Here is a 113,862-nt window from a genome sequence, read left to right as displayed (position 1 = left end):
GCTTTCGACGGCAAACCATTATGCGGCGGGCCACCAATGGGGCCTTTGCCGGAATTGAGCAGGGAAGACGATTAAAATGGCGAATGCGATTTCGGCGAACCGCGCAGAGCTTCTGGCGATTGCCAATGCGGTGGCCAGTGAAAAGATGATCGACAAATCCATCGTGATCGAAGCGATGGAAGAAGCGATCCAGAAGAGCGCGCGCAACCGTTACGGCGCCGAGAATGACATTCGCGCCAAGCTGGACCCGCAGACCGGCGATCTTCGCCTGTGGCGCGTCGTGGAAGTCGTCGAAGAGGTCGAGGACTATTTCAAGCAGGTCAGCGTCGAGCAGGCGCAGAAGCTGCAGGATGGCGCGCAGGTCGGTGACTTCATCGTCGACCCGCTGCCCCCGGTAGACCTGGGCCGCATCGACGCGCAGTCGGCAAAGCAGGTGATCTTCCAGAAGGTCCGCGATGCCGAGCGCGAGCGCCAGTACGAGGAATTCAAGGACCGCGCGGGCGAAGTCATCACCGGCGTGATCAAGTCGGTCGAATTCGGCCATGTGATCGTTAACCTCGGCCGCGCCGAAGGCATCATCCGCCGCGACCAGCAAATCCCCCGCGAAGTCGCCCGCGTGGGCGAACGCATCCGTGCGCTGATCATGAAGGTCGAGCGGTCGAACCGTGGCCCGCAGATTTTCCTGAGCCGCGCGCACCCCGAATTCATGAAGAAGCTTTTCGCGCAGGAAGTGCCCGAAATTTACGACGGCATCATCCAGATCAAGGCCGCCGCCCGTGATCCTGGTTCGCGCGCGAAGATCGGCGTGATCAGCCATGACAGCAGCATCGACCCCGTCGGCGCCTGCGTCGGCATGAAGGGCAGCCGCGTTCAGGCCGTCGTGCAGGAACTGCAGGGCGAGAAGATCGACATCATCCCGTGGAGCGAGGACACCGCGACTTTCGTCGTCAACGCGCTTCAGCCCGCGACCGTCAGCCGCGTCGTCATCGACGAGGAAGAGGGCCGTATCGAAGTCGTCGTTCCCGATGATCAGCTGTCGCTGGCCATCGGTCGCCGCGGCCAGAACGTGCGTCTGGCCAGCCAGCTGACCGAAAGCCAGATCGACATCATGACCGAGGCGGAATCGAGCGAGAAGCGTTCGAAGGAATTCGCCGAGCGTTCCAAGATGTTCGAGGAAGAGCTGGACGTCGACGAGACGCTTTCGCAGCTGCTGGTGGCCGAAGGCTTCACCGAGCTGGAAGAAGTCGCCTATGTCGAGCGTGACGAGCTGGCCGCCATCGAAGGTTTCGACGAAGACCTTGCCGAAGAGCTGCAGTCGCGCGCTGTCGAGGCGCTGGAGCGCCGCGAGGAAACCTTCCGCACCGCCCGCCGCGAGATGGGCGTAGAGGACGCGCTGGCCGAAATCCCGCATCTGAGCGAGGAAATGCTGGTCGTGCTGGGCAATGCCGGTATCCTGACGCTGGATGATCTGGCCGACCTTGCCACCGACGAGCTGATCGCCAAGCGCCGCGAAGGTCCGCGTCGTCGTGGTGGTCCCGATAAGGGCCCGCCGATGAAGCGCGACCGTCGCCCCGAAGACAAGGGCGGCGTGCTGGGCGCGTATGGTTTGACCGAAGAGCAGGGTAACGAGATCATCATGGCGGCCCGCGCGCACTGGTTTGAAGATGAAGTCGAAACGGTAAGCGCGCCTGCCACCGACGAGAACACGCAGGAGGCCGCCGATGCGGACTCCGAACAATGAGACCCTAGCGTCCGACATCGACGGTAAGGCGGCCGAATTCGACGAGGTCGCCGTCACCCGCCGCAGCAGCGCGCGGGGCGATGGACCTATGCGCAAATGCGTTATCACGGGCCGCATTGCTCCGCGTGAGGAATTACTGCGGCTGGCAATGGGGCCCGATGCCAATGACAGGGCCAGCGTGCTGCCCGACGCCCATGCCAAGGCGCCGGGGCGCGGCGCATGGATTGGCGTGACACGCGCCGAACTTGAAGAAGCGATTGCCAGGGGCCATCTGAAGGGTGCGCTGGCGCGCGGCTTCAAGGGCGCGCCGCCGGCCATTCCGGACGATCTGCCCGATCTGGCGCAGCAGGCGCTCACCCGTTCGCTGACCGACCGGCTGGGTATAGAATACCGCGCCGGCAACGTGCTGGCAGGGTCCGACCGCATTGCCGAAGCGGCGCGCATGGGCAAGGTCTGGTGGCTGGCCCATGCCAGCGATGCAGGCGGCGACGGATCGCGCCGTCTGGACCAGGCATGGCGCGTGGGAGAGGAAAAAGAGGGCTCAGGCCTTGCAGGCATACGCTTGCCTCTGGACCGGATGGCGCTGTCTGTGGCATTGGGCCGCGACAATACCGTCCATCTGGCGTTGACCGATCGTGCCGCCGCCGGACGTGTTTCGACCTTGCTTGCAAGGCTCAACCGATACCTTGGGCATGATGGTGCACCGCCGTCTGCCGCCGGAAATGCCGGGTCGGACCACCGGGGGCCTGCCGCGCCGCAGGCCAGCGAACCGTAAAGGCGGGCGCGTTCGGCGCACCTGCACAGGCGGGCCGCAGCAGATGACGACGCCGGATGCGGCGTGACGACGAAGACGATTTTGATAGGGCTTTTTGACCAGTATGAGCGATAACGACAACAACACCCGGACCCGCAAGCCGCTTGGATTGAAGCGTGCGGTGGACGCGGGCGAGGTCAAGCAGACCTTTAGCCATGGCCGTACCAACAAGGTCGCGGTCGAGGTGAAGCGCAAGCGCAAGATCCTGAAGCCGGGCGAGGCCGCGCCGGCTCCCGCGCCTGCGCCCGAACCGGCAGCCAAGGCTCCTGCGCCCGCCGCAGCCCCTCAACCCGCGCCCGCTCCGGTCGCTAAAAAGCCCGCGCCCAAGCGCCCCGCGCCCAGCGACGAGACGCCGCAGGAGCGCGTCGCCCGCCTGCAGCGCGAGGCCGAGGAAGAGCGCCTGAAGCTGGCCGAGGAAGCCCGCCGCCGCGAGGAAGAGGCCAAGGCGAAGGCTATCGAGGAAGAGAAGCAGCGCGCCGAAGCCAATCGCGAGGCGGAGGCCGAAGCGGAAGCGAAGAAGGCCGCCGAGGCAGAGGCCGCCAAGGCAGCCGAACAGGAAGCCCCTGCGGCAGACGAAACCGGCAAGGCCGCCGTTGAGGCCGAAGCCGAAACCGCGCCCGGCGACGATGGCGATGGCGAAGCCGTGCCCGCGCCGCGCAAGTTCACGCCGGTCAAGCGTCCCGAGCCCAAGAAGCCCGAGAAAAAGCCTGCCGCCGACAAGAAGGGCGGCGCCCGCGACGCACGCGGCGATACGCGCAATGCCGAAGCCAAGGGCGCGGACCGTCGCCGTGGCGGCAAGCTGACCGTGAACCGCGCGCTGAACGATGACGAGGGTGCGCGTGCGCGCAGCCTTGCCGCGCTGAAGCGTGCGCGGGAAAAGGAACGCCGTTCGCAATATCGCGGCCAGCAGCAGCAGCGTGAAAAGCAGGTGCGCGACGTGATCGTGCCCGAAGCCATCACGGTGCAGGAACTGGCCAACCGCATGGCCGAAAAGGGCGCGGATCTGGTGAAGGCCCTGTTCAACATGGGCATGATGGTCACCGTCAACCAGACGATCGATCAGGACACCGCCGAATTGCTGGTCGAGGAATTCGGCCACAATATCGAACGCGTTTCGGAAAGCGATGTCGATATCGACAATACCGTCGATGTCGATCCCGAAGAGACGCTGAAGCCGCGTCCTCCGGTCGTGACCATCATGGGCCATGTCGACCACGGCAAGACCAGCCTGCTCGACGCGCTGCGCGGTACCGATGTGACCGCGGGCGAAGCGGGCGGCATCACGCAGCATATCGGCGCCTATCAGATCAAGACCAAGGGCGGTGACCTGATCACCTTCCTCGATACGCCGGGCCACGAAGCCTTTACCGAAATGCGCGCGCGTGGTGCCAATGTGACGGATATCGTCATTCTGGTGGTCGCTGCCGACGACGGGCTGATGCCGCAGACGATCGAGGCGATCAATCACACCAAGGCGGCGGGCGTGCCGATGATCGTGGCGATCAACAAGATCGACAAGGACGAGGCGAACCCGCAAAAGATCCGCGAACGTCTGCTGGAGCACGAAATCATCGTCGAAGCCATGAGCGGCGACGTGATGGATGTAGAGGTGTCGGCCAAGAAGAAGATCGGCCTCGACAAGCTGCTCGACGCGATTGCGCTGCAGGCCGAACTGCTGGAGCTGAAAGCCAATCCCGACCGCGACGCCGAGGCGACCGTGATCGAGGCGCAGCTCGACAAGGGCAAGGGCCCGCTGGCGACCGTTCTGGTCACGCGCGGCACGCTGAAGCGCGGCGATGTGTTCGTTGTCGGCACCGAAAGCGGCCGCGTCCGCGCGCTGCATGACGACAAGGGTCGTCAGGTGAAGGAAGCCGGTCCCTCGACCCCGGTCGAAGTGCTGGGCCTGGGCGGTGTGCCGCGTGCCGGCGACACATTGTCGGTGGTCGAAAACGAGCAGCGCGCCCGCGAGGTTGCCGCCTATCGTACCGAAAAGGCGAACGAGAAGCGCACCGCCATGCCGGTCAGCAATTTCGAGAACATGTTCTCGGCGTTGAAGAGCGAGATGGTCGAGTTCCCCGTTGTCATCAAGGCGGACGTGCAGGGCTCGGTCGAGGCGATCTCGACCGCACTTGCCAAGATCTCGAACGATCTCATCAAGGTCCGCGTCCTGCATTCGGGCGTGGGTGCCATTACCGAAAGCGACGTGACGCTGGCGGCGGCATCGGGTGCTCCGATCATCGGCTTTAACGTGCGTCCCAATGCCAAGGCGCGCCAGCAGATGGAAAAGGACAAGGTGGAGATGATGTACTACGACGTCATCTATCACCTGACCGAGGAAATCGCGAAGCGCATGGCTGGCGAGCTTGGTCCCGAGCGGATCGAGAACGTGGTCGGCCGCGCCAGCATCAAGCAGGTGTTCCCTGCGGGCAAGAAGGACAAGGCGGCCGGTCTGCTGGTCGAGGAAGGCGTCATCCGCAAGGGTCTGTTCGCCCGTCTCACCCGCAACGATGTCATCGTTTCGGCGACCTCCATCGCCTCGCTGCGGCGTTTCAAGGACGATGTGGACGAAGTCCGCGCGGGTCTGGAATGCGGCGTGGTGCTGGAAGACACGAACGACATCAAGCCGGGCGACCAGCTGGAAGTCTTCGAGGTCGAGGAGCGCGAGCGCGTTCTGTAACCCCAAGTGTAACAGCGTGGCGGCAGGTCGGTGCTGATCCTGCCTGCCGCCACGCAGCACACGTCCGGCGAAGGAGCCGACCATGCCCCGCTATGCCGCCTTCTTCGCCAGCATGAATGTCGGCGGCAACCGGCTCAAAATGACCGACCTGCGCGATGCGCTGGAGCGGGAGGATCTGGAGGACGTCGAGACCGTCGTTGCCAGCGGAAACGTGCTGTTCTCGTTCGACGAGCGGCCCAGCGAGGGGCTGTCCGAAATGTTGGCCTTTATCGTGAAGGACCGCTTCGGTTTCGACACATTCGCCGCCGTGCGTAGCAAGGAAGAGGTGCGCGCCGCGATCGAGCGCAACCCTTTCCACCGAGAGGGGCAGGACAAGCTTGTCCATACGCTTTTCCTCGACGGAGAGGTCGATCCGGATCAGTTCAACGTGCTGACCGCCGCCTATGAAGGGCGCGGGCCGGAACGGATCGCCATGGGCGAGCGCTGCATCTATGTCGATTATGTCGATGGCGCGGGAAACAGCCGGCTGACCGGCCCCTTTATCCAGCGCAAGCTGGACCGGCGTTTTACCGCGCGGAACATGGCCTCGCTCAAGCGTATATTGGACAAGATGGAAGCATAGGGCAGAGTGCCCGCCACGCATTGGCGGCGGGCACAGCGCGCTATCGGCAATCAGCGCAGGAAATTGCTAACCACGGCCGAAACGATGCCGCTTGTCGCGCCGATCAGCAGCGCATCGTCGCCCGACTGCACCCATTTGTACCCCTTGGGCGGCACCGAAAGGCGCTTGTGGTCGTGATAGTCGAGCTGGCGGTAATTGGGCGCCTTCGACCGGTCGAATTTTTCGCCCTTGGTGAACTTGTGGTGCGCGGCCTGGCTGACCTGCTGGCCATGATTGTCGCGGCCGTTATCACGGTTGCTTTGCGGCGCGGCCATGGCGGCACCTGATGAAAGCAGGGCGGTGGCCATGATGGCGGACATGATCTTTTTCATCGGTTCGTCTCCAGTTCGAAAGTGTCTTACGGATCGCTATGTCCGTTGGGGATTTGTCAGGAAAACGCGGCGGCCATGCGATTGGCTCCGTCGCAAAATGTTGCAAATTGTCGCAAGATCGGCAGGGAAGAATCATGGCTCGTAATTCCACCCCCGAACAGCAATCCGTCCGCGTCCTGAAAGTGGGCGAGCGGGTGCGCCACATCCTGTCCGAGCTGCTGTCGCGCGGCGAGGTGCATGACGATACGATATCGTCCCATGCGGTCAGCGTGACCGAAGTGCGCATGTCGCCCGATCTGCGACAGGCGAAGGTCTATGTGAAACCGCTGCTGGGCGCGGACGAGGCAAAGATCGTCAAGGCGCTGCAGGTCAATACCGCCTTTTTCCAGAAGGAGGTCGCCCAGCGTCTTGGCCTGAAATTCGCGCCCAGGCTGCAATTCCGCGCGGACGAAACCTTTGACGAGGCCAGCCGCATCGACCGCCTGCTCGACGATCCGCGCGTCAGGCGCGATCTGGGCGAAGACGAGTAGGGCCCTGCGCGCGCGATGGCGAAGCTCTACTTCTACTACGCCAGCATGAATGCGGGGAAATCGACCACGCTGCTGCAGGCCGATTTCAACTATCGCGAACGGGGCATGACGACCATGCTGTGGACGGCCGCGCTGGACGACCGCAGCGCGAAATCGGGCGGAGGCAAGCCGATCCATTCGCGCATCGGGTTGCAGGCCGACGCGCATCTCTATCGCCCCGAAACCGATTTGTGGGACGCAGTCGCGCCGCTGCATGCGGTGAACCCCATCGCCTGCGTGCTGATCGACGAAGCGCAGTTCCTATCCGAAGAGCAGGTCTGGCAATGTGCGCGGCTGGCGGACGAGGCGGGCATTCCGGTGCTTTGCTATGGCCTGCGTACCGATTTTCGCGGGCGGCTGTTCGAAGGGGCGGCGGCGCTGCTGGGCATTGCCGACGCTTTGGTCGAACTGAAGGCGGTGTGCCATTGCGGGCGCAAGGCGACGATGAACCTGCGCGTCGACGCACAGGGCAATGCCATAGTCGAAGGCGCGCAGACCGAGATTGGCGGGAACGACCGTTATGTGGCGCTGTGTCGGCGGCATTTTACCGAAGCGGGCCGCCATTCGGGGTAGAACGGGCACCAAACCGCACCGGCTGACACAATTTGGTGCACACCGACACTTGTAAAGAAGTCCCGTTCGGGCAAGCATGGGCCCGTTAAGAGTTGGGCAGTAAGAGAGAGGGCTGCGCAGAGGGCTTGGGACTTTGTGGAGTGCGCCTGTGTCGGGACATATCGTTCATATCGGTTATCACAAGACCGCCACGACCTGGTTTCAGAAGACTGTCTTTCCTGCCGCCAGCAGCCACGAGCTGATCGCACGCAAAGCCGTTCAATCCGCCATGCTGGCCCCGCCGGGCATGCATTTCTGCCCGAACAAGGCGCGCCAGATGCTCGGTCTGGAAGGGCGCAACCGCCCCGTCGTTCTGAGCGAGGAGAATCTGACCGGCTATCTCCACAACGGGGGATTGCACGGTCTGGTCGGTCCCGAAATGGCGCGGCGGATACATGCCACTCTGCCCGATGCGCGGATCGTGGTGTTCATCCGCAACCAGTTCGACATATTGCGCGCATCCTATACGCAATATGTCGCGGGCGGGGGCACGTTCTCGCAAAAGCGCTATTTCGGCGGCATGCGCCATTGTCACGGCGCGCTGACCCATCCGTGGAAGGCGCCTGCCTTCGAATATGAACATTTCGATTTCGACCGGCTGATCGCCTTTTACGAGGATCTGTTCGGGGCAGAGCGGGTGCATGTCTATCCCTATGAATGGCTGCGCGACGAAGGCGCCTTGCTGAAACGGATGGAATCGGAACTGGGGATCGAATTTTGCCACCGGCCGGGCAGGTCGAAGGGGCGCAATGCGGCGCTGGGGCGGTTGTCGATCCAGATTCTCCGTCGCGCCAACCTGTTCACGCGCCAGTCGGTAGTGAACAAGGATTGCTGGCTCGACCTGCCGGGTGGGCAGGCCTATCGCCATGCGGTCAAGCGCGGGCTGGCGGGTCTGCCGTGGCTGAACAATCGCAAGCCTGAATTGCGCAGCGATGTGCGCGGCAAGGCGCAGGACGCCTATGCCGAGGGGAACCGGCGCCTGATGGCGCGGCGCGATCTGCCGTTGGGGGAATTGGGTTATCCGGTCTGAAGGGCTGGCCGAATGGCGGGTAGCGCCCTATCTGCCGTGCCATGACCGACCAGATCATTCTTGCCGCGATCCTGATTCCCTGCCTGATCGTCGCCATCGTCTTTCACGAAGTGTCGCACGGCTGGTCCGCCCTGTTGCTGGGCGATCCCACCGCGCAAGAGGCGCGACGCCTGTCGCTTAATCCGCTGCGCCATGTCGATCCGGTGGGCACGGTGCTGCTGCCCGGTTCGATGGCGCTGATCGGCGGGCCGGTTTTCGGCTGGGCAAAGCCGGTGCCGGTGAACAAATGGCGGCTGAACAACCCGCGTTTCGGGATGATGGCTGTGGCGGCGGCGGGCCCGGCCAGCAATTTCGTGATGGCGGGCATCGCGGCAGTCGTGCTCGGCCTGCTGGCGCGCAATCTCGATCCGGCAAGCGTGTCCGTGCCGATGCAATGGACGGTGACGGGGATCGACTACTTCATCCTGATCAATATCTTCCTCGCTTTCTTCAACCTGCTGCCGATCCCGCCGTTCGACGGTTCGCATATCGTCGAAGGCCTGCTGCCGCCCAGCGCGGCGCGCGCCTATGCGAAACTGCGTCCCGCGGGCATGTTGCTGCTGGTCGGCGTAATCGCGGTCAGCTGGTTCTTCCCCGAACTGGGCGTGATCGAGAATGTCGTCTGGCCGCCGGTGGACTGGCTGCGCGGTATTTTTCTCAGCCTTGCGGAAATGATCGCCGGAGCATGAAGGCAGGTCCGTTTCGGACAAACGGGTTCTTTACCACCGGCTGCCTAGACGGGAGGGATAAGGCCATATCCGAAGGGATCGCATGGCTACGGACGAATATGGAGGTATTTGGGTGAGGCTTGGACTTCTTGCAATTTCGCTGACGTTTGCGGGTATGCAGCCGGCGGCCGCTCAAGATCAGAGCGTCGAGACGACAGAGATCGAGGGGCCGGCCCCCTATCGCGTGATCAAGGAAGATGCGCAGATCAGCTTTATGAGCGGAGGCACTTCGTCACGGGCCCGCAGTACCCGTGGTAACGATCCGGTCATTGCGGGTTGGGTGGGGCATGGCAACAGCACCCTGTTCCTGCGCGACCGGCGCGACCGATGGTATCGCGCGGAATTGATCGGCACTTGCTGCGAATTAAGCCTTGTACGTGATATCGGCTTTGAATCCGGCGGTATGAATGCTTTCAATCGTCGCTCTGTCATCGTCATTCGCGGTCACAGCTATGGATTGAAGTCGTTCGACCAGATCGAATGGATCGAGGATGAGAATGGAGGCGCCGTCTCCGGAACCGACGAGGGCTAAACGACCGGGACGCCTTCTGCCCATTGACAGGCGAAGCGTGTTCCGCCTTGGAAGCGGCATGATCTGCGTTCCCCTATCTTTCCGAGTTCCGACAAAGTGCAGCCCGTGATGCCCAGCGGCTGGATCATCCTCGACAAGCCGCTGGAGCTTGGGTCGACGCAGGCCGTGGCGGCGGTGAAGCGTAATTTTCGCCAGGCCGGTTATGGCAAGGTAAAGGTCGGGCATGGCGGCACGCTCGATCCGCTGGCGACGGGCGTGCTGCCCATCGCGATCGGCGAGGCGACGAAGCTGGCGGGTCGCATGCTGGATGCGACGAAGACCTATGAGTTCACGATCCGGTTCGGGTCCGAAACCGATACGCTGGATGCGGAAGGGGCGGTCGTGGAGACGAGCGACCGCCGCCCGCCGGCCGCTGCGCTGACGGCAATATGCGAGGCGTTTACCGGCGCAATCGACCAGGTGCCGCCAAAATATTCGGCGCTGAAGATCGATGGCGAGCGGGCCTATGACCTTGCCCGCGCAGGCGAGCAGGTGGAGATGAAATCGCGCCGTGTGACGATCCATGCGCTGGGGCCGGTGGGGCACCGCGGGCGAGGGGCGGATATCAGTTCGACCTTTGCCATCGGCGCGGGGCGGCCCGATCCCTATGACGCGGCGATCCCGCTGGAAATGATGGAAAGCGTCACGCTGGAGGCCACCGTATCCAAGGGCACCTATATCCGCAGCCTTGCGCGCGATATTGCCCGCGCCCTTGGAACTTGCGGCCATGTCACCTATCTAAGGCGCACGCGCGCAGGCCCGTTTGGCCTCTCATCCGCGATTTCGCTGGACAAACTCAACGAATTCGGTAAGGGCGCGCCACTTGCTGAAATACTTCTGCCGCTGGAGGCAGGGCTGGACGACATCCCGGCCCTCGATCTCCTCCCGGATCAGGCAGAGGCGGTCCGACAGGGCCGGCAATTGACCGGGCTGGAACACCTTGACGGAACGATCTGGGCGAAATGCGGCGGCAAGCCGGTTGCCCTGATGGAAGTTTCAGGCGGGGTGGCCAGGGTCCTTCGGGGCTTTAATCTGTAATCGATGTCGCGGAGTGAAACTATGTCGGTTACCGCCGAAAAGAAGCAGGAAATCATCAAGGACAACGCCCGTCAGACGACTGACACCGGCAGTCCCGAAGTGCAGGTCGCGATCCTTACGGAACGTATTCGCAACCTGACCGAACACTTCAAGGATCACCACAAGGACAATCACTCGCGGCGCGGTCTGCTGGTGATGGTCAACAAGCGCCGTTCGCTGCTCGCCTATCTGAAGAGGAAGGACGTGGCACGCTATAACGCGCTGATCCAGAAGCTCGGCCTGCGTAAGTAAGAGTTTCCAAAGGGCGGCCCCCAGTGGCCGCCCTTGACGCATTCGGGGCCGACGAAACGGCCCCTTAATACGGGCAATTCTCGCAATCCGGCGAGAGCGCCTTGGGGCAGCAAAAAGGCCCCGCACCGGACCGGGACGGTATCCCCGGCAGTAGGCCCCGCGCTGCAATACGGCACTGCGGGTTCATAAGGAAAATACATGTTCGACACGAAAACCGTATCGCTGGAGTGGGGCGGAAAGACCCTCACCCTCGAAACCGGCCGTATCGCCCGCCAGGCTGACGGCGCGGTTCTGGCCACCTATGGCGAAACCGTGGTGCTGTGCGCCGTGACCGCCGCCAAGTCCGTGAAGGACGGGCAGGATTTCTTCCCGCTCACCGTTCACTACCAGGAAAAATTCTCCTCGGCAGGCCGCATTCCCGGTGGCTTCTTCAAGCGCGAACGCGGCGCGACCGAGAAGGAAACCCTGACCAGCCGTCTGATCGACCGTCCGATCCGCCCGCTGTTCCCCGAAGGTTTCTATAACGAAATCAACGTCATCTGCCAGGTGATGAGCTATGATGGCGAGACCGAGGCCGATATCGTCGCGATGATCGCGGCATCGGCTGCCCTCACCATCAGCGGCGTTCCCTTCATGGGTCCGATCGGTGCGGCGCGCGTCGGCTTTGTCGACGGCGAATATGTGCTGAACCCGCGTCAGGAAACCGCGCTGGAAGACGGCCGCCTCGACCTTGTCGTCGCCGCCACCAGCGAAGCGGTGATGATGGTGGAATCGGAAGCCAAGGAGCTGACCGAGGAAGAAATGCTGGGCGCCGTGATGTTCGCCCACGACGAATCGCGCAAGGTGATCAACGCGATCATCGATCTTGCCGAACAGGCTGCCAAGGAACCTTGGGAACTGAACCTGTCGGACGACAGCGCGGGCATGAAGGAAGAGCTGCGCGGCCTGGTCGGCGCGGATATCGCCGCTGCCTACAAGCTGACCGACAAGTCGGCACGTTCGAACGCGCTGAACGAAGCGCGCGCGAAAGCAAAGGCGAAGTTTGCCGAGGCCGATGGCCAGACGCAGATGACCGCGGGCAAGCTGGTCAAGAAGCTGGAAGCCGAGATCGTCCGGACCGCCATTCTGAAGGACGGTGCCCGCATCGACGGTCGCAAGCTGGACCAGATCCGTCCGATCGAAGCGACTGCGGGCTTCCTGCCCCGCACGCATGGTTCGGCCCTGTTCACGCGCGGTGAAACGCAGGCGATCTGCACCACCACGCTGGGCACCAAGGACGCCGAGCAGATGATCGACGGCCTTGACGGCCTGACCTATTCGAACTTCATGCTGCACTATAACTTCCCGCCCTATTCGGTCGGTGAAGTGGGCCGCTTCGGCGCTCCGGGCCGCCGCGAGATCGGCCACGGCAAGCTGGCATGGCGTGCACTGCACCCCGTGCTGCCGACGAAGGACGAATTCCCCTATACCATCCGTATCCTGTCGGACATCACCGAGTCCAACGGCTCGTCCTCGATGGCGACCGTTTGCGGCGGCTGCCTTGCCATGATGGACGCGGGCGTTCCGATTGCGCGTCCGGTGTCGGGCATTGCCATGGGCCTCATCCTCGAAGGGGACGAGTTCGCGGTTCTGTCGGACATCCTCGGCGACGAGGATCACCTTGGCGACATGGACTTCAAGGTTGCAGGCACCGAAGCGGGCATCACCAGCCTGCAGATGGACATCAAGATCGCCGGCATCACCAAGGAAATCATGGCCAAGGCGCTTGAGCAGGCGAAAGCCGGCCGCGCGCACATCCTTGGCGAGATGACCAAGGCTCTGGGTTCGGCCCGCACCGAACTGTCGGCCCACGCTCCGCGTATCGAGACGATGCAGATCGACAAGTCGAAGATCCGCGACGTCATCGGCACCGGCGGCAAGGTGATCCGCGAGATCGTCGCCGAAACCGGCGCCAAGGTCGATATCGATGACGAGGGCGTGATCAAGATCTCGTCCAGCGACATCGCGCAGATCGAAGCTGCCAAGAAGTGGATCGAAGGCATCGTCGAAGAGGCGGAAGTCGGCAAGATCTACAACGGCAAGGTCGTCAACATCGTCGACTTCGGCGCATTCGTGAACTTTATGGGCGGCAAGGACGGACTGGTCCACGTGTCGGAAATGAAGAACGAGCGCGTGGAAAAGCCGACCGACGTCGTGTCGGAAGGCCAGGAAGTGAAGGTCAAGGTCCTCGAGATCGACAACCGCGGGAAGGTCCGCCTGTCGATGCGAGTGGTCGACCAGGAAACCGGCGAAGAGCTGGAGGACACCCGTCCTCCGCGCGAACCCCGCGAACCGCGCGGCGATCGCGGTGACCGTCGCCCGCGTGGCGACCGTGGTGGCCGTGGCGGCGACCGTGGCGGTCGTGATCGCGGACCCAGGAGCGATCGGGGCCGTGACCGCGATGGCGGTGAAGGCAAGGAAGGGGGCAACCCCGACCACATGCCCGCCTTTCTGAAGGACGACTAAGTCCTTTGACATGACGAACGAAAGGGGCCGCCGGGGCGATCCGGCGGCCTTTTTTGTCAGCAGGAGAAGACAAGATGCTGGCGCGCGAATTGCTGGGCACGGCGCAGGTTCCGGGGGGCGAGGAATTGCGCCTCTATTCCCATGGCCGCGATTTCATGATCGTGCTCGACCGAAACGAGCTGATGAGCACCCGCATGCGCGGATCGGAAGAAGCGCTTGCGGTGATGAGCCTCGACCGGCTTGCCCATGTGCCCGCGCCTCATCTGCTGATCGGCGGCTATGGCATGGGTTTTACCTTGCGCGCGGCATTGAAACAGGCGCCCCCCAAAGCGAAGATCACCGTGGCCGAGCTGGTGCCCGAAATCATCGAATGGGCGCGTGGACCCATGGCCGAAGTGGCAGACGGTTGTCTTGACGATCCCCGCGTGACCGTGCGGATGGGCGACGTGGCCGATGCCATCGCAGAGCGGCCCGGCCGCTATGATGCGATCCTGCTGGATGTCGACAATGGCCCCGACGGGCTGGTGCGCGAAGAGAACGACCGCATCTATTCCGACGCCGGGCTCGCTGCCGCGCACCGTGCGCTTACGCCCGAAGGGGTGCTGGCGATCTGGTCCGCCGCGCCCGATCCGCGCTTTACCAAGCAGCTGGAACGAGCGCGTTTCAACGTCGAACCGGTCGAAGTCAGTGCCCGTTACGACGCGAAGGGCAAGGGCAAGGGGCCCAAGCACACGATCTGGTTCTGCTCGCGCCGAGAGGGGTGAACGCCGGCAACGGAATGCCTATTCGCCGATGTCGATCACCGATTTTCGTGCACGCCAGCATTTTCCCGCCAGCCAAAACATGATGACCGCGCAGATCATGCCGATCCATCGCAGGCCATGTTCGTCGGTTGGAAGCGAGAGATAGCCCGCCACGAATCCGACGATGCCCAGAACAGACGCCACAATACGGTTCAGTCCCGTTTCCAGACGGCGACCGATCTTGCGGCGATACCAGTTCTCGTGCGGATCCTGCGGTTCCATGGCGCGACCATACGGCAAGGCGCGTTAACGACCCACGAAAAAGCCCGCCTTGCATGGGGCAGGGCGGGCCGATCGTTCGATTTTGCCTTTAGAGGCCGGTCTACGTCTTTTACCGTACCCGCGGACCGCCAAAAGGCAGCGGCGGAGGTGGACGGCGCGCGCCGCGGGGCAGCTGTGCCTGATAGGCGCGGCCGCAATGTTCGACGCAATAGGGGAAACCGGGGTTCACCTTTTCGCCGCAGAAATGGAAATCGGGCTCGCCGGGGTGTCCCATCGGCCAGCGGCAGATACGGTCGTTCAGATCCAGCAGGCTCGTCTTGCCCTCGATCTCGGGGCTGGGCTTGGCAGGAACCAGACGGCGCGGTGGCGCGGGCGGGATCGGCGACTGCTGATCGCCGGGGCCCTGACGCAAAAATCCGCCGGGGCCGACCGAAACGATGCGCGGCTGGTTGCTTTGCGGCGCGGCGGGGCGCACTTCCGGCGCGGCTGCGACCGGCGCTGCGGCCCGCGGAGCCGGTGCGGGCGCAGGCGCGGGGCGCGCGGGCGCCTCTGCCTTTGGTGCGGCGTCGACCTTCTTCGGCGCGGGCTTGGGCTTGGCCTTGGCCGCGGCCTTTTCCTTGACCGGAGAGGGGCGTGCCTTCAGGCCAAGGCGGTGTGCCTTGCCGATCACCGCATTGCGGCTGACCCCGCCCAGTTCCTCGGCAATCTGGCTGGCGGTCGAGCCGCTTTCCCACATCTTGGTAAGCTTCTCGATCCGTTCGTCGGTCCAGCTCATGCGTTCTCCAAAAAAATCCGTCTGGCGCGGCGGGATTAATGCTGGCCGAATCCGGCCATGCCCTTGTTCCGCGGCGCGCGCTTGCCATATCGATTGCCCGCCATTACGCGAGCATTTAATGAACGACCCCGCACCAGAAACCGCCAATAATCCAGCTTTTCACCAGTTCGGAGAGCCAGTCATCGGCCGGATCAACCGGCTGGGGCTGTGGACCCTCTATATTAAGGAAGTCCGCCGTTTCTTCAAGGTGCAGACGCAGACGATCTGGGCCCCTGCGATTACGACTTTGCTCTATCTGGTGATATTTTCGGTCGCGCTGGGTCGCGGCGGGCGCGAAGTGCTGGGCGTGAACTTCACCACTTTCGTCGCGCCGGGGCTGATCGTGATGGGGATGATGCAAAACGCCTTTGCCAATGCCAGCTTTTCGCTGCTGGGCGGCAAGATACAGGGCACGATCATCGATTATCTGATGCCGCCACTATCCACGCTGGAACTGTTGATCGGCATCGTCGGCGCGGCAGTTACGCGCGGCATTCTGGTCGGGCTGGCCGTGGGCGCGGCCGTATGGGTTTATCCCGGCGCAGAACTGCGTCTGGCGCATCCGGTGGCGATCGTCTGGTTCGGCCTGATGGGCGTGATCCTGCTGTCGCTGATGGGCGTGCTGACGTCGATCTGGGCCGAGAAGTTCGACCATAACGCGGCGGTCACCAATTTCATTGTCGCGCCGCTGGCGCTGCTGTCGGGCACGTTTTACGTGATCGACAATCTGTCGCCCGTCTTCCAGACGATCAGCCGGTTCAATCCGTTTTTCTACGTGATATCGGGCTTCCGCTATGGCTTTCTGGTCGAAAGCGACATCGGCAATAACGGCCATGCGGTTCTGTGGGCAGGGATCGGCCTTGGCGTTCTGAACGCGGTTTTCCTGATCGCGACCTATCTGGTGCTGAAGTCCGGCTGGAAGCTGAAAAGCTGATCGCCGCGATAGCGCGATGCGCTGAGGGCGGGGCGAACAAACCCCGCCCCGCAGACGGGCCGCAGGCGGGCGGCCTAGTGCCTCAGGCTGCGGTGCAGCGTATAGCGTTCGCCATCCAGATCATAGTCGCCGAACACCATTTCGATCGAAGGATGTTCGACCGGACCGCCAATGCCGTCCTCGATCAGGTTTTGCTGGCTGACATAGGCGATATAGCTCGATTCCTCATTCTCGGCGAAGAGATGATAGAACGGCTGGTCGCGCATCGGGCGCATGGCGCTGGGGATCGATTCGTACCATTCCTCGCTATTGGCGAAGACGGGATCGATATCGAACACCACCCCGCGAAAATCGTGCAGCTTGTGGCGCACGATATCGCCGATGGCGAAGCGGGCTTCGGCAATTTTCGGTGCTGAAACCGTGCCTCCGGCCTGCGGCGAGAAGAACGAGGAGCGGGTATCGCGCTCTGGCGCGCCCTGGTGCGGGATGTTGCGAAAACTTCCGGGCATGGCTGTAATATAGGTTCCAACGCGTTAACCCACAAGCGGAAGCGACGGGTTAACCCCGAAAGGTTGAAATTGGCCCTTGGCAAGCGGCACATCATCGGCTAACCGCCCGGCTTCCTAACGACCGGCGGGCATTTTCGCCCGCGTGCAGTCCTCGCGGAGAGGTGGCAGAGAGGTCGAATGCGCCGCACTCGAAATGCGGTGTACGGGCAACCGTACCGTGGGTTCGAATCCCACCCTCTCCGCCAGTCACCCTTCCTCAAGCGTCCGGAAACCCACGGTTTTCCTTGATTTTTGGCCATTTTCGGCTAGTTTGTGTTCTCTATTTGTTTCGATTTTTCCATATGGATCCGCCACATTTGGGGGCACATTTGGGGGCATCGAATTGCAAAATTGGGGGCACAGATGCTCAGCGAACTTGCAGTGCGGAAGGCGAAGGCGAAAGAGAAGGATTACAAACTCGCTGATTTCGAGGGGCTGTACCTATTTGTCGCTAAATCCGGTCGTCGCAGTTGGCGGTTGAAATATCGGTTTGCGGGAAAGGAGCGCAGGCTCATTTTGGGGACCTATCCCGAACTTTCCTTGCAGGAGGCTCGCGAGCGTAAGCTGGAGGCGCGCAGGCTGTTGGCGGATGGGAAAGATCCCGGCATCGAAGCCAAGAAGGCTGCCATTGCTCGGACTTTGGCTAAAACAAATACTTTCGAGATTGTGGCCAGGGACTGGTTTGCTCTGCAGGAGGAGCGTTGGTCTGCCGTCCACGCGAGGGATGTGATCACCAGCCTCGAGAAGGAAATATTCCCGTGGATCGGTGCGCTGCCAGTGACAGAAATCGATGAGCCGGTGGTTCTTTCGGTGCTTCGAAAGATTGAGCGTCGTGGCGCCATTGAGACCGCCCATCGCGTCCGGCAGAGAATGTCTGCCGTCTTTGTGCACGCAATTGCCGAGGGTCGATCAGGCAGAGATCCAGCAGCCGTCGTTGGAAAAGCCCTCAAGCCGGTACCGCGTAGCCGCAAGCGCCCCGCCATTCTCAGCGTGGAAGGCTTGCAGGATATGATCCGTAAAACCGAGATCGAATTTGCCTCACCGCTCACCAAGCTTGCTTCGAGATTTGTTGCAATGACGGCCCAGCGTCTTGGGGCTGTGCGGTCGATGTCGTGGACCGAACTGGAGGGCATCGATTGGGAAGGCTCAGAACCCTCCAGCTCTGCGATCTGGCGAATTCCTCCCGGTCATATGAAGCTTACGAGTGAGCTGAAACGAGAAGATACTTTCGAGCATCTTGTGCCGCTTGCGCCCGAGGCGGTCGCGGTCCTGCAAGCCGTAAAACAGCTTACCGGTCGTGGACCACTGGTCTTTCCCAGCAACAGGAATGCCCGCATTCCAATGAGCGAGAATACCTTGAGCTATTTCTACAATCGCTGTGGATACCAGGGCAGGCATGTCCCGCATGGCTGGCGAGCATCTTTCTCAACAATTATGAACGAATGGGCCGAACGAAACGGCACTCCGAGTGATCGACTGGTGATCGATCTCATGCTGGCGCATATACCCGAAGGCGTTTCGGGCTCCGAAGGCGTTTACAATCGAGCGGCATTTCTCGACCGTCGGCGAGAGATAGCCGACGAATGGGCACGAATGATATTCGGCATTTTTCCATCGCCGCAGAAGCTATTGGAATATCCTTCAAGATAGCCGGTCCTACCCTTATCGGAAGTGGATCGATCGTTCGGATCGGGCTTCCGGTGACGATCGGCACTGACCCGCGGAAGTTTCGCTTGAAGCCTCATTCATGCGGGGGGCCATGCCAGATTTGTACTGGCATTGGGAATGGAGTGCTCCTTCCCATTCGCTAAGTCACAACTGTTTGAATCAGGATGACCGCGTTTCTTCGCCAATCCAGTCTGCATGGATACGGTTCATGCCTGCGACAACGCCCTCAACGGTGACGTTAGCGCCGATAAGCTCGTCCTTGATCTCGTCGCATTCGATGATCCAGGCATCGTCTGTTGTTGTCAGGATCATTCCGCGCTTCCCGCGGCTCAGCGTTCCCGAGATGCGTATTCGACCGGCGCTCACTACTACCCCCTTGTTCAAAAGCGCCATTGGCGCAGCACTTCGCGCACATAGGCTGGCGTCTCGCCATTGCGCGGAATGCCGCCCGCGCGATCAACGGCGCCCGGACCTGCATTGTAAGCGGCGAGCGCTAGCGGAACTACGCCAAACTTGTCGAGCATCTGGCGAAGGTATTTTGCCGCGCCGAAGACGTTGGCAGCTGGATCAAAGCGGTTGGATACACCAAGGTCGCGCGCCGTCCCGGGCATCAATTGCCCCAGGCCCGCCGCGCCCGCTTTGCTGATGGCCCGTGGATTGTAACGGGACTCTGTCCAAACAAGCGCATCGAGAAGACCGCGTGGCAGTGCGTATCGGGCCTCCGCAGCGTGAACATGGGGGAGGTAGCTTGCGCGGCGGAAGCCGGACGGCGTGCTGCCCTGGCGGTGTCGTTGTCTATGGAGCAAATCGGTTGGTACCGTGTCGGCAACCGGCATTTTTGATGCGGTCGCCGGCTGCGTGGGCCAAATGTCATGCTCGACAAGCAGAAAGCCGGCTGACCCTTCCGTAACGCGGAAGCCGGCGGTTGTGCGTTCCATCGCGGCAAGCCCGTCAGAGGATTGCTGTTCCTGCGCGTGAGCAGGCACGGTGAGTGCAAACCCCGTCACGGCTGCAGCGGTCACTGCCCATTTCCGTGTCATCGCCCGATTTCCTTGATAGTCGAATCGAGGCGGAACATATATAGAACGATTATTGTAGGAAAATTGAATCCCAAGCGACGCAGAGCGGAGGCTGCGCGGGTGACGGCAGGTTACGATGGAGATGCCCCCGTGCAACATGACCGGTCGCCTAAAGTCCAAGGCGCAAGATTGGAAACCCGTGCCCGCAACATCGTCGAGCAGTTGGGTGGCAGCTGGTCGCGGTCGCGCGGAATGTGCTGCTGCCCGGCGCATGTCGATCGTACTCCTTCGCTCAGCATCACGCTCGGCAAACGGGCCATCCTTGTCCATTGCTTTGCCGGCTGCACGAACGAGGCGGTTATCGAAGCCATGGCCGCGGTTGGGATACGGATTTCGGATCTGTTCGATGGCACAGCTGGTCCGATCGTGGCCGAGCCACGGCAGGAGGTCGCCAATCGCAATGCTCTCAGGCTTTGGCTCGAGGCATCTCCCCTGGCCGGGAGCCCCGCCGAGCACTATCTCGCGTCCAGAGGTATCAGCATATCGTCGCCAGAGCTGCGCTTCCATCCACGCATGCCATTGGGGCCAAAGGGTGCTGTCCGGTTTCTGCCGGCGATGGTGGCGGCCGTCCGCAATGATGCCGGCATATTGGCGCTGCACCGGTCCTTCATCGATATTGGCAAGCACCGCCTGGCATCATTTGCCCAGCCCAAACGCGCGCTGGGCAGCCCCGGTTCTGGCGCAGTTCGTTTCGCAAATCCGGATGGAGGACGCCTCGGCCTCGCAGAAGGAAACGAAACGGCTCTCTCAGCGATGCAGCTGTTTAATATTCCCTGCTGGGCGACACTCGGTAATGAACGCTTTGGACTGGTCACAATCCCGGACTCGGTGCGGGAACTCTATCTCTTTGTCGACAACGATGCGGGCGGAAGACTTGCCGAAGAGCGAGCTCGCGAGGCGTATGCCTGCGAAGGTCGGCGGATTATTACCCGACGGTCAGAGCGAGCCGGGGACGACTGGAACGATGTACTCATGCGCGCGGTCCGAACTTCGGCATGAAAAGCGGCCCCTGCAGGTTAAGTTCCACGGATCCGAACACGGAGCAGCAATCAAGGTAGTTGAAAAATTGCCGCGAACAGTTCTCAAAAATTTGCATTTTGGAAAGGGCTGAAGCCAAATAATTGTTCGGCATCTCCAATAGGATGCCACAAGCACAAGCTGCGTGGGAGCGCGGCGCTTTCCGTCAATTGGAGAGCGGGTGAAAAGGGATGCCCGGAAGGAGGCGGTACAGCAGGTTCGGGGGCGCGACATGAGACCGAGGCCGCCCGGCCCATAAAAGGCGATTTGCGGGATCCGGCGAGTTGGGAAACGCCCCCTCGATCGATGCGGACGATGAGCGGATTGGGAATAGCCAGGGAGTTTTTCGGCCTGGCGAAACAGGCGTCGACGAACGCCGATCTCGTGCAAGCGCTGGCCTGTGTTTCAACCAGCATGGATTTCGATTACTTCGCACTGACCCATCACGTCGACTTCGCGGCAGCCGGCCAAGCGGGAATGCGGCTCCATAACTATCCGGACGACTGGGTCGCCTGGTTCGACGCTCGGCGTCTGGGAGTGAGCGATCCGGTCCACCGCGCCAGCCAGGCAACGAGCATCGGATTCACCTGGCAGCGGGTGCCCGATCTCATCCGGCTCACCAAAACCGACCTGACTGTACTCGAACATGCGCGCACAAGCGGGATTGGCGACGGTTTCACGGTCCCTGCCCATGTCCCGGGCGAAGCAACCGGATCCTGCTCGTTCGCAGTGGCACCCGGGCGATCCATGCCGGTCGACAATTTGCCGCTGGCGCAATTGGCCGGCGCCTTCGCGTTTGAAGCGGCGCGCCGGATCAACGGCTCGAGAAATTTCGATCTCCACGCGCCGACACTTACTGAACGCCAACGCGACTGCGTCCTGTGGATGGCGCGCGGCAAGACCGACTGGGAGATTGCACGGATTCTGGGCCTGAGCCAGGAAACGGTCACTCAGCATCTCAAACAGGCGCGTGAACGCTACGACGTGCCCAAGCGTTCTGTGCTGGCAGTGCGCGCCTTGTTCGACGGGCTGATTTCTTTCAGCGACATCTTCTGACGCTAGAATGCACTATCCCCAGAACTGGGGATAGGCGAAAATCGCCGCCGGGGTGAGGGTCACCCGTCCATCAGACGGGAGCGACCATCATGTATTTGACGACCCTTAATGGCACCCATGGTGTGCCCGACGGCCTTCTCGCTGCAATGTTCGAGGCGCGCAAGCGTATCTTCGTCGACTTGCTCGGCTGGGACGTTCCGGTGCTCGCCGGGCGATACGAAATCGATCAGTTCGATGATCCGCGCGCTATATATCTCATCCTCTCCGATGAGTGCGGCAAGCATCTCGGGTCGGCACGGCTGCTTGAAACCGAGCGGCCGCACATCCTCGATACGCTCTTTCCCGATCTTTGCGAGGACGCGGTGCCGAAAGGGCCGACGACCCGGGAGATCACTCGTTTTGCTCTGGACCCACGCCAGAATGCCCGCCAGCGCCGCCGGGTCCGCGACACGCTGGTCTGCGCACTCGCCAACCATGCGCTGGCAAGCGGCGTCGAGGCCTATACCGGCGTCGCCGAGATCGCCTGGCTGCAGCAGATCCTTGCCTTTGGCTGGGACTGCGAACCGCTCGGATTGCCGCGCGAGAAAGGCGCGAGCCTTCTCGGGGCGCTGCGGATCGCGATAACTCATGAAACGCCGATGCTGCTCGCCAGTGCCGGACTAGTTCCGGAGCCGCTTGTCGCGCCCCACACCATTCGCCACGCAGCCTGAGGGTGAGGACTATGGCAACGCAGATGCAACTCCCGCTCTCTCCTGCCGATCATTGGGAGGTGCAGCTCCTATTGCACGGCTATTGCACCGTGCCCGATCTCGTCCCGCCCGCGCAGGTGGCGGCGCTCGACGCCGATCTCGCCCCCCAATTCGAGGAGACCGATTTCTGTCGCGGGGACTTTTACGGCGAGTATACCAAACGCTTTGGCCGGTTGCTGACACGCTCGGAGCATGCCGCTGCGTTCGTCCAGCATCCGCTCATCATCGAACTTGTCGAACGTGCGCTTGGTGCGTGGTGCGATACGGTTCAACTCAACCTTACCCAGGCCATAGAAATTCACCCCGGCGCCCCGCAGCAAATGCCGCATCGTGACCAGGATATGTGGGAAGGGGTGAAGGGCGAGACGGAATATCTGCTCAATGTAATGTGGCCATTCACGCCCTATACGCAGGAGAATGGCGCGACGCTGGTCTATCCGGGCAGTCATGGTGCACGCGCACTTGATCCCAGCGAACCGGATATGAGCGTCGCTGTCGAGATGGTGCCGGGCTCGGCTCTGATCTTTCTGGGATCGACCTTGCACGGTGCCGGCGGCAATAGCAGCGAAGCGATCCGCCGGGGGATGATCGTCTCTTATGCCCTCGGCTGGCTCAAGCCCTATGAAAATCAGTGGCTCGCCTATCCACCTGACGTCGCACGGCGCTTCCCTCCCGAACTCGCTGCGCTGGTAGGTTATCGCCAGCATCGCCCCAATCTCGGCAATTGGGAAGGCCTGTGCCCTTCGGTTCTGCTGGGCGAGGGCCTTCCCGACAGGATCGGTGCTGTCGACGCGTTACGGCCCGACCAGGCGGAAATGGTCGGCGCGTTCCGCCGTGGCCTCGGTCGTGCAAACGGCGGCCGCTGAGCGCTTTGTGATGAATGCGGCGCCGGTGTTCGATCGGGTCTATGGAGGCCTGAAGCAGATGCTGCGGGAAGGCCGCAGATCACCCGGCGCCCGTCTCGATCCGGCCGCGCTTGCCGACGAGCTCGCTGCCAGCATCACCCCGGTGCGCGATGCGCTCTACCGCCTCACCGGCGAGCGCATGGTCGATGCAGCGGGCGAGGGCTTCCAGGTGCCCTTGCTTACGGAACCCGACCTGCGAGATCTTTATGCCTGGAACCTGCAACTGCTGCTCGCCGCCCCGCGTCTTGTCGATCTGCCGGTGCCGCAAACTGAGGAGCCCCCGACAAGTACGGTCGCCGAACGCGCCGAAGTGCTCTTTGCTGGAATGGCGCGGCTGTCGGGGAATTGCGAACAACTCGCTGCGGTTAATGCGCTAAACGACCGCCTGCATGCGGTGCGGATCGGCGAAGAAATCTGGTTCGGTGATTGCGGTGAAGAACTCGCCGCCTTGGCGCAGGCCGAAAACCGCCGGGTGCTGCTCGGGCGCTATCATCGGCGGCGAATTGCTGCGGTGCCCGACCTTTTGCGCCTGCGCTATCGCGCGAATGGCTGAGATATTGCCCCTGAACTTCCTTCAAATACGCGCCATATAAACTTGGGATTTGGGGGCGAGGTCCTGACTCTTGGACTGCCGCGACTGATCGCGGTGGAACAAAGGAGATGATCATGGACACGCATGAACTTCACGACGAACTGGTCGATCTCGGCGTCGCAAGCGTCGAGACGCAAGGGGATGGTCTTGATCCGTTCGATATTGGCGGCCTGCAGCGCGTCGCCGGCATCGGCGAAGATTGAAGAACCCGATATCGCTGGCGCGCCCTATGGCGCGCCAGCCTTTGCGTAAGGCTATTTCATGTGGCGTCTCGCTGATCATGTCAGCTTCTGTTGGGTCGAGGGCCAGGCCATCTTTCTGGACCTGTCGCGTGATCGCTATTTTGCGCTCCCCCGCGGCGTGAACAAGGCGTTCTGCCGATGGTCAGAGCAGCGTGACCCCGCGCATGCGATGCCCGATGTCCTTGTTCGCCATAATCTGGTGGTGTCTGCACAACTGGATCAAATTTCTTCTGTGCTGCCTTGCACATTCGCAGCTCCCACCAAGGTTGCCACCCAGCTGAACCAGACGGGCGGATCGCGATGGTCGCGGAACTGTGAAGCGGCCTCGCTGTTGATGCGTATGCGTCGCCGCGTCCGAACCCGGCCGTTACAGCAACTCGTTGCCGAAGCGACATTATCATTTGGCGATGACATTGGAGATCGGGCGCTGCGGCGATTGTCCGTCAATGATTTGGCGCTTGAATTTGCGCGCGTTCGTAACTGGTTTCCCAAGCATCAGATATCGTGCCTGCCCGACTCTCTGGCATTGACGACCTTTCTTGCCCGGCATGGTCACGCGACGACACTCGTTTTCGGGGTCACTGCGCAGCCGTTCGGCGCACATTGCTGGGTCCAGACGGGTGCGACGCTTCTCAATGACATGCTCGATCATGTCGTCCGATACACCCCGATCCTTGCACAATGTCCCGCCGCTACGTCGCATTGATCGGCGCCCCGCCTTCCGCGATCGACAGGGCGATCGCCGCCGGTGCGGGAGTGGGAATGACATGCGTGTATCAGTTGCCCTGGCTTACGGTAATTGCAGACGCAGATGTCCGGGTGACCTTCGTTACGGAAATGTCTGGCGTCATCCTCGGTGAAATTTTTACCCGCTCCTTTGAAGATGGGAGGTCCGCTGCCGCCCGGATCGCAGCCCTGGATGAGCTTCCTGCCAATGTCTGGGGAGGTTATATCGGTTTCGCGCAGGCTCCGGAGGGTTGCTCCGTCCTTCGCGGCGTATCCGGTCCAAATCCCTGCTATTTCACGCCGCTTGAAGATGGCTGGGGCTTTGCGCCCGATGCTAGATTGCTTTCACAGATTACCGGGCGGAGCTTCGCAATCGATTGGTACGCTCTCGGCAGTCTGTTGCTCTATCGAGAATCCCGCCCCGAGCACACGTGTCTGAGCGCCGTTCGCGAATTGATGCCAGGGACGATGGCCACGATAGGCGTCAAGGGCTTGAGCGTCAGGACGATATGGACACCTGCGCGGTATATTGCGGCAAAAATCAACGCGTTTGACGACGCATCGCAAAAGCTTCGCGACACTATTCTCGCGACGATCCAGGCATGGGCGCAGCAATTCGAACGACCGCTACTCGAACTGTCCGGAGGGCTGGATTCGAGCATCGTTGCTGCAGGACTTGCGTCAGCCGGTAGCCGGTTTCATTGCCTCAGTTACCAGGCGTCGGGCGCGGACCTCGACGAAACCGACTATGCGCGCTGTGTATCCGATCATCTGGGCGCATCGCTCGACAAGATGCGTCCGGACGCAAGCGCGGTGCGGCTCGACGTGTCGGCTGCAGCACATCTGCCACGACCCCATGCGAGGAGCTTCATTCAGGAAACCGATCGTCTGAGCCATGAGGCTGCAAGGCGCATCGGGGCCGATGTCTTTTTTACCGGCAATGGCGGCGACAATGTCTTTTGCTTCTTGTCCTCGATTGCACCGGTACGCGACCGCCTGCGAACGTGCGACATCGCGGGAAGCTGGCGAACCGCGGCGGATATCGCACAGGTTTGCGAGGTTGGACGGTGGGAGGTTCTCGCCAAAACCGTACGGCGAGGGTTTCGGCGGTCGGCAGCGCAGGAGTGGCACTGGACTCCCGACTTTCTAGCCAATGAGGTGGTTGCAGGAACGTGTCGGCCGCCCGCGCATCCCTGGCTTACGGCTTGCGAACAAGCCGCGCCGGGAAGCCGCGCGCATGTGGCTGCAATCCTGCGCATTCAAAATTACCTTGAAGGACATACACGGCTCGCACATGCGCCACTTATCGCACCTCTGCTCTCGCAACCGGTCATCGAAACCTGCCTGTCGATTCCAAGCTGGCAGTGGTGCGCGGGCGGCCAAAATCGCGCCGTTGCCCGGGCCGCCTTTGCGGAATATCTCCCCGGCGACATTCTTGATCGGCAAAGCAAAGGGAGCTTTGCGGGAATGATTTCACGCATTCTCGAAATACGCAGAGATCAGGTCCGCACGATGCTGCTCGACGGTTTGCTGGCCCAGTACGGGCTGCTCGATTGCAAGGCGATTGAGCAGCAACTTGCTCCGGCATCGCCGGTCTCCGGGCGTAGCGCGGGCCGTATTCTCGGTCTTGTCGATGCTGAAGCCTGGGCGCGCTCATGGTCGAGCTGAAACCGGGCTGCGGCCGCTACCGCTGGCCGCAAGCGCATGCCAGCGGCGATACTGTTCTTTCTTGGCAGGGTCGTCATCCATTTTGCCGCGCAACCAGTAGTCGAGCCAGTCGATACCCCTTGCATAGATCGCCGCGCGATGTTCGGGCTGCCATTTCACATGCATTTCGTCGGGAAAGACATACATGTCGACCGGTCGCCGCGCGGCGCGAAGCGCTGCTACAGTCTGTAACGCCATGCGATATTCTTCATCGGAAGCCTGAATGAGGATGGGCGGGGGTTCAGCTTTCGCCGCGTCTTGCGCCAGCGAATAGTCGGGCCAGAAGCCTTCCTCGCCATAGCCCGGATAGCCCCATTTCTCGGTGACTGCCGCATAAGCGGGCCCTGACAGATACTGGGTGAAACTCGGTTCATCACAGCAGGTGCTGAGGATCGCCGCTGCATAGCGCTGGCTGTGGAGGAGCGCGTAGGCGACTGTACTCGCGCCGTCGCTAAGGCCAGTGATCGCTATACGCTCGGGGTCGACCGCGCCGCGCGCGATGGCGGCATCGATCGCGGCTTCCAGCGCGGTGAAATCGCGGCGCCGCTCGGCAAGCCCGGCCAGATTGCGGCGCACGAAGCTATCGAGATCGGGTGAGGGCGGCTCAGTCCCCGGTTGCGGCGGCTTATGGAAGCTCAGCACCGCATAGCCGCGTTCTGCAAGCAGATGTATCGGATATTCATCGCCCGTCCCGCCGCGCAGAAATCCACGGCTGGTGTATTGAACGATGACCAGCGGATGGCGTTCACCGGCCCGATGCCCGGGCGGCAGGACGAGACGGGCGAAGCTGGGCGCGCCGTCAGCCGATTTGACCTTGAGCAATTCGAGCCGCCCGGTGCGGATGGCGGTCCATTCGGGATTTGGATCAAATACCGGGGTTATCATGCCGTCGCTGACTGCAACCCGCACGAGCCTCCGTGGCTGGTCGGCAGCTTCCTCGGCGCAAACCAGTGAAGACTGGAGAAGTGTACAGCCGATGAGGAGCGCGTCCGTCTGCCATTGCCGCTTCGGTACCGTCTGGCCGGGCTTCCATCGGTAGAGAGTCAGACGCCCACCACCGGCGTAACTTTCATCATGAAGGAGAAGAACACTGCCGTCGCGGTCCCACCAAAAACCGGCAACATCGGTGCAGACCGCTGCAGAGCAGACCTCCTCGCGCCCCTGCAAACTGGCGTGGAGGCGTTTGGAAGTCAGAAATGCCGTTGTCTCTTCGGGCTCGAGCCAGGCCAGCGTGTCCGGATCGCCGGGCCGTGCGATGGCATTGTCCTTGCCCGAAGGGCGCGGGGATGAAGGCTGAGCCTTGCTCACCACTTCCGTCGCGAGGTCGATTGTTTGCTCGACATATGGCACAGTTCCTTGCGGAAGAGGTCGCTCTGCGCTTAGCGGCCAGAAGCGATCATCAAAGACATAGCCGCTTCGGCCTTCCGCTATGATGGCGGCTTCCGCGTCCGATATGCCGGGACGGGTCGTGAAGCGGATGGCAGTCCCGTCGGATGACCAGGCGAAGCGACGGACATCGACTGGAGCATGCGTGACCTGTTGCGCTGACTTTTCCTGTAACCCCACGCGCCAGACCTGGGTGCGTCCGTGATCGCGCCGCAGATAGGCGATCCACTTGCCATCCGGCGACCAGGCAAGCGGCGGACTGGTCACGGTCCCATTCACCTTGTCGGCTCGTCCGAAATAATCGCTGCTCATGATTATCGGTTCGCCGCCTGCGTCGAGGAGCCGCCATGTGTCATCATCGAGCGAAACCAGCATGATGCCATAGCAATAGTCATTGCCCGCGACGCTGGCGCGGCGCAGCGCAATGGCAATGTGGCGTCCGTCCGGCGAAAGCGCGAAAGGGCTGTCCATCGACGGATTCTGCCAGGGATCCCCGAAGTCGCGCAATTCGATGATGTCGTCCGCCGTCACTGCGCGTGGCGTGGGCGTCTCTACATTGGCCCGTGGCTGTAATCGCTCGCGGCAGGAAATGGCCGGCGGTACGAACTGGCTTGCCGTTGCCCAAAGAAGGGCTCCCAGCATCACCATGATTTGGTCACCTGGAGCGCGACGACCCGTCCTTGAGGGCTGGCATTCTCCGGATCGTAGCCGATCGTCGTCAGCCCGAGATTATTGACCGTGAACGGTGGATCATTGTCAAACAGATTGCTCGCGCTCAGGGCAATGGCCGTCCCGGCAAGCGGGCCCTTTTCTGCAGCAAGCCGGTAGCTGATCCGAGCGTCCACGGTGACCCAGGCATCGACCTGTTGTGGCACCGCGCCTGTACGGTTCTCATAGCCATCGACATAGTTCACGAACAGTGACGCGCCGAATTGCGGGCCGGAATAGCTCGCGCGGCCGCGGAGACGCAGATCGACAGGGTTGCCAAGCGTATCCAGAATGTCGACTTCCGGTGCATCGTCGGTCAGCGCCTGGCGGAAGCCGATCAGCCAACTACCGCCTACGCCCACTTCAAACGCACCGTCGTAAAACTTGCCCTGATAGGCGAGATCGAAATCGAAGCCGTTGAGATGCTGGCTTGCGAGGTTCTGCGTACGCGAATCGATGATCGTTGTGACCTGGGAGGCGGTTATCGGGTACAAGGCAACGTAGCCCGGTCCCGAGAAATAGGCCGCGACTATCGCCGGGTCTGCGGGCGCATCAATGATCGAGGCATAGGTCGCCCGGTTGATGAGGAAGTTGAGCGTTTCGGAAGCGGGGCTCGCGATCCTGTCGCGATAATCGATGTCGAAATAGGTCAACCGCGCGGTCAGGCCGGGCATGAAATCTGGTTCCAGATCAAATCCTGCGGTCCAGCTGGTTGCGCGTTCCGGACCCAGATCCGGCACCGTCCCGCGCAGGATCAGAGCATAGGTCAGCCCGGTGTCGGATGCCGGGTCAGTGAGACCGATTGCGAACTGGAGCGGTGTTGCAAGATCGGGGCGCAGGTCATTGAAGGTCGGTGCCCGAAACGAAGTGCCCCAGGTTCCGCGCAATGTCAGGCTTTCAAAGGGCTGCCAGGAAAGCCCCAGTTTGGGATTGGTCGTATCGCCGAAGTCGCTGTAGTGCTCGTAACGAACCGCCGCCGACAGATCGAGCCGATGTAATCCCGCAAGGCCGAGTTCCGGAGACGCCAGCGGCAGGAGAAGCTCTGCATAGCCGGCAGTAACCCTCCGCGGATCGGGCATCGGCGTCGGTGCAAGTTCGACGGGGGTCAGCGTCGTTGTATCGCTTATCGCGGGTTTGTCGCGAAATCGTTCGTACCGATATTCGCCTCCCAGCGCGATCCGGGCATCGCCGCCTGGTAGCTGGAATAGCGGGCCATCGGCGCGCGCAAGTCCCGACAGCATCGTATAGCGCCCGCTGTCGGTTGTGCTGCCTCGGACCAATTTAATCGTTGCCGGATTGGTGTTCGCTCCGTCTCCAAGCAGGTTATAGGCTGTCGCAGGATCCGTGTCGGCGAGGGCCGCGGCGAGCCGCGCGGTATTGACCCGATTATAAAACACCGAGTTTTCGCGCTGCGTGCCATAGGTCGCATGCGCATCAAACAACCATTGTCCTACATCGAACCGAAGCCCCGAACTGGCGCCGAGCGCTTCCGACCTTCCGCGAAGCGATTCTGGCCCCAGATCCTCCACGAAACTGTAGCGCACCTGGATCGGCTGGTTCGTGCCGATCGGATCGACATAAGATGGGTTGGTGATCGGTACGCTGCGCAGTGCGTTATTGCTTGAGGCACGCAGATGCCGGTCAAATCGCCGGCTGCCGAACAATGCCTGCGCATAAAATTCCAGGCCTGGCATAACTTCCTGGCGCGCGGCGGCGAACAGCGCATGACGCTCCTGAAACGGTAGCGCGTCGGCGCCGAGCCATTGATCCTGCGCGTTCTGCGTTCCCGCCACGAGATCGGAAGCCGAGAGATTGCTACCATCCTGCCCCGCAGGGATTGCAAAGGTCTGGCCGTCGGCAACAATTGTGCCCGGATTGGCATAGTTGGCCCGATAATCGCCGCCGCCGAAGCGGCGCAGATCTTCGCTGATATAGGGTCGATCCGCGACCGCGAGGCGGCTGCGCCGGTAGTAGTCATGGGCGAGCACAATATTGCCGGTGGCCCAACGCTTGCCGCCGATGGCACCTGCCTGAATTTCATCAAAGCCATCGGCAAGCCCGTAGCGCGCGGTGGTCTCAAACCCTTCGAACTGACTTCGCGGAATGATGTTGACTACGCCTGCTACCGCGTCCGATCCGTATAGCGCCGAGGCGCCGTCAGGCAGGACTTCGATGCGCTGGATAGCGATCGTGGGAATCATCGAAAGATCGGTGAAGACGCCTGCGAAACCCGCCATGGGAGGGCGTTCTCCGTTGAGCAGGACAAGCGTTGAGCCGGTGCCGAGACCGCGGAGATTGACCCCGGACCCATAATTCTGATTGAGCGAGGCATTGCCGCGATTGGTCTCGATGGTGGTCTCATTCGGACCGCCGCCGAAATTTTGCGGCAGCGCCTGCAAGATTTCTTGGGTTGTTGCATAGCCGCTCTGCTCGATATCGCTGCGATCGATCGTGGTGACGGCGGCGCCCGCCGGTGCCCGCCCGCGAATGCGCGTTCCGGTGACGAGAATTTCATTGTCAGCGGCATCGGACGCTGCCGCGTCCTGACCGAGGTCAGCAGGAACGCGCTGGAGGACAAGGGCGTTGCCGACCCGAGCGATCCGCAGCGACGTCCCCGAGATCAGCCGAACCAGTGCCTGCTCAGGCGTGAACTCACCGCGCAGTGCAGGTGCGCGCAGGCCCGCAAGCAGATCGGCTGGCGCAACGATCGTCGCGCCCGACTGATCGACGACGGCGCGCACCGAGCGCGCGAGATCCTGCGGGGGCAGGTTATAGTGTTGCTGCTCGCTGCTTTGTGCGCAGGCGGGCATCGCCATGCACAACGCGACCGCCGACACGCCCATCTGAACCAGTTGATATCCGCCACGTCCCATGCTGCTGTCTCCCCAGCGCCCGCACCATGCGGATCGCTTGGGGTGTCTGACGACAGCGGCGCGGGTTTCCCCCGGCGTGCGCGAATTTTTTTTTGGAGAGCCGTTGTGCCTTAGGGCTTGGTGAGCACCAGATCGCCGTCCGGGCCCCGGTCAATACGCAGCTCAAAGCCGGACGCCAGCGCCGTGGCCAACTGGTCGGGATTGCCAGCACGAAAGCCGCCGGTGAAGCGCAGCGAACCGAGTGAAGGGTCGCTGAGCCGGACCTGGCGGGTAGTGTAACGATTGGCTTCGGCGAGCACGTCCGCAAGGGGGGCATTCTCGAAGCTCAGCGTTCCCGACACCCAGCGCTCACCCGCCGTCGAAGCAAGCTGGGGCGGTGCAGGCGTATCGACCAGCGCCATTTGCCCCGGTTTTAATCGGACCTTCGACAAGGTTGGATCGGCTTCCGTTGAGGCTACTGGTCTTTGAACCTCGATCGATCCTTCGATCAGCCGTACGCTTGGCTCGCCACCGATCAGCGAGATGTCGAACTGCGTGCCGGTCGCGACAACCTCACCGCCACCCGCTGCGACGATAAAAGGCCGGTCGGCTTCATGCGCGACTTCAAACCGGGCGCGGCCGGCAACTAGGCGAAGGCGCCGGTCGCCAGATGTGAAGGCGACGGCAATGCGGCTGTCGCTATCAAGCGTGACGACCGAACCATCGGGAAGCGTCACGCGTCGGATATCCCCTCTGGGAGTTTCGACCGACGTGTTGTTGTTTGTAACTTGGGGGCCAGGGTCTTGCATGGGGACGTTGCCGCGCGCTGAAAGAAGCAATGTAACGACGACTATGATCGCGGCGGCCGAGGCCACGAGAGCGAGTGCACGGACCGGAAAGCGCCGCTGTGGCGCTTCGGGCAAGCCTTGTCGCGCCCGGCCTGATGGGGTGTGGCCGACAAGTCCGCTTTGATCCCAGCGCAGTCCCATTCGGTCATAGGCGGCTGCATGAGCGGAATGGGCGCGGTACCAGGTCTCGAATTCGGCGCGATGACGTTCCGCATCGGGCCCTCGCATGCGCGCAAACCATTCCGCGGCAGCCAGGCGCACGTCATCGCTCGGCCCAGATTTCGGCCGTTGCGGTGGCATCAGCGCGGGCCCAGTGCGCGGTCGAGTTCGACCAGGGCACGGGCGATCGCCTTTTCGACCTGCTTGATGGTTAGGCCGCTGCGGCCAGCGATCTCGGCATAGGTAAGCCCCTCGATGCGGTGCGCCATGAAAACCTCCCGTGTGGTGACGGGAAGCTCCAGCATGGCGGCCTCGAGCCAGTCAAGCATGTTCCGCACCTCGAGCAAATGAACCGGGTCGGTGCTGGAGGGAAGGTCGCCTTCGTAGGAGAAGTGTAGATCGGCTGAACGCCGCCGCGCGACTTTTGCCCGGTCACGCAAAAGATTCTGGGCGATGCGGGTCAGATAACCGCTGGGATTACGGAGCGTTGTTGGTACGTCATGTCCAATTACTCGGGTGAAGGTCTCCTGTACGAGGTCCTGCGCCTCGTCGGGACAGGCGGTGCGTCGCCGGAAAAAACGATGTAGGCGGGGTGCTTCGGCTGCATAGAGCGCTGCTGCATCCGGCTTCTGCCGAGCTTCCATGCCACCGGCGTCCGCTTCCGGCGCGTCAATAGGCTCGGCCTCGGCCGGGTTCACCCGCACGTCAGGTTTGGACGGCAACGCCGTCCCTCCCGACCATCGTAAATTGCAGTCTTATCCATTGACCGGCCTCCGCAAGCGAGGCTCGGCCTTTAAAAAGCCGGGTGATGAGAACGTGCTTGGGAAAACACGCGCCGACGCCTTTAGCCGCGCACGACCTGGACATGCACGCCGACCACCCGGCCGCAGAAAGCAACCGGTGACTTGTCCCAAGCGAGGTTCTCACGCCTCGGCGCCGCCCTGATTGCGGCGCGCCAATAGACTATACTGGCGTCGCCATAGTTCAAGCTATGACAGTCAAATCATCTGAAAAGTGAAGTAAGCTGCGGAGAGGTTGCTACAAATTGAAGTACAGCGAATAAAAGGTCTCTCGCGCCAGTTGAGTGATAACTGCTGTTTCGCCTTTCAGTCAGAGCGAGCGCAGGAGCGGTTAACGGGAACGACGGCGTGAGCGATGCTGCGCTCCGTTGGGCTTTGGCGGATTGTCCACCGCCGACTCAATGTTGGGCGTCGCGCCGCAGCAGGTCGAGGTGATCGCGGCAGACCGCTTCGACGATTTCGCGAAGCTGTTTCACTGATGCGGAGATAGCCTCAAGATCCTCGGCACCTATTTCGTAACTCGCCGAATAACGTGCTTCGACATAGGCGCGTTTCAAAAGCTCGAACCGTCTGCGGTCAGCCCTCGATCCACGCGACCACGCCTCGATCAGCCGGGGCTCCTTGTCCTCCGCCAGAGAACGCAGGAATTTAATATTGTGCGAGCGGGGGAAGTAGAGTGTGCGGACCAATAGAAAGCATGCGTAGGCCGTTTCCGTAGCCTGATGAAAATTGAAGGCAGCTTTGTTTTGCCATGAGCCCGATGCCCCTTTACTAAAAGCCATTTCAGCCAGTTCGATCCATTCGCCCAACGAAACAATTTTTTCGTCAAAATACCGTTTCGCCATCTCATACGCATCCGTTGGTGCTAGTGGCTGGGGCGCAGTCAGGGCGTGGTTCGGCAGTTCATAAACCACTATTCCGTCGCGGACGATATCGACCCAAAAATACTCACCGCGTTCGAGCGCCTGATTAACTTCCTGCAGCGTGTGTACGATTATATTGACCGGGCGACCGACCGTCGGGTCATGCAGTATTTTGTCCTCGGCGATGTACCAATAGTCGGCGATGTCGGTCAGGCTTTCGTGATTGACGATGATCAGCAAATCGAAATCCGACTGATACCCATTGTCCGGCTCATCGACCCAGTCGTCGCGTGCATAGCTGCCGAACAAGATGATCTTGAGGATACGCCCATTGCGCTTCCACGGCTGGGTCGCGCCGGAAATCGCCCGCGAGAATTCGGTCATCAACGTCTCGCGGACGCGTGCAAGTTCTGCTTGTTGTACTTCGGGAAGATGATCGAGGTCGACGCGCATAGTTGTCCTGTCGGCAGATGCCCTGACTGTATCGCCGAAGACTCCGCTGCTCAATGGATAGCCCTGCCCGGGCGTTGAGAAGTCGCTTGGAAACAACCGCCGGCACCCTTAGTGCAAGCACCTGGACACAGCGCCGACCACCCGGGCAGGACCGGATACAGTTTGACGACCTGATATGGATAGGGGAAGCGTCCCGAGGCTTTCTCCAGAACATTGGCTATCTCGTGGTAAATGTTTGAGCTGGATGACACCACTTGATTTAGAGCCGCTAGTTTGGACAGTCCGGAACGGCGGCTTTTGGAAAGCTCGATGGGATAGCGGACGTTCCGATCGGCGCGCCGGCGTGTCAGCTTAGCGCCCGAATTCGGTCATGAGACGCGGCTCTTCGGTTGCCCGAAAGCGGACATCAATTTGTCAGGTCGGAACGGCTGCTGCGTCGGACACCGCGTAATTGATGTAGCCGCCCTCCTAGATGGTACGAAGTCGCATGAACGCTTCAATGCAGGAGGGTGACCAATGTCGATCTATGCAGGGTTGGACGTAAGCGACAAGACCACACATGTATGTCTTGTAGATTCCGAGGGGGAAATTCTGCGACGTGATGTCGTAGCGAGTGATCCGGAGGTTCTGGCCAGATGGTTCGAGAAATATGGCCCTGATCTTGTTCGCGCCGTGCTCGAAACCGGTGCACTGGCCACATTCCTTTATCATGGCCTGACCGAGCGAGGTGTCCCCGTCGAGTGCATCTGTGCTCGACATGCCAAGGGTGTGTTGGCCGCGCGGGTCAATAAGAGCGACGTCCATGATGCTGAGGGGCTGGCGCATCTTGCGCGGACAGGATGGTTCAAGCGCGTCCATATGAAGGCATCGGCCACACACATTGACCGAGCTGCCCTCCGTATTCGCATGCAACTGATCACTGCGCGAAATGCCATGGCGAACCAGCTGCGGGGGCTCATGAAACTCTTCGGCCTGCGGATGGGATCGGTGAATACGACCGGGAAGCGCGCAGAACGTCTGCATGCGCTGTTCCAGCAGCGACCGGATCTCGAACCGTTGTTTGCCCCTTTGATAACTTCAATCGAGGCCTTGGAGGAGCAATTGCGTGCATCCGGCCGACTGCTTGAAAGGCGTGCGGCGGCCGATCCCGTCTGCGTTCGCCTTATGACAGTTCCAGGCGTAGGTCCGATTACAGCGCTCACCTATGCCGCCAGTATCGAAGACCCTCATCGCTTTGCGCGAAGTGAGGATGTCGGTGCTTATGCTGGTCTCGTGCCGCGTCGAAGCCAATCTGGGGAACGCGACACGCTGGGCAGTATATCTAAAGCCGGTGACGGGCTGCTGCGCCGTGCCCTCTATGAAGCTGCCAATGTAGTGCTATCTCGTGTCCAGCGCCCCTTCGCGTTGCGGGAATGGGGCAAGCGTATCGAAGAGACTAAAGGCACCAAACGTGCACGGACGGCGGTAGCCCGCAAGCTCGCTATCCTGCTCCATTCGCTTTGGCTGCACGAGACAGAGTTCCGCTGGGTCTGAGCTTGGCGTATCTCTTCCCGAACAGCCATGCCCGGATGATCTCGACCGGATCGTCGAGGTTCTAACCTCGTGTCGGACACAGAGACATCCAACCCTGACCGCCCGGCCGCGATCATGAAGGCTTGGACAGCAGGCTGGCAAAGCCGTCCAATGACCTCGAAGACAACCCTTGGCCAACGGGAAGAAGGAAGTCCGATGATCAAATCAATTAGACAACGATCCGGAATGGCAGGTTTTACGGAGCGATACCGGGATAGCGGACGCTTTATCGTACGAGATGATGCGTCAGCTACGCGCCCCAATTAAGGCCATCGAATTCCATGCGACGATCACCTCGAAGCGGACATTAGAATGCATCGGTGGCGATCTGTCGGCAAAGCTTCAGCAATCATCAGGCATAGCCCATGTCAGCCAGCCCCCGGAACTGACCAAATAGAAAAAGAGACCGCTTGACGAAATTACATTGCAGCCCATATTATGGCCAGCCAGTTAAAAGGACCGATGCCATGAAGATACTCTATACTGCCCAGGTCACTGCCACAGGCGGTCGTAGCGGTTGCGTTGCCAGCGACGATGGGTTGCTCGAAGTCGATCTTGCCCTGCCCGCAGCACTGGGCGGAAAGGGTGGAGCGACCAATCCCGAACAGCTTTTCGCGGCTGGTTACGCTGCCTGTTTCGGCAATGCGGTAATCCACGTCACCCGCAACACGCACAAGATCGCCGATAACGACGTCACAGTCGTCGGTACGGTCTCGATGTCGCCGAATGCCGAAGGTGGCTTTGTCCTGTCGGTCGCACTCGATGTCGCTATTGCCGGGGTCGACCAGGACACGGCTGAAAAGATCGTGGCACAGGCACACGAAGTCTGCCCCTATTCCAACGCGGTGCGCGGAAATGTCGATGTTGACCTTAAGGTTCGGGCAGAGGCCTAACGGAATCGCCCGTGACGACAGAGCACCGTCCATCAGCTGAAGAGGAGGATGAACTGCTGCGGCTCGACCGGCAGCTGTGCTTCCCCCTCTATGCCGCAACCAATCTTCTCCAGCGCCTGTATCGGCCGCTGCTGGAACCGCTTGGCCTGACCTATTCGCAATACCTCGTGATGCTGGTTCTGTGGGAGCGTGAGCCCGTCACGGTAGGTGCGCTGCAGTCCTGCCTGCACCTCGATGTCGGCACGCTCAGCCCCATGCTCAAGCGCATGGAGCGTGCCGGGCTGGTGGAACGGATGCGCGATCCGCAAGACGAACGCCGCGTTCTGATTGCACCCACTGCGCATGGGCGCGATCTGCATAGCGCAGCTCGGGAAATACCGCGTGCCTTGTCGAAGCAGGTGGGAATCGAGGAAAACCAGCTCGCCGATCTGCGCGCCATGACCAGTGCCTTGGTCGAGCGTTTGGGAGAGGCAGCGGAGCAGGACGGCCATCACTCCGCATGATCCTGACCCTTGCGCCAAAAACAAACTATGCGCCCACTCCAGAGGATAAACGCATGATCGTCGTTCACCACCTTGAAACTTCGCGTTCGACACGTATTCTGTGGCTATTGGAAGAGCTTGATCTCAAATACGAGCTGCAAAGCCACGCCAGGGTTGGCGGACGCGCGCCCGAAAATCTCAAGCATATCCATCCGCTGGGCAAGGCGCCCTTCATCGTCGATGGCGATCTGGTCCTTGCGGAATCGAGCGCGATCCTGCGCTATATCGACGCTCGTTACGGCGATGGCCGTCATTCTCCCAAGGCGGGCACCGCACAGGGCGCGATGCACGACCAATGGCTCGATCTGGCGGAGGGGTCTGCCAGTTTTCCGCTTCTGCTGCCGTTGCTTGGCCGGATGATGGGCGGGCTTCCCGATCCGATCGCGCAGTTCGCGGATGCGCGAGGCAAGGATCTGCTCGCCTACATTTCCGAAGGGGTGGGCGAAGGGCCTTTCCTGATGGGCGGTGAACTGACGCTAGCCGACATCCAGATGGTCTATACGCTTGAAATGGCCAGAATGGCAGGCGCCCTCGATGCCTTCCCTCTGCTGCAATCCTATCGTGACCGGCTGCATCGGCAAGCGGGCTTCATCAAGGCGATCGAGATGGGCGGCCCGCTCGTGCCGCCAGGGTGGGCGAGCGCCTGAATCCCCCGCGGGAGCGGGCAAGCGCACACCACGTTGCCGACCCTTTATTTCATCGCTTGATTAAATAATAATTGCGTCTATCTGTCGGTCCATTCGCGGCGCGTGGAAGGATCGATCATGACGCAAACCGAACGTGGTCGTGGCAGGCCCAAGAGAAACGAAATCGATTCCGTGCAGGCCATCATGGAAAGCGCGGTGCCCATCTTCGCCGCCAAGGGTTTCGACGCCGCCAACCTTCGTGAAATCGCCGATGAAGCCGGGGTCAACATGGCGCTGGTGTCTTACAATTTCGGGTCCAAACTTGATCTGTGGAAGCGGATCGTCGAGATCATCGGCCAGAAGATCGAGGCGACCCAGACGTCGCTGGCACGCAGCACCGGCTTCAGCGATTCGGGTGCAGCGCTGCGTGCCGCGATGAGCGCGTACATCGGCTTCATGGCGGCCCGGCCTGAGGCAGCACGCTTCATGGTTCGCGACATCGATCACGATCCCGAACGCGCGCAATGGGTCTACGAGCATGTGACTCGCCGCCTGCTTGACCAGTTCCTTCCCCTGATCGCACGCGCAAATGCAGATGGCGCAATCCGCGCCGCACATCCCGAAATGACCTTCCTGCAATTCGCCTTTGGCACGGCCGCCTGCATCATGCGGCGTGACCGGCTGACGCAGGATTCCCCTGAATTTTCCGATGATGGCCGTTTTCGCGCAGCCCTGCACGAAGCGCTTGTCGAACCCCTGTTCCTTGATGACTGACTCCGCGCTTTCTTCCGGCGGCTATGTGTTCAAGCCGCATGAGCGGCCTTTCCTGGCAGGCTCTCCCGCCACGCCGGATCATCCGACGGCGCGCAAGGTGGGCTATCTGCTGATCGGAATATATCTTGCCGTGCTGGGCGGTTTCCAGAACGGCCTGCTGCTGGCCAATCTCACCGGGCTGCAGGGGCATCTCGCGCTCACCACGGTGGAATCGGGCTGGGTCACGGTCGCTTACAACATGACCAATGCACTGATGAGCATATTGCTGTTCAAACTTCGCCAGCAGTTCGGCATCCAGCGTTTTGTCCGTATCGCCATGGGCACGCTGCTGCTGGCCAACTTCGTGCAACTGTTCGACGCAGGCTACGAGATCGAGCTGGTCTCGCGCGGGATTTCCGGCATCGCCGCCAGTGGCCTGACGACGCTGGGCATCTATTACCTGATGCAGGGGCTGCCGTCGAAGGCGCGGATCGCGGGCGTCCTGATTGGCCTTGGTCTGTCGCAAATTGCCCTGCCGCTGGCGCGCGCCATCTCACCCGCACTGGTTGCCGGGGGCGACATCACCCACCTGTTCGACCTGCAATTCGCACTTTCGCTGGTGGCCTTCGGCTCGGTATTCATCCTGCCGCTGCCGCCCGGCGATATCGAGAAGGCTTTCGAGAAGCTGGATCTTGTCACCTTCCCGCTCCTGGCCACCGGGATGGGGCTGCTGTGCGCGTTCCTCGTGCAGGGCCGCATCCAGTGGTGGAGCACCCCGTGGCTGGGATGGGCGCTGGCGGGCGCCATGGTGATGATCGGCGCCGCATTCCTGATCGAACATAACCGCGCCAATCCCATGCTGCATACCCGCTGGATGACGAGCAAGAACATCCTCATCTTTGCCGTTACCGGCGCCCTGATGCGGGTTTTGCTGTCCGAACAGGGTTTTGGAGCTGGCGGCCTGCTGGCCACAGTCGGCATGATAAACGATCAACTGGTGACCTATTACTGGATCATCACCGGCGCGACGTTGCTTGGCCTTGTGGTGCTGATCGTGCGACTGGATGTCAGTGATCTGCAACGCCCATTGCTGGTGGCGCTGGCGCTGATAGCCGTGGCGGCTTTCATCGATACGCGCGCCGGCCTGCTGTCGCGCCCGGAGAATTTCTACTGGACGCAGGCGATGATGGCCTTTGCCGCGATCTACTTCATCGGATCGGCCATGATGGAAGGGTTGCTGCGCGCACTGGCACGGGGGATGGACTATATCATCAGCTTCATTGCCGTGTTCTCGCTTTCGCAAACACTGGGCGGGCTGGCCGGTGTTGCCGGGCTGGCCGCGTTCCAGACCATTCGGACAAAAGTGCATCTGATGGAAATCGGGCGGGAATTATCGCTGACCGATCCCGCCGTTGCGCAGGCCATCCAGCAGCGTGCTGCCGCCTATAACGCCACCATGGCCGATCCGGTGCTGCGGCAGGCCAGCGGCGCCGGGCAACTGATCCAGCAGGCGGGGCGCGACGCGGCGATCCTTGCCTTCAACGACATGTTTTTCCTCATTGGTGTGATTGCGTCCATCGCCTTTGCAGTGCTCCTTGCGAACTGGCTCTACAACCGTGCGCGCGGGATCAAGCCCCTGGCCAAGGAACTTGAGGCGCTTGCAGCGATCATGGGCGGAGCAAAAGAATGAGCCAGAAAAAGCCAGACCAGCAAACCGAAGGGGCCGGCAAAGGGCCGGACATGCAACCAGACAAAACACCTGATAACGGCACCGGTACAATTCCCGGTGAAGGGGGTTCCGAGGCAGAACCCACGGCGCACGAGACCAGTGCCGAAGGATGGGCCCCGGAGAGATCGCGCCTCAAGACGATCTTCTTTGCCCTTGCCATCATCGCTGGCGCACTGGCCGTGCTCTATGCTTGGCAGTTGCTGCCGTTTCAGGCGGACAGCCAGACGACGGACAATGCCTATGTGCGCGGCCAGACCACTGTCATCAGTCCGCAGGTCGGCGGATATGTCACCGAAGTGCTGGTGCGGGATTTCGCCGATGTAAAAGAGGGCGAACCGCTGGTGCGCATCGATGACAGGATCTACCGGCAACGGGTGGCACAGGGCGAGGCCGGCATGGCAGCGCAGAACGCCAGCCTCGCCAATGCGGCACAGAGCCGGCGCTCGGCTGAGGCGCAGCTGCGCCTGCAAGAGGCCTCCGTCGCCAATGCCCGCGCCCAGCTGGCCAAAGCGCGGGCCGATATACGCCGGGTCGACGAACTGGTCGGCGAAGGATCGGTATCGCTGCGCGAACGCGACCAGACACGGGCTGCCTTGCGTCAGGCAGAGGCGGGTGTGGCGCAGGCCATGGCTCAACGCGACATCGCGCGCGAGCAGCTGCGCTCGGTCGATGTCGGGCAAGGCGGGTTGGAAGCGCAGGTCGAAGGAGCCACCGCATCGCGCGACCTTGCGCAGATCGATCTCGACAACACTGTTATTCGCGCCCCGCGCGATGGCCGTCTGAGCGAGGTTTCGGTGCGTGAAGGGCAGCTCGTCTCGCCCGGCACGCAGATGATGTATCTGGTGCCGGAACAGCTGTGGGTGGTCGCCAATTTCAAGGAAGCCCAAACTGCCGGGATCAGAGTGGGCCAACCAGCCACACTCAGGATCGACGCGCTGGGCGGGCTTGAACTTGCAGGCACGGTGCAGAGCGTCTCGCCCGCTGCGGGTAGCGAATTCAGCGTCATCAAGCCCGATACCGGCGCAGGCAACTTCGTAAAGGTTCCGCAGCGCATCGCAGTGCGTATCCGCATCGATCCGAACCAGGAAGCGGCGGCCAGACTGGGGCCGGGCATGTCGGTGATCGCAACGGTTCACACGGGGGATCGCTGATGCGCCGCCACACCGCCCGCCGTTTGACCCCGATCGCCTTCCTTGCCGCTTTGGCCGGATGCGCACCCACGCTTGCGCCAATCCCCGATACCAGCGTGGTGACGCCGCCTGTCGCATGGCGGACGCACCTAGATGCGCGCGGCGATGTAGAGCGGCAGTGGTGGGATGCCTTTGGCGATCCGGCACTTTCGCAAATCGTGGCCGATGCACAGGCCAACAATCCCGATATCGCCATCGCAGCCGCGCGCGTTCGTGAAGCGCGCGGGCAGGAACGCGCCGCGCGCAGCCTGCTGCTCCCCACGCTCAACGCCACGGCGGGGATCAGCGAATCGCGCAGCCTGAACGCCTTTGGCAGCGCCAACGAGGGGCTGGCCGCGCAACCGCTGTTTCAGGCGGCTTACGAGATCGATCTGTTCGGCCTCAACCGGGCACAGATAGATGCCGCGCGCGCCAACAGCGCGGCAACACAGGCAGCGCGGGAAGCCGCCACGCTAGCTGTTACAGCAGCTACGGTATCTGGCTATATCACCCTGCTGGCGCTCGATAGCAGGCTCGAAATTCTGCGGGAGGCGCTTGCCGCGCGCGCCGAGGCGCTGAGGATCGCGCGCGACCGTGCGGAGGCTGGCTATACCTCGCAGCTCGAACTGCGGCAGGCAGAGGCCGAATATCGCGCCGCGCAGCAACAAATTCCCGCGATAGAAGCCGCGATTGCCAGGCAGGAAAACGCGCTGTCGCAGCTGGTCGGGCAAACCCCGCGCGCTGTCGCCCGCGGCGGAACCGTCGCCGATCTGCAAGCACCCGCCATTCCCGCCGTTCTCCCAAGCGAATTGACGCGGCGTCGGCCCGACATTGCTCAGGCGGAATTCACTCTGGCCGCTAGCGACGCCCGCCTGCGCGCGGCGCGGGCGCAGTTTCTTCCGCAACTGCGCCTTGCCGCCTCTGCCGGTGCGGTGCTTTCGTCGAACCTGGACGATCCGGTGGGGATCTGGTCGCTTGGCGGTAGCGTCCTTGCACCCCTGTTCAGCGGTGGCAGGCTGGAAGGGCAGTTCGACGCCGCGACAGCCCAGCGTGATCAGGCCGCCTTCGCCTATCAGCGCACGGTCCTGACGGCATTTCGCGAGGTAGAGGATCAACTGGCCGTGATTGACCGTCTGGCACAGCAGGAGCGCGCCCTGCAGGCCCAGCGCGCAGCCGTGGCCGATGCCCTTCGCCATGCCACCAACCGGTATCGTGCAGGCTATTCGCCCTACCTCGAACAGATCGACGCGCAGCGCGCGCTGCTGTCGGTCGATCTCGCGCTAGTTCAGATCCAGAGCGACCGCCTCAATGCCCATGTCGCGCTATACCAGGCGCTGGGCGGCGCTCCGGGCGACTCGCCGTCATGAACAAAATCCAGTAACTGGCTTGATGTCGCACAGTGGCCAATTTTCGCCTGTCATCGGCCCGCGTAAATACGACCGTTTCCAGCGCTGCGAGGTTGAGCACTGATGGCATTCGTGGGGGGATGGAAGAGGGAAACCAGACAAGCCTGAGGTTTGCCCTCGCGCCAATTGCCCTTGTTCAGTAGGCACAGTTTCACCGCAGCATTGCTGCCGTCGGCCCAAAGCGCCGACCCCCTTACGAAACTCGACATATCGCTGACCAGGAACAGCGCATGCTGCCTACCCGATCTTAGCGACCACTGTCGCATGCCGAATGTCGGCATTCCCCCGTCGCCCGGCTGAGAGAAGACGGTCCAAAATCGGCCACTTTTACTCGTAATCAGCCGCGTGAATGTACGGCAGATTTCGGCGGGGGGACAGAGGCCGGGAATGACGGCTATGTCGGCGACTGCGGCCTATTGGAATAGAGACGCCAAAATTCGTCACCCCCTCCAGACACACTGGAACAGTGCCCGCCATTGCCCTTCGAAAGAAGAGCGTTAGAGTCGTCGGAAGTCGCTCAATCAATAGTTTGAGAGGACGGGCTGCACGCTTGCAGCCTTTGCGCGAGCATCGGCTCGCTTAAGCGCGGACCGCTTTGCAGTTGTGCGCCGCGCTCCCCCATTTCGGCATGACTCAACCTCTAACACCCCACCCTTGGGTGCCTGCTTGGCCTTGCGCGCCTTCACGCCTGCAAGATAGCCGTTGAGTTCAAGCGTCTTCATGGCTTCTCAGATAGTCCTAAATGCGCCGGATTACCAGATTCTTCGATGATACGCCGATAGAGGTAAGCAAGGTCTAACTGCCTAGAGATCACTGCTTCCTGTCAGGCAACAAACCTTCATCCTTGCCGAGAAAGTCTTGCAGCAATCTTTGAAATTCTTCCGGCGCGCTCATCAGGATAAAGTGAGGCGCCTGTTCGACCGGGATTAGCGAGATGTCACCTGCCGCCTCCAGCGGGGCGACATGCTCTCGGGCTCCGTCAAATGGGGTCTTGGGATCGAGCGTGCCGTGGAGGACGATTGTGGGAGGAATATTTTCAGGGCTTTTCCCGAAGTTTGCATCCGGCTCGTAGGTCGGGATACCGCCTGACAGCAGAAGTGACGGCAGGGGACTGGCGAAGAGATATCCCTCCGCTTCGTTCTCGATTATCTCAGCTGTCAGTTCCGGACGCGCATTGTTCTCCGAGCGACTGATCAGATTCACCAGTGGAATGGATGAGCCGCTTTGCGGATAGGCTTGGAGAACGGAACCGATGCTTACCAGCTGGTCTATGGCATGGTCCAGCCACGCAGGATCGCCTGCCTGCAATCCCGCGATAACATCGGGAAGCATCGCTCGTGCTTCGGGAAAATCGAGCAGAGCAGACAGCCTGTATCTTGGATTCGGGCCAGTCAGTTTCTCGATATCGTGACGCTTGAGAACTTCAGTGAGAGCCCGCTCGGCTCCATCGGGGAAATACCGGCTGCAATCGGGTACTTCGTCGCATTGGCGCAGCACTTGCCGGCCAATGCGGTCAGTGATGGCTGACCGGTGGCTCAAATCTAGCTGATTGTTGCTCTCAAGCGGGACGAGCGAGTCGAGAATGACCCCGTCGAGATCATCCTGCGGCGCCAGTGTGAGCATACGTAGGACCAGTTGAGTGCCGTATGAGACGCCGTAGAGATACGAGCTCGTGCCAAGGTCGAACCGGGACATCAAGAGATCAAGGTCATGCGCGGCATTCGAGATGGTGAAAGACCTGGTCCGGTCCGCATTCGCATTGAGCGCACCAAAGCATGTACCCCATTCGTCGCCGACCAAAACAGTCCCTGCGGCACTCGCCGGATTCTCCTCTGCCGGACAGAGCCTTGTCGAAAAGCCCGTTCCGCGATGATCGGGGACCATCAGGTCGAAGCCCGGGGCCGCCGCACGTATGGTCTCGATGTATGGATAGAACGAGGCACCGGACTCTCCCGGACCGCCAGCAACCAGCCACAACTGGCCCTTGCTGGCTCCCTCGGCAGGAAACTTGCGAAGGAATAGCCGAACCGTTCCGGCGTCCGGCATGGAGTAGTCGAGCGGCACGTCGATACGAACGCATTCGGTCCCGAGTAGCGAGACGTGCGAACCGGCATCCTTGCATTCGGCGAACTCCTTTGAAGCCGCTTCAGCATTGCTTGCATGGGCAGGGTATGCCAGCGTCAGAGAAACTAACGCCAATAACATCCATATCCGAAAGGCGACGACCACTGTTCTCTCCGAATGGCAAGCGAGAAGCTCGCGGCCTAGTGGTTCGCCGGCACTTGCACAATTAGCTGCTGTTGCCGACCCCCGACCCCGGGATGAAGGTAACGATCTGCTCTATCGCAGTATAACAACGGACTTTTGGCAACCTGCCTGATACCTTTCAATCCGAGAGCCAAATTTTGTGCTGAACGAACGCCTGCTTTCGGCGAAAGGGAATGGCTCTGGGAAGGTTGGCTCTGTCGGCGCTCGTGTACAACGCTGGGCGTGAACATTAATGCTCTAGATCCGTATGTATCGATCGGCTCTGCTGGAGTTCGGCTCGCAGCGTCTGAACCAGTCTGGCGGCCGACATAGCACGATTGAGCGGCGCACCCTGGCCGGCCCATTGCGCACCAAAGGCATGCTCGCCTTTTGCCTTGGCTGCAGCGTGAAGTGCTTTTCCGGCATCGTAGGCTATCGGATAATCCGGTGGAAGCCGCTCCCCCAGCCGATCCGCCATGGCCGTGAACCGATTGGCGACCGCTCGCGCAGGACGGCCTGATATAAGCGATGTCAGTACAGTGTGATACGCTCCCAAGCCGTTCAGCGCCGCACGATAGGCATCGTCCGCAGCCGATTCCGGGCATGCGATAAACGCAGTGCCGAGTTGCGCCGCGACAGCGCCAAGATCGAGCACTGCCGCGATACCGGCGCCGTCCATAATCCCACCGGACGCAATGACAGGGATATTCAATTCGCTAACCAGCAATCGGGTCAAGGCAATGGTGCCCAACGCTGGATCTGGTGCGGCAGGGTCGAAGACACCTCGGTGGCCGCCCGCCTCGATGCCTTGTGCGACGATGGCGTCGATTCCCGCGGCCTTGATGGCCCGAGCCTCATCAAGGTTGGTTGCCGTGGCGATCAGATAAATACCTCGCTCGCGCAATGCCGACAAAATGTCAGCGGAGGGCAGGCCGAAGTGGAAGCTGACAGCAGGGGGCGCCAGGTCCAGCACCACCGACAACATGTCGGGATCGTGGGCAAAGCTTTTGTAGATTGTATGCAACTGTGTTGGTGGCTCGGCATCGAATTCCGCGAACAGCGGAGCGAGCCATTCGAGCCAAGCCGCCTCCCGATCCGGATCCGCGCTGGCAGGACCATGGACGAACAGGTTGACATTGAAGGCCCGGCGGGTGCGGCCGCGTAATTCCTCAATCATCGCTCGCGCAGCCGCGGCGTCACTTGATCCCACCCCAATGGATCCAAGCCCACCCTCTTCACACACGGCAGCAGCCAGCGAAGGAGTGGAGACGCCGGCCATGGGGGCCTGGACTAACGGTATTGTGAGTTTGAGCTGATCGATGAAAGACATGGACGCGCGCTGATCGAAACTGAAATGACGGTCTGCTTATGGACGTCCCTGAGTGCCATGGGAATGGATGCTATGTCGGCGGATGACGAAGTTGACCCCCAGTCAGCGTTTTTTCTTGGCAATGGTGGCCGTGAAATCGGGGTCCTTATTCGCCACCCAATCGACGAACTTGCGGACTGCGGGATCGGCCAACAGGCTCTCTATGTCCATTCCGTGCCGCTGCAGTTCGGAATTGGTGAAATTGGCGATCAGCGTCTGCTGACAAATCGGATGCATGGGGACCACGTCTCGACCACCTCGGCTTTTGGGTACGGGGTGGTGCCAGACAATGGTCTTGCCGGTCGGCCGACTGCAGAGCCAACAGTGGACCACGCTCTCAGGCACCTCTTCCTCCTGGTGCACGTCGCCATAGGGATCATTTTTCGAATGCTTGCGGGCCATCGGTCTGCCTGAATTTGCGTTTTCAGTCTCATAGCGGGCGGTGCTGGGATTACCATCCTCGCGGCGTCAGTCAGAGCCTTCTTCCTGATTGACGATTATTCGGCATGTCCAGAGTCCGAGCTGCGGTCTGAGTGCCAGTAAGAGGAAAGCAGGCTTGGGGCCTTATGAGGCCCCCAGACGGATTCATCCGAACGGACACCCGGACTAACTCCGGGAGCAGGCAAGGGCCTCTTTAGGAGGTCTCGCATGTCACACGCAAATACTGCTTTCGCATTCTCCGATACCGCCGAGCTGCAAGTATTGGCGGCGGCGAGGGCGCTAGCTGTACTACTCGCTGCCGATCAAGCCATCTCACGGCGTACAGTGAACGCAACAATGGCCGATCACTTCGGCGGTAGCGACGCCGAAGGACGCTGGTCCGTACGCGATGCCCATGCCGCGCTTGAATTGGCGCAGGTGCTGTTTCTTGCGCAGGCAACTGAATTCTCTCTCGCGATGCCATCCAGCGCTGCCGATGAGGCTTTCACGCGCCTTGAACGTCTGGTCCCGACCCAGTCCAACCGGAGCGATGAGCAGATCGAGTGGCAACAATTCGCGACGCCGCCCCGTCTGGCCTGGATGGCTGCAAAGGCATGCGCGATTTCTGCCAATGAACTGGTTCTCGAACCGTCGGCCGGGACCGGCATGCTGGGCGTATGGGCTGCAAAGGCAACTGCGCGTCTTGCTCTCAACGAGATATCGCCGCTGCGCCGCGAATGCCTGGGCGCCGTGTTTCCGGAAGCGACAGTTACGGGAATTGACGGGGAACTGGTCGACGAACTTCTCACCCCCGACGTGGGTCCGAGCGTGGTGCTGATGAACCCGCCTTTTTCACACAGTATCGAGAGGGGCCACGATAGCCGTACTTGCGATCGGCACTTGCGTTCTGCCTGGAAGCGTCTTCTGCCAGGTGGCCGCCTGGTCGCAGTGATGCCCGAGTGGTTCGAGCTTCCGAAGTTCCTCGCCGGGATCGCCGGTCCCGTCGCGCTCCGCCTCAACGCGACAATCGAGCGCGGTTTCATCAAGCAGGGCACATCAATCTCAACCCGGCTGCTGGTACTCGACAAGGCTGAGGATGGTACCAGCCCGATCATTGCCCAGCCGGCAGATTTTGCCGAGCTTCATTTGCTGATCGATATGCTGCCTGACCGGGTAAGCCTGCCCGCCGAACCCAGCATCGGCACCAAGCCAGCCTTGCCGCTGCGACTGGCGGCGGGAAAGAAGAACCCGGTTCCGCTTAGCGCCCGTCCAGCCGCTACGGCGCCGTCGATCCTGCCGCTTGCATTTACGCCGCGCGAAGCACCTGCGCCGATCGAGAATCAGGTTGGGCATTATTTGCCTTACCGACCGAGCCGGATCTCAATTGCAGATGCTGTCCCGCATCCGACCCCGCTGGTCGAATCCGTCGCGATGGGTTCGATCACCGCACCCGTGCCCGAAGTGGTGCCTCAGCTTCCTTCGAGCATCATTGCTGGAGGCGTCTTATCCGCTGCACAGGCCGAGACCCTGATCTATGCCGCAAGCGCGCATGCCCGCGATCTGCCGGGCCGGTTTGAGCCCGACGACAAAGGTTGCGCCTTGAAGCCGAGCGCCGAGGGGCACGCCTACCGCATGGGCTACTTTCTTGGTGACGGAACTGGCGCAGGCAAAGGCCGGCAAGTCGCATCTGTCATCCTCGACCGGTGGGTGAGGGGCGAGCGGCGCCACATCTGGATTTCCAAAAACGAAGCTTTGCTCGAAGACGCCCGCCGCGATTGGAGCGCGCTCGGCGGCCTTCCCATCGACGTTCAGCCCCTTGGTCAATGGAAGCTCGGTGTCCCGATCGGGATGCGCGAAGGCATACTCTTCGTGACTTATCCCACACTACGCTCGGGACGCGGCGACGCGACCCGGCTCGAGCAGATTCTCGAATGGGCAGGGGAGGATTTCGTCGGGCTCATCGTCTTTGACGAAGCCCATGCGATGGCCAACGCCGCTGGCGGGGAAGGCTCACGTGGTAAGGTCAAAGGATCGGAACAGGGCATTGCCGGTGTTCGCATCCAGAATCTGCTGCCGCGCGCCCGCGTGCTCTACGCTTCGGCGACTGGGGCATCCGACGTCAATAATCTCGCCTATGCCACCCGTCTTGGCCTGTGGGGTCCCGAAACGGCTTTTGCCAATCGCGAAGCCTTTGTCGCAGATATCCGTGATGGCGGTATCGCTGCAATGGAACTGGTCGCCCGTGATCTGAAGTCTCTGGGGCTTTACGCGGCGAGGGCACTTTCATTTGCCGGGGTTGAGTACGAGATTCTGGAGCATTGCCTGACCCCCGACCAGGTAGCGGTTTATGACGCCTATGCAGACGCCTGGGCAATCATTCATGCCAATTTGCGGGAGGCGCTCGAGGCAACCCGGATCGTCGACACTGACAGTGGCGATACCCTCAATTCAGGTGCCAAATCGGCTGCGCTTTCGGTATTTGAAGGCACCAAGCAGCGCTTCTTCGCGCAGCTCCTTCTATCGACGAAGCTGCCGAGCCTGCTGCCTGCGATTGATACGGCGCTTGCCGACGGCAACGCGGTTGTGGTGCAACTTGTCTCGACCGCCGAAGCCATGCTCAACCGCCGCCTCGCCGATCTCTCCGATGCAGAGCGTGAAGCGCTCGAAATCGATCTCTCCCCCCGAGAATACGTGGTCGATTACCTCACCAAGAGCTTTCCGGTTCGGTTGATGGCTGTGTTTACGGACGAAAATGGCAATGCCCGGTCTGAACCGAGGAGTGATGAGAATGGTGCTCCTGTTCTGTGCCGTTCGGCGCTTGCCGCGCGCGATCGCATGATCGAGCAGCTCTGTGCCTTGCCGCCGATCGCGACGGCGCTCGATGCAATTATCGAACGGTTCGGTGTCGATCAGGTCGCCGAAGTCACGGGCCGTACCCGCCGCCTGATTGTTGGACACGATGGGCGCCAAGTACTCCAGTCGCGCTCTCCACGCGCCAATGTCGCCGAAACGCGAGACTTCATGGACGGGACCAAGCGAATTCTGGTTTTCTCCGATGCCGGTGGCACCGGCCGCAGTTATCATGCCGACCTTGCGGCAAAGAACCAGATGCGCCGGATTCACTTTCTGCTTGAGCCGGGCTGGCGGGCCGATGCCGCAATTCAGGGCCTTGGCCGTACCAACCGTACCAATCAGGCATCTGCCCCGCTGTTCCGCCCGGTGACGACCGATGTGCGCGGCGAACGCCGGTTTATATCGACCATTGCACGGCGGCTCGACAGCCTCGGGGCACTGACCCGAGGGCAGCGCCAGACAGGTGGGCAGAACCTCTTCGATCCTGCCGACAATCTCGAGAGCACCTACGCCAAGGAGGCGCTTCACCGCTGGTTCGGCCTGTTGTTCGCGGGCAAGCTGGAAGCCGTTACGCTTTCTCGGTTTGAGGAACTGACCGGGCTCAGGATCGAAGGGCCCGATGGCGCGATGGTCGATGACCTGCCAACAATCCAGCGCTGGCTCAATCGCATCCTCGCTCTACCGATTGCTCTGCAAAACGGGATATTTGACGAGTTTCTTGGCCTCGTCGAAGCGCGGATCGACGCTGCACGCCAGGCGGGCACGCTCGACATCGGGGTCGAAACCATTGCGGTCGAGCATTTCGAGGTGCTGACCGATACGCTACTGCGCACCGATGCGCTGTCGGGCGCAACTACGCATCTCCTGGAACTCGAGATCGCCCGCGCGCTCAAGCCTTTGCGTCTCGAGCGGCTCGAGGAGCTCTACGGCTTTTCGGGCTCGCGTCAGCAGTTTCTGCGTAATGCGCGCTCAGGCCGGATCGGCCTGCTCGTCCCGGCGCGCAGTCTGCTCACCGACGACGGTATGCGTGTGGCCCGCTTCGAGCTTGTCCGTCCCTTGAAGCATGGGCACATCACCGCCGATCAACTCGCGGAGAGCAGCTGGGAAACGGTGGATCCAACCGAATTTCGCCGCCTGTGGCAGGTGGAGGTCGATGACGCCGCCTCAAATCACAAGCGCGAGCGCCTGCATCTTGCAACCGGCCTGCTGCTTCCGGTGTGGGACAAACTCCCTTCCGACTATGTTCGGGTCAGCCGGATTTCGGCGCGAGATGGACGCTCGCTGTTAGGCCGGGAGGTTCCCCTCCATTGCGTGCCCGAACTTTGCCAGGCGCTTGGGCTCGAAGACGAACATGCCTTTTCGGCAGAGCAAATCGTCGATGCGGTGCTCGGGACAGGGCGACCGATGCAAATCAAAAGCCGCGAAGCGCTTACGCTCAAGCGCAGCCTCGTCAATGGCGCGCAGCGGCTCGAACTGGCTGGTTGGTCGGTGTCGCGCCTCGACTGGTACAAGACACATGGGTGCTTCACCGAGATCATACGCTATCAAACGCGACTTTTCGTCCCGACGACGAGCGCAGTAGCGGTCTTGGCGCGACTTGTGGGATGAGAATCGTTATCTTGCCAATTGGCATCCAAAGTTATATATGATGCCATATGGAGAATGCTTATGTTGGCACTGCAACCCGTTGATACCGTCCCCCATGCCTTTCGGCCCGATCCTGTAACCCAGGAGGAAGCATCGGCGATGTTTCGCGCCGTGCTGAACCTGTTTGGGAAATGGGAACTAACCGACGAACAAGCCGCGACTTTGCTCGACATGCCTGTTCGCTCCTACCGGCGGTGGAAGGCTGAGGGTGCAGGCCGTGTCTCGCGCGATGGCGCGGCGCGGCTCTCCAACCTGATGGGTATCCACAAGGCGCTGAGGATCATCTTTTCAGAAGCTCCGCGTGGCTACGCCTGGATCAAGGCAGGCAACGCCGCCTTTGCCGGAGCGAGTGCGCTCGACGTCATGCTTGGCGGCGAGCTGACCGATATCATGCGGGTGCGTCGCTATCTTGATGCCGAACGTGGTGCCTGGTGATTGATCCCAAGGCGATTCCGGTTGCCCAGGTCGAGTGGAAAGGTGCGGTACGAATTATCCGCAGTGCCTTTCCACCGATCGACCTGTTCGAAGATATCGCAGACCCCGCAGATTGGCCACTGCTGATCTCTGCCGAGCAAAAAACCAATCCTCGCATTATGGCGACGATCGGCAATCTCGATCTGGTACCTGCTGACCGCCGGGTAGGGGGCAACGGCGCATCCTATCTGATGGCCCCGTTCACGCATGTCAGCACCGACCGACCTAGTCGCTTCACCGATGGGACCTACGGCGTCCTATACGCGGGGGATACATTCGAAACTGCGCTGTTCGAGACAATCCATCACCATGCCCGCTTCATGGCTCGCACTGTAGAAGCGCCAGGCTGGACCTCACAGTTCCGTGAGATCATCCTTTCGGTAAGCGCCGATTTTCACGATCTCAGGAGCCTTGCCGCAGGCGATCCCGCGCTTGATCCCGACAACTATGCTGCATCGCAAGCTCTCGCTGTTGCGCTCAAAGGGGACGGGGCCGAAGGTGTTGTCTATCCGAGCATCCGGCATTCGGGTGGTGAGTGTGTCGGATTGTTCTACCCGGATTGTGCATCCGACCCCACTCAGGGACGTCACCTCGACTACCACTGGGATGGAACGGGTGTCGATCTGGTTCGAGACGCGGGAACAGGTGCCGTGTTTCGAGTGGTGGACACTGACTGAAGATCCAACATCCGGCTTGCGCTGCGGCGACTCCGGCAGCTTTGCGCCCCTCAAAGGTGTATCAAATAACCTGCACTTGGCCTTGAAAGCTGACATCAAATTGGCTCAAGATCGGGCGTTCTCGCGCTTTCGGTTGAATGCTTCTTTAATTCGCTCGGTCATTATGCCCCATGCCGTGCGCTTTCTGGCTAACGAAGCTCGCATGGAATGCAGAGATTTTTCACGCCAGCGTTCGTCAAGGCGCTCGTCATTTTGGAATGTATCGAGGACCGCTGAAGGATCGTTGCGCATGTGCTTGTGCGCCTTGCGGCCTACGATGTCGCTCGAAAGGTAATCATAGAGGGCTTGAAGAACGCCTGTAACGTGCTTGCTTTGGCCATTATCTAATTGCTCGAGAAGAAATTCGCGCAGAACAATTGGTGAAGCGTTGAGCTGATTAAGGGCCAGGTCGGTTTCCCTTTTGAGCTGGACAACGTTGGCTAGGCGGCTTTGCAGGCAATGAAAGGGATGCATTATTGGGACATGGAGCTCAGCCGTCCCTTCAGTCATCCTGACATTCATTCTTATCTGGATGGCTTGCTTCTTTAGCTTGGCGCCATCGACGCCCATGACATGCCAGAGAAAATCGATTTCAATCGGGTGCCCATCGATCTCAGCATGCACTATGGCCGTCTGCGGTGTGTGGTTGTCGGTGTCGGGGATGGCAACGGAACCACCAAGAGCGTTTGCAAGCTTTTCTGCGGCTTCGCGCTGACCAAAGTAGTCAATATCTTTGGATGTGTAGGGCCCGTAGGCATCGAGCTCGGCTACATGGCTGTAGCGCTCTGCCCACAGGTTGAGCGCTTGGCCTCCGACGATGAAGGCATCGTCACTCAATTTCAGGATGCTTGCTAGATCATAGACGATCTTGGCAGGTAGAACTGCTTGATTCAGGCGAAAGCCTCTTCGCAGATGATCGACGATTCGACGATGTCCAGCGAGGAGAAAAAACCATTGCGGGCACGCATCTCGTCGCGCGAAATACGGCCAGAACGCAGGTCGTCGGCGTCGGAAGCGCGTTGACGCTCCTTCTCCTGCTGGCGTTCCGCCGGGCTGTAGTAGCAAGCCTGCTGCATGGTTTTCTCCGTTAGTTGATATATTCTGCGGAAGGTTACCAGTCAATGAACTGTTTGATTCTGCCCTCGTTCCCTTTTCCTACCTAAGATCTCTGTTTCGCGTCACAGCATTGAAAGCGGCCTTGGCGTCACTCCTACCTAGCGGTGGAAACGCGTTTTCAAGAACTTGCTACGAAGGCCTCGGCACCGTATATTCTTGATATGTTCTCATGGCCGCGCCTTCGATGAAGACTCTCACGGACAACCAGCTGACTGGCGAGTTGGGTGAAACCGTAGTCAAAAGCAAGATTCTTGAGCTCGGCCACGTTTTCGAAGGCCGTGGGCGCCTAGAAACGGGCATCGATGGGACGATCGAATTTCGAGATCCCGTTACGCGCTCCATGACCGGTCTCACCGTCGCAGTTCAAGTGAAGACGACGAAGTCCACCAAATATGTCGGCGAAAGTGACGACGAGTTTGAATACAGCGTTCGCCAGCAGGATATCGATTATTGGAAGCGTTGCAGTCTCCCTGTCGCACTGATCCTCTACCGACAGGAAGACGGATCACTCTATTGGCGCGACGTTGAGGCTGGAGAGGAAGGGGATGAACGGCGCCTCAAATTTCGCAAGGATCGAGATCGCCTCGATTCCAGTTCGATCGAGCGCCTGGCTGCAATGGCAGTCCGCCGCGGTAAGGATGGCACATTCCTCCCATCGCTTCGAGTGGGCGAGCAAGCGCATCTAAATCTGATGCACGTCGGACTGCCTTCATCGATCTTCGTTGGCGAAAGTCCTTTTGCCTCGGGCCGTGACGCGGTTCCGGAGTTGTTGCGCGCTGACGGCCATCACTTCGATTGGGTTATTCGCGGTCGCCGTTTTCTGTCCTTTCGCAATCCCGAAGGTACACCGCTCGAAGCGATTGTCGATATCGACACGGTCGAGGAAGTCGATACGGAAGACGTGTCGATTAGCGATGATCATGATGATGCGGTGATGATGATCGAACTGCTGCGTCGGACAATGGCTGAACAGTTCTCGGATATCCTCGCTTTCGACCGAAAAGCCCGGCTCTTCTATTTCAAGGCCGAAGAGAGGTATCAGCCGAGGCGATATTTCTATCGATCCCTGCGCGAAACGACATCCGCGACGGTCGTCCAAGTTTACGACTACAAGAAGGGAAAACGTAAAGGACAGGTCAACTACCTTCGCCACCACGCTTTCTCACCTCGCTTCCAGCAAATCGGAAGCAATTGGTTTCTATCGATTTCCCCAACCTTTGTGTTCACCGAAGACGGTTTCCGTCCTCATAGGTTCGCCTCCGATCTCCTTGCTGGGAAGAAGAGGCTCGATCGTAACGGATCGATACGCGGACAGATGATGATGTTCCGTTTTCTGCTTTCAGGAATTGATCTTCAGCCGCACGCGAAGTTCGATCTTTTTCAAGAAGCCGAGGAAGTCAGCCCGGTTCTGACATTCAACGTCGTTGAACCCGTAGCCATGGAAGCGGCCGTTCCTGAGAACGCTTGGTCCGAAACAGATCCGAACGCCAAACGGATGAAGGTTCAGGACGATGAGTCCACACAGGGGGAGTTGGGAGTAGGCGTGTGACATTCACATTCGAAACTCGCTGTATTCCCGAGCCAGATCTCGAATTTGGGGATGGCGGCCTGTTCCTCGACCCGCGTGTCGGATTGATGCGCCACGGCCCTCTGCAGCCAAAGCCTGGCGACCTGATTCGGATCGGAGTGGTAGGCACATCTGATACGGTCGATGGGTTTGCCAAATACATCGACCGCGCGATGCAAGGTATCCCGAGCGACAATGAAAAACTGGGGAATTTGCATCCAGATTTCCCCGGGCTTGGAAACCAGAACCCCTTTCGCTGCCGCTTCGAAGTGCCTCGGGAAGCCTGCCAGACGGTTCTTCAATCCGAGATAAAGAGGATTGTTGCGATAAGGAACCACGAGGAAGCGGTTCGCGCCGCTGTCGATCTGCTGATCGTGCAGGCGCGCATTTTGCTTGAGGGCACTTCGCGTCCCGAGGTGATCGTCATCGCCCTACCGAAAGTTCTGATCGAAAAGGTGGTCAACGCACGTAGCATCGTGTCCGAAGATGATGATGACGATGATGAGGAGGAAGCCGGCCCTACCGAGCTCAATTTCCGTGATCTGTTCAAGGCAAAGGCGTTGAGCCTTAGCGTGCCGACGCAGATTGCTTGGCCTTCGGTCTGGGATGACGCCTTCAAGCTTTCCAGGAAGATGAAAACCACTGAGCGCAAGGTGCAAGGCCCAGCTACGCGGGCTTGGAACCTGCTCAACGCGATTTTCTACAAGGCCGGTCGCGTGCCGTGGCGTCTACCCAAATCCGACGGATATGAAACATGCTATCTTGGTATCGGATTTTATCGGGACCTGGACGGCCATCGGCTTTGGACAAGCACCGCTCAGATGTTTGACGAGCGGGGTAAAGGGCTGATCCTTCGCGGAGCGAGGGCTCGTACTGATCGGCCAGGAAAGCACCCCTATCTGGCCCGCGCAGATGCTTGCGATCTCGTCAAGCGCTCGCTTGAGACTTATTTTGAGCATCACCGCACGATGCCGGCCCGGATCGTCATTCTGAAGACGTCCCGCTTCGAGAATAGCGAATCTCGTGGCTTCGCAGAAGCTATCGAAGAGATGCGCGTCGCCATGACTGATATGGTTTGGGTATCGGAAGGTGGCCATGTAGCCCTCTTCCGGGAAGGTGATTACCCCGCGCTCAGGGGGAGCTTCGTCCGCATTGGAAACGACGGCATCCTCTACACGCGGGGTAGCGTCCCATACTACGGCACCTACCCGGGCGCACGAATGCCCAACGCACTACAGCTTCGGCCCTATGAATGTGAAACCTCGCTGGACGAAATAGCTACCGAAATCCTTGCCTTAACCAAGATGAATTGGAACTCGACCCAATTCGATCACGCACTTCCCATCCCCATCCGAGCAGCGCGGGAAGTCGGACGGGTTTTGAAGCACGTTAGCTATGCCGAGCGAGATCAGCCCGACTTTCGCTATTACATGTGAAGGCTGGCACGAGTTGGGGCTGCGGCCAATTCGTTACTAGCTGTCTGACATCTACCCTTCATTCTCCCTCGCCATGTCTCAGTTTACGTATTTTCGCCGGAGGAGTGCGAGCAGGTCATCCGCTAGACGGCTGCGTTCGGCCCGCAATTCCATGCGTGTCCGGTCTGCCCGGGTGGGCAGGATAAGCGCGCGTTCTTCCTGGTCGCCGCGTGCGGCACGTCGTTGTGAGCCGTCCTCAGTTCGAACCTCCCGTGGTGAAGGGAGGAAACGCACACGCCCGTCGACGTGAGCTTTCTGGCATTTCGCTCTCAATTACGGGCCGACCGCAATCGGCCCACCCGCGGTCATAGAGAGGGAAGGGGGCTTGCTTCTGTTTGAGCCGAATGGGCGTCGAAGGTCGATGCCCGTGCTCATATTCAGGAGTATGTTCCATGATCAAGTCGATCCCGCTGGCCAAGTTGGTCCAGTCCCCTCGCAATGTGCGCCGTCACGGTGACCCAGCCGCAGATTCCGAACTGAAAGCGAGCATCGCAGCCCATGGGTTGTTGCAGAACCTCATCGTTCGGCCTGCTGCTCGTGGCAAATTCGAGGTCGAAGCCGGAGAGCGCCGCCGGTGCGCCTTGCTGGCGCTTGCCGAAGAGAAAGTCCTTCCGAAGGGCTACGAGGTTATCTGCCTCGTGCTTGATGACGATGCGGAAATCGCAGTCGAAACGAGCCTGGCCGAAAACTTCCATCGCCTCGCGATGAACCCGGCCGACGAAGCGCAGGCGTTCGCTGCCCTGATCGAGGCAGGTGCATCGACGGAGGACGTCGCGCGCCGGTTCGGACTGACGGTCCGCTTCGTTGAAGGCCGTCTGCGTCTCGCCACCCTTGCACCCGTCGTCTTCGATGCACTGGCGGCCGGCGAAATCACTCTCGATCTCGCCAAAGCTTTCGGCGCGACCTCCGACCAGGAAATTCAGGCTCGCGTCTATGAACAGGCGTCTTCGGGCTATTATGCGCCCAGCGCCGACAGTATCCGGCGCATGGTGCTCTCCGGCACGGTTCGCGGCAACGATGCTCGGGCCCGCCTTGTCGGTCGCGAAGCCTATATCGCTGCAGGTGGCCGGATCGAACGCGAACTCTTCGACGACGATGACAGCGAGTCCTGGGTCGATGTCGCGCTTCTGGAAACGCTCGCCGCGGAGGAGATGGAAAAGCGCGCCAAGGCGCTCGCAGCAGAACAGGGTCTTGCCTGGGTCAAGCCGACGCTTGACGCCTATGCCAGTCACGATCTCGTCGAAGGCCTCATTCGACTTCCAGCCGAGCCGGCTCCGTTGACTGACGCCGAACTGGCCCGCCTTGACGAGCTCGATGCCTCGTACGACGAGCATGCGGCCATTCTTGAGGACGAAGACAGCGCCGAAGAAGCAATTGCTGCGGCCGAGGCGACGATCGAAGCGATCGAGCGCGAATGCCAGGACATTCGGGCAAAGCCCCCGGAGCTGGCACCCGAACTGAAGGCCGATGCCGGAATGATCCTCGTTCTCTCGCGCGACGGCACACCGGTTCTCCAGCCGGTGTTCTACGGCGAGCGCGACATCGAAGTCGTTGGTGACGAAGATGTCGTCGAAGTCGTTGCGAGTGTCGGCAGTGATGGCAAACGCCGTGCAGCGCTTTCCAAGCGCCTGGTCGACGAACTTGCGATGCAACGTCGTGACGTGCTCGCGCTCCACGTGGCCTCGGATCCCGGCCTTTCGCTTGACATCATGGTCTTCACCCTCGCGGATGCCGACACCCACGACTGGCGGTCGCGCGCGGCCACGACCCTGCGTGGCGGCGTCCCTGCGGGTCCGATTGTCGGGTTCGAAGCGAAGGATGCGCCGGCAAGCGCATCCCTTGCGGACCTGCGCTCTGGTCTCGATGAGAGCTGGCGATCTGGCGAAGACGCTTCGTCGCGCTTCAAGATGTTTCGGGCACTCGCCGATGAAAGCCGCGCAGCATGGCTCGGCTTCGTCGTCGCTCGCACGCTCGAGGCGAGTCTCAACATGGCAGGCGAACGTCAGATCACGTTTCAGGATCATCTGGGCAGCACGATCGGCATTGACATGTCGCAATGGTGGCGTCCGACCGCGGCAAACTACTTCGACCGCGTCTCAAAGCAGGTCATCCTTGATGCGCTCACCGATGTTGGCGGTTTGGAACTGTCCTCACGCTTCGCATCGGTGAAAAAGGGCGATCTTGCGATGAGCGCCGAGCGCGTCTTCGCGGGGACCTACATCACCGAGGTCGAAGTTCGGGAAAGGGCCCTCGCCTGGGTGCCTGAAGTCATGCGCTTTGCCGACCAGCCGGAAATTCCTGCCGACAACGATGCGCAAAGTCCCGACGCGGATTTCGTCGCCAACGACGACAATCAGCCCCCGAGCGAGCTGGCCGCCTGACCTCCTCCTGACAGGAACGGCTGCTCGCCACGGTGAAGCGGTCCTCCGGCACATGCCGGGGGGCCGCTTCCTTCATGGAAAGAGAGCGGAGGGGGCTCCGGGATCTCCGGCACTGACCGACGGAACTGTCGTCAGGCCATTTCAGGAGATCCAACATGGCCTATCGCAAGGGACAAAGCGGCGCAGTGTCGCCTGCTACCCGTATCACCCAGGAAATCATCGCCCGCCTCGAGTCCGGCACGAAGCCCTGGATCAAGCCATGGCGCGGTGTGCCAGTCTCGCGCCCATTGCGGGCGTGCGGCATCCCTTATCGCGGCATGAATGTATTCTGGCTCTGGATGGTTGCCGACATGTGCGGTTACGCCTCGCCGTTCTGGATGACCTACAATCAGGCCAAAGAACTGGGCGCACAGGTGCGCAAGGGTGAAAAATCCACCATCGCCATCTTCTACAAGAGCTACACCAAGGAAGTAGAAGCACCCGACACCGGCGAAAAAACCGACGAAAGCCGTCGCGTGTTGAAGGCCTATCCGGTTTTCAATGCTGATCAGGTCGAAGGTCTTCCGGAACGTTTCCATCCCGCCGCGACGCTTGAGGTGGTGGAGCCCGAGGGCCGTCAGGCTGAACTCGACTCATTCTTTGCCAGTATTCCGGCCGTCCTGCGTCATCAGGGCGACGAAGCCTATTATGAGCCGGTAGCTGACCGGGTGACAATGCCGCCCGCGCATCTCTTCTCGGGCTTCGACCACTATTACGCGACGCTCGCGCACGAGCTATCGCATTGGACCGGTCATGCCAGCCGCCTCGACCGTAATCTCAAGAATCGATTTGGCTCTGCAGCTTACGCTGCCGAGGAACTCATTGCCGAACTTTCGAGCGCCATGCTCGGCGCTGAACTCGGTCTGCCAGTCACACACCTGGATAGCCATGCGAGCTATATCGAGCATTGGCTCAAGCTCCTGAAGCAGGATGACCGTGCCATTCTCACCGCTGCCGCGAAGGCTGAGGAAGCATCAAGGCTTTTGCTCAGACTCGGAGGACGGATCTCTGCCGATGATATTGACGAAGCGTCTGACGACGCTGCGCTGGCCGCTTGAAGGAGGGCATCATGGGCCGATCGGTCAGCTATCCCAGCGGGGCCATTGTCGCCTTCACCGTGCTCGAAGTCGAAAACGACGACGACTGGGACTTCGAATATGAATGGCTCCGCGAGGATTTGCGCGAGCGCGCAGGGCAGGCATTCCCTTCCCTGATCGCGCACGACGGTTGGCGAAGCCGCGAAGACCGTATCCTCATGCGCAATGCCTATGCGGATTTCGGCGTGTCGGTTTACGCCGGCCTGGTTGCGGTATGGATCGTCGAGCGCGACGATGGCGCCTATTGGGATGCCGATTGGCGCACGGCCAGATCGCCCAGAGCACAACGCTGGCTGTCCCAGATCGCCTCGCGCTTTGAAGCGTTGTTCGGCGACTACGTCTGCCTCGGTCACATGTCGAACGGTGAGGGCGTCTACGCAAAACGGGTGGCCTGAATGCGCCAGTCACTTTGATCGTGCCGAGGTGCCTGTTCTCCCTGACGAAGCCTTCAGGTGCACTCATGGTCTGAAGCCATGCGAGAGAGGCCCTGGGCCAGCCGCCAGTCTTCCGCAACCCGGCTTGCGCAGGCCCGAGTTGGCCCGGCCCTGTGGGCCGTTGGCCTGCCCGCGCCAGCCTGCCCAAGCGGGTTTCCCCTGTCGGGTGCGGAGACTGCCTCAAGCTGGCCCTGACGGGCTCTCGCTGGCGCAGCCATGAGCGGGTGCGTCAGCCTCACGCCAGTCAGGAGGACAATACCCATGCACTCATCATTTTCTGACCAACTTGCCGGCCTCGATCTTTCCGGTTTTTCGATTGGTCCTGCCCCGGTTTCCACCAATGATTTTCCGGTCCACGATGCGGTCGTCCATACTCTCGAAGCGGTCTGGTCCGATCTTTTTGCGATGGTCTCTGGGACTGCGCTGGAGGCCGATGCCGAGGACCTCGGCTGGGCGTTCGTCAACATCTTCCACCGTTCCGCGACCCGCAAATCGACCGTCGTCGACCGCGCAACCGACGAAGTCCGAGCGCTCCTGGCCACTGCCGATGGATCCGAAATTCACACCCATGAACTCGAGACCCAGGTTGAGCGTGCGCAGTGTGCCGAAGGGGCCATGATCGCTCTCGAAGAGATGCGCGAAGTGGCCGCTGCCCTCTATCTCAACGAATTCGGCTCCTCGTGGAAGCCCGTGTCGAGTTCGCGCTTCAATCACAGCGCCATGCTGACTTCCGCGCTTGTGGAGGGCCGCGAGTTCGTCCGAGCCCGGTCCGAAGCCAAGCGCCGCGCCGCCATGCCAGAAGGTACGCCGGTGATCTTTGCCGGTGGCCGCACACGCCATCCAAACGAGCAGGACGCTCTCACTTTCGCCAACAACGTCTGGGCTACTCTGGACAAGGTTCACGACCGGGTTCCTGACATGGTTCTTGTCCACGGCGGTGATACCAAGGGCGTTGACCGTCTGGCATCTTCTTGGGCGGAACGACGCAACATCCCGCAAATCAGCTTCTCCCTCGACATGCGCCTGGGGGCACGCGCAGGCTTCAAGCGCAATGAGCGTATGCTCTCGCTTGACCCCCGTTATGTCGTCGCCTTTCCCGGAAACGGGGTCCTGGAGCGCCTCGTCATCGAAGCGAAATCTCGTCGGATTACCGTCGTAGATCGCCGCGGTCCGCTTGGAACTTCTCCCAAGCGCGCGGCTCTGGATACCGACTGATGCGTCCGGCATCGCGCCAGCGCCATCGGCGCTGGCGCAGGCCGTCAGAGGAAAGAGATCGCCTGTTATCGTGGGCAAGACGATCGGTCCTTCCCCCCACATTGCAGGAGAAATCTGATGACTGATTTTCAGGCGATCATGGCGGATTTTGCTGTCCGCCAGGCCGAGCGCGCGGCGCAGGCACAAAGTGAAATCCAACGGCTCAAGGCAGCTATCATTGCCCCGCTGCGCAATGCCGAAATTGCCCGCGTAGAAATCCGTTTCGATGGGTGCGGCGACAGCGGTGCGGTCGAAGAATGCGTATTCTCTGACGCCGTCGGGGCGAGTGTTCCGTGTCCCGAAGTGACGATCGACTGTGCTGGAGAAGGCGACGACAAGAGCCTCAATTCCGCCCTCGAGCAACTGACTTACCTTGCTCTCGAACGCCATCATCCCGGATGGGAAATCAATGATGGTGCCTGCGGCGAACTGGTCGTCGACGTGGCTACGCCGAGTTTCGTTCTGGACTGCCAGCTGCGTTACACGGCGACCGACGACCATTCGACTGATCTCTAGGAGAAGTGCGATGGCTCATTGCTATTATCACGCCCTATCGTCGGTTCGGAAATGGGGAGGGGGGGTGGACGATTACCTCCCGCTCCACCAATGGTTTGACCAGTCAAAGGCGATCTTTGCTGATCCGCGGCACCGGGCCCTTCGGCACCATGCCGAAGGCATCTTCATGCTCGAAACGCTGTTCGGGCCTACTATCGTCAACGCCGATAGCCGTGTTGTGCCCGTTCGCCTTGTAGGCGAACAGCACGTCCGCGAGGACTTGGGTACGATTCCTTCCTTTGCGGATTGGGGGCGCCTAATCACGCCCCAAGACTGGATGTTGCGGGGTCATCGTCTGGAAGAGCCTATGCCGCTTGGCACTGTGGAGACTGCTGCTGGCGGTGCGTTTTCAGGGGGTCTTTCGTCCGCTTCGGGAGGAGCGTCCGTAGTCGAGATATGATGTCGCCTTCGAGGCAGGCGAGGTCAGGGGTACGTGGCATCCCGATAATACGAAAAGTCATGGCTTGGCCTGTGCAAGGCACTCGGGACCAACCCGGCCTGTAAGCAAACCTTTCCTGAAGCATCCCCGTCGAGACGCGCAACCCCGATCAGGTCCGGCCGAGTTGCCGGGCTGCGCCCGGCTGCCCGCACCACCCGAACCAGATCGAGGTTTCCCTTCGGTGCGCTTCGCCGTGGCCGCTTCCTAGTCGGGTTTGCAGCCGGGATGGACCCGGAATGCTCGATCAGGAGAAAGACCATGACCAATCTCGTAATCCTCGTTGGCCGCATCGCTCGCGACCCCGAAACCCGCACGACCCAGGGCGGGACCAGCATCACCTCGATCTCGGTCGTCACCGACCGTCCCGCTCGCAAGGACGGCAAGACCTACAAGGACGAAAACGGCTACACCGCCAAGGACAGCGAATTCCACCGCGTGACCTGCTTCAACGGTCTCGGCCAGAACGTCGCCAAGTACTGCACCAAGGGCCAGCTCGTGACGGTTGAGGGGCGCATCCACTATACACAATGGGAAGACCAGGACGGCACCAAGCGCTACGGCTGCGAGATCATCGCTGACAAGGTGGACTTCCTCACCAAGGGCCGGACGTCGAACAATGAAGGTGCGCCCGACATCGATGAGGACTGAGTGCCTCCCGCAAACAACAAGGCTCCGATGGTTCGCGCCATCGGGGCCTTTTTTGTGCTCGCTGGCGCGAACGGCGGGGCGGGGCATCGAGCCCGCGCCCCGCCGCGGTTGAAGTGTCAGGCGGGGGAGAGCCGCTTGAGAGCATCGTCGATCCCGATGGTGAGCGATGCGCGGATGAGCTGCTTCAGTTGCGCAGGTTCGATAGTCTCGGCTCCGCATTCGAGAAGAACCTTGCCCAGTTCGCCTGCCGCTTCCTCGCGGAGCCTGGCCTCCTGTGCATCGAGTTCTTCGCGCTGCTCGCGCAGCTTCTTGAGCGCATTCCGCGCGCTCGGTTTGGACCTGGCCATGAGTTAGTCCTTTCGCTGGCCGTTGGTCCCCTCCACGCGCGACAGTGCCAGCATGGGGCGATGTAGGAAAACGGTTTTTGCCGCGATGCCAGTGCTTTTCACGCTGACGTTGGAGAGGTCTCTCTCGCAGAAAGTCCAAGTGTGATGCGGGCTTTGGGGCCGCGTCAAGGACGACGGGGCCCCACCATTTTTGCCGGGCAAGCCCGGCAAAAATCGTTTCCCCCATCGCCGCTTCGCGGCCGCGCTATGCGCGGTCCCTGACCCGGCCCGTCACCCACATCCTCGCAGCTCCTGATGCGACGCATCGAACATCAGGAGGAAAGATCATGTACGCTTCACTGAATATCGCGCAGGGTTCATTCCAGGCAGATCAGGCAGCTTTCGTTGCCGCACTCGACAAGGCTCATGCCCGGTCCCTTCACAGCTACTTCACCCAATATGTCCTGACCGATGGTGAGGCAGGTTACATCGCGGTCGATGAGGGCGATTACGGCGCACTGCCCAAGGCCATGCTGGACCGGGTCATCGACACAGTGCCCGGAAAGCTGAGCGATGAATTCTGATGCCACAAACAAGGAGGAAGTCCGTCAGGGCTTCCTCCTTTCCTTTTGCTCGGGTCCCGTATTGTCGCTTCCGTAGGTATCGCGCGAGCATTCCCTGCAGCATCAGTCCTCGGCGTCCGACGCATCGAATATCTCGAGCTGATGGGGCATGTCGAGTACCTTCATTGCCGCTGCTGAAATGGCTTCTGCCTTCGTCGGAAAGGCTTCTGCCGAACTGATCGACACGCCGCTCGAATAGGTCACGGTTGCCTGGAAACCATTGCCTTTGGGTGTCGCGCTCGGTGTTACGTCCGCCATATCCATGCTCCCAGTGGGATGCCCGCGCACCATTCTTCCTGCGGTGGACTCGATCGATCTTTAACACGATCGGCAATCGAACGGCATCAACTTCATCCCTTGGACTTGGGACTTCAAAACCGCCGATCCCGTGCTGGTTATGACACTGGGACCTACCCTCTAAGCTGGGGACAGAGGTGCACACCGTACGCAGTAAGACTGCCATGGTATGGGAAAAAATGCCGTAAAATCAGTGCGTGAGATGCTGGAAGTGCTCGGCAGCAGGCATGCTGCTGAAGGCCATCCGGTCCCCGCAAATGACGGTAATTCCGCGACTTTTGAGGGCAGTTTTGCTACTGGCGATTGCCATATGGTCCCCAGGCGGCGAAAGCCCGGGCGCCGGGCACTGCTCGATGGCAATTTCGCGCGGCGCAAGCTGCCGCTTCGCGAGACCGAATACTGCATCTGGGATACCGAGCTTGCCGGGTTCGGCCTGCGTGTCAGGCCGAGCGGCAATTACTTCTGGTTTGTCCGCGTCCGACATCGCGGCAAGCATCGCCGGATTTCGCTTGGCCGAACCGATGAGCTCGACGCTGGCGTAGCGAGGGCACAAGCGCGGCGCATTCTGGCCGAGGTGGCGCTGGACGGTCTGCCCAAGCGTGCCGTGGTGAGAGCCACGCCAACGCTTGCCGACTTCGTCGAAACGTATTGGGATGACCTTTCGCGGGTATGGAAGTTTTCGACGATCAAGCGCAATCGGAATGCGTGGCGGCTTTCCATCGAGCCGGAATTTGGCGCGATGCGGGTGGCGGACATCATGCCCGCCGACATCCACCGCTGGCGTGATGGTTGCTCCGGGGCAGGCGAAACGAGCTTCAACCGCGCCGTGCCGGTTCTCGCTTCCCTCATGAAATACGCCGAGGCGCTGCGGATGCGGCGCAAGGGATCGAATCCTTGCCGAGGAATGCCGCGTTTCAAGCGTCCGAAGATGGAGCGATACCTCACACCTGCAGAATATCGCCGCTTGGGCGCGGCTTTGCGCGAGGCCGAGGCCGAGCATCCCATTCCGGTCGCGATAGTGCGGCTGCTGATGTTCACCGGCGCACGGATGGGCGAGATCAGGTTTCTTCGATGGGGAATGGTGAAACCGCCCCGGCTCGTGCTGCCCGACAGCAAAACCGGACCAAAAGTCATCTGGCTCAACTCGCAAGCGCTGGAGGTACTGGCAGGATTTGAGCGCGGCGAAGACGACGCGCTGGTGTTCGTCAACTCACGGGGCAAGCACCCGGTCAACATCGAGCCGTGGTGGTACAATCTGCGCCGACGCTGCGCGATGCCCGATTTGCGCGTCCACGATCTGCGGCACAGCTTCGCTTCGACCGCGATCATGGACAATGTGCCGCTCGCCACTATCGGCAAGCTGCTTGGCCACGTCTTGCCGGAGACGACGGCGAAGTACGCGCATCTGTCCGATGACGTGATCGGCGATGCCGCCGAGCGTATTTCCGGCTCGCTGGCACAGGCGATCGGACTGCGGCCATGACAGCCGCCAGCCTCAAGCGCATTGTCGAAGAGGCGCTGGCCGAGGTTGGAGCATCGGTAAACTTCAGGCTCGTTCCCAAAGGCAAGGCACGGACGACGACCTGGCTCGGGATCGAGCACGGCTTCGGCATCCGTCACTATCCCAGCGGGCGCAACGTCTACATCGTGCAGACCCGGATGGGCGGCAGGCTCCGCACTGTGACAATCGGCCCGGCATCGGTCCTCACGCGCCATCAGGCGCAAATGGTTGCACGCCGCGTCATTGCCTACGCGCAGGTGGGGCGCGATCCGGCCACTGATCGCAAGCGCATTCGATCCGCGCCGAGGTTTGACGATTTCCTTGAGGAATACTGGACCCGCTGGTCGCCGCGCTGGAAAGCCTCGACGCTCGATTCACACACACGCTACCGGCGGCTCTACCTCGACGACGCCTTCAAGGGCGTCTTCATTGACGAGGTCAACGAAGAGCATGTGACCAAATGGTTTGCCGAGCTCAACAATCGCACCGGTCCGGGCGCTGCCAATCGGACGCTCGAAATCCTTAAGCATATGCTCAACAAGGCGGAGGCGTGGGGGTATCGGCTGGAGAATACCAACCCCTGCCGGTCGATCCGACCGAACCGCAAACGTCAGTGCGAGCGGTTCTTGACAGTTGAAGAGTTGGGGCGCGTCGGGATCGAGCTTACGAAGCTACGGGAGAGCGACGACCTGACCGCCCGCTGTGAGGGCGCGGCAATCACCCTGCTGCTGCTGACCGGTTGTCGCAGGGGCGAGATACTCAATCTTCACTGGGGCGACGTGAAGGGAAATCGGCTGAACCTGCGCGATAGCAAGACCGGACCTCGCACCGTCTGGCTCGGTTCCGCCGCACGCGAGGTGATTGCTGGAATACCGCGCCACAAGAAATTGCCCTGTTTGTTCTGGAACTACCGCTACCGGCGGCAAATGCGCGATGTGGCCTGGGCCTGGAAAGGCATCCGCGAACGCGCAGGGCTTGGTCAGGTCCGCATCCATGACCTGCGACACACCTTCGCCAGCCATGCCGCCATGAACAAGGAAACGCTTCCCATGATCGGTCGGTTGCTTGGCCATGCGAACCATCAATCAACGGCCCGTTACGCGCACTTGGATGATGATCACTTGCTAGACGCGGCGCAGCAGATCGGCGATGCCGTAGAGCGGCTGATGTGAGCAGATTAAGTTCCTTGACCGGGTGCGCTCCCTTTTGGTCCAACCTTATCGGTTCAATGATGCAGCGCAATCTACGTATCAAAAGCAGGTAAAGCTCAGCACCGCTGAATCACTATTTGGCGCGAGATGAAAGCGCGATATCAAGTTCCGATGACGATGGACGCCCAACTCAGAAAAATGTGCTTATGCATCGCTGCAATCGGTGGCGCGGTAGCACTCCTTAGTATCTTCATCCCCCCGGTGAGACTGATTTTGTCCCCAGCCACGATTTTCGTTTCTGGAACAGCAGTCTTTCTCTTTATCCGGATGCTAGCCAGCCGCACTTATCGTGACGGCATAAACGCCGCCAATGTCGAAATGCAGGGCAATGATCAATGGCCAGGGCGTCCAAAAAAATTTGGAGACCCCGATTGGGGTTTATTCGGCGTTAAGACCGGTTCGCCAGCGCTGCTTTGGTTGCGTGCTATTCTTGTCATCGGCATTCTGCCTATAGCCTTGCTCCAGAACTGGATTGGTATCGATGTCGTGTGGCTTTGGGTTGCTGGCGCGTTCGTCGCCATGGAACTCAGCCTGATGCATGTCGCGTTGTCGCAATCCCTCGGAGCCGGTGAATAATGAAGACGCTGATAGTGCTTGGAACTTTCGCTATCTTCTCGACTGGATGCTCAGACACATGCGCAAACGAAATCGTCACTGAAATCGCCAGCCCGGCGCGTGACTTCAAAGCTGTGATGTTTCGGCGGGATTGTGGTGCGACCACAAGCTATTCCACCCAGGTCAGCATTCTAGCTGAGGGCGCGGAGCTTTTCGGAACTGGGAATGTCTACCGTGCGGACGACGATCATGGGGTCGCGCCAGTCGGCAAATGGGATGGCCCCTGGGCGGAAATCAGATGGATTGGGCCGCGCCAATTGCTTGTCCGATACGCAGCGGGATCCAGGATTTTCGAACAGTCCGACGGCCAGTCCGGCATTAGTGTTTCGTACGAAGCAGTGGAGCGCATATCTCCGAATTGAGCCGCACGAAGGCGTGACGACAAGGCGATTAGAGTGGCAAGTTTTGAACTTGCCCATCCTTGCTGATCCGAAACCTTCCACCGCCATAGGCGGACCCGCTGCTCTCGGCGGACACATTATATGTGACGCCCCTTAATAAGGGCTTCGGTTCAACTGATTTCCCTTTGCCATCTGCATAGATGAAGGGCGGCCCCGTTAAATCTGCGCCATATCGCACTGGAAAGGGGTTTTCGCAGGAAGGGGACGCGAACGTCTTCTGCCAATATACGCCGCGTCGAACCGACGCCTCGTCATCACCGGGAGTAGCTGTCGCAGGTGGCCCATCGACCGCTTCAACTGCTATTGAGCGTATACAGTCCGGATTGCCGAAAAGTCCGTGTCGGCAAAAAAGGCGACCTGTCCATCAGCGACCTTTGCGGTGATATCATAAACGCTGGAACAGCTTCCCGGCGCCAAAGCAGCGATCGAAACTAAGCATATTTTGCCAGCGCCACTCATCGCGATTGACCGACAGCTTTCGGCTTTGAAGCTAACAACAGCGTCTCCGGGACAATTTCACCCTTCGAAAGCTGGGTGTGATCTGACAGCACGTCCGTGAATGCCTGCCACGCTTCTTTCGGTCCAAGCCGTGCGCCTTGCCCGGCTAACGCCCCGATGCTCCGCGATGCAACGATCCTGATCAGGTCGCCGAACGTCTCGACCTCATCGGGCAATTGGATTGGCGCGAGCCGATAAAGCCCGATTCCGAGAGCGGCGGACGGAAGAGCGACCCACCACGGCAAACCGATGGCGAAGAGCCCGATTGGAAGGGCGACGACAATCAGCAGTGCCAGACATCCCCACAAAGAGATGATCTGCGGTGGAGGCCGCAGTCCGCATTCGGTTTCGATGATTTGGTGCAGTTCCCGGACAGGCAAGGCTCCTAGCGCCGCGATAGATGTTTTTGGCTTCAGGGCAGTCGCAGAGTGCGGCTGCAAAGCCCGCCTCAACCGATAGAAGCACATCGCGGTCGCGCATGATTGCCCGCTAGGCATGTCCGGGAGGCGGGCTTCGATTAGTTCGAAGAGCTGCCCCACGGTCGAACACCGACTAATCTCGTCATCGGCCAGAAGGATGCCGAAAGCAGCCTCAACGTCTTGGATCAGTTCGACGTCGTCGAGGTCACCAGCAAGGCCAAGCGATGAAGTCATTCAATTGCCTCCAGCCCATGACATAAGCCGAGGCAAAATTTGCAACAAGTCGTGGTTTCGAGTGCTGTTGCACCACCATAATGTAAGGAGCATACAGACCGCCTCCATCGCAAAAAATTCCAAGCAATGGTCATGGATTACGAATGAGGCGCTCCCAAAAGACTCTGTCGGCCATAGGCCTTGTCGCTAGCATGCTTCCGGTAAGCGGTTGCGCTCAAGGGCGCGAACAAGTGGCTGGGCATCAGTATGATGTTCCTGCCGCCAATTTAATTCCGAAAAGTTCTTATCCATTTTTCCTGCCGCGATCGGAGGGTAACGAGTTCATCTTTGTTCTCAATCCGCAAGCCGAATTGCGTGAACGGAGAAATGTCTTGGTGCAGGATCGGAAGCAGGTTTGCGCAAGGGCGAACGGAAGCGGCTATGTGTCCAGGACAATCTGCGGTGAACATCCTGTTCAATGGCAGGGCCGTGATTGGCTTAGGAACGGTGATGATACCTTCTGGACCTACAGTCCAGCCACCCCACCTGGAACGGACGCCCCATATGTAAGCTGCCACAAAATGGAGATCAAAGGCCACACAGGCCTCTGCTCGGCCACTCTCGCACTTGGCGATTTGGCGCTTACGATTGGGATCAACGATGATGAACTTCCAACTCTTCAAGCTACTTACGAACGCGCAGTATCGATGCTAAAATCGTGGGAGTTGTAGCACGGCCGTTTCCCGCTTGGTTTAGGGCATCAGGCGAAGTCCCAGCCGCGACAACTCGTATCAGTTAGCTCTGTCGGTCTTCATCGGCGGAGAAAATTTCCGCTCACACTCCGCCATATGTTTGTGCGAAAGACAATCGCATGCCGGTGGTTAAGCCTTCGATCCTGAGATGGGCGCGCGAAAGCGCGGGGCTTTCGCTTGAGGAAGCGGCGGCCAAGGTCGGCATTCGGGATGCGCGCGGCGTGCCCGGCGAAGATCGGCTGCTGGCGTTGGAAACCGAGGAAGGCGAGGTATCGCGCCCGGTCCTGCTCAAGATGGCAAAGGTTTACCGGCGCCCGCTCGTTTCGTTCTATCTCGAAGAGCCGCCCGTGCGCGGTGATCGCGGCGAAGATTTTCGCACGCTGCCAGACCAGCACACCGCCGGCGAACCTCTTGTCGATGCCCTGGTGCGCGATATCCGGTCTAGGCAGGCGATGGTGCGCGCTGTCCTGGTCGAGGAAGAGGAAGCGCAGCCGCTCGCCTTTGTCGGCTCCATGTCGCGTAACGATGGTGTCGGCCCGGTCCTGGCCTCGATCCGCAAGACCCTCGGATTGGATCTTGCTGCCTTCCGCGCGCAAGGTTCTGCCGAGGCCGCATTCAGCATGCTCCGGCGGCAGGTCGAAATGGCAGGCGTATATGTCCTGCTGATTGGTAATCTCGGCAGTCACCATTCCGCGATCGACGTCGATGCATTTCGAGGTTTCGCTCTAGCCGATCCGATTGCGCCCTTTGTCGTCATCAACGATCAGGACGCAAAGACCGCATGGTCATTCACTCTGCTTCACGAGGTCGCGCACCTCTGGATCGGGGCGACTGGTGTCAGCGGAGGGCACATCGAAGGCGCTACCGAGCAGTTCTGCAATGATGTCGCCAGCAGCTTCCTGCTGCCCGAGGGAGAACTCAACCAGCTTCGCGTCCAACTCGGTGGCGATGAAGCGCAGATTGCCCGCCAGATCACCGAATTCGCCAACGAACGCCTGGTTAGCCGATCGCTGGTGGCGTACCGCCTGTTCCGCGCTGGCTCGCTCGATCAGGGCGCGTGGCGCAATCTGACCGAGACATTCAAGGGCGAGTGGCTGCGCAACCGCGCTGCCCAGCGAGAACGCGCGCGCGGGCAAGATGGCGGGCCGAATTACTACATCATTCGCCGCCATCGGCTTGGCTCAGCATTGCTGAGCTTCGTGGCCCGAAACATGAGCGAGGGGGTTCTCACCCCGACACGCGCGGGTAAGCTTCTCGGCGTGAAGCCGCGAAGCGTTCACCCTCTGCTGAGCGGAGCATCCCTGTCAGTCGAGCAAGGCGCCTAACGGATGCTCTACCTGCTCGATGCCAACGTCCTGATCACCGCGCACCATCTTTATTACCCGGTCGATGCCGTGCCGGAATTCTGGGATTGGCTCGCGCACCAAGGCGAAGCTGGCAACATCAAGATGCCGATCGAGACCTTTGAAGAGGTGAAGGACGGCAGCAACGACGCCGATAAAGACCTGCTTTACGCGTGGGTGCAGGACGACGCACATAAGGCGGCAATCCTGTTCGATGGTGACGTGGAGCCGCAGCTCGTTCAGCGGGTGACCGGACAATACGCACCAGACCTGACCGACGACGAGCTCGAAGCAATCGGTCGCGACCCGTTCCTGATCGCTCACGCTTTGGCCGACCCGGGCAACCGCTGCGTAGTGACTACCGAGGTGTCGAAGCGCCGCCTCCAAAGGCAGAACCGAAGAGTGCCGGACGTGTGCGCCGACGTAGGCGTCCAGTGCTGCGACACATTCGCCATGCTCCGCGCGCTTAGGTTCTCGACAGGCTGGCGCGGTTGAAATCGCGCGATTGGGGACGTGTAATGTTCGGCAATTCTCACTTTAATCGGGTCCGTGAGATTTTCGCTGACCAGTTTGAACAAGACGCCAATGGATTCCGCTATCGGAGGGCAATGAAGGGGGCGGCATATCGTGTAAGTGAGGCCGAACGGGATCAATTTGTCGCGAAGTTTAACAAGCGTCTACGATATGCATCATGGGCAATCGCGCCTGCGACCATCATACTTATTCTGCTGCTTGCCTGGCTTATCCCAGATTCCGATAGTGAGCTCGCAGAGGGAGCGATCTGGGGCGGCGTCGCTGCCATTTTGATCCCGTTTATGGCGATCTACTATTGGGCATGGAATGCTCCGGCTCGCGAGTTGCAACGCCGCACTCCCGAAAGTGCAGCATTGACCCGCGAGGAGGCCCGGAGCCTCGCATTTTCCAAGATCACCTATGGCCAGCTAGGCCTAGCCGCCGCTTTTGGCGTCGGTCTGGTTTGGATGAAGTCTGTCGACGAAGATGTATTCCACGGGTGGGGAATGATCTGGTTGGTATCCGGAGTTGGACTTGTCGCGCTGTCCGTCGTGCAGGCTATCCGGAAATGGCGTCACGGCCAGCAATAATCAGCCTTTCTGCTTGCCCTGACCGCTTTGCCGTCCCGAAAGCTCAGCGCTCTCGCGTTTCAAAGGTCGTGAAACGGGGCAGACTTCCTGCACATACGAATTGAGCGTGTTGACCAGATTATCCGGCATGAGCCGATAGTAAACGTACTGACCGCGCTTCTCGCTGGCGATTAGGCCAGCGTTTTCGAGGATCGAAAGATGCTGCGAAACAGCGGGCTTCGACATGTCAAACCGCGCCGCAATCTCGCCCGCGTTCAGTTCCGCCTCAGAGAGGTAGGCGAGGATTTTGCGCCGGGGCGTCGAGGCCAGAGCTTCGAAGGTCTTCTGCATGCCCTTAATTAAGGAATAAGCTAATCGCTTGACAACCCTCAATCGACGTTTAAGCCATAAGTTAAATACCTAGTGGCGATGGAGGGCGAGATGCGAACCGGCCAAACGAGTGGTGACCGTTGCCGCGTAAACAGCCTAGTCGAGACGCCTGGCTGTAGCCCAGTTTCGGGCGCGGTGCGCTGGGACCCGGTCCACTCCGTCTGGAATGGAGCGATGCTCATTAGTTCGCTGGTATTGGCCCCCGTATTCTTTGCCTGGGATGCGCTGTTGGTCTTCACTCTGCTGACCGGCGCATCGCTCCTGCTGGGGCATAGCGTCGGCTTTCACCGTAGGCTGATCCATCGCAGTTTTGCCTGTCCCCTTTGGCTAGAACGGTTCCTCGTCTGGGTCGGAACATGCGTGGGGATGAGCGGCCCATTCTGGATGATCCGCACCCATGATCTTCGCGACTGGGCCCAGCGAAATCCGCACTGCCACGACTATCTCTCACACCGAGGCGGTATGCTCCGCGACTATTATTGGCAGGTGCATTGCCGTCTGGTGTTGGACCATCCACCGGCTTTCGATTTGGGGGACGCTGGCCGCGATCCGTTCTACCGGTTCTTGGAACGGACGTGGATGCTACAGCAACTGCCGATCGCGGCCCTTCTTTTCATCGGTGGTGGATGGAGTTGGGTCATCTGGGGAGTCTGTGTCCGGGTGACTGCGTCGGTTACCGGTCACTGGTTTGTCGGCCACCTTGCCCATACGCGCGGCCCACAGAACTGGACCGTGATTGATGCAGGAGTGCAAGCGCACGACGTGCCTTGGGCCGCGATCCCGACCATGGGCGAGGCATGGCATAACAACCACCACGCGTATCCTGGCTCGGCGCAGATCGGCATCCATCCCGGTCAATCCGATTGGGGCTTTGCGTTCATCCGCCTACTGGAACACGCTGGTTTGGCTTGGGATATCGTGCTCCCCGAACACCTCGACCGGGCGAAGGCGATTATATCAATTGGCCCGCAATCGCGTTCCTCCGTGCAGACCTTGAAGGAGGCGCGATCATGAACGCTAGTCGGTCTGAAATCCTGCGCCGGTTAGTATATCTGGCGGCGTCGGTCGCGCTCATCGCCAGCCAAAACCTTGTGGCATGGATCGCAAGGCAAACCTACGCGGACGAGCGTCCGCTCGATCTCGATTTCTGGCTTACCCCGCTGAGCAGTACGCTGGAACTCTGGGGTCTCCCCGCGATCTGGGGGGCGGTCATTTTCGCCTACTGCCTGCTGGTCGCGTGGCTGCTTGCCCTTCTTTCCTTCAAGCTGGCGCAGCGGACAAACCGGGGCTTTGTTCTGGCTGTCCTGAGCGTTGTCCCGGTGGTGCAATTGGTAGCCATCGCGCTCAATGCGATCCTCGCCTCGAAGGATGCTCTCGACGAGAAGGGACGGGCCACGCGCCATGCCTCCAAAAGCGTCGCACTGGGTTTGCTTGCAGGGGTCGCACTTATCGTTTTGGCCGTGCTGATTTCGGCGATTACGTTTGGAGCGTATGGCTGGGGGCTATTCGTGATGACACCGTTCCTGGTTGGGATCACGACCGGATATCTGGTCAATTCCGAGAGTGATCTTGGCTCATCTCGGACGATGAAACTCGCCATTGCTTCGGCGGGGCTCGGGAGCCTCGCGCTCGTCGTCCTCGCGCTTGAAGGGATCGTCTGCATACTCTTGGCCGCACCGCTCGCGGTTCCCATCGTTATGCTAGGCGCGGCGCTCGGTAGAGGCCTAGCGATCGCCCGGCACAACCGCCGAAACCCACTCGCAAGCGTTGCGGTTCTCCCGATGATTTTCATGCTGGAAGCTGCCATTCCTCCGGAAGCGCCGATTGCCACACAGTATGAAATAGAGATCGGCGCAGCTCCCGACATGGTGTGGCAAGCGCTAACCAGTCCGGATCCGATCGAAGTTGCACCCGGCCTCCCAGCGCTTGCAGGGTTGGCCTATCCGATGAGAGGAAAACTTGAGGGCGAAGGTGTAGGCGCGAAGCGCATCGGCGCATTCTCGACCGGTACGGCTACCGAGGTTGTGACCAAATGGAAGCAGGATCGCGTTCTGGCTTTTCGTGTCGAGAACCAGCCCCCAGCGATGGAAGAAATGAGCCCCTACCGGCGAGTTCACGCGCCCCACGTGCAAGGCTATTTCCTGACCGGCGAAACGCGTTTCGAACTCTTGCCTGTCGGGTCGAACCGCACGCTGCTGCGGGTATCATCTGAGCACAAGCTGCGGATTGATCCGGTCCCCTATTGGGAGCCGATTGCCCGGATTGCCATTCGTCAGAACGTCGGACGTGTGCTTGAAGATATCAAGGTAAAGTCCGAACGCACGCGTCACTCGGTGGCGTTGGCAAGGCATGATCCATGAGGATGGCTATTTGGTCCCCATTTCAGAATAAACGCGCATTTGGGAGCACATCAAAGCCAGTCTTCATCGCTTGAAATTGTCTGCTCGAATGCCGCATGTGGCGCTGCAATCCACTGGGAACGAACGCAAAAGTCCTCGGGACACACCAGGCAGTTTAACTGGTCACATACACGCAGTCAGATACCCGGTTGACCGGGCACACCCTACGCGACAAATCGCAAGCGGGAGGCGGTAAAAAAGATATTAGAGACAGCGTGTTGATGGATTTTTGCAAAAATGGCGGCTTCTCAATCAGAAATGAATAGTCGCCAATTCGCCAATCGGATCTGATTGAAGGCAGCCAGAAATGGCGCATTCCTGCGCATCTCGCATGTTCTTGACATGTTCTCGTTTCTGATTTAGACAATAACTGCCTTTCGCAGTGCGTTCCGGGCTCCTGACCACAAGGAGTCCGTGCATGACACGGCCAAAATCTCTCCAGGTACATGTCACCGTCGAGCTCGCTGAGCAGGTTCGTGCTGCAGCTAAGCGGCGCGATATCAGCGTCAGCGAATGGATCCGCTCGCTGCTTTCGCAGGCATGCGAAAATGACGATCTTGCATCAAAGCTCGAAACATCTGTGGACCGCGTCAGCCGTCAATCGGTGTTCACAATGGTCGGCGTCGATGCCCTTCTCGCAGGGCATGCCGACCACGGGCTGCGTGAGCGAGCCCATCAGGCCTACGCGCGCAAATGCAAGGAACTGGGGCTCTCCGCAAACGCCGGCGAGGGAGGTTCCGATGAAGCGTAACCTCGTCAACTTCACGCGCGGAAGCCAGCTGCTCGGGCACTTCAGCTTCATGTTTGCAGCAGGTCTCAAGGGGCCGCTGATCATCGCCGCCATCGGCATTTCCTGGACTAGCTGGTGGACCATTTCGGCAGGGCTGAGCGATCACGAAGCCTACCTCGTCTGGATGCGAATTTATGCTGCCATCTACGGCTTCATGGAGTTCGATCCGGCCAAACAGGTCGCACTCGAAACGGGGTTCGGAGGAACCGTCCAGATCCCCATCATAATGCTCGATGCCTATCCGCCGGTGATCCGTGCGTGGGATCATCTGCTCGACTTGCTGGGCGATGCTCTGGTGCGTTCGGCCTTGCTTCTCGTGCCGGCCTTTGTGTTGTTCTACTGGTTCGCAGCGCGCTTCGGCAGTCGCTCGAAAGAGCGCAAGCATGAGCGCGGGGCCATGCTCGTGACACTACCGGAACTGGTCGATGAGCTGCGCGGGCACAACCAGCGCGAGCGCGCCCGAGAGCTTTCGAGCGCCATGGGTTGGAAATGGCATCTGTGTTCGCCCAAGGAACTGTCTGCGGCATTTCCATACCGGCCCTCGCATCTTGCGACGGTTGTCTATCCCTGGCGGCTTGAACAGAGCCACGCCATGCTCATCGGGACCACCGGCATGGGCAAGACAGTCGCCATGTCGGACATGATTGCCGAAGCCCGCGCCAAGGGACAGCGCTGCGTCGTATTCGACCTAACCGGCGCTTTCATCGAACACTTCTTCCAGGCCGACCGGGACATCATTCTGAACCCGCTCGACGCGCGCTGTCCGCAATGGAGCCTCTTCGACGAATGCCGCACCGAAGGTGAATTCTGGGCGGCAGCGCAAGCCCTCGTACCCCATGATGGGGGCGGGGAGGCGCAGTTCTGGGTTATCGCGGCGCGTGCCCTATTCGTCGAGTTCTGCCTCAAACTGGTGGCTGAAGGACGGGGCACCAATGCTGCGCTTGCCCGCGAACTGATGACCGCTGATCTCTCGCGGGTCCACGCAATGATGCGAGGCACGATCGCTGATCCCCTGACTGCTCCTGAAGCCGCGCGCATGGCGGAATCGATCCGGGCAGTGTTCAACGTGAACGCCAAGGCGCTGAAGCTCCTGCCCACTTCCGGGCGCCGCTTTTCGGTCCGCGACTGGATCGAGGAGGGCGCCCATGACGACGAAGGCACTAACGCCAAAAGAAGTGGCTCGATGGTCTTCATCTCCGCGCGCTACGTCGACATGAGCGTGTGCGCGCAGCTGCTCACGCTGTGGCTCGATACGGCGATGAACACGCTGATGACGCTGCCTCGCACCAAGGACCTCAAATGCTGGTTCTTCATCGACGAGCTGGGCGCGCTTCACCGGCTCCCTGGACTTGTAACGGTTTTGTGCCGGTCACCTATTTCACTATGCCACCTTGGCTTCGAACGCGAGCGGGCTGATGCCGCCCAGATATGAATGGCGTCTACGGGTGTTGTAGAACCCGTTGATGTATTGGAAGATCGCGGCTTCAGCCTGGCGCCGCGTTGGCCAGTTCTGCCGCCAGATCAGCTCTGCCTTCAGCGATTTGAAGAATGTCTCGACAGCGGAATTGTCGTAGCAGTTTCCTTTGTCGCTCATCGATGGTCGCAAGCCATAGGCCTGCAGTTTCTTCTGATAATCATACGAGCAATATTGGCTGCCGCGATCGGAATGGAAAAAGCAGCCTAGCGGCGGATTGCGCAGCCGCACCGCCATGTCCAGCGCCCGGATCGCCAGATCCTTCTTCATCCGATCACTGACCGCCCAGCCCACAACGCGGCGGCTGTGCAGATCGAGGATGACGGCAAGGTAGAGCCAGCCTTCCTGCGTCCACACATAGGTAATGTCGCCAGCCCATTTACGGTTGGGTTTATCGGCGACGAAGTCGCCATCAAGCCAGTTCGCGGCGACACCCAGGCGATGATGGCTGTCGGTCGTGACCTTGTGCTTGCGGGTACGAACCGGCTTGATGGCGTTGATCCGCATCAACCGTCCTACCCGGCGCTCGCCGACATCGAGGCCGGCCTCCTTCAATTCCATTGTCATCCGGGGGCGGCCATAGCTGCCCAAGCTCAGGCTGTACTGCTCGCGGATATGCGCCAGCACCTTCATATCCGTTCGTTCCCGCCGGCTGATCGGACGCGAGCGCCAAGACCGATAGCCGCGCTCGCTGATCTGCAGGACACGGCACATCAATTCCACTGGCCAACGGTGCCGCCAGCTGTGCACGAAAGCGAACCTCACGGCTTTTGGCTCGCGAAGAACTGCGTGGCCTTTTTTAGCACTTCCCTCTCCTCCCGCAGCACGCGGTTCTCCAGGCGAAGCCGTTCATTCTCCCGCGCCAGATCAGCCTGCGGCGCGGCCACCAATTCTCCCGGCCGATATCGTGCAATCCATTTGCCGAGCGTCGATTTGCCGATCCCTAAATCCGCTGCGACCCGTTCGCGCGACAACCCGCTGGTCAGCGCAATCCGCACCGCCTCCTGCTTGAACTCTTCTGAATGCTTCATCATCTCGACGGTCTCCTCTTGCGAGCTTAAATCGCTCAGGTGACCGGCGCAAAACCGTTACAAGTCCAACCTGGTGTTCCGACTTCATCGGTCATCGCCAGGTTCGCGACATGGAAGAGGGCTACACCTATGGCTACAACAATGCCCGCGATGCCGTCAGTCTGACACCGCGCAAGCATATCGAGCCTTTGCTGCTGCCCGACCAGCTGATGAACCTTCCCCGCCTGTCGGGCTTCATCAAATTTCCCGACGGCTTTCCTGCAGCGCCGGTCCGTCTGAAGCCGATAGACCGCGAAAGAATCGCACATGTCTTCGTCGGTCGGGCCAAGGACCGACAGCCGATCCGACAAGTCGAAGGCAAGAGTGATGGCGGCGAGACAGCTGCCAATCCGCCAGCAAATCAGAGCGAACATCCCTCGTCGAACGATGACGGGGCAGGCAAGCCCGTCGTTCCAAAGCAAGGTACTCTTCCGCTAGAGTCGGCAGTTGAGACGGATGCCAAGCAGTCACGCCAGCTGGGGGCGAAACAGGCCGGAAAGGACGTTCCTGACGACACCAGGAAGCCTTCAGGCAAATCCGGTCATCCGCGACGATCGTCGCCCGACGAACGCAAAGCAACGCCGCGCAATTCCCGTCCGCTGCTGCTGACGAATGCGGCGCTCCGCAAAGGCGATCATCCCGATGAGAAGGATCCATCGAATAGCGTGAAGGAGGGACGCCGAAGCGACTTGCCGCAGGCTAATCCGCCCTCAGATAAGCCGCAAGCCGTCGATCGGACAGCCCAGCGCCAGCGAGACGCGGATGCCCGCAAGCTCATGCTCGAAGACGGCGTTCCCGAGCAGGATCAGCCATCGCACGAAGGGCCCGATCTCGGCGATTTTGAACTGTGATGCACGAGGCAGACGCCGTCTGGCGGAGTGAGACCTGATGCTCTCTGTAGCCAATGTCCGTACCGCCAGCGGCGCTGCCAACTACTTTGCCGCCGACAATTACTATACCCGCGCCGATGCCGAGAGATCTGGTCAGTGGCTTGGCAAAGGCGCGGAGGCGCTGGGCCTGCGAGGCGTAATCGAAGCCTCGCAATTCGAGGCCGTGCTCAAGGGCATGCTGCCCGATGGAAGCCGTGTCGGGAGCGACAACAGGGCCCATCGCGCCGGCACCGACCTCACATTCTCGATGCCCAAGAGCTGGTCCATCCTTGCCCTCGTCGGCGGCGACAGGCGTATCCTCGATGCCTATGGCGCTGCCGTTCGCGAGACTCTGGCCTGGGCTGAGAAGAATCTCGCCGAAACCCGCATGGAGGTGAGAGGCAAGGAACGGGCGGTCGCAACCGGCAATCTCGTGATCGGGCTTTTCCAGCACGATACGAACCGCAATCAGGAGCCCAACGCGCATTTTCACGCCGTGGTTGCCAATGTCACCCAGGGACCCGATGGCAAATGGCGAGCGCTCCGAAACGACAAGATATGGGAGCACAACACGCTGCTCAATGCCATGACCATGGCGCGTTTCCGCTTGGCTGTAGAAGAGCTCGGTTACCAGGTTGGGGAATACGGCAAGCATGGCAACTTCGAAGCGGTGGGCGTTCCCAAACCCGTTCGTGATGCCTTCAGTTCGCGCCGCTCCGAGATCGTCGACAGGCTTTCGACGATGGAGAGCAAGGGCCTCGCGGCGCGCAACGCAGCCAATCTGATGACGCGGGCGAACAAGGGGCCGGTCGAAGACCGCAGCGCTCTTGTCAGCCAATGGCGTGAGGAAGCCGCGCAGCTAGGCTTTGACCCCGGCCTTGTCATTGCGCAGGCCAATGCACGGGCCGTCACCGACATAGGCTCGGTCACCGGAATTGGAAATTCGGTGCGCGCAATGGGCCAGCGGGCGCGCCATCTGGCGGCCTCGTTTGTCGAGCGTCTGGGGCTACGCCAGGGTGACCCGCTTGTGCCGCGCGACATGGGGCGCCGGACGCCCGAACAGATCGCGGCGGTTCACGCGGTGGCCTCGGCGATCCGGCACCTGGGCGAGCGCGAGGCGGCCTTCTCGTGGACGGAGATATATCGCGCAGCACTGGGTTTTGCCTTGCCCACCACGCTCTCCGACATCGAACACCGCGTCGACCAATTGCTGCGCCAGGGCCAGTTGCAGAAAGGCAAGGGCGCAGATCGCGATCTTGTCACGACCCGCGATGCAATCGGGCTCGAACAGCGCATCATCGCCGCCGTCGAAAGCGGACGCGGGCATGGAACTGCCGTGGTCGCAGCTGATGTAGCCGGAGAGCGCCTGCAGGCGCTCTCCCAGCTTAAATATGGCCTGACCTTGAACTTCTGGGCAGGAAGGAGCAGGCCGCCTGCTTCTCGCCTCGCACAACCGGATTGTCGCCATTCAGGGCGTGGCGGGCGCAGGTAAGAGTACCGTCCTCAAACCTGTGGCAGACATCTTGCGCGAGGGAGGCAAGTCCGTGCTCGGGCTCGCGGTCCAGAACACGCTCGTGCAGATGCTCGAACGGGACACCGGCATTCCCTCGATGACGGTCGCGCGCTTTCTACGCCAACATCAGGGCCTTCTGGAAGGAGCAGACCAGGCGAGGCTTGCCGAGGCTCGCGCGTCTCTGCGCGGCACCACGGTGCTGCTCGACGAAGCCTCGATGGTCGGCAATGCCGACAAGGAAAAGCTCGTGCGGCTTGCGAACCTGCTTCAGCTAGACCGCTTCGCCAGCATCGGCGACAGGAAGCAATTGGGCGCTGTCGATGCGGGCAAACCCTTCGACGTCATGCAGAAGGCTGGTGTTGAAACCGCGATCATGAGCACCAATCTGCGCGCCCGAGAAAGAGCGCTGCGCGATGCGCAATATGCAGCGCAAGGCGGACATATTGATAAAGCCTTGCGGCATCTCGGGCCACATGTCGTTGCGTCGGGTAATGCAGCTGCCGTCGATGCTGCGGCGGCATGGCTCTCGCTATCGCCGGCCGAGCGCGAGGTAACCGCGATCTATGCATCGGGTCGCAACTTGCGCGGACAGGTCAACGAAGCGGTCCAGACCGGACTCAAAGCCAATGGAGAATTGGGGCCGGGTTCGATGCGGCTGAATGTCCTTTCGCGCGTCAATCTGACGCGTGAGGAAATGCGCTATGCGCGCAGCTATGCGGCCGGCATGGTGCTCGAAGTCGATCGCCGGCAACGGGCGCAGGGGCTTCAGAAAGGCCGCTATGAGGTGATCACGACCGATCCTTCCCGCGAACGCGTGACCCTGCAGAACGGGAAGGGCAAACGCATTGAATTCCGGCCGGGTCAGATGCGCCCGCAAGGCGAGCAGGATCCCCTGCGGGTTTTCGAGCTTCGCCCTCTCGAAATCCATGACGGCGATCGCATTCGCTGGACCGCGACCGATCAAAAGCGCGGGCTCTTGAATGCCGATCAGGCGCGCATCGTGGCGGTCGATGGGAAATCGGTGACAGTGAAAACCTCGCTCGGTGTCGAACACCAGCTGGGGCTAAAGGATCCCATGCTTGAGCGGCTTGATCTCGCCTATGCGCTCAACGCGCATATGGCGCAGGGCCTGACCTCCGACCGCGGGATCGCCGTCATGGACAGCCGCGAACGCAATCTCGCGAATCAGCAGACATTTCTCGTGACGATAACCCGTCTACGCGACGGCCTCACCCTGTTTGTCGACAATGCCGACAGGCTCGAAGCCGCAGTCGAGCGCAATCCGGGCATGAAGCGCTCGGCGCTCGAGACGGTCGACCTGCTGCGCCATGCCGCAGCCACCGGTCAGGCCAAGGGAAGGACGCCCGATCCGTCGCAAGCACCCGCCCGCGAGCCGCCCGAACTCGACCGCTCGATCACCAAGCCCTTCGAAATCGGGATCTAGCGCAATGCGCGGCCGAACCAGAGCACGCGGCCCACGATATTGATTGTGCGCTTCTCCAGCCCGCGCCAGCTGGGATAGGCGGGATTGTCGCTCAGCACCGAGACGCGCTTACCCTGCGGCTCGATCGCGACCCGCTTGACGCTCAGCATATCGTCCATGCGCAGGACATAGATTCCGTCGCGCAGCCGGGCCTGGCCGTCGCTCAAATCGACCATGACCTCGTCGCCATTGGCCAGCGTCGGCGCCATGGAATCGCCATGCACGGCGATGATCGAAAGGCTGCTTGCCTTGCTCGCCGTCAGCCGGCGCAGCCAGTTCTCGTCGAACCCGAACTGGGCACATTTGGCTTCCATCTCGGCGAGCGCGCCGTGTCCCGCCGAGGCCTCGACATCGAGAATGGGCACATGGACCAGTTCGACCACTGGGCCTGCGCGACGCTCGGGCGCGCCGAGGACTTTCTCGTCCACCCCGAAGAAGCGCGCCAGAACCGCGCGATCCTGCTCGTCCAATTGCCGGGGGCTGCCGCGCCGGATGTACTGCTGGATATAGGCCGCATTGCGTCCCAGGAGCCGGGAAACCGAAGAATAGTTGCAGCCTCTTTGCTGGATCAGTTCGTCCAGAGCTCTACGCGCATCGTCCATCGCTGTTGGTCCTGTTGCGTCAGTCTAGGAATTTCTGTCCTAGACTATAGGAACCCTTCCTATTAAGAACAAATTAAGAACGCAAGCAGAAAGTGAGTCGAGGTCGATGGAGCTTTTGGAGCAGATTGAAACCTACATGGCGCACACCGGAATGCGGGCGAGTACCTTCGGGAGAACGGTCGTCGCAGACCCTCGTTTCGTGCAGGACCTTCGCGCCGGGCGGCGACCGAGGCTCAAGACGCGGCAACGTGTGTCGCAATATTTGACGGGTGACTGTTGAGCGGGAATGATTGGAAGGCCAAAGCTATGAAAGGGTAATGCCCCTTTGCGCCCATTGGGCCAGACGTTCGGTTGCACTTGAGCCGAGCGCGTTGGCGCGTTATAACCATCGTATGAACGCGAGCCTTAAGATCACTAAAATCGGTAATTCTGCCGGTGTGGTTCTGCCCAAGGAACTGCTTGCCACGCTTCGGGCGGGCGTGGGTGATACTCTATACGTTTCTGAGACGCCCGAAGGAATCCGCATTACCGTGTCGGACCCGTCGTTCGAAGCCAAAATGGCTGTGGCAGAACGTATTATGCGTGAAGACAGGGATATCCTGCGCGCACTAGCGAAGTAAAATGGTGCAAACATCCGAACCGGTCTGGATCGAGACCGAACTGGCGCTTGCCATTCATGATCGTCAATTGGCGGAGCATGGCGGCCCCATCGGACTGCGCGATGCGGATGCATTGGAATCTGCTTTAGCCCGTCCTCGCAATCAGTGGGCTTATGGCGATACCGATCTCTGCAAACTCGCTGCTGCATACGCCTATGGTCTGGCCCGTAACCATCCATTCACGGATGGCAATAAGCGGACTGCCTGGGTGCTCGCGCGGCTTTTTCTGGCGCTGAATGGCTATAAGATTACCTATAAACCAGAAGATGCAGTCCGGATGGTACTTCAGCTTGCCTCAGGCGAACTCGATGAGGGGGCTATTGCCGAGTGGCTGACGACCAGGCAGGTCGAGTGAGCCGAAAGAGCGGCAACGCAGTTTCCAGTAGTTTTCCTGTCGGACAACCTGCCTGCCGTACATTCGGTCATCTACACGCGATGTAACGGCCTTCAGTGGTATCAACCTCGCGCCAACCATTGGCGAATGCGTTGCAGTCAGCGTGATGTCTGTTCCGCACGCGCCGCTACGCGCTCCTATTTGTTGAAACCCAGTGAAGTGCGAATGCTATCGAGATCGAAGTTATCATATCGATGGCGGCGGCTTGCCAGATAGGACTGGGCTTTGCCGGAACGGATGAGTTCGAAGATTTTGATTTTTGCATCGATGATGCTGTCGAACCTTTGCTTGCCCAGAACATTGTTCATCGCGATGCCGAAACCATCGGTGGTTTCACGAACTTCGACCAGAATTCCTTTTTGGCTGATTACATGTGTTCCGTCAGGCCTGATCTTCCAACGCTTTGAACCCACAAAGCGCTTTTTCGCATCGATCGATTTCAGGTAGATCTCGTGATATTTACTCGCGTCATTTGTTTAAGTTAGATGGTCGCAGCAATCGGTTCCGACGGCCATCGCGCCCCATGCTTCATGTTCGATCGCATAAACGTAGCGAATTTCGGTTCCGCACAACTCGCAGTTACCATCCAACTCGCCCAAATCATCAACGCCAACCCACTTCCATCCGTCACGCGGCATGACATGACCATGCTCTTCGGCATGGCACCCTTTGCAAAGGGCTTCGCAGTCTGTCGTTTCATAATCCCACGGCAATCGCCCGCGAATGTATCGTTTGTGATGCACTTGCAGTACTACGTCGTCGTCTCTGCCCGAACGGAGACAACGGAAACAACAGCCGTTGTGTAATTTGATAACGTCCTTTCGAAACGCAATCCAATTGGCGTGGCGGTATTGCTTCATAGCTTGTCTCACTTCCCATCATAACGCACTGCGCTGTGCTTTTTGAAGGGGAAGGGGAATTTGAAAATCTGTGACTTTTGCACCGGTTTTGCTACGAATGTTCGACCGACTGCGACGTTCCTGAACGCATTTAGCTTCCCATATGAAATAATGCAGCGACAGGGCGGCTGACACGTTTCTGAATGAAGACTAATAGTTACTGATGCAGGTCAATCAGCCTATTCCCGATTCCGATGATGTATGGGCTCTGTCGTTGGAAGGTGGCCTGCGCATCAGGGCAACCGCCAGCCCCGCGTCGCCCATAGTCGATGAATTTTTCGAAGCCTATGAACGCGCTTTCGTGCTTCCCGACGAGAAGGAGGATATCGCGGGGTTTCGTGCCTGCCTCGCGATGAATGAAGACAGGGGGTGTTCCGCTCCGCCATCGCACCGCGAACTCATCGCTGTTATCGAGGATGACGGGGGAACCCTGCTGGGAGGCGCCAATTTTCTGGCATCGGCGATACAGGCGATAGACGGTCATCCCTCCACCTCGGTTGCGCTGAACTATCTTTTCGTCGACCAGGCCGCACGGGGGAGGGGACTGTCGCGCCTGTTGCTGGCCATGGTGGCGCAATTGTCGGTTCGCGCTCTGGGCGATCGGACGGGCAATCCCGCCATATTTATCGAGCAGAACGATCCTCTCCGCATGACTGCGGCCGAGTATGAGGAGGACAACGAAAGAGGCGGGACCGATCAGGTCGAGCGGCTGCGGCTTTGGCAGCATCTGGGCGCGCGGGCGGTTGACTTTGCCTATGTACAGCCGGCCCTGTCGGCGGATCAGGCGGCCGAGGATGCGCTGGTCTATTCGGTTCTGGGCTTCGACGGACCGCATATGTCCGCGCGTTTTCTCCACGATCATTTGCAAAGCTTTTTCCGGATTTCGGTGCTGAAGGGGCAGGATCCCACCGGCGATCCGACCGCCGCCGCCCAGCTGGAAGAATTGAGTGCGCGCGCCGATGCAGGCGGGCTGATCGATCTGCTGGACATCGGACCGGCGCTGGAGACGTTATCGGGTGACAGGGGGAACTGGCCGCGATGCGGTTCAATCCTGGAACTGGCGCGCGGCGATTGCGGCTGATGGCGGGCTGAACCGCAAGTTTCGTGAATGTTGGGGGGCTTCACTTGATCAAGACCATGGCAGCGGCAAGATCGGTTGCCGAAGACCGGACGCTCTACTGGACCTTGTCGTTCTATTTGCCGCGATCGCGCATCGGGGCGGTGCCGGACGGGTTTCAATGCGATCGCTCACGGGCTCTCAGCCAGGCGATCGATCCCCTGTTCAACGATATCGCCGACCGGTCGCGCCAGCAGAAAGTGCCTGACCGCCTGTATTGCGCGGGCCCTGCCGAAACGCTTGTTTTTGCCATGCCCGATCTTGTCGAGTGGATGACGGAAGGCAGTGCCTTTGCAGTGCGGATCGAACCGGAACGCCGCAACCGCGATATTTCCCTGCGCCGGTTCTGGTACCGTTATCCCGATGGCGCCTTCAGCTGGAACCTTGGCTTCGAATATCGCTATGGACCCGATCTTGCGGCTGAACGCGCGGGTACGGTGCCTGCAACCTATTACTTCCTGTCGCTCTTGCAGAAACTGGCATGGCCCAAGGAATTCGATCCGGCACGGGGGGCGGAAGGTCTCGACGCGCTGGCGGGTTTGACCGTCATGCGCGGGGCAGGCGACGCACAAGCCGTGCCGTTCTGGGATTTCGTGGCCGGATGCTATCATGCGGATCGTGACCGGCTGGAAACCGATTGCGCCATCGGGCTGCCCGCGTTTGACGACGCGGTCGAGAAAGTGCCCTCGATCGAAATGCCGGGACTGACGGTTCCTGCCAACCGGTCCAGTTTCTATTTCCATGACCGCCGGTTTTTCGAACTGATCGAGCCGGTGGAGAAAGGCGTGCTGGTCAAGCGCCGCACCCGTGTGCCCGATGCCGAATTCCGCGCATATCCGGAATTGATCGCGCAGCAAAAGGCCGCGCAATCGTCATCCCCCCATGTCCTTTTGGGCGCCGATTACTGGCGAAGCGTTCGCCGTCTGCGCAGCCGTCCTGCGGAAACGCGGCTGGCCTATCTTTTCCTTGCGGGCTTCAGCCAGAACATCATCGACTTTACCAATCAGGAAGCGAGCGAAGTGCTCGACAGTCTTGACCCTATCTATCCGAAATCGGACGAACAGGAGGAAGAGGGCTTTTTCGTCCGCTTTGCCAATCCCCGCGCGATGATCACCTTCGTCCCCCGTTCGCGCACGCTGGAAGTGGGGAACGATCATATCGGAACCTGCCCGTATGCCTTCCTGATCCACGCACTCGCCATGCATAACGAGGCGCTGACCCGAGAGCAGGAGGACGAGACCTTCAGAGCCATAGACGAGATTCAGGCAAAGATCGGCAGCGGCAGATTTGCCGAGGCGGAAGCGCAGATCAATGCCGTGCGCCGCGATGCGTTCGAGAAATATGAAAGGCATCGCTATCGCAATCCTTTTCGTTACGATACCGAGCGCGATGTCTTTGAAGAGCTTGAGCTGCTGCGCGGCACGTCGCGCCTGAAAGAAGCCTATCAGGGTGCGCTGGCCGCGCTTGAGGAAGACGTACGGGACCTGCATCGCCGCCAACGCGACAAAGATGACGAGCACGCGCAGACGCAGGAAAGGCTGCTTAACCTGCTGTTCGGTATCCTCGGCGTTTCGGGCGTGATCCAGGTCGTATTCCAGGTCGAACAATTCGCCCACGACCGTGTATCGAACTGGCAGAACTGGACCTTTGCCATCCTGTCGCTGGCAACGCCGGTCGCGATGGCGCTGGCCCTGCCGGTGGCCATCGCATGGTATGTCAGGCGACGGACGCGTTAGTTTGGCATGGGCACTGCTTTTCAGCGTTAATATGATATAATGCGTGGCTTTCACGAGATCCTGCTGCTTGACGTCGCCTGCTTAGCAGTCCCTGAAGTTGGAGTTTACAATGCACCATAAGCGAGGCCGTGCGCGAAGCCGCCGGGCAGGCTGCAAGTTGTGCAAGCCCTGGAAAGTGAATGGCGTGCGCACCAATGCCTTGGGTGGCGAAAAGTTCAGCGATCACCGACGTCGGACCATTAACTGATCCTTGTCGGTTAGACTCGCATTAGGTCACTGTCGCCGACAAAGCGGTCAATCTTTGCTGCGGATCAGATCGTTTAAAGCTGTCATTAGTTCAGCCCTCGCGCGTGTCAGCAATTTGGCTCCTAGCGTACCGCCAGCAATGCTGACGATGACTGGCAAACCGTAAAATGATCGAATCCTGACGAGTGTCCCACTGTCCGCTGCAGGCTTCCTTCTGCTTGTAAACGTGGCTATCGTCGCCTTGCGGGACTTAGGTAGCAAACTCATAAATTTGGTTGCGCGTATCGAGTGCGATTGATTCAAGGCTCTGGAGAGGAGCCTGGCAGATGCGTCGCCGTTTTGAACTGACAAATTTTGAATGGTCGGTGATCGAGCCGCTGCTGCCGAACAAGCCGCGGGGCGTCCCTCGTGTCGATGATTGACGGGTGATCAACGGGATTTTGTGGCGGTTCCGTACAGGCAGTCCATGGGCTGATGTCCCGGAGCGCTACGGTCCGCACACAACCTGCTACAATCGTTTCGTTCGCTGGCGCAAAGCCGGAGTGTGGGACCGTTTGCTAGCGGCGGTCTTCCACGCTTTTGATGGCGAATTGGTAATGATCGACAGTTCCTCCATCCGGGTCCACCAGCATGGTGCGACCCTAAAAAGGGGGACCCAAATCGCTGCATGGGACGTTCCCGCGGTGGTTTGACCACCAAGATCCACGCGCTGGTGGATGGCCAGGGGCTGCCAATCCAGTTGCACCTTTCCGAGGGGCAGGCGAGCGACTGCAGGCAAGCCGGTCCGCTGCTCGATGCTGTGCCGGAAGACAGCACCTTTTTGGCCGACAAAGCCTATGAAAGCGACGCCATCCGCCAGCAGATCGCAGCACAGGGCGGGTTCGCCAACATCCCGGCCAAGCGCAACCGCAAGCGACGCTTCGCCTTCAGTTCCTTCCTATACCGCTATCGAAACCTGGTCGAACGCTTCTTTGGAAAGCTCAAACACGCCAGAGGCTTGGCAACCCGTTATGACAAACGCGCCGACAATTTCCTCGCCGCTGTCAAAATCTTCTCAACACGCCTCTGGATCAGAGCTTATGAGTCCACAGCCTAATCGCCTATGCCTGCAAGGGCGACACGCTGGCGGTGGTCCGCCTCGATCGGCTTGGGCGCTCGCTTGCCGAACTTCTCGCCACTGTCGAGACGCTACGCGGTCAGGGTATCGCGCTCCTGAGCCTTGAGGAAAGGAGCGACACATCGTCAGCCGCAGGCGAACTCATCTTCCATGTGTTCGGTGCCATAGCCCATTTTGAGCGGCGGCTGATTTCCGAGCGGACCAGAGATGGCATTGCGGCCGCGCGCGCCAAGGACAAGCAGCCTGGCCGTCAGCCCCTCGACATGGCAAAGGTGGACGCCGCCATCAAACTGGTCGAGGCTCGCATTTCTCCGACAGAAGCGGCACGGCAACTCGGCATCGGCCGATCCACCATCTATCGCGAAATGCGTAGGATGGGAATCGAACGGCTTTTCTGACTAGGCGGCTGCCCGTCCGCATCGAGCGTTAGCCATGCGTTCTCCCTTAGCTGTTTAGCGTACCTTCCACGTTATGCCCTCGAATGGTCCAAGTTTCAGGTGGCAGAGCACCATGCCGACGCCAAAGTCTGCGGTCTGGTTCGCCGACAAGGGCTACGACGGCGACCGTTTCCGCGAAGACCTGCTCCTGCACAACATCCTGCCGGTCATCCCGCCGCGTTCGAACCGCAAGGCACCGGAGCATCCTGATTATCGGCGCTATCGAGATCGCAATCGCGTCGAGCGCATGTTCGGCTTCCTCAAACACCAGCGCCGCATCGCAACCCGCTTTGAGAAAACCGCTCTTTCCTACCTCAGCTTCCTCAACCTCGCCGCCGCAAGGCTATGGCTGAAGCATTTTGTCAACGCGACCTAATCATGCAGCATTTCTCCACGCTCGTAAGCGAGACAGCCTCTTCGCACGATGTTTCTGTGCCCGCGCAAAAATCGCATCCAGATCACGGCTTGTTACGTCAAACACTTCTCCAAGATCTGCCAATGCGGCCCGGATATCATCCGGATGTAGGAGTTCGTTGTCTTGACCTTGCGGTGGGACTTCCAGTGTTCGATGTGGGTATGTGTGCCCGGTCAGAGAATGAAACGCCTTGGCGGCAATCACAAGTGCCAGGGAATTGAGGGCAAGGCTTATAAAGAGTGGCATAAGCGAGCCTTCATCATGGTGATATGCCAGCACCATTACCAGCGCGCATGCTCCGCCAGGAGGATGCAGAGATCGAGTGACGGTCATCGTTAAGATCGCACAGGCGACGGCGACCGCTCCTGCAACTCCCGTCGATTCTACGAAATGTGCAATCAGCACGGCAATGAGCGCGGAAACGCAATTCCCTCCCACGACTGACCACGGCTGAGCCAGAGGGCTCGAGGGAACTGCAAAAGCGAGAACAGCTGACGCCCCTATCGGGGCGATGAGCATGTGCGAAAATCCGATCTCATGATTGACGAAATAAGTGACTATGGCCGCAAACAGTATGCCTGCGAATGCCCCGAGACTCGACAAGATCCGTCCGCTGAGTGTGGCGCCAGCCATCCTCAACCGAAAAGGCATTGAATCGATAAACTTCGAGATTCCCGTTTGGCTCATGAAGACGCCTTCACGGAAAACAAAGCGAATTTCGACAGATGAATTTTGCGATGCCTGAAATTAGAACTTTTCGATCCGAACGTCGACGAACTCGGCTTCTTTCATCGTTTGACCAATTCCGACATCCCGCTCAAGCAGACCGCTAGTTGCGAACTACGCTTTGCGGTTTCACCTCAATATGATGGTTTGATAATGTCAGGGCTCGTTCGACTCAATCAACCACTACCGGAATGGTTAGCCTCACCAACAATCCGGTCGTATCCGATGCTCCGAATGACAATCCGCCGCTAAAGCGCTCCATCAAACGATGGGCTGTTGGAATGCCGAGACCAAACCCCGCGGTGTCGCGGCTCCGCGCGTCATCAAGGCGGAAGAAAGGGTCAAGGATATTCTCAAAATTCGCGGCGGGAATGCCGGGGCCGTCGTCCTGTATGACGATTACGGGGGGACCATCCACATCATCTTCTACATCGACTGTCACCTTGCTGCCATAATGAACCGCATTTTCGAGCAGCGCTGCCAGTGCCACGGTTAAAGGTTCTGCGTAGGTGGTGTATTCTATGGGTCCGACCGTACGCAGACTGATACGATCTTCGAACCGGGCGATGACACCCCGGATCAACTCGACGATATCGACCGTCTGAGGCGACACCTGCATATGTTGCGCTCGAAGAAACTGCTGGAGCGAGGCGAGAAGTCCCTCCATCTCGTCGACATTGGTCAGCATCATCGCGCCAATTTCCGCGTCGTCGATTAGCTCAGCCGCAAGCTTCTGGCGACTGAGTGGGGTGCGCAAATCGTGGCTAATCGCTTCGAACGATTTGGCTTGGTCCCGGATCAGTCTGGATATACGCGCCTGCATATGATTCATGGCATGGGCAAGATTCTGTATGTCGCGTGGGCCTTCTTCCGACACGGTGATGTCATGCCTATGCCCGATCTGCTCGGCCGCTTTGGTCAGCCGACGCAATGGTCTCGTCAGCAAATGCAAGGACATTAAGGCCAGAGCCATTAGACATGCAGCCGCCACCAGAGTCGTAGCGATCGCCTTGATCGCCACGGGCCACATCGAACTGATGTCGAGTGACCGAAAATTCATCCAGTTTCCGTCTGGCAGACGAATGGAACCGACCAGATCTTCCTTACCGTTTTGCCCCGCAGCTCTTGTCACCCGCAAGGATCGATCGGCCAGAGATGGTTCCCAAAGAAGGATGCTGCGGGTAATTTCGTCAAATTCGGATGATCTTCTCGCAATTGGGACCGATGGTACGGACGTCACAGAAGCCGATAGAAAACGCGTAGTCATCGACTGGGCAGCTTCCTCCGGCTTCATCGCATAAATGCGATCGCTGACCACCAGAAGTTCGGCGATCCTGCGGGCATGATCCTCGCGCACCGTCTGGCGGTTTATCGCCTGATAGAAGGTGAGACTGGCAGCCAATTGGACTGCGCCAAGCGCGAGGACGAGGATAGTGACATAGGCGACAAGCCCTGGCTTGCGTGCTCGGACCACGAAATACGTCCCCTTATCAGTTCGCCCAGATTTTGCCGAAGCGATGTGCCTTTCCATGACGGCCATCAAGGATCAATGCCGTCCGAGCATACATGCCTAAAGATCGGTGTGGAGTTGCATTGATCATCATACAAGTTGTGCAGAGCTGCCGTCATTGACGGTGCGATGCTAGAAGTCGGTCAGACATCTTCGAGTTCTGTCGTAATTCAACCTTCTTCCTTTGCAGGTAAGGCCATGGGTTATGAAAGCGATTGCCGGCATTCGTCGGAATCAGTGCGCCAATAGTAGCTTCAGGTTTTCCCGTTTCTGCACGAGGTCTGCGAGCGAATAGCTGTCGAGCACATCTAGAAAGGCGGACACCGCTTCCCTGAGCACGCTTGTCATGCCGCAAGCGGGTGCAATCACGCAGCTTGGGCAATCGACGAGGTCGAAGCCTTCCTCGGTGTGTCGGATAAGCGCACCTATGTTGATCTCTTTGGGTTGCTTGCCAAGACGGATGCCGCCGCCGCGTCCGCGGACGCTATTGATATAACCTGAGCGGGCAAGATCATTGACCACCTTCATGAGGTGATTCTGGGAAATGCGATAGGCTTGCGCAATCTCTGAGATCGAACATCTTCGGTCGGGGCGCGCCGCGAGATAGAGCAGTACGCGGATCGAATAGTCCGTGAACAGCGTCAGCTTCATATTCGTTCCATCAAACCTCCCATTCGGCCCCTCGCATTAATATGCAAACTTATTGCATCTTTCAAATGTCCGCTATAGATGTATCTGCAATGCATGAATGGAGTGTGAGTCGTGACAAACGCCGCAAAGATCGACGAAGCAGGTCTCGCCCGCTTGGTGGATGCGTTCTACGCCCGGGTGCGCGCGGATACCGAACTCGGTCCGATCTTCAATGATGCGATCGATGACTGGCCCCACCATCTCGATAAGCTAGCCGCCTTTTGGTCGTCGGTGATGCTCACCAGCGGGCGCTACAAGGGGCAGCCCGTTCCCGCGCATATGAAGCACAAGGACAGGATCACGCCCGAACTGTTCGACCGCTGGCTCGGCCTGTGGGAGCAGACCACCGAGGAGTTGATGGAGCCGGACGCGGCACTCGCCCTCCAGGAGAAGGCTGCGCGGATTGCCGAGAGCCTGAAACTGGCCCTGTTTTTTCGCTTAAACCGTCGGCCTGACGCGAGCGACAGCCGCAAGGTCGCATGACGATGGCCGACATCCGTCCATATCGGTCCACGCCGGTGTTCGATCAGGATACACTTCCAGCCGCCTTGCGCGCCCGCCACGATACCAAGGCTGGCGTCTGGGGGCTGATCCGCGTCATCGAAGGAGAGTTGCAACTCACCTATCTCGATCCGCCTTCGGAAATTGTGCTGACACCCGACAAACCGGGTCTCATCCTGCCGCAACAGCCGCATTTCGTGACGCCGCTCGGAGTCATGAAGATGCAGGTCGATTTCTACGATCAGCCGCCACCCGGCGACTGATCCGCGCATTCCTTTTCCAGTTTTCAGTTCAATCACAGGAGATTTTGATGTCGCAGCCTCTCAGCGATCACACCATTGCGCTCGTCAAGGCGACCGTTCCGGCCCTCGAAGCCCACGGCCTCGACATTGTGCATGAGATGTATTCGCGCATGTTCCAGAATCCGGATATCCGCGACCTGTTCAACCAGTCGCACCACGGCGATGCGGGATCGCAACCGCGCGCACTGACGGGCGCTATTCTGGCCTATGCCAGTAACATCGAGAATCTTGCAGCTCTCGCTCCCGCTGTGGAACGGATCGCGCAAAAGCATGTCGGCCTGCAGATTTTGCCCGAACATTACCCTCATGTCGGCGAAGCTTTGCTGGGTGCGATCACGGCCGTGCTCGGCGATGCTGCGACGGAAGAGATACTGGAAGCCTGGGGCGAAGCCTATTGGTTCCTCGCCAACATTCTGATCGCGCGCGAAGACCGCATCTATACTGAACAGAAGGAGACAGCCGGAGGCTGGAATGGCTGGCGCGACTTCCGGGTGGAAGAGGTCGTCCAGGAAAGCAGCGTGATCAGTTCCTTCATCCTACGCCCCGCTGATGGCGGACCGGTGATGGACCACAAGCCCGGACAGTATCTGACCTTCTGGTTCGAGATTCCGGGGCATCCTCCCGTCAAGCGCAATTACTCGATTTCCTCCGCGCCGAATGGCGAGAGCTACCGCATTTCTGTCAAACGCGAGCCGCACGGCCTGGCTTCGGGATGGCTGCATGACGAAGCCGGGGTCGGGACCATCCTGAAAGTCGCGGCGCCGGCTGGCGAATTCTTCCTCGGCGAACATACCGAGCGGCCGGTCGTGCTGCTGTCGGGCGGGGTCGGTCTGACGCCGATGGTAGCGATGTTTGAAGCTCTTGTGGAGCGCGGTGCCGATGTCCCCGTGCAGTATATTCATGGGACACACGACAGGAAAACGCATGCAATGCGCGGTCATATTCGCGTGCTGGCGGAAAGCGGCAAGGCTGTAGAGATCGTTGACTTCCATCAGACGCCGCTGTCCGACGAGGTGAAGGGCTTGGACTACGATGAGGCCGGGATCATCACCGACGAATGGCTCGTCGCCAATACTCCTGTTGCTGAGGCCGATTATTATATCTGCGGACCACGGCCGTTCCTGCGCCATGCGGTTTCCACCCTGTCGCTCGCGGGTGTCCCGTCCGAACGCATTCACTATGAGTTCTTCGGCCCGGCCGACGAACTGCTTGCCGCCTGACGGAGAGGCAGATGGACGACATCATCATAGCGCGCGCGATCCACGTCCTTTCAGTCCTCTTCTGGATCGGAGGGGTGGCATTCGTCACGCTTGTGGTGATGCCGTCCATTCGCGGCTCGACGGCGCCGGATGACAGGCTTGCTGCATTCCACCGGATCGAGGGGCCCTTTGCGTCGCAAGCCCGGGTCTGGGTTGTACTCGCCGGCGCCAGCGGCTTCTGGATGATCCATCGCGCGCAGATGTGGGACCGTATCGCCTACCCGCAATTCTGGTGGATGCACGCGATGGTCGGGTTGTGGGCGATCTTCTGCGCGATGCTGTTCCTGGTCGAGCCGCTGTTTCTCCACCGGCGGATGCAGAACTCGCCCGACCCGGGAAGGGATTTCAGGCGGATGGCTCGACTGCACCGTATTCTGCTGCTGATCGCGGTGGTTACGGTTCTCGGCGCCACCGCGGGCAGCCACGGACTGTTCTGACCAGCATCGGGGCAGCGGCTCGACCTGCTGGCAAGCGCATCAGTGCGCCACCTCTTCCTCGCAAGCGTTCTGGCGTACTTTTACGATGGTGAGCTTGCGCTCATGTCCTACACGGTCCGGCCAGAGAATAGACTGGCCCTCACGTAGACCGATCAGTCCGGCGCCGATCGGCGTCAGAATGGATATCCGGTTTGCCGCGATATCGGCATGTCTGGGATAGACCAGCTGCACGATCCGTGTTGCATTGCTCGTTTCGTCGACGAATTCCACCTGGGCATTCATGGTGACGACGTCCTTGGATATCCGCCCGGCGCTGTGAACTTTCGCGCGCGCAATTTCCTCAAGTAGAAGTTCGCTGACCTGAGGCAGACGGTCCTGCACGCCGATGGCCAAGTCAGCCAGAATATCGGCTTGTGTGGCGATCATGTGGATGGGCGGCCGCTTTGGCGCCGTTTTGCGTGTCATGGTGATGGCTTTCCCGGGATGGGCGCATTCGACCGCGCGTGTCCAATGCAAGGTTTTGGCGAGTCCTGCCCCGGGTTCAGGGCGTACTGCGCCGAAACCCGGGGCTACATGCCCGTGAGAAGCTGTCCGCCAAGATGACGAAAACGCATAGAGGAAGCCTTGAACCGCATTGCCTGAAAGATGGGATAGGCCTTGTCAGAAGTCAATTCAGAATGAATGACCGAGGCGGTGTGATTGAGTGTTTGGTCCAAAGCCTGACGTGATTAACCTGCCATCAGGGTTTCGAGCCCTCTTGATACGCACAGAGCTTCATCGTTGACCGCCTCGATCGGAAGCCCGGTATCGTTTGTAATCATTTCGGACAGCAGTGAGATTGAGGCGCAGCCGCCCGTAGCAATGATGCTGCCAGATAGAAGGTCCGCAGCGAGATCAGGCTTGATTGTGGCAAGGACGCCTCGGGTTGTTTCGACAATCGGGACCAGATGCTTTTTGAATACCGGCTGAAACTCCGAAGCTGGCAGCAACCGGATAGCGGGTAAACCCGTCCGCAGATCCCTACCTTTTATTTCGACCATACGGTCAGCAGAGTCTGCACAAATCCCGGACGTATCGACTTCTAGAAGGGAAATTTTTCGGCTGACGGCATGTTTGAGCCGTTCGGCGGTTCGCAGGCCGATCAGAAAATGATGCTTGGCGCGCATATACTCGATCAGTGCTTCGTCGAGCGATTGACCTCCTCCGCGCACGGAGCGAATGAGGCATTCGCCATCGATAGAGAACACCGCAATCTCAGTCGTCCCAGCGCCGCATTCAATGATCATCGATGCTCGTGCAGCACTGATGTCCAAACCGGCACCGACTGCGGCGGCGTAAGTCTCTTTCACGAGACTGACCCTGCCAAAGCCCGCATCGCTGAGCACGGTACGCAAAGCAGAAGCTTCTGCTTTGGTCGCATCTGCCGGAATGCCGACCATCACGTTTGGGCGGCCGAGCCGCAGACGCCCCATAACGGCTTTCAGGACATACTGCATATATGCGCTGGCTGCGCCCAGATCCTGCACGACACCCCGCGCCAGAGGACGCCTGATATGTAGCCCGCCTGAAACGCGATCGACCATGGCGAATGCGTCGCTGCCGGCTGACACAAATAGCTCTCTGCCGCCTTTGTTTGAAAAGCACGAGGCAGTGGGTTCTTCAAACACGATTCCGCCACTGCGGAGAATGACGCGGGTGTTTGCGGTCCCGAGATCGATTGCGATATCGGGTCCGCCTTGCCGCGAGGTTGAGAAAAACCGGAACATGTTCCTCACTATACAAGGACCCATGTTCGTTGTCGCCAGCAAACATTTGCATTCGCGAATACCCTTTGGGATCATGATCATCGGCGATCCACTTGGTCAGCCAGGCGACGAACAGAACGACGCTTGGCCTCACCCGGGAATCAATTGTCGCGAACCGGTACGGGCCTGCATAAGCCGCTCATTAAATGGGCTTCGAGAGGTCAACGGGCTTCGCGGGAGTGGCCGCCAGAGGTGCCTGGCCGCGACCTGCCCACAGGATGCCACCTAGGATTAACGCCATGCCCGCGACGTGGAACAGAGAGAGTTCCTCTCCAAGCAACAGGATCGCCAGTCCGGCTCCGAGAAGTGGCAAGACGTTCATGTACATGCCGGTGGCAGCCGAGCCGATCAGTTCCACGCCGCGATTGAAGAAGAGATAGGCGACCAGTGAGGGAAAAATACTCACGTAGCCAATCGCCAGCCAGCTATCGAATTGAGCGATGATCCGCTGGTCGGAGAGCATCTCCCAGACATAAAACGGAGCGATGACGAGAATCCCGATCAGGAGCGTAACGGCAAACAGGCTCAGAGGATGAAGAGGTGGCCGTCGCCGCAGCATAACCGAATACAGCGACCAGAAAATCACCGCGACACCGATGATCAAATCGCCTGTGTTGAGGCGCAGATGCCAGAGGATTGATGGATCGCCGCGTCCGATGATCGTCACCACGCCTGCCAGTGCGATGGCGGCTCCGCAAAATTGTCGCCAGCCTGGCCGGTCCCTCATGATAGCCGCTCCGATGAGCAGGATGAGGGCAGGCTGGGCCGATTGGACCAGCATCGCGTTCAATGCGGTTGTGTCCTGCAAGCCGGTATAGAGAAGGGTGTTGAACGTGCCGATGCCCAATAGGCCGAGTAATATCAGAATGCGGGGGTTTGCGAGGATAACGTCCTTGTCACGGCGAAGATGCGGCCATGCAAATGGCAGGATGAGAACGAGGGCAATGCTCCAGCGCCAGAATGCAAGCGCGACGGGCGGCACGAACTCGCGCGCGCCGCGCGCCACAATCGCATTGCCAGCCCAGCACAACGCGGTGATGGTCAGCAGGAAATAGGCTTTCGACCAAAGTCCTTTCAAAAATTTCAGGGCGCGTTCGATGGTTGCGGTCTTTCAGACATCTAACGATCGTTTCATAACGATGCCGGGCTAACAGCCGGAAGCCTCTGGCAACATACTTTATCTATCTCGAACGCTCAGGATTTTCTGCATTTCAGGCGGGGAATGCTCCACATCGATCCTGGCTTTCAAGGCCGCGATGCAGATTGCTATTTCCCCGACCGAATGAATGCCTTCCCACTCGCCCTCGGGACCGCACACCTTTGCGATACTGTTGCCCCCGTCTTCCAGCCAGCAGCCTGCTGGCACAAGCGTCGTTGCGGCAGAGCGCGAGCCCGAATAGCGCAGCGCCCGGACACGTGTGCCGTCTTCATGACGCCAGACTGCTGTACCCAACACCGGCAGACTGGTGAGAGCTGGAAAGACGGCGCTCGCGATGATGGCGTCAAGCTGGCGATCGGCGGCGCTGGCGCCAGCGCACGCCCTGACGGCCGCATTCAAGGCGGACCGGTTGGGATTAATCACGGCGATTGCCAAAGGTCCTTCTATCTCGACTAAGGTTATACATCCGGAGAGCCGCCTGGCCCTTTCTAAACCGGGGCGCAGACCTCGTGCAGCAGGCCATCGCCTATCGCATAGACCCAACCGTGAAGCGTGATATCGTGACCACCTGTCCACGCCTTCTGTATAATCGGATTGACGGCGAGGGTCGCAACCTGCGCAGCGACATTGGCTTCGCAAAGCGCTTCCGCGTCGCCGCGATCACTTGTCGGGCCGTGCACGTGGTCCCGGTACAGCCCGTGGATCGGTGAGAGCCAGCGCCCGATGTGATCGTCGGTCTCGCCATCCATCGCCGCCTGTACGCCGCCACACCCATAATGACCAACAATCATTATGTGGCTGACCTCAAGAACCTCCACGGCAAATTGCAGCGCAGCCGCAAAACTGGGATCGTCCGCGACCGCCAGATTGGCGACGTTTCGATGAACGAACATCTCTCCGGGATCCAGATCGACAATCTCAGTCGCAGGCACCCGGCTATCGGAGCAGCCTATCCAGAAATATCGCGGCCGTTGCTGACCAACCAGACGGCTGAAGAACGTTGGGTCGACGCGGACTTTGGACTCCGCCCAAGCGCGATTGCGAGCAAACAGTTCGCCGGAGCTGCTGTCCGTCTGTGTGATAACCGTGCCCGGTGAGCCTTCGTCCAACGCAGCTAATTCCCGGATGCTTGCAGGTCGACCATCCGCAAATATGGCTTCAATGTCCTGAATCCTTGCGGAAACTGGCGCTGGGCCTCCTCACCCGAAAGCTTGGGCGAAATCACCACCTCTTCGCCCGGCGACCAGTTGACAGGCGTTGCGACACTGCGCGCGTCGGTCAGTTGCAGGCTGTCGATAGCACGCAGGATCTCGGCGAAATTGCGTCCCGTGCTGGGCGGATAAGTCAAGATGAGCCGGACCTTCTTCGACGGATCGATCACGAATACCGACCGCACAGTGACGGTCGGATCGCTTTCGGGATGGATCATATCGTAGAGTGACGAAACTTTCGCATCGGGGTCCGCGATCATCGGAAAGTCGAGCGCCGCACCCTGGGTTTCCTCGATATCGAGTTCCCACTTTTGATGCGCCTCGACAGGATCGACCGACAGGCCGATGGGCTTGACGTTGCGCTTGTCCCATTCGGGACGCAGCTTCGCCACCTCGCCAAGCTCGGTGGTACAGACCGGCGTGAAATTCTTGGGATGACTGAACAGTACCCCCCAGCTCGAGCCGAGCCAGTCGTGAAAGCGGATATGGCCCTGGGTGCTGTCCTGTTCGAAATCAGGGGCGATCTGCCCGAGCTGGATGACCATTGGAAGACTCCTTCGTAAGCTTGGCACGCAATGTGAATTGGTCAGGTCCATCAAACAAGCGAATGTTATCTATAGTTGAACGCAAAGATATTGCTGTATTTTGCTCGCAATCTGTGGTCAGCGAAGCCCCCATTGAAGCGCGTCACATCCGTTGCTATCTGCGCGGCGCGGCGACGACGTTCCCGCCTTCTGTCGAAATGATCAAGTCCGGGACGGCCCGGCGGCACTATGGGAGGCCGCCGTGGCGTGGTTCGTTCTTGTTCTTGCGGGTCTATGCGAAATCGTCTGGGCCTATGCGATGAAGCAGTCAGCCGGGTTCACGCGCCCGTTGCCGACAGCGATCATGCTCGTCGCGATGCTCTTCAGCTTCGGCCTGCTCGCCTGGTCGATGCGGACCCTGCCGCTTGGTACGGCCTATACGATCTGGACAGGCATCGGTGCTGTCGGAGCGTTCATCGTCGGAGCAGTGGTGCTCGGCGAGCCGCTGGGATTGATGCGGATCGTTGCCGCCGTGCTGATCATGAGTGGGCTCATCCTGATGAAGCTCGCCACTCCCGGTTAAATGCAGGCATTATTTCCGCCTTCGGAGGCGTTGGGCAGGCTTCCGGGATACCCGTTTGGCCTCCTTTCCGAGACGCGGGTCATGCGGCCATTCCTTATAGACACGATATTTGTAAGCCGTCTGACCAATGCTCTTGTGCACCTGAATATAGGTCCGGCGTTCCTGCACAACGGCAACGATTGCTCCAAGCGGCACGGCAATCACGAAAATCAGCGCAGCCAAATGGAGTTCATCGCCTATCGCTCCCCTCTCGTGAAAGACATTGAGCCCGAGGGCACAGCCGATTGCAACCATCGCCAGCGATAGGCCGAGGGACCAGGATTCCCGCGCCGATGGGCCCGGCTCCGGGCGCAATGGGCCAAGGGGCTTCATGAATATATCCGCGTCATGACGAGCTTATCAGTATGATCGCTGCCTCCTTGTCTGCGCATCTTCGTCCGGATACTATCCATTCGGCAAACGAATATTATTGAACGTTGATATGAAGGATTATGTTGCGTGGATATCGCGATTGCCCGCACATTCCTGGAGGTAGTGAAGACCGGCAGCTTTGTCGGGGCAGCCACCAATCTCAATCTCACCCAGACGGCCGTCAGCGCGCGTATCCGTGTTCTCGAAGAGCAACTCGACGGGCCTGTTTTTATTCGCAACAAAGCGGGCGCCAAGCTGACCCCAGCCGGTGAGCAGTTCCAGCGCTTTGCCACCACGCTGGTTCAGGTCTGGGCGCGGGCGCAGCGCGCAGTTGCCTTGCCGCCCGGCCGCGAGACAGTGGTATCGGTGGGCGCCGAGCTCAGCCTATGGAATCCGCTTTTGCGGCATTGGCTCTTGTGGATGCGGCGCGAATGCCCCGAGATCGCGATCCGCACGCAGATCGACACGTCAGAGCGTCTGATGGGCCAGGTGCAGGATGGCTCTCTCGATCTTGCGATCATCTATGCGGCCCCGAGCCGGCCCGGCGTCATAGCCGAACTGTTGTTCGAAGAAAAACTGGTGTTAGCCAGGACAACGCCAACGACAACCGAACTGAAGCCGCAAGATCATGTCGAGATCGATTGGGGGGACGAGTTCGCCGCCAACTATCACGCGGCTTTTCCTGATCAGCCCAATTCCGTGCTTTCGATCAGCTATGGCCCGTTGGCTCTGGAATACATCCTGGCGACCGGTGGCAGCGGCTATTTCCGCAAAGGTTTCATTCGCAGCTATCTTGAAGAAGGACGGCTGACTCTGGTTTCCGGAAGCCCCGAATTCTCCTACTCCGCCTATGTCGTGCATTCCACGAAAGCGGATCCAGGCGTCATGGACCGCGTTCGGGCTGGCCTTCATGACGCAGCGAAAATTGCGGTATGACGAACAAGCCTTCTTCTCCGGTCTGCTACGCTTCGGAAGCCTCCGATGCCTATATGGGTTATGCCGACCGCGACGAGATCCTGGCGGCACTCAACGAACTGCTCGAAGCCGAGCGCGCGGGTGCCCGTGTCGCGCTGGACAGCAGCAAGGCGAAGGATCCGGCAGGCTACACGGAATTGATGCGGCACGTGCGCAAGGACGAGGCGCATTGGTGCGCCATGCTCACGCGGCAGATCAGGCGTCTTGGTGGCGCACCTTCACGCAAGACCGGCGCCTTCCGCAGCAAAGCCATGGCCATTACCGAACCGCTCGAGCGACTTGCATTTCTTAATCGCGGTCAGCTCTGGGTGGTTCGCAAACTTGAAAAGCTCATACTGCGCATTCGCGACGATGCTCTTCACGCGGAGCTCAAGGAGATGGCAGACAGGCACCGGGAAAATATCATCAAGGCGGAAACATTTCTGGAACGCCGCAAGATGGAGCAATAATGGCCCGCTAGGCGCAAGTTCGGTTCCAACTTGAGTACATATCATGAATTTGCCGATCGAAAGTCTGTTTGTGTGGCTGAACCTGGCCGGCATTTCCGTTTTTGCCGCGTCGGGAGCGCTCGCGGCCGCGCGCCAGCGTCTGGATTTTATTGGTGCCTGCTTTTTTGCCCTCATCACGGCTGCTGGCGGCGGGACATTGCGGGACCTGCTGATCGATGCACCCGTTTTCTGGATGATAGATGCAAAGCCCGTCATCCTGTGCTGTATCGTCGCGGTGTTGGTGTGGGCCATCCCGCTACGCTGGTGGCCGGAGCGGGCGCTTGAATGGCTCGATGCTGCGGGGTTGGCCGCATTCTCGGTCTATGGAGCCGGAAAGGCGCTCGAGGCGGGTTTCCCGCCGGTTCCAGCAATCGCCGCAGGGGTCACTACCGCGTGTCTAGGCGGCATCATCCGTGATATAACCGCAGGCGTTCCTTCGGTATTGATGCGCAGGGAAATATACGTAACCGCAGCATTGTTCGCAGCATTCCTGTTCGTTCTTCTGACAACAATCAACGTGCCCGCACCGTGGCCATCGGCTGCCGGGTTCCTCGCAGGTTTTGTATTGCGAGGCGCGGCGATCCGCTGGCAACTGACATTGCCTTCACACCGGGGGCACTGAGATTTTGGTTTCGCAGTCGCTTGTGATTGATCTTTTCCGAAGGGCGACGAAAACGTCAGACAAGGGGGAGGCAGTCACCAGTCACCCCGGCCCTGCCGATGTTTCTGCTTCATTGCGGTCACCGATCCTGACGGCGCGACGTCCGACATGACGGCTCCGCCCCGTTTCCGCGATGCGGTTCGCGCTTCGGGCTTTGAGCAGATCCTGGCGCGAGAGAATGCCGATCACCTTGTGGTTTTCCCGCTCAATGATCGGAATACGCCCGATACCTGTTTCGATAATCAGATCGGCAACAACGCCGCCCGGCGTGTCGGGATACGCAACAGGTTGCTCCACGTCCGAGATGGCTTCGCCAAGTGTGAGTCGACTTGGACTGTGATCCGCCTGCCAACGAAGGGCATCCGTACGCGACACGAGACCAATCAGTCGCCCTTCATGATCAACGACGGGATAGCTGCGATGACGGGCGTCCGCGGTGTAAAAATCGAGCGCATCCGAGACCGTCATAGTGGAAGGAAGAGTCTGCGGTGCTGGTGTCATCAGCTGTCCCGCCTGCAACAAATCGAGAGGATCGACGGTATATTCCTGCAAGATGTGCCGGCCACGACGGGCGATCTTCTCGGTGAGGATCGAGCGTCGCATCAGGAGCACGCTGACGGCATATGCTGTTCCAGCGGCCATTATGGTGCTGGGCAGAGCATCGAAATGACCAGTCAGCTCGGCAGCGAAGACCGCGCCCGTCATCGGCGCACGCATCGCGCCGCTCATGATACCAGCCATGCCGATCATCGCCCAGAATCCGGCATCGCCTGGCAGGAATTGCCCGACCAGGAACCCGGCGGCGCCACCAAGAATGAGAAGCGGCGCCAACACGCCGCCTGACGTCCCCGAACCGAGCGCGACCAGCCACACCACCGCTTTCACAAGCAACAGCGCGCCGACGACCCTGAGCGTCAGCGAACCACCCAGCAACGCATCGATACTGGCATAACCGGCACCGAGCACATGAGCGTCGATCAATCCGCCAAGGCCTACGACGACCGCGCCGATCGCCGGCCACCACATCCAGTGGACCGGCAGCTTGTGGAAGAGATCCTCGATCCGGTAGAGTGAAGTGGACAGGAGGAGCGCCTCCAGACCCGTCAGAAGCCCGATTCCCGCTGACGCCAGCAAGGGCCAGCCCATTCCGGGCAGAGCGGCGGTCATGGGAAACATCGGTCCCGACCCAATCAGATACGGCCGCCAGGCGAAGGACACTATTGTCGCGACGACAACCGGCACAAAGCTGCGCGGCTTCCATTCGAACAGCAGTACCTCGACCGCAAGCAGAATGGCTGCGAGCGGCGTGCCGAAGATGGCCGTCATGCCGGCGGCTGCGCCGGCGACCAGCAGCGTCTTGCGCTCTGCGGCACTGAGATGAAAGCATTGCGCGAACAGCGATCCCAGGGCGCCGCCGGTCATGATGATCGGACCTTCCGCGCCGAAGGGTCCACCGCTGCCGATCGAGATCGCGGACGATAGCGGCTTCAGCACGGCGACCTTCAGCGACAGCCGGCTTTCGCCGAACAGGATGGTCTCGATCGCCTCAGGAATCCCATGTCCGCGGATCTTGTCCGACCCGAACCGGGCCATCAGGCCGACGATAAGACTGCCGATCACGGGTATGGCGATGACCATCAATCCAACCGAGGCATCGGTGATGACGGCATGATCGGCGGACAGCCGGCCGAACCAGAAGAGGTTCGTCGCAACCGCGATCAGCTTGAGCAGTACCCAGGCGCCCAGCGCGCCGCCGGTGCCGACGGCAAGCGCCATGAGTGCCAGGAGTGGCATGCGAAGATCGACACTATGATCTCCCAACTGGTGCGTTTCGACAGCGCGGGGCGGCGTAAGCGACATTGAAAATTCTTGCCTTTCGAAGTTCGAAGGAGGCAGTTATATCGTATTACGATATTTTTCAATCGGGACGATGCCATGACCGAGAAGGGCGCGCCGCTCACTGATGCAGACTACGCTGCACTGGCCTCGTTCCGGCATGCTATCCGGGAATTTCTCGGCTTCAGCGAGGCGCGCGCGGCCGATGTCGGGCTGACGCCGCAGCAGCATCAGGCCTTGCTGGCAATCCGGGGAAGCGAGGCGGATCAGCCGACGATCGGCTATGTGGCCGAGCGCCTGGTGCTCAAGCCGCATAGCGTTACCGGGTTGATCGACCGTCTTGAGTCAATGGAGCTGGTAACGCGTCACGTAGCCGAGGACGATCGGCGGCGGGCCTTGCTGCAGCTTACACCAAGGGCCCATGATCTGCTGGCGGCGCTTTCGATGGCGCATCGCGAGGAAATCCGGCGAATACGCCCTCTGCTCAGCGACATACTTCATCATCTCGACGAGTGAATGCCGATAGATGGATAACAGCAATTATATTGCATTAAATGTCCAATAACATTCGTTTGTCTTATGGCATGCGTTGCAGGACAATTGCGCCAATGAAATGAATCGCCTCTGACCGCGCCCTTCGAGGATATTTGTCGCTCGAGCCGCCGCGTTGCGACGAGTGCGCAATCGTCGAGGACAGACAGGAATGACGGCGAGAGACGTGTCGGGGGTCGCCCTGACCCCTGAACAATGGCGATTGGTGGAGGCGCTCACCCAATCGCTCAGCCCGGCGCAAGCGCGCTGGCTCGGTGGCTATTTCACCGGGCTGGAGGCCGGCCTGCGATCACCCCCTTCGCAGGCCGTGTCCCCCATCGAGAGCGCGGGTCGCAAGCTCACGATCCTTTATGGCACCGAAACCGGCAACGCCGCCGAGCTGGCGCGCGCTCTGGAAGCGGCGGCGAAGGCGAAAGGGCTCTCCTGCAATCTCTCCGATATGGCCGATTACAAAGTGCGGCAACTCGCCCAGGAAGAGGACGTGCTGATTATCGTCAGCACCTATGGCGAGGGCGATCCTCCGCAGCCGGCGACGGGCTTCTTCGAATTTGTCGAAGGGCGCAAGGCGCCAAAGCTTGAGGGCAAGCGCTTTGCCGTACTGGCCTTGGGCGATTCCACTTACGAGTTTTACTGCGAGGCCGGAAAACGGCTCGACCGCAGGTTCGAGGAACTTGGCGCGGAACGCCTCAAGCCCCGTGTCGACTGCGATATCGATTATGAGGAAGCGGCCGAAGCCTGGACCCAGGCGATTGTCGAACAGATTGGCGCGCAAGCACAGTCAGCCACGGTTCCAGCGGTCGCCGTGTCCTCACTCGCTGCACGGGCAACTGTCCATGACAAGCGCAATCCATTCCCCGCGCCTGTCATCGACAATATCGCCATCGTCGGACGCGGATCGACCAAGGAGACCCGCCATATCGAGTTCTCGCTCGAAGGCTCGGGGCTGGCCTATGAGCCGGGAGATGCGCTTGGCCTCGCAGCGAGTAACGATCCGGCAGTCGTCGCGGCACTGATCGATACGCTGGCGCTGCAACCCGATGCCGAATTCGAGCACAAGGGCCAGACAGTGAGGCTCGACGATGCCCTGACGCACCGTTTCGAGATCACCACCGCCACGCCGCGCTTTCTCGACTACTGGGCGATGCTCAGCGAGGCCGACGCGCTGAAGCAGTTGCTGCAGGACGATCGTTCCGGCGACCGCTCGGTTTTCCTGCACACCCACCATATCATCGACATCATCCGCCGCTTCCCGGTGACGGACGTGATGCCGCAGGGCTTCGTCTCCGCCCTGCGCCCTCTGCAACCGCGTCTCTATTCGCTGGCCTCCAGCCTTGCTGCCACCCCGGACGAAGCGCATCTGACCGTGGCGCCCGTACGCTATGACCTGCATGGCGAGCCGCGCTGCGGCGTGGCGACGGGCTTGCTTGCGGATCGCGCCGAGCCCGACACAGTGCTGCCGGTCTATATCCAGAGCAATCCGCATTTCCGCCTGCCGCGTGATGATGCGCCGATCATCATGATCGGTGCCGGCACCGGCGTCGCGCCATACCGGGCTTTCCTGCAGGAGCGGGAAGTGCGCGGGGCAAGAGGCAAGAGCTGGCTGTTCTTCGGTGAACGCAATTTCCGCACCGATTTTCTCTACCAGACCGAATGGCAGGACTGGCTGAAGGACGGCACGCTCGGGCGTATGGAGGTCGCCTTCTCGCGCGACGGCAATGACAAGGTCTACGTCCAGCATCGCATGAAGGAGCAGAGCCGCGACATCTTCGCCTGGCTCGAGGAGGGCGCTCATCTCTATGTCTGCGGCGATGCGGCCAATCTCGCGCCCGACGTCCACGAAGTCCTGATCGACATTGTCGCGAGCGAGGCCCGTACTGGGCGTGAAGCAGCGGAGGATTATGTCCGCTCGCTCCAGTCCGACCACCGCTATCAGCGCGACGTATACTGAAAGCCCGCCCCATGACGACCGATACCATCGACCGCAGCCGCGACCTCTCCCAACCTCTCGACAGGCTTGGCCCGGACGAGACGATGAAGGACAGGAGCGATTATCTGCGCGGCGGCATCGCCGAAGGTCTGCTCGACCGGATCACCGGAGCCGTGCCCTCGGCCGACGATGTCAAGCTGATGAAATTCCATGGTATCTATCAGCAGGATGATCGTGACCTGCGCGATGAGCGCCGCCGCCAGAAGCTGGAGCCCGCCTTCCAGTTCATGATCCGGGTGCGCCTGCCGGGCGGTGTCTGCAGCCCGGCGCAATGGCTGAAGCTCGATGAGCTTGCCCGCGCCCATGGCGGCGAAACCTTGCGCATCACGACGCGCCAGACCTTCCAGTTCCATTGGGTGCTGAAAGACAGTCTCAGGCCGATCATCAAAGGGTTGCACGACACGCTGCTCGATACGGTCGCTGCCTGCGGCGACGACAGCCGCGGGGTGATGTGCACGGTCGATCCGCAAAGTTCTGAGTTCCACGCCGAGGTGGCGGCAATGTCCAAGCAGGTCAGCGACCATGTTATCCCCAAGACGCGCGCCTACCACGAAATCTGGTATGGCGACGAGCGCGTGGCTTCGTCCGGGCCGGAAGAACCGTTCTATGGCAGGACCTACATGCCGCGCAAATTCAAGATCGGCTTCGCCCTGCCGCCGTCCAACGATATCGACGTCTATGCGCAGGATCTGGGCTTCATCGCCATCGGTGGGCCAGATGGACTGGACGGGTTCAATGTCGTCATCGGCGGGGGGATGGGCCGCACAGATCAGGCGCCCGAAACCTATCCGCGCCTCGCCAGTCTCATCGGGTTCGTTCCTGCCGATCAGGTCATCGCCTGCGCCGATGCGGTGATGGCGGTCCAGCGCGACTATGGCGACCGCAAGGATCGCCAGCGCGCGCGTTTCAAATATACCATCGACGACAAGGGACTCGACTGGATCAAGGCCGAGATCGAGCAGAGGATGGGCGCGCCGTTCCAAGACGTACGCGCTATCACCTTCACCTCGAACGGCGACAGCTATGGCTGGAATTCGACGCCGGACGGGCGCCATCACCGCACGGTCTTCATCCGCAGTGGCCGGCTCGACCTGAAGCTCCTCGATGCCTTCCGCGATATCGCGCGTATTCATCGCGGCACCTTCCGCCTGACGCCCAACCAGAATCTCATCATCGCTGGCGTTCGGACCGAGGACCGCGCCGCCATCGACGCCCTACTGGCTGAATACGGGCTGGAAACGGACACTGTCCCTCCGTTTCGGCGCAATGCGATCGCCTGCGTTGCCTTGCCGACTTGCGGCCTCGCCATGGCCGAGAGCGAACGCTACCTGCCGACGCTGCTTGAAAAGATCGAGGCAATCCTCGACCGCCATGGGCTCGCTGACGAACCGATCACGCTTCGGATGAGCGGTTGCCCCAATGGCTGCTCGCGGCCCTATATCGCAGAGATCGGGCTGACGGGCCGTGCGCCGGGCAAGTATAATCTCTATCTTGGCGGCGGATTCCATGGCGAGCGTCTCAATCGGATGGTGCGCGAGAATGCTGGCGAGGCGGCGATTCTCGAAGATCTGGATGATGCACTCGGCCGCTATGCCCGCGAGCGTCAAGCAGGCGAGCATTTCGGGGATTTCACTATCCGCGCCGGCATTGTCCGCGCGGTGACGGAAGGGCGCCTGTTCAATGAGTGATCGCGGGAAGCCATCGCCCGATCCGGCGACCGTCGCGGCAGCCTTCGGCGTCGCGGAAGACATGGCCTATGGGGCTGTCGCGCCACCACTCTATATGTCGAGCACCTACGAATTCGCGGGCTATGATCAGCCACGGCTCTATGACTACGGCCGCGGTGGCAATCCAACGCGCGATCTTCTGGCAGAGGCGCTCGCAAAACTGGAAGGCGGCGCCGGCGCCGTCATCACATCGAGTGGTATGGCCGCGCTCGACCTTTTGGTCAGTCGGTTGGTGCCGGACGACCTCATCCTTGCGCCGCATGATTGTTATGGCGGCACGATGCGGCTCTTGAAGGCGCGCGCAAGCCGCGGGCACTGCTCGGTCCGCTTCGTCGATCAGTCTGATGATGTTGCCTTCGCCGCCGCTTTGGAAGAAGTGCCTGCTCTCGTTCTGATCGAGACACCCAGTAATCCGCTAATGCGCGTCGTCGATATCGCGGCTCTCTCTCTGCAGGCAAAGGAAGCAGGGGCGGCGGTGGCCGTCGACAACACGTTCCTGTCGCCGGCGATCCAGCGTCCGATTGCACTTGGCGGTGACTATGTCGTACACTCCACCACCAAATATCTGAATGGTCATTCCGACGTAATTGGCGGTGCGGTGATCGCCGCCGATCTGGCGGAAGTGCAGAACCTGCGCCAATGGGCCAATATCGTCGGCAGTGCCGGCGCACCGTTTGATTCCTGGCTGACCTTGCGCGGTCTGCGCACATTGTTCGCGCGCATGCAGGTCCAGCAGAGCAATGCCATGGCTGTCGCGACATGGCTCGAACAGCACCCGGCCGTCAGCAAAGTCCATTATCCGGGCCTGCCCACGCATTCGGGACATGCAATCGCATCACGCCAGCAGGACGGGTTCGGCGCCATGTTGAGTTTCGAACTGGCAGGCGGCGTCGACGCGGTTCGCCGTTTCATCGACCATGTAAAATTCTTCACGCTCGCGGAATCGCTCGGCGGCGTTGAAAGCCTCGTCGCGCATCCAACGACCATGACCCATGCCGACATGGGAGACGAGGAGCGGACGGTCGCGGGCATCGGCGACAGCCTGCTGCGCCTGTCGATCGGCCTCGAAGCCGAACAGGATCTGATCGCCGGACTCGAATGCGGACTGGCCGCGTGTGACCTGGGCGGGATGCAAGGAGGATGACGTGCCCGCCTACGTCCTGATCGTCGATGTCTTCGGTTTGATCCTGGCCGTGATCGGCTTCTCCATGGCTTTTCGGCAGGACTTTGTCAGGCGCCTCGTCGGACGGCCGCCGCGTCCGGCCTCATCGGTGAACGAAAATAGCGATCCGTTGACCTACATTCTGCGGATTGCCGGTATCATGATGATGGCATTCGGCATTGCCATCGGTGGCATGGTCACGATGTTCGCCCTCGCCTAGAATGACATGTCCGTTCCCGGCGCTGCCTCGACTTCACCTTGCCCTACCAGAGCAGGAGCAAATGGCATGACGCATGAATATGATGATCCGATCGACCCTGAGCAGCTCACGCAGGCCGTTCGCCACATCGCCGAGCGCTATCGGGCCGAAGACTGCGAATTGAGCGACCTGATCGATGAGGTGGTCGATGAGCGGTTCTGTGGCTGCGTGGCGTCCCGGCAGGATTCCACTGACAGACCTGTGCGCGACGGACTGGTCGCGGAGATCGCTCGGCAGGTCCGGCAATTGCTCAATGATGGACTCTTCGACGAGGTCGACGAAGCCTCGATCGAGTCCTTTCCGGCAAGCGATCCGCCAGCGTGGATCAACCGGGGAAGCAAGGGCGGGCGATAATGGGCACTTTTCGCATCAAGCGAATTTATGATGCTCCCGCAAGCACTGACGGGAAGCGGGTGCTGGTGGACCGCATCTGGCCGAGGGGGGTGTCGAAGGAATCCGCGAAACTCGATCTCTGGCTCAAGGAGATCGCGCCAAGCACAGGGTTGCGCAAATGGTTCGACCACGATCCGGCTCGATTCGAGGAATTTAGCGATCGCTACCGCCAGGAGCTGAAGGCAAATGACGTCGAGGTGAGCGAGCTATGCAATCTTGTCGATCAGGCTGATGTGACGTTGCTCTATGCCGCCCGAGACAGGCGGGCTAACCACGCAATCGTCCTGGCTGAATTTCTCAAGCAGGAAGACGTTCGAATTGCATGAGGCAAGTCTGCCTCGACAGTCGACCTCGCTTCCACACAGATCATACTCATACATTTTACTTTGTTAGATGGCGGCATAGGTCAGCATTTCCGTGGAGCGGGGTGCCCGAAGCAAGGACCGGTCCCTTGCCTGCATCTGCTTCTCGAGTTCCATTAGCAACGCAGCCAGCCAGCGCGCGTCCTCTCCGGCACGATGTCTTCCAAATCCCAGGGCATCGATACGGGTCTGTGCGGCAAAGATGACATCGCTCTTGAGACCGGATTCCCGCAGTATTTTGCTGACACATTGAATCTCTACCGAGCAAGGTTGCGCCGCGGCTTCGTAAAGCGTTTCGAGCCAATAGGCATCGATCGGGCTGTCGGCGATAACCTGTGCTCCTCCCAGCGCTTGGGCAAGCTCGGCCGCAACCCGTTCGGCCGGGAGGCCATCGCGCCACAGTTCCGCTTGGGAAAGACGGTGCAGGCTTTCGGCCTCTTCAGTCCAGGTCCAGCCGGTCCAACTGACATGCGGACGGATCAGCCAGGATCGGGACGTAAAGCCGTCTTCGGAGATGCCCACTTCTATCGGATAAGATCGACCATGTTTGGGCAGACAGGAAGCTTCGAAATCGATCGCAATCATATGCATGGTTCAGGATCTGGATCAGGTCTATTCGTGGAACAGGGGGATTGCTCTCGATGACTTACTGCAGCAGGTTGGATGAACGGGTCGGTGTCCCGATCAGGATCTGTGCCGAACTGATCGCACAATCGAGACTCGCGGCCGCTTCCGTCAGGCAGTCAATGCACGTACATCGCTGCCTCGATCCGTCGAGCAGGCCGAGAAGCATGGATTCGTCCTCGGACAAGGCCATAGCACTGCCAATCACGACTGGCCGTCCAAGTGCATTTTCGCACAGGCTCATCAGGCTATCGAATACCGGTGCAAGCATTTCACAGTCGTGAGATACGAACATCTGGTAGAGGGATGGCTGGACCGCTTGTCCGGTATCGCGTGCTTTCCGCCAGCACCGGGTTCCCTCGACAATAACTGTACGGCAGGCAACCGCATCAAGATTCAGCGGCGGAAAACGGCGGGTCATGAGTCTGTCCTTTCTGAATTCCTCCCCCCTGATCTTTCTTATTGCGATTAGTTCGCAACTAATAGCGAGTGTCGATGACGGCCGCAAGTCACCAGAAGTCGGTCTGTCCAAACGGAAAGGCGCTCTGCCTGAACATGAGTTGGTCGGGTAGAGATCGCCTCTGAGAAGAGGCTGGTTGCGAGCGTACCTGTCTGACGCCTGCGGCGCTTTCCGCATCAGTGCTGTTCGAATTACGGCTCTTCAACC

General features: G+C 60.2%; 110 protein-coding genes, 1 tRNA gene and 5 pseudogenes. 81 read left to right on the top strand and 35 right to left on the bottom strand.

The genetic code is table 11. The features are described from left to right. The first annotated feature begins 76 nt into the window (after window positions 1–76). The 4 genes from nusA to LOZ74_RS13395 all read left to right on the top strand — a co-directional run bounded on the left by nusA (window position 77) and on the right by LOZ74_RS13395 (window position 5,854). A complete protein-coding gene (nusA, locus tag LOZ74_RS13410; RefSeq protein ID WP_230291580.1) occupies window positions 77–1,741 on the top strand; it encodes a transcription termination factor NusA in 1,665 nt (554 codons plus the stop codon). Next, window positions 1,722–2,516, top strand: a complete 795-nt coding sequence (locus LOZ74_RS13405; protein WP_230291579.1) for a DUF448 domain-containing protein — start codon at window positions 1,722–1,724, stop codon at window positions 2,514–2,516. Before nusA ends, LOZ74_RS13405 begins: the two co-directional genes overlap by 20 nt. Window positions 2,517–2,619: 103 nt before the next feature. Next, the gene (gene infB / locus LOZ74_RS13400) at window positions 2,620–5,232 is read left to right on the top strand and encodes a translation initiation factor IF-2 (protein ID WP_230291578.1); all 2,613 of its coding nucleotides are present in this window, start codon (window positions 2,620–2,622) and stop codon (window positions 5,230–5,232) included. Window positions 5,233–5,314: 82 nt separating this feature from the next. Then, entirely contained in the window at window positions 5,315–5,854 is a 540-nt protein-coding gene (locus LOZ74_RS13395; protein WP_230291577.1) for a DUF1697 domain-containing protein, read from the top strand. 50 nt (window positions 5,855–5,904) lie between these two features. On the opposite strand, the gene LOZ74_RS13390 is transcribed toward LOZ74_RS13395, so the two are convergent. After that, entirely contained in the window at window positions 5,905–6,225 is a 321-nt protein-coding gene (locus LOZ74_RS13390) for an RcnB family protein (RefSeq protein WP_230291576.1), read from the bottom strand. 134 nt (window positions 6,226–6,359) lie between these two features. On the opposite strand from LOZ74_RS13390, the gene rbfA reads away from it, so the two are divergent. The 9 genes from rbfA to LOZ74_RS13345 all read left to right on the top strand — a co-directional run bounded on the left by rbfA (window position 6,360) and on the right by LOZ74_RS13345 (window position 14,372). After that, window positions 6,360–6,755: a 30S ribosome-binding factor RbfA gene (gene rbfA, locus LOZ74_RS13385; RefSeq protein ID WP_230291575.1), complete on the top strand. Its 396-nt coding sequence runs from the start codon at window positions 6,360–6,362 to the stop codon at window positions 6,753–6,755. Between the two features lie 15 nt (window positions 6,756–6,770). Then, entirely contained in the window at window positions 6,771–7,367 is a 597-nt protein-coding gene (locus LOZ74_RS13380; RefSeq protein ID WP_230291574.1) for a thymidine kinase, read from the top strand. 148 nt (window positions 7,368–7,515) lie between these two features. Beyond that, complete coding sequence (locus LOZ74_RS13375) at window positions 7,516–8,436, top strand: VOC family protein (protein WP_230291573.1); 921 nt, start codon at window positions 7,516–7,518, stop codon at window positions 8,434–8,436. A 41-nt stretch (window positions 8,437–8,477) separates the two neighbouring features. Next, complete coding sequence (locus LOZ74_RS13370; RefSeq protein WP_230291572.1) at window positions 8,478–9,164, top strand: site-2 protease family protein; 687 nt, start codon at window positions 8,478–8,480, stop codon at window positions 9,162–9,164. An 82-nt stretch (window positions 9,165–9,246) separates the two neighbouring features. Next, window positions 9,247–9,735, top strand: a complete 489-nt coding sequence (locus tag LOZ74_RS13365) for a hypothetical protein (RefSeq protein WP_230291571.1) — start codon at window positions 9,247–9,249, stop codon at window positions 9,733–9,735. A gap of 108 nt (window positions 9,736–9,843) precedes the next feature. Further along, window positions 9,844–10,812: a tRNA pseudouridine(55) synthase TruB gene (gene truB / locus LOZ74_RS13360; protein WP_230291570.1), complete on the top strand. Its 969-nt coding sequence runs from the start codon at window positions 9,844–9,846 to the stop codon at window positions 10,810–10,812. A 21-nt stretch (window positions 10,813–10,833) separates the two neighbouring features. Further along, window positions 10,834–11,103: a 30S ribosomal protein S15 gene (gene rpsO / locus LOZ74_RS13355; RefSeq protein WP_230280412.1), complete on the top strand. Its 270-nt coding sequence runs from the start codon at window positions 10,834–10,836 to the stop codon at window positions 11,101–11,103. A 198-nt stretch (window positions 11,104–11,301) separates the two neighbouring features. Beyond that, complete coding sequence (gene pnp, locus LOZ74_RS13350) at window positions 11,302–13,608, top strand: polyribonucleotide nucleotidyltransferase (RefSeq protein WP_230291569.1); 2,307 nt, start codon at window positions 11,302–11,304, stop codon at window positions 13,606–13,608. Between the two features lie 74 nt (window positions 13,609–13,682). Further along, a complete protein-coding gene (locus LOZ74_RS13345) occupies window positions 13,683–14,372 on the top strand; it encodes a spermidine synthase (protein ID WP_230291568.1) in 690 nt (229 codons plus the stop codon). Window positions 14,373–14,390: 18 nt separating this feature from the next. Here LOZ74_RS13345 and LOZ74_RS13340 read toward each other — a convergent pair whose 3' ends face one another. Next, complete coding sequence (locus LOZ74_RS13340) at window positions 14,391–14,633, bottom strand: hypothetical protein (protein WP_230291567.1); 243 nt, start codon at window positions 14,631–14,633, stop codon at window positions 14,391–14,393. 109 nt (window positions 14,634–14,742) lie between these two features. After that, entirely contained in the window at window positions 14,743–15,408 is a 666-nt protein-coding gene (locus LOZ74_RS13335) for a GcrA family cell cycle regulator (protein ID WP_230280416.1), read from the bottom strand. 118 nt (window positions 15,409–15,526) lie between these two features. Between LOZ74_RS13335 and LOZ74_RS13330 the strand changes: the two genes are divergently transcribed. Next, window positions 15,527–16,381: an ABC transporter permease gene (locus tag LOZ74_RS13330; RefSeq protein ID WP_230291566.1), complete on the top strand. Its 855-nt coding sequence runs from the start codon at window positions 15,527–15,529 to the stop codon at window positions 16,379–16,381. Window positions 16,382–16,455: 74 nt separating this feature from the next. Here LOZ74_RS13330 and hspQ read toward each other — a convergent pair whose 3' ends face one another. Continuing rightward, entirely contained in the window at window positions 16,456–16,890 is a 435-nt protein-coding gene (gene hspQ, locus LOZ74_RS13325; RefSeq protein WP_230280418.1) for a heat shock protein HspQ, read from the bottom strand. 155 nt (window positions 16,891–17,045) lie between these two features. On the opposite strand from hspQ, the gene LOZ74_RS13320 reads away from it, so the two are divergent. Beyond that, window positions 17,046–17,135 (top strand) — tRNA-Ser (locus LOZ74_RS13320). A 157-nt stretch (window positions 17,136–17,292) separates the two neighbouring features. Then, on the top strand, window positions 17,293–18,579 hold the full coding sequence (locus LOZ74_RS13315; RefSeq protein WP_230291565.1) for an integrase arm-type DNA-binding domain-containing protein: 1,287 nt from the start codon (window positions 17,293–17,295) through the stop codon (window positions 18,577–18,579). Between the two features lie 177 nt (window positions 18,580–18,756). On the opposite strand, the gene LOZ74_RS13310 is transcribed toward LOZ74_RS13315, so the two are convergent. Next, window positions 18,757–18,909, bottom strand: a complete 153-nt coding sequence (locus LOZ74_RS13310) for a DUF5818 domain-containing protein (protein WP_230291564.1) — start codon at window positions 18,907–18,909, stop codon at window positions 18,757–18,759. A gap of 68 nt (window positions 18,910–18,977) precedes the next feature. Continuing rightward, on the bottom strand, window positions 18,978–19,637 hold the full coding sequence (locus tag LOZ74_RS13305) for a lytic transglycosylase domain-containing protein (protein ID WP_230291563.1): 660 nt from the start codon (window positions 19,635–19,637) through the stop codon (window positions 18,978–18,980). 168 nt (window positions 19,638–19,805) lie between these two features. Between LOZ74_RS13305 and LOZ74_RS13300 the strand changes: the two genes are divergently transcribed. The 8 genes from LOZ74_RS13300 (at window position 19,806) to LOZ74_RS13265 (ending at window position 26,631) form a co-directional block, all read left to right on the top strand. Beyond that, window positions 19,806–20,675 carry a toprim domain-containing protein gene (locus tag LOZ74_RS13300; protein WP_370638834.1) on the top strand — a complete coding sequence of 290 codons (870 nt, stop codon included), beginning with the start codon at window positions 19,806–19,808 and terminating at the stop codon, window positions 20,673–20,675. Window positions 20,676–21,008: 333 nt separating this feature from the next. Then, entirely contained in the window at window positions 21,009–21,749 is a 741-nt protein-coding gene (locus LOZ74_RS13295; RefSeq protein ID WP_230291561.1) for a LuxR family transcriptional regulator, read from the top strand. Window positions 21,750–21,838: 89 nt separating this feature from the next. After that, on the top strand, window positions 21,839–22,459 hold the full coding sequence (locus LOZ74_RS13290) for an acyl-homoserine-lactone synthase (protein ID WP_230291560.1): 621 nt from the start codon (window positions 21,839–21,841) through the stop codon (window positions 22,457–22,459). Window positions 22,460–22,470: 11 nt separating this feature from the next. Then, window positions 22,471–23,364, top strand: coding sequence for a phytanoyl-CoA dioxygenase family protein (locus LOZ74_RS13285; RefSeq protein ID WP_370638833.1), 894 nt, complete (start codon window positions 22,471–22,473; stop codon window positions 23,362–23,364). Next, a complete protein-coding gene (locus LOZ74_RS13280) occupies window positions 23,333–23,956 on the top strand; it encodes a GntR family transcriptional regulator (RefSeq protein ID WP_230291559.1) in 624 nt (207 codons plus the stop codon). Before LOZ74_RS13285 ends, LOZ74_RS13280 begins: the two co-directional genes overlap by 32 nt. A 113-nt stretch (window positions 23,957–24,069) precedes the next feature. After that, the gene (locus tag LOZ74_RS13275; protein WP_230291558.1) at window positions 24,070–24,198 is read left to right on the top strand and encodes a benenodin family lasso peptide; all 129 of its coding nucleotides are present in this window, start codon (window positions 24,070–24,072) and stop codon (window positions 24,196–24,198) included. 58 nt (window positions 24,199–24,256) lie between these two features. Next, the gene (locus tag LOZ74_RS13270; RefSeq protein ID WP_230291557.1) at window positions 24,257–24,943 is read left to right on the top strand and encodes a lasso peptide biosynthesis B2 protein; all 687 of its coding nucleotides are present in this window, start codon (window positions 24,257–24,259) and stop codon (window positions 24,941–24,943) included. Then, window positions 24,919–26,631, top strand: a complete 1,713-nt coding sequence (locus LOZ74_RS13265) for an asparagine synthetase B family protein (RefSeq protein WP_230291556.1) — start codon at window positions 24,919–24,921, stop codon at window positions 26,629–26,631. Before LOZ74_RS13270 ends, LOZ74_RS13265 begins: the two co-directional genes overlap by 25 nt. Here the strand turns inward: LOZ74_RS13265 and LOZ74_RS13260 are convergent. From LOZ74_RS13260 to LOZ74_RS13240, 5 genes are all read right to left on the bottom strand, one after another. After that, the gene (locus tag LOZ74_RS13260; RefSeq protein ID WP_230291555.1) at window positions 26,617–28,704 is read right to left on the bottom strand and encodes an Atxe2 family lasso peptide isopeptidase; all 2,088 of its coding nucleotides are present in this window, start codon (window positions 28,702–28,704) and stop codon (window positions 26,617–26,619) included. The two genes, LOZ74_RS13265 and LOZ74_RS13260, sit on opposite strands and share 15 nt — an antisense overlap. Next, window positions 28,698–31,637 (bottom strand): TonB-dependent receptor, encoded by a 2,940-nt coding sequence (locus LOZ74_RS13255; protein ID WP_230291554.1) that lies wholly within the window; start codon window positions 31,635–31,637, stop codon window positions 28,698–28,700. The genes LOZ74_RS13260 and LOZ74_RS13255 overlap by 7 nt, the downstream gene beginning before the upstream one ends. 110 nt (window positions 31,638–31,747) lie before the next feature. Next, on the bottom strand, window positions 31,748–32,353 hold the full coding sequence (locus LOZ74_RS13250) for a FecR family protein (RefSeq protein WP_230291553.1): 606 nt from the start codon (window positions 32,351–32,353) through the stop codon (window positions 31,748–31,750). A gap of 410 nt (window positions 32,354–32,763) precedes the next feature. Continuing rightward, window positions 32,764–33,345 (bottom strand): RNA polymerase sigma factor, encoded by a 582-nt coding sequence (locus LOZ74_RS13245; protein WP_230291552.1) that lies wholly within the window; start codon window positions 33,343–33,345, stop codon window positions 32,764–32,766. 476 nt (window positions 33,346–33,821) lie between these two features. Next, window positions 33,822–34,739 carry a HEPN domain-containing protein gene (locus tag LOZ74_RS13240; protein WP_230291551.1) on the bottom strand — a complete coding sequence of 306 codons (918 nt, stop codon included), beginning with the start codon at window positions 34,737–34,739 and terminating at the stop codon, window positions 33,822–33,824. A gap of 516 nt (window positions 34,740–35,255) precedes the next feature. Between LOZ74_RS13240 and LOZ74_RS13235 the strand changes: the two genes are divergently transcribed. The 8 genes from LOZ74_RS13235 (at window position 35,256) to LOZ74_RS13200 (ending at window position 43,390) form a co-directional block, all read left to right on the top strand. Further along, window positions 35,256–36,272 carry an IS110 family transposase gene (locus tag LOZ74_RS13235; RefSeq protein WP_230280423.1) on the top strand — a complete coding sequence of 339 codons (1,017 nt, stop codon included), beginning with the start codon at window positions 35,256–35,258 and terminating at the stop codon, window positions 36,270–36,272. A 506-nt stretch (window positions 36,273–36,778) separates the two neighbouring features. After that, window positions 36,779–37,204 (top strand): organic hydroperoxide resistance protein, encoded by a 426-nt coding sequence (locus tag LOZ74_RS13230; protein WP_160771783.1) that lies wholly within the window; start codon window positions 36,779–36,781, stop codon window positions 37,202–37,204. An 11-nt stretch (window positions 37,205–37,215) separates the two neighbouring features. Further along, window positions 37,216–37,707: a MarR family winged helix-turn-helix transcriptional regulator gene (locus tag LOZ74_RS18260; RefSeq protein WP_160771784.1), complete on the top strand. Its 492-nt coding sequence runs from the start codon at window positions 37,216–37,218 to the stop codon at window positions 37,705–37,707. A gap of 53 nt (window positions 37,708–37,760) precedes the next feature. Further along, on the top strand, window positions 37,761–38,393 hold the full coding sequence (locus LOZ74_RS13220; protein ID WP_230280424.1) for a glutathione S-transferase family protein: 633 nt from the start codon (window positions 37,761–37,763) through the stop codon (window positions 38,391–38,393). Between the two features lie 117 nt (window positions 38,394–38,510). Next, on the top strand, window positions 38,511–39,146 hold the full coding sequence (locus LOZ74_RS13215; RefSeq protein ID WP_230280425.1) for a TetR/AcrR family transcriptional regulator: 636 nt from the start codon (window positions 38,511–38,513) through the stop codon (window positions 39,144–39,146). Further along, window positions 39,139–40,815, top strand: a complete 1,677-nt coding sequence (locus LOZ74_RS13210; RefSeq protein WP_230293891.1) for an MFS transporter — start codon at window positions 39,139–39,141, stop codon at window positions 40,813–40,815. The genes LOZ74_RS13215 and LOZ74_RS13210 overlap by 8 nt, the downstream gene beginning before the upstream one ends. A 50-nt stretch (window positions 40,816–40,865) precedes the next feature. Next, window positions 40,866–42,005 (top strand): HlyD family secretion protein, encoded by a 1,140-nt coding sequence (locus LOZ74_RS13205; protein WP_230280426.1) that lies wholly within the window; start codon window positions 40,866–40,868, stop codon window positions 42,003–42,005. Then, window positions 42,005–43,390, top strand: coding sequence for an efflux transporter outer membrane subunit (locus tag LOZ74_RS13200; RefSeq protein ID WP_230280427.1), 1,386 nt, complete (start codon window positions 42,005–42,007; stop codon window positions 43,388–43,390). Before LOZ74_RS13205 ends, LOZ74_RS13200 begins: the two co-directional genes overlap by 1 nt. Window positions 43,391–44,239: 849 nt before the next feature. Here the strand turns inward: LOZ74_RS13200 and LOZ74_RS13195 are convergent. From LOZ74_RS13195 to LOZ74_RS13185, 3 genes are all read right to left on the bottom strand, one after another. Beyond that, a complete protein-coding gene (locus tag LOZ74_RS13195) occupies window positions 44,240–45,658 on the bottom strand; it encodes an alpha/beta fold hydrolase (RefSeq protein WP_230280428.1) in 1,419 nt (472 codons plus the stop codon). 268 nt (window positions 45,659–45,926) lie between these two features. Next, a complete protein-coding gene (locus LOZ74_RS13190; protein ID WP_230280429.1) occupies window positions 45,927–47,006 on the bottom strand; it encodes a nitronate monooxygenase family protein in 1,080 nt (359 codons plus the stop codon). Window positions 47,007–47,108: 102 nt separating this feature from the next. Further along, on the bottom strand, window positions 47,109–47,447 hold the full coding sequence (locus LOZ74_RS13185) for a hypothetical protein (protein WP_230280430.1): 339 nt from the start codon (window positions 47,445–47,447) through the stop codon (window positions 47,109–47,111). Window positions 47,448–47,693: 246 nt separating this feature from the next. Between LOZ74_RS13185 and LOZ74_RS13180 the strand changes: the two genes are divergently transcribed. From LOZ74_RS13180 to LOZ74_RS13170, 3 genes are read left to right on the top strand one after another with little or no spacing between them, the layout of a single operon-like run. Beyond that, a complete protein-coding gene (locus LOZ74_RS13180) occupies window positions 47,694–51,926 on the top strand; it encodes a strawberry notch-like NTP hydrolase domain-containing protein (protein WP_370638832.1) in 4,233 nt (1,410 codons plus the stop codon). 60 nt (window positions 51,927–51,986) lie between these two features. Next, the gene (locus LOZ74_RS13175) at window positions 51,987–52,400 is read left to right on the top strand and encodes an MbcA/ParS/Xre antitoxin family protein (protein WP_127692237.1); all 414 of its coding nucleotides are present in this window, start codon (window positions 51,987–51,989) and stop codon (window positions 52,398–52,400) included. Continuing rightward, on the top strand, window positions 52,397–53,116 hold the full coding sequence (locus tag LOZ74_RS13170; protein WP_230280436.1) for an RES family NAD+ phosphorylase: 720 nt from the start codon (window positions 52,397–52,399) through the stop codon (window positions 53,114–53,116). Before LOZ74_RS13175 ends, LOZ74_RS13170 begins: the two co-directional genes overlap by 4 nt. A gap of 105 nt (window positions 53,117–53,221) precedes the next feature. Here the strand turns inward: LOZ74_RS13170 and LOZ74_RS13165 are convergent, their stop codons facing one another. After that, on the bottom strand, window positions 53,222–53,992 hold the full coding sequence (locus LOZ74_RS13165; RefSeq protein ID WP_127692226.1) for a hypothetical protein: 771 nt from the start codon (window positions 53,990–53,992) through the stop codon (window positions 53,222–53,224). 53 nt (window positions 53,993–54,045) lie between these two features. Further along, window positions 54,046–54,231, bottom strand: coding sequence for a hypothetical protein (locus LOZ74_RS13160; protein WP_007013849.1), 186 nt, complete (start codon window positions 54,229–54,231; stop codon window positions 54,046–54,048). A 224-nt stretch (window positions 54,232–54,455) separates the two neighbouring features. Between LOZ74_RS13160 and LOZ74_RS13155 the strand changes: the two genes are divergently transcribed. The 9 genes from LOZ74_RS13155 to LOZ74_RS13115 all read left to right on the top strand — a co-directional run bounded on the left by LOZ74_RS13155 (window position 54,456) and on the right by LOZ74_RS13115 (window position 64,160). Then, on the top strand, window positions 54,456–55,820 hold the full coding sequence (locus LOZ74_RS13155) for a DUF4365 domain-containing protein (RefSeq protein WP_164847545.1): 1,365 nt from the start codon (window positions 54,456–54,458) through the stop codon (window positions 55,818–55,820). Beyond that, a complete protein-coding gene (locus LOZ74_RS13150) occupies window positions 55,817–57,274 on the top strand; it encodes a hypothetical protein (RefSeq protein WP_127692224.1) in 1,458 nt (485 codons plus the stop codon). The genes LOZ74_RS13155 and LOZ74_RS13150 overlap by 4 nt, the downstream gene beginning before the upstream one ends. Window positions 57,275–57,705: 431 nt before the next feature. Next, window positions 57,706–59,694 carry a ParB/RepB/Spo0J family partition protein gene (locus tag LOZ74_RS13145; RefSeq protein WP_127692223.1) on the top strand — a complete coding sequence of 663 codons (1,989 nt, stop codon included), beginning with the start codon at window positions 57,706–57,708 and terminating at the stop codon, window positions 59,692–59,694. 155 nt (window positions 59,695–59,849) lie between these two features. Next, window positions 59,850–60,791: an ArdC family protein gene (locus tag LOZ74_RS13140; protein ID WP_230280441.1), complete on the top strand. Its 942-nt coding sequence runs from the start codon at window positions 59,850–59,852 to the stop codon at window positions 60,789–60,791. A gap of 11 nt (window positions 60,792–60,802) precedes the next feature. Continuing rightward, window positions 60,803–61,225, top strand: coding sequence for a hypothetical protein (locus LOZ74_RS13135; RefSeq protein ID WP_230281945.1), 423 nt, complete (start codon window positions 60,803–60,805; stop codon window positions 61,223–61,225). A gap of 300 nt (window positions 61,226–61,525) precedes the next feature. Beyond that, window positions 61,526–62,479, top strand: coding sequence for a DUF2493 domain-containing protein (locus LOZ74_RS13130; RefSeq protein WP_230291549.1), 954 nt, complete (start codon window positions 61,526–61,528; stop codon window positions 62,477–62,479). Between the two features lie 117 nt (window positions 62,480–62,596). Further along, entirely contained in the window at window positions 62,597–63,034 is a 438-nt protein-coding gene (locus LOZ74_RS13125; RefSeq protein WP_127692018.1) for a DUF6878 family protein, read from the top strand. A gap of 10 nt (window positions 63,035–63,044) precedes the next feature. Then, the gene (locus LOZ74_RS13120; RefSeq protein WP_127692019.1) at window positions 63,045–63,473 is read left to right on the top strand and encodes a hypothetical protein; all 429 of its coding nucleotides are present in this window, start codon (window positions 63,045–63,047) and stop codon (window positions 63,471–63,473) included. Window positions 63,474–63,770: 297 nt separating this feature from the next. Further along, window positions 63,771–64,160, top strand: a complete 390-nt coding sequence (locus LOZ74_RS13115) for a single-stranded DNA-binding protein (RefSeq protein WP_230281487.1) — start codon at window positions 63,771–63,773, stop codon at window positions 64,158–64,160. 116 nt (window positions 64,161–64,276) lie between these two features. On the opposite strand, the gene LOZ74_RS13110 is transcribed toward LOZ74_RS13115, so the two are convergent. Continuing rightward, window positions 64,277–64,507 (bottom strand): DUF6437 family protein, encoded by a 231-nt coding sequence (locus LOZ74_RS13110; protein ID WP_038577042.1) that lies wholly within the window; start codon window positions 64,505–64,507, stop codon window positions 64,277–64,279. A gap of 326 nt (window positions 64,508–64,833) precedes the next feature. Here LOZ74_RS13110 and LOZ74_RS13105 point away from each other — a divergent pair, with 326 nt between their 5' ends. Continuing rightward, complete coding sequence (locus LOZ74_RS13105; RefSeq protein ID WP_013832744.1) at window positions 64,834–65,070, top strand: hypothetical protein; 237 nt, start codon at window positions 64,834–64,836, stop codon at window positions 65,068–65,070. A 102-nt stretch (window positions 65,071–65,172) separates the two neighbouring features. On the opposite strand, the gene LOZ74_RS13100 is transcribed toward LOZ74_RS13105, so the two are convergent. Then, on the bottom strand, window positions 65,173–65,367 hold the full coding sequence (locus tag LOZ74_RS13100; protein ID WP_230281486.1) for a hypothetical protein: 195 nt from the start codon (window positions 65,365–65,367) through the stop codon (window positions 65,173–65,175). A 241-nt stretch (window positions 65,368–65,608) separates the two neighbouring features. On the opposite strand from LOZ74_RS13100, the gene LOZ74_RS13095 reads away from it, so the two are divergent. The 4 genes from LOZ74_RS13095 (at window position 65,609) to LOZ74_RS13080 (ending at window position 69,095) form a co-directional block, all read left to right on the top strand. After that, window positions 65,609–66,889: a site-specific integrase gene (locus LOZ74_RS13095; RefSeq protein WP_230291548.1), complete on the top strand. Its 1,281-nt coding sequence runs from the start codon at window positions 65,609–65,611 to the stop codon at window positions 66,887–66,889. Next, window positions 66,886–68,079, top strand: a complete 1,194-nt coding sequence (locus LOZ74_RS13090; protein ID WP_230291547.1) for a tyrosine-type recombinase/integrase — start codon at window positions 66,886–66,888, stop codon at window positions 68,077–68,079. The genes LOZ74_RS13095 and LOZ74_RS13090 overlap by 4 nt, the downstream gene beginning before the upstream one ends. Before the next feature lie 150 nt (window positions 68,080–68,229). Next, the gene (locus LOZ74_RS13085; protein WP_230291546.1) at window positions 68,230–68,694 is read left to right on the top strand and encodes a hypothetical protein; all 465 of its coding nucleotides are present in this window, start codon (window positions 68,230–68,232) and stop codon (window positions 68,692–68,694) included. Then, window positions 68,694–69,095 carry a hypothetical protein gene (locus tag LOZ74_RS13080; protein WP_230291545.1) on the top strand — a complete coding sequence of 134 codons (402 nt, stop codon included), beginning with the start codon at window positions 68,694–68,696 and terminating at the stop codon, window positions 69,093–69,095. The genes LOZ74_RS13085 and LOZ74_RS13080 overlap by 1 nt, the downstream gene beginning before the upstream one ends. A gap of 494 nt (window positions 69,096–69,589) precedes the next feature. On the opposite strand, the gene LOZ74_RS13075 is transcribed toward LOZ74_RS13080, so the two are convergent. Further along, window positions 69,590–70,285: an acyl carrier protein gene (locus LOZ74_RS13075; RefSeq protein ID WP_230291544.1), complete on the bottom strand. Its 696-nt coding sequence runs from the start codon at window positions 70,283–70,285 to the stop codon at window positions 69,590–69,592. Between the two features lie 230 nt (window positions 70,286–70,515). On the opposite strand from LOZ74_RS13075, the gene LOZ74_RS13070 reads away from it, so the two are divergent. The 4 genes from LOZ74_RS13070 to LOZ74_RS13055 all read left to right on the top strand — a co-directional run bounded on the left by LOZ74_RS13070 (window position 70,516) and on the right by LOZ74_RS13055 (window position 73,462). After that, window positions 70,516–70,995 carry a hypothetical protein gene (locus LOZ74_RS13070; RefSeq protein ID WP_230291543.1) on the top strand — a complete coding sequence of 160 codons (480 nt, stop codon included), beginning with the start codon at window positions 70,516–70,518 and terminating at the stop codon, window positions 70,993–70,995. Window positions 70,996–71,237: 242 nt separating this feature from the next. After that, window positions 71,238–72,341, top strand: a complete 1,104-nt coding sequence (locus LOZ74_RS13065) for an ImmA/IrrE family metallo-endopeptidase (RefSeq protein ID WP_230291542.1) — start codon at window positions 71,238–71,240, stop codon at window positions 72,339–72,341. A gap of 3 nt (window positions 72,342–72,344) precedes the next feature. Beyond that, a complete protein-coding gene (locus tag LOZ74_RS13060; protein ID WP_230291541.1) occupies window positions 72,345–72,854 on the top strand; it encodes a DUF4411 family protein in 510 nt (169 codons plus the stop codon). A gap of 23 nt (window positions 72,855–72,877) precedes the next feature. Further along, on the top strand, window positions 72,878–73,462 hold the full coding sequence (locus LOZ74_RS13055; RefSeq protein ID WP_230291540.1) for a hypothetical protein: 585 nt from the start codon (window positions 72,878–72,880) through the stop codon (window positions 73,460–73,462). Here LOZ74_RS13055 and LOZ74_RS13050 read toward each other — a convergent pair whose 3' ends face one another. Next, window positions 73,463–73,792 (bottom strand): metalloregulator ArsR/SmtB family transcription factor, encoded by a 330-nt coding sequence (locus LOZ74_RS13050; RefSeq protein WP_230291539.1) that lies wholly within the window; start codon window positions 73,790–73,792, stop codon window positions 73,463–73,465. Between the two features lie 213 nt (window positions 73,793–74,005). Between LOZ74_RS13050 and LOZ74_RS13045 the strand changes: the two genes are divergently transcribed. The 4 genes and pseudogenes from LOZ74_RS13045 to LOZ74_RS13030 form a co-directional block, all read left to right on the top strand. Further along, on the top strand, window positions 74,006–74,845 hold the full coding sequence (locus LOZ74_RS13045) for an acyl-CoA desaturase (protein WP_230291538.1): 840 nt from the start codon (window positions 74,006–74,008) through the stop codon (window positions 74,843–74,845). Then, complete coding sequence (locus LOZ74_RS13040) at window positions 74,842–76,191, top strand: hypothetical protein (protein ID WP_230291537.1); 1,350 nt, start codon at window positions 74,842–74,844, stop codon at window positions 76,189–76,191. Before LOZ74_RS13045 ends, LOZ74_RS13040 begins: the two co-directional genes overlap by 4 nt. Window positions 76,192–76,648: 457 nt before the next feature. Next, complete coding sequence (locus LOZ74_RS13035) at window positions 76,649–76,981, top strand: ribbon-helix-helix protein, CopG family (protein ID WP_230281476.1); 333 nt, start codon at window positions 76,649–76,651, stop codon at window positions 76,979–76,981. After that, window positions 76,971–78,371 (top strand): annotated as a pseudogene (locus LOZ74_RS13030) (type IV secretion system DNA-binding domain-containing protein); the annotation flags it as partial. The gene LOZ74_RS13035 and the pseudogene LOZ74_RS13030, both read left to right, overlap by 11 nt. Before the next feature lie 30 nt (window positions 78,372–78,401). Here the strand turns inward: LOZ74_RS13030 and LOZ74_RS13025 are convergent. Then, window positions 78,402–79,528 (bottom strand): IS3 family transposase gene (locus tag LOZ74_RS13025; RefSeq protein WP_370638831.1). Its coding sequence is split into 2 segments (ribosomal slippage): window positions 78,402–79,288 and window positions 79,288–79,528, totalling 1,128 coding nucleotides; the frame shifts between segments, so codons are not numbered across the junction. Window positions 79,529–79,593: 65 nt separating this feature from the next. Between LOZ74_RS13025 and LOZ74_RS13020 the strand changes: the two are divergent. Further along, a pseudogene (locus tag LOZ74_RS13020) lies at window positions 79,594–80,415 on the top strand (type IV secretion system DNA-binding domain-containing protein); the annotation flags it as partial. Window positions 80,416–80,452: 37 nt separating this feature from the next. Further along, window positions 80,453–83,390 (top strand): annotated as a pseudogene (gene mobF, locus LOZ74_RS13015) (MobF family relaxase). On the opposite strand, the gene LOZ74_RS13010 reads toward mobF, so the two are convergent. Further along, entirely contained in the window at window positions 83,387–84,031 is a 645-nt protein-coding gene (locus tag LOZ74_RS13010; RefSeq protein ID WP_230280444.1) for a S24 family peptidase, read from the bottom strand. The pseudogene mobF and the gene LOZ74_RS13010 overlap by 4 nt on opposite strands. 392 nt (window positions 84,032–84,423) lie before the next feature. Here LOZ74_RS13010 and LOZ74_RS13005 point away from each other — a divergent pair, with 392 nt between their 5' ends. Beyond that, on the top strand, window positions 84,424–84,651 hold the full coding sequence (locus LOZ74_RS13005) for an AbrB/MazE/SpoVT family DNA-binding domain-containing protein (protein WP_230280445.1): 228 nt from the start codon (window positions 84,424–84,426) through the stop codon (window positions 84,649–84,651). Between the two features lies 1 nt (window position 84,652). Continuing rightward, entirely contained in the window at window positions 84,653–85,045 is a 393-nt protein-coding gene (locus tag LOZ74_RS13000) for a type II toxin-antitoxin system death-on-curing family toxin (RefSeq protein WP_230280446.1), read from the top strand. A gap of 176 nt (window positions 85,046–85,221) precedes the next feature. Here the strand turns inward: LOZ74_RS13000 and LOZ74_RS12995 are convergent, their stop codons facing one another. Further along, window positions 85,222–85,497, bottom strand: a complete 276-nt coding sequence (locus LOZ74_RS12995) for a hypothetical protein (RefSeq protein WP_230280447.1) — start codon at window positions 85,495–85,497, stop codon at window positions 85,222–85,224. Window positions 85,498–86,146: 649 nt separating this feature from the next. Between LOZ74_RS12995 and LOZ74_RS12990 the strand changes: the two genes are divergently transcribed. The 5 genes and pseudogenes from LOZ74_RS12990 (at window position 86,147) to LOZ74_RS12970 (ending at window position 91,012) form a co-directional block, all read left to right on the top strand. Next, the gene (locus LOZ74_RS12990) at window positions 86,147–87,064 is read left to right on the top strand and encodes a hypothetical protein (protein WP_230291536.1); all 918 of its coding nucleotides are present in this window, start codon (window positions 86,147–86,149) and stop codon (window positions 87,062–87,064) included. 44 nt (window positions 87,065–87,108) lie between these two features. Next, window positions 87,109–88,836, top strand: a complete 1,728-nt coding sequence (locus tag LOZ74_RS12985) for a hypothetical protein (RefSeq protein WP_230291535.1) — start codon at window positions 87,109–87,111, stop codon at window positions 88,834–88,836. Between the two features lie 572 nt (window positions 88,837–89,408). Next, window positions 89,409–90,178: pseudogene (locus LOZ74_RS12980) on the top strand (IS5 family transposase). Continuing rightward, window positions 90,175–90,597: pseudogene (locus LOZ74_RS12975) on the top strand (recombinase family protein); the annotation flags it as partial. The pseudogenes LOZ74_RS12980 and LOZ74_RS12975, both read left to right, overlap by 4 nt. 112 nt (window positions 90,598–90,709) lie before the next feature. After that, on the top strand, window positions 90,710–91,012 hold the full coding sequence (locus LOZ74_RS12970) for a transposase (protein WP_230291534.1): 303 nt from the start codon (window positions 90,710–90,712) through the stop codon (window positions 91,010–91,012). Here LOZ74_RS12970 and LOZ74_RS12965 read toward each other — a convergent pair whose 3' ends face one another. From LOZ74_RS12965 to LOZ74_RS12955, 3 genes are all read right to left on the bottom strand, one after another. Continuing rightward, window positions 91,013–91,738 (bottom strand): HPP family protein, encoded by a 726-nt coding sequence (locus LOZ74_RS12965; protein WP_230291533.1) that lies wholly within the window; start codon window positions 91,736–91,738, stop codon window positions 91,013–91,015. Between the two features lie 211 nt (window positions 91,739–91,949). After that, window positions 91,950–93,317: an ATP-binding protein gene (locus LOZ74_RS12960; RefSeq protein ID WP_230291532.1), complete on the bottom strand. Its 1,368-nt coding sequence runs from the start codon at window positions 93,315–93,317 to the stop codon at window positions 91,950–91,952. A gap of 204 nt (window positions 93,318–93,521) precedes the next feature. Further along, window positions 93,522–93,938 (bottom strand): Rrf2 family transcriptional regulator, encoded by a 417-nt coding sequence (locus LOZ74_RS12955; RefSeq protein WP_230291531.1) that lies wholly within the window; start codon window positions 93,936–93,938, stop codon window positions 93,522–93,524. A 111-nt stretch (window positions 93,939–94,049) separates the two neighbouring features. Here LOZ74_RS12955 and LOZ74_RS12950 point away from each other — a divergent pair, with 111 nt between their 5' ends. The 4 genes from LOZ74_RS12950 to LOZ74_RS12935 are packed head-to-tail and all read left to right on the top strand — an operon-like array spanning window position 94,050 to window position 96,476. Then, window positions 94,050–94,460, top strand: coding sequence for a group III truncated hemoglobin (locus LOZ74_RS12950; protein WP_230291530.1), 411 nt, complete (start codon window positions 94,050–94,052; stop codon window positions 94,458–94,460). Window positions 94,461–94,462: 2 nt separating this feature from the next. Then, complete coding sequence (locus LOZ74_RS12945; RefSeq protein WP_230291529.1) at window positions 94,463–94,741, top strand: DUF1971 domain-containing protein; 279 nt, start codon at window positions 94,463–94,465, stop codon at window positions 94,739–94,741. A gap of 47 nt (window positions 94,742–94,788) precedes the next feature. Further along, window positions 94,789–96,000 carry an NO-inducible flavohemoprotein gene (gene hmpA, locus LOZ74_RS12940; protein ID WP_230291528.1) on the top strand — a complete coding sequence of 404 codons (1,212 nt, stop codon included), beginning with the start codon at window positions 94,789–94,791 and terminating at the stop codon, window positions 95,998–96,000. A gap of 11 nt (window positions 96,001–96,011) precedes the next feature. Then, window positions 96,012–96,476, top strand: a complete 465-nt coding sequence (locus LOZ74_RS12935; RefSeq protein WP_230291527.1) for a hypothetical protein — start codon at window positions 96,012–96,014, stop codon at window positions 96,474–96,476. A 39-nt stretch (window positions 96,477–96,515) separates the two neighbouring features. On the opposite strand, the gene rnk is transcribed toward LOZ74_RS12935, so the two are convergent. The 6 genes from rnk to LOZ74_RS12905 form a co-directional block, all read right to left on the bottom strand. Further along, window positions 96,516–96,941, bottom strand: coding sequence for a nucleoside diphosphate kinase regulator (rnk, locus tag LOZ74_RS12930; protein ID WP_230291526.1), 426 nt, complete (start codon window positions 96,939–96,941; stop codon window positions 96,516–96,518). A gap of 263 nt (window positions 96,942–97,204) precedes the next feature. Beyond that, the gene (locus LOZ74_RS12925) at window positions 97,205–98,323 is read right to left on the bottom strand and encodes a rod shape-determining protein (protein WP_230291525.1); all 1,119 of its coding nucleotides are present in this window, start codon (window positions 98,321–98,323) and stop codon (window positions 97,205–97,207) included. 100 nt (window positions 98,324–98,423) lie between these two features. Further along, the gene (locus tag LOZ74_RS12920; RefSeq protein WP_230291524.1) at window positions 98,424–99,359 is read right to left on the bottom strand and encodes a DMT family transporter; all 936 of its coding nucleotides are present in this window, start codon (window positions 99,357–99,359) and stop codon (window positions 98,424–98,426) included. Window positions 99,360–99,458: 99 nt separating this feature from the next. Then, window positions 99,459–99,875, bottom strand: a complete 417-nt coding sequence (locus LOZ74_RS12915; protein ID WP_230291523.1) for a hypothetical protein — start codon at window positions 99,873–99,875, stop codon at window positions 99,459–99,461. Between the two features lie 53 nt (window positions 99,876–99,928). Continuing rightward, window positions 99,929–100,549: a carbonic anhydrase gene (locus LOZ74_RS12910; RefSeq protein ID WP_230291522.1), complete on the bottom strand. Its 621-nt coding sequence runs from the start codon at window positions 100,547–100,549 to the stop codon at window positions 99,929–99,931. Window positions 100,550–100,554: 5 nt separating this feature from the next. Next, a complete protein-coding gene (locus tag LOZ74_RS12905) occupies window positions 100,555–101,196 on the bottom strand; it encodes a peroxiredoxin (protein ID WP_230291521.1) in 642 nt (213 codons plus the stop codon). A gap of 241 nt (window positions 101,197–101,437) precedes the next feature. On the opposite strand from LOZ74_RS12905, the gene LOZ74_RS12900 reads away from it, so the two are divergent. The 4 genes from LOZ74_RS12900 (at window position 101,438) to LOZ74_RS12885 (ending at window position 104,254) form a co-directional block, all read left to right on the top strand. After that, window positions 101,438–101,758 carry a multidrug efflux SMR transporter gene (locus tag LOZ74_RS12900; protein ID WP_230291520.1) on the top strand — a complete coding sequence of 107 codons (321 nt, stop codon included), beginning with the start codon at window positions 101,438–101,440 and terminating at the stop codon, window positions 101,756–101,758. A 498-nt stretch (window positions 101,759–102,256) separates the two neighbouring features. After that, window positions 102,257–103,105: a LysR family transcriptional regulator gene (locus tag LOZ74_RS12895; RefSeq protein ID WP_230291519.1), complete on the top strand. Its 849-nt coding sequence runs from the start codon at window positions 102,257–102,259 to the stop codon at window positions 103,103–103,105. Further along, on the top strand, window positions 103,102–103,593 hold the full coding sequence (locus LOZ74_RS12890; RefSeq protein WP_230291518.1) for a DUF6306 domain-containing protein: 492 nt from the start codon (window positions 103,102–103,104) through the stop codon (window positions 103,591–103,593). Before LOZ74_RS12895 ends, LOZ74_RS12890 begins: the two co-directional genes overlap by 4 nt. A gap of 43 nt (window positions 103,594–103,636) precedes the next feature. Beyond that, window positions 103,637–104,254, top strand: coding sequence for a trimeric intracellular cation channel family protein (locus LOZ74_RS12885; protein ID WP_230291517.1), 618 nt, complete (start codon window positions 103,637–103,639; stop codon window positions 104,252–104,254). An 81-nt stretch (window positions 104,255–104,335) separates the two neighbouring features. On the opposite strand, the gene LOZ74_RS12880 is transcribed toward LOZ74_RS12885, so the two are convergent. Further along, a complete protein-coding gene (locus tag LOZ74_RS12880) occupies window positions 104,336–106,153 on the bottom strand; it encodes a chloride channel protein (RefSeq protein ID WP_230291516.1) in 1,818 nt (605 codons plus the stop codon). 75 nt (window positions 106,154–106,228) lie between these two features. On the opposite strand from LOZ74_RS12880, the gene LOZ74_RS12875 reads away from it, so the two are divergent. The 7 genes from LOZ74_RS12875 (at window position 106,229) to LOZ74_RS12845 (ending at window position 112,535) form a co-directional block, all read left to right on the top strand. Then, entirely contained in the window at window positions 106,229–106,645 is a 417-nt protein-coding gene (locus LOZ74_RS12875; protein ID WP_230291515.1) for a MarR family winged helix-turn-helix transcriptional regulator, read from the top strand. 187 nt (window positions 106,646–106,832) lie between these two features. After that, window positions 106,833–108,629: an assimilatory sulfite reductase (NADPH) flavoprotein subunit gene (locus LOZ74_RS12870; protein ID WP_230291514.1), complete on the top strand. Its 1,797-nt coding sequence runs from the start codon at window positions 106,833–106,835 to the stop codon at window positions 108,627–108,629. A gap of 11 nt (window positions 108,630–108,640) precedes the next feature. Further along, window positions 108,641–110,356: an NADPH-dependent assimilatory sulfite reductase hemoprotein subunit gene (locus tag LOZ74_RS12865; protein WP_230291513.1), complete on the top strand. Its 1,716-nt coding sequence runs from the start codon at window positions 108,641–108,643 to the stop codon at window positions 110,354–110,356. Next, complete coding sequence (gene metB, locus LOZ74_RS12860; protein WP_230291512.1) at window positions 110,349–111,539, top strand: cystathionine gamma-synthase; 1,191 nt, start codon at window positions 110,349–110,351, stop codon at window positions 111,537–111,539. Before LOZ74_RS12865 ends, metB begins: the two co-directional genes overlap by 8 nt. Before the next feature lies 1 nt (window position 111,540). After that, window positions 111,541–111,777 carry a hypothetical protein gene (locus tag LOZ74_RS12855; protein WP_230291511.1) on the top strand — a complete coding sequence of 79 codons (237 nt, stop codon included), beginning with the start codon at window positions 111,541–111,543 and terminating at the stop codon, window positions 111,775–111,777. Between the two features lie 66 nt (window positions 111,778–111,843). Next, on the top strand, window positions 111,844–112,170 hold the full coding sequence (locus tag LOZ74_RS12850; protein ID WP_047820086.1) for a hypothetical protein: 327 nt from the start codon (window positions 111,844–111,846) through the stop codon (window positions 112,168–112,170). Beyond that, window positions 112,170–112,535 (top strand): DUF488 domain-containing protein, encoded by a 366-nt coding sequence (locus LOZ74_RS12845; RefSeq protein WP_230291510.1) that lies wholly within the window; start codon window positions 112,170–112,172, stop codon window positions 112,533–112,535. Before LOZ74_RS12850 ends, LOZ74_RS12845 begins: the two co-directional genes overlap by 1 nt. Window positions 112,536–112,598: 63 nt before the next feature. On the opposite strand, the gene LOZ74_RS12840 is transcribed toward LOZ74_RS12845, so the two are convergent. Then, the gene (locus LOZ74_RS12840; RefSeq protein ID WP_230291509.1) at window positions 112,599–113,156 is read right to left on the bottom strand and encodes a hypothetical protein; all 558 of its coding nucleotides are present in this window, start codon (window positions 113,154–113,156) and stop codon (window positions 112,599–112,601) included. Window positions 113,157–113,217: 61 nt separating this feature from the next. Further along, on the bottom strand, window positions 113,218–113,616 hold the full coding sequence (locus LOZ74_RS12835; RefSeq protein WP_230291508.1) for a hypothetical protein: 399 nt from the start codon (window positions 113,614–113,616) through the stop codon (window positions 113,218–113,220). Between the last annotated feature and the right edge of the window lie 246 nt (window positions 113,617–113,862).

The organism is Croceicoccus sp. Ery5, assembly GCF_020985325.1.
GTDB lineage: Bacteria > Pseudomonadota > Alphaproteobacteria > Sphingomonadales > Sphingomonadaceae > Croceicoccus.
Note: the sequence above shows the minus strand (reverse complement) of the source record. Positions and strands in the feature narration are given on the sequence as shown.

Bases quoted from the DNA above. Each gene is read 5' to 3' on its own strand.
- LOZ74_RS13175 (WP_127692237.1), top strand. From the start codon at position 51,987: ATGTTGGCACTGCAACCCGTTGATACCGTCCCCCATGCCTTTCGGCCC.
- LOZ74_RS13095 (WP_230291548.1), top strand. From the start codon at position 65,609: ATGCTGGAAGTGCTCGGCAGCAGGCATGCTGCTGAAGGCCATCCGGTC.
- LOZ74_RS12945 (WP_230291529.1), top strand. From the start codon at position 94,463: ATGGCCGACATCCGTCCATATCGGTCCACGCCGGTGTTCGATCAGGAT.
- LOZ74_RS13055 (WP_230291540.1), top strand. From the start codon at position 72,878: ATGTTCGGCAATTCTCACTTTAATCGGGTCCGTGAGATTTTCGCTGAC.
- LOZ74_RS13380 (WP_230291574.1), top strand. From the start codon at position 6,771: ATGGCGAAGCTCTACTTCTACTACGCCAGCATGAATGCGGGGAAATCG.
- LOZ74_RS13260 (WP_230291555.1), bottom strand. From the start codon at position 28,704: ATGGTGATGCTGGGAGCCCTTCTTTGGGCAACGGCAAGCCAGTTCGTA.
- LOZ74_RS13110 (WP_038577042.1), bottom strand. From the start codon at position 64,507: ATGGCCAGGTCCAAACCGAGCGCGCGGAATGCGCTCAAGAAGCTGCGC.
- LOZ74_RS13045 (WP_230291538.1), top strand. From the start codon at position 74,006: ATGCTCATTAGTTCGCTGGTATTGGCCCCCGTATTCTTTGCCTGGGAT.
- LOZ74_RS13105 (WP_013832744.1), top strand. From the start codon at position 64,834: ATGTACGCTTCACTGAATATCGCGCAGGGTTCATTCCAGGCAGATCAG.
- hmpA (WP_230291528.1), top strand. From the start codon at position 94,789: ATGTCGCAGCCTCTCAGCGATCACACCATTGCGCTCGTCAAGGCGACC.
- LOZ74_RS13085 (WP_230291546.1), top strand. From the start codon at position 68,230: ATGACGATGGACGCCCAACTCAGAAAAATGTGCTTATGCATCGCTGCA.
- LOZ74_RS13365 (WP_230291571.1), top strand. From the start codon at position 9,247: ATGGCTACGGACGAATATGGAGGTATTTGGGTGAGGCTTGGACTTCTT.
- LOZ74_RS12865 (WP_230291513.1), top strand. From the start codon at position 108,641: ATGACGACCGATACCATCGACCGCAGCCGCGACCTCTCCCAACCTCTC.
- LOZ74_RS13310 (WP_230291564.1), bottom strand. From the start codon at position 18,909: ATGATCCTGACAACAACAGACGATGCCTGGATCATCGAATGCGACGAG.
- LOZ74_RS13180 (WP_370638832.1), top strand. From the start codon at position 47,694: ATGTCACACGCAAATACTGCTTTCGCATTCTCCGATACCGCCGAGCTG.
- LOZ74_RS13315 (WP_230291565.1), top strand. From the start codon at position 17,293: ATGCTCAGCGAACTTGCAGTGCGGAAGGCGAAGGCGAAAGAGAAGGAT.
- nusA (WP_230291580.1), top strand. From the start codon at position 77: ATGGCGAATGCGATTTCGGCGAACCGCGCAGAGCTTCTGGCGATTGCC.
- infB (WP_230291578.1), top strand. From the start codon at position 2,620: ATGAGCGATAACGACAACAACACCCGGACCCGCAAGCCGCTTGGATTG.
- LOZ74_RS12880 (WP_230291516.1), bottom strand. From the start codon at position 106,153: ATGTCGCTTACGCCGCCCCGCGCTGTCGAAACGCACCAGTTGGGAGAT.
- LOZ74_RS13005 (WP_230280445.1), top strand. From the start codon at position 84,424: ATGAACGCGAGCCTTAAGATCACTAAAATCGGTAATTCTGCCGGTGTG.
- LOZ74_RS13230 (WP_160771783.1), top strand. From the start codon at position 36,779: ATGAAGATACTCTATACTGCCCAGGTCACTGCCACAGGCGGTCGTAGC.
- LOZ74_RS13115 (WP_230281487.1), top strand. From the start codon at position 63,771: ATGACCAATCTCGTAATCCTCGTTGGCCGCATCGCTCGCGACCCCGAA.
- LOZ74_RS12875 (WP_230291515.1), top strand. From the start codon at position 106,229: ATGACCGAGAAGGGCGCGCCGCTCACTGATGCAGACTACGCTGCACTG.
- LOZ74_RS13135 (WP_230281945.1), top strand. From the start codon at position 60,803: ATGGGCCGATCGGTCAGCTATCCCAGCGGGGCCATTGTCGCCTTCACC.
- LOZ74_RS13185 (WP_230280430.1), bottom strand. From the start codon at position 47,447: ATGGCCCGCAAGCATTCGAAAAATGATCCCTATGGCGACGTGCACCAG.
- LOZ74_RS12905 (WP_230291521.1), bottom strand. From the start codon at position 101,196: ATGGTCATCCAGCTCGGGCAGATCGCCCCTGATTTCGAACAGGACAGC.
- LOZ74_RS13010 (WP_230280444.1), bottom strand. From the start codon at position 84,031: ATGGACGATGCGCGTAGAGCTCTGGACGAACTGATCCAGCAAAGAGGC.
- LOZ74_RS12955 (WP_230291531.1), bottom strand. From the start codon at position 93,938: ATGAAGCTGACGCTGTTCACGGACTATTCGATCCGCGTACTGCTCTAT.
- rpsO (WP_230280412.1), top strand. From the start codon at position 10,834: ATGTCGGTTACCGCCGAAAAGAAGCAGGAAATCATCAAGGACAACGCC.
- LOZ74_RS12925 (WP_230291525.1), bottom strand. From the start codon at position 98,323: ATGATCATGATCCCAAAGGGTATTCGCGAATGCAAATGTTTGCTGGCG.
- truB (WP_230291570.1), top strand. From the start codon at position 9,844: ATGCCCAGCGGCTGGATCATCCTCGACAAGCCGCTGGAGCTTGGGTCG.
- LOZ74_RS13155 (WP_164847545.1), top strand. From the start codon at position 54,456: ATGAAGACTCTCACGGACAACCAGCTGACTGGCGAGTTGGGTGAAACC.
- LOZ74_RS13100 (WP_230281486.1), bottom strand. From the start codon at position 65,367: ATGGCGGACGTAACACCGAGCGCGACACCCAAAGGCAATGGTTTCCAG.
- LOZ74_RS13210 (WP_230293891.1), top strand. From the start codon at position 39,139: ATGACTGACTCCGCGCTTTCTTCCGGCGGCTATGTGTTCAAGCCGCAT.
- LOZ74_RS13000 (WP_230280446.1), top strand. From the start codon at position 84,653: ATGGTGCAAACATCCGAACCGGTCTGGATCGAGACCGAACTGGCGCTT.
- LOZ74_RS13390 (WP_230291576.1), bottom strand. From the start codon at position 6,225: ATGAAAAAGATCATGTCCGCCATCATGGCCACCGCCCTGCTTTCATCA.
- LOZ74_RS13145 (WP_127692223.1), top strand. From the start codon at position 57,706: ATGATCAAGTCGATCCCGCTGGCCAAGTTGGTCCAGTCCCCTCGCAAT.
- LOZ74_RS13340 (WP_230291567.1), bottom strand. From the start codon at position 14,633: ATGGAACCGCAGGATCCGCACGAGAACTGGTATCGCCGCAAGATCGGT.
- LOZ74_RS12845 (WP_230291510.1), top strand. From the start codon at position 112,170: ATGGGCACTTTTCGCATCAAGCGAATTTATGATGCTCCCGCAAGCACT.
- LOZ74_RS13090 (WP_230291547.1), top strand. From the start codon at position 66,886: ATGACAGCCGCCAGCCTCAAGCGCATTGTCGAAGAGGCGCTGGCCGAG.
- LOZ74_RS13050 (WP_230291539.1), bottom strand. From the start codon at position 73,792: ATGCAGAAGACCTTCGAAGCTCTGGCCTCGACGCCCCGGCGCAAAATC.
- LOZ74_RS13265 (WP_230291556.1), top strand. From the start codon at position 24,919: ATGTCCCGCCGCTACGTCGCATTGATCGGCGCCCCGCCTTCCGCGATC.
- LOZ74_RS13075 (WP_230291544.1), bottom strand. From the start codon at position 70,285: ATGACTTCATCGCTTGGCCTTGCTGGTGACCTCGACGACGTCGAACTG.
- LOZ74_RS13255 (WP_230291554.1), bottom strand. From the start codon at position 31,637: ATGGGACGTGGCGGATATCAACTGGTTCAGATGGGCGTGTCGGCGGTC.
- LOZ74_RS12990 (WP_230291536.1), top strand. From the start codon at position 86,147: ATGCAGGTCAATCAGCCTATTCCCGATTCCGATGATGTATGGGCTCTG.
- LOZ74_RS13160 (WP_007013849.1), bottom strand. From the start codon at position 54,231: ATGCAGCAGGCTTGCTACTACAGCCCGGCGGAACGCCAGCAGGAGAAG.
- LOZ74_RS13275 (WP_230291558.1), top strand. From the start codon at position 24,070: ATGGACACGCATGAACTTCACGACGAACTGGTCGATCTCGGCGTCGCA.
- LOZ74_RS12850 (WP_047820086.1), top strand. From the start codon at position 111,844: ATGACGCATGAATATGATGATCCGATCGACCCTGAGCAGCTCACGCAG.
- LOZ74_RS12885 (WP_230291517.1), top strand. From the start codon at position 103,637: ATGAATTTGCCGATCGAAAGTCTGTTTGTGTGGCTGAACCTGGCCGGC.
- LOZ74_RS13130 (WP_230291549.1), top strand. From the start codon at position 61,526: ATGCACTCATCATTTTCTGACCAACTTGCCGGCCTCGATCTTTCCGGT.
- LOZ74_RS13220 (WP_230280424.1), top strand. From the start codon at position 37,761: ATGATCGTCGTTCACCACCTTGAAACTTCGCGTTCGACACGTATTCTG.
- pnp (WP_230291569.1), top strand. From the start codon at position 11,302: ATGTTCGACACGAAAACCGTATCGCTGGAGTGGGGCGGAAAGACCCTC.
- LOZ74_RS13125 (WP_127692018.1), top strand. From the start codon at position 62,597: ATGACTGATTTTCAGGCGATCATGGCGGATTTTGCTGTCCGCCAGGCC.
- LOZ74_RS13345 (WP_230291568.1), top strand. From the start codon at position 13,683: ATGCTGGCGCGCGAATTGCTGGGCACGGCGCAGGTTCCGGGGGGCGAG.
- LOZ74_RS12840 (WP_230291509.1), bottom strand. From the start codon at position 113,156: ATGATTGCGATCGATTTCGAAGCTTCCTGTCTGCCCAAACATGGTCGA.
- LOZ74_RS13060 (WP_230291541.1), top strand. From the start codon at position 72,345: ATGCTCTACCTGCTCGATGCCAACGTCCTGATCACCGCGCACCATCTT.
- LOZ74_RS13305 (WP_230291563.1), bottom strand. From the start codon at position 19,637: ATGACACGGAAATGGGCAGTGACCGCTGCAGCCGTGACGGGGTTTGCA.
- rbfA (WP_230291575.1), top strand. From the start codon at position 6,360: ATGGCTCGTAATTCCACCCCCGAACAGCAATCCGTCCGCGTCCTGAAA.
- LOZ74_RS13285 (WP_370638833.1), top strand. From the start codon at position 22,471: ATGGCAACGCAGATGCAACTCCCGCTCTCTCCTGCCGATCATTGGGAG.
- LOZ74_RS13140 (WP_230280441.1), top strand. From the start codon at position 59,850: ATGGCCTATCGCAAGGGACAAAGCGGCGCAGTGTCGCCTGCTACCCGT.
- LOZ74_RS13035 (WP_230281476.1), top strand. From the start codon at position 76,649: ATGACACGGCCAAAATCTCTCCAGGTACATGTCACCGTCGAGCTCGCT.
- LOZ74_RS13235 (WP_230280423.1), top strand. From the start codon at position 35,256: ATGTCGATCTATGCAGGGTTGGACGTAAGCGACAAGACCACACATGTA.
- LOZ74_RS12835 (WP_230291508.1), bottom strand. From the start codon at position 113,616: ATGACCCGCCGTTTTCCGCCGCTGAATCTTGATGCGGTTGCCTGCCGT.
- LOZ74_RS12970 (WP_230291534.1), top strand. From the start codon at position 90,710: ATGCCGACGCCAAAGTCTGCGGTCTGGTTCGCCGACAAGGGCTACGAC.
- LOZ74_RS12965 (WP_230291533.1), bottom strand. From the start codon at position 91,738: ATGAGCCAAACGGGAATCTCGAAGTTTATCGATTCAATGCCTTTTCGG.
- LOZ74_RS13330 (WP_230291566.1), top strand. From the start codon at position 15,527: ATGAACGACCCCGCACCAGAAACCGCCAATAATCCAGCTTTTCACCAG.
- LOZ74_RS12935 (WP_230291527.1), top strand. From the start codon at position 96,012: ATGGACGACATCATCATAGCGCGCGCGATCCACGTCCTTTCAGTCCTC.
- LOZ74_RS12890 (WP_230291518.1), top strand. From the start codon at position 103,102: ATGACGAACAAGCCTTCTTCTCCGGTCTGCTACGCTTCGGAAGCCTCC.
- LOZ74_RS13215 (WP_230280425.1), top strand. From the start codon at position 38,511: ATGACGCAAACCGAACGTGGTCGTGGCAGGCCCAAGAGAAACGAAATC.
- hspQ (WP_230280418.1), bottom strand. From the start codon at position 16,890: ATGCCCGGAAGTTTTCGCAACATCCCGCACCAGGGCGCGCCAGAGCGC.
- LOZ74_RS13290 (WP_230291560.1), top strand. From the start codon at position 21,839: ATGTATTTGACGACCCTTAATGGCACCCATGGTGTGCCCGACGGCCTT.
- LOZ74_RS13200 (WP_230280427.1), top strand. From the start codon at position 42,005: ATGCGCCGCCACACCGCCCGCCGTTTGACCCCGATCGCCTTCCTTGCC.
- LOZ74_RS13190 (WP_230280429.1), bottom strand. From the start codon at position 47,006: ATGTCTTTCATCGATCAGCTCAAACTCACAATACCGTTAGTCCAGGCC.
- LOZ74_RS13295 (WP_230291561.1), top strand. From the start codon at position 21,009: ATGAGCGGATTGGGAATAGCCAGGGAGTTTTTCGGCCTGGCGAAACAG.
- LOZ74_RS13240 (WP_230291551.1), bottom strand. From the start codon at position 34,739: ATGCGCGTCGACCTCGATCATCTTCCCGAAGTACAACAAGCAGAACTT.
- metB (WP_230291512.1), top strand. From the start codon at position 110,349: ATGAGTGATCGCGGGAAGCCATCGCCCGATCCGGCGACCGTCGCGGCA.
- LOZ74_RS13040 (WP_230291537.1), top strand. From the start codon at position 74,842: ATGAACGCTAGTCGGTCTGAAATCCTGCGCCGGTTAGTATATCTGGCG.
- LOZ74_RS12870 (WP_230291514.1), top strand. From the start codon at position 106,833: ATGACGGCGAGAGACGTGTCGGGGGTCGCCCTGACCCCTGAACAATGG.
- LOZ74_RS13405 (WP_230291579.1), top strand. From the start codon at position 1,722: ATGCGGACTCCGAACAATGAGACCCTAGCGTCCGACATCGACGGTAAG.
- LOZ74_RS13395 (WP_230291577.1), top strand. From the start codon at position 5,315: ATGCCCCGCTATGCCGCCTTCTTCGCCAGCATGAATGTCGGCGGCAAC.
- LOZ74_RS13120 (WP_127692019.1), top strand. From the start codon at position 63,045: ATGGCTCATTGCTATTATCACGCCCTATCGTCGGTTCGGAAATGGGGA.
- LOZ74_RS13080 (WP_230291545.1), top strand. From the start codon at position 68,694: ATGAAGACGCTGATAGTGCTTGGAACTTTCGCTATCTTCTCGACTGGA.
- LOZ74_RS13205 (WP_230280426.1), top strand. From the start codon at position 40,866: ATGCAACCAGACAAAACACCTGATAACGGCACCGGTACAATTCCCGGT.
- LOZ74_RS13270 (WP_230291557.1), top strand. From the start codon at position 24,257: ATGTGGCGTCTCGCTGATCATGTCAGCTTCTGTTGGGTCGAGGGCCAG.
- rnk (WP_230291526.1), bottom strand. From the start codon at position 96,941: ATGACACGCAAAACGGCGCCAAAGCGGCCGCCCATCCACATGATCGCC.
- LOZ74_RS13335 (WP_230280416.1), bottom strand. From the start codon at position 15,408: ATGAGCTGGACCGACGAACGGATCGAGAAGCTTACCAAGATGTGGGAA.
- LOZ74_RS12960 (WP_230291532.1), bottom strand. From the start codon at position 93,317: ATGGCCGTCATGGAAAGGCACATCGCTTCGGCAAAATCTGGGCGAACT.
- LOZ74_RS13370 (WP_230291572.1), top strand. From the start codon at position 8,478: ATGACCGACCAGATCATTCTTGCCGCGATCCTGATTCCCTGCCTGATC.